Genomic DNA, 112817 nt, shown 5'->3' with positions numbered 1-112817 from the left:
TGCCAGGAGTCCCCGATCGCCTGCACCAGGCCCTGGAGGCCGGCGGCCAGGTCGTCGGAGTCCTGCACGCCGTCGATCCTGGGCAGCGCGCCGAGGAAGTGCAGGCCGTCCTTGGTCAGGCCGCGTCCGGGCACGCCCTCCGGCACGGCCAGCGACTTCTTCCTGTTGATCTCGGACTCGTACGCGTCGCCGAGCTTGAGCTCCACCCGCGTGCCGAACAGGTCCCGGATGCCGGGCCGGAACTCCGACCACTTGCCGGTGGCCGCCACCACGTGGATGCCGTAGCCGAGGCCGCGCGCCGCCAGGTCGGTGATGACCGGCTCCAGGGCCTCGAAGTCCTGCCGGATCGTCAGCCAGCCGTCCACGACGAGGAAGATGTCGCCCCAGCCGTCGCCCTGGAGGGAGCCGTCGGCGACCCGCCTGCGGTAGGTGCTCATGGAGTCGACGCCGTTCTCGGTGAACTCCCGCTCCCGGTCGCGCAGGATCGAGGCGATCTCGGCCACCGTGCGGCGCACCCGGTCGGCGTCCAGCCTGGAGGCCACGCCGCCGACGTGCGGCAGCCCCTCCAGCGAGGCCAGCGCGCCGCCGCCGAAGTCCAGGCAGTAGAACTGCACCTCGCGCGGGGTGTGCGTGAGCGCCATGCTGGTGATCAGCGTGCGCAGCACCGTGCTCTTGCCGCTCTGCGGGCCGCCGGCCACGCCCACGTGCCCGGCCGCGCCGGACAGGTCCAGCCAGTACGGGTCCCGCCGCTGCTCGAACGGCCGGTCGATGATCCCCACCACGGCCTGCAACCGCCCGCGGCCGGTCCATCCGGCCGTGGACAGCCCCAGCTCGGGCGTGACCGTCAGCGGGGGCAGCAGGTGCGCCAGCGTGGGCGGCTCGGCCAGCGGCGGCAGCCAGATGCGGTGCGCGGGCGGCCCCTGGCCCACCAGGCGGCCGACGACGATGTCCAGGAGGCTCTGCTGCGCCTTGTTGCTCTCCTCCTGCGCCGCGGGGTCCTCGGGCGGCTCCTCGACCATCGGGACGGGCACGAAGTCGGGGCCGTACTCGACGATCTCCCGGACCGTCACCGAGCCGTCGGTAGTGGCGACGTGCCGCGGGTCGACCTGGTGGGGACCGGACACGTACGCGGCCTTGAACCGGGTCATGCCGGACGTGTCGAACTTCAGGTACCCGTTGCCCGGCGCGGACGGCAGCTCGTAGGCGTCGGCCACCCCCAGCACGACCCGGCTCTCCATGGCCGAGAACGTGCGCAGACCGATCCGGTACGAAAGGTGCGTGTCGAGCCCGCGCAGCCGTCCCTCCTCCAGCCGCTGCGAGGCCAGCAGCAGGTGCACGCCGAGCGAGCGCCCGAGCCGGCCGATCATCACGAACAGGTCGATGAACTCGGGCTTGGCCGTCAGCAGCTCGCTGAACTCGTCCAGGATGACGAACAGCGTGGGCAGCGGACGCAGGTTGGCGCCCTGCTCGCGGGCCCTCTCGTAGTCGCGCAGGGAGGCGTAGTTGCCGGCCGCGCGCAGCAGCTCCTGGCGGCGCACCATCTCGCCGTGCAGGGCGTCGTGCATGCGGTCCACGAGCGGCAGCTCGTCCTCCAGGTTGGTGATGACCGCGGAGACGTGCGAGAGGCCGTCCAGGCCGAGGAAGGTCGCGCCGCCCTTGAAGTCCACGAGCACGAAGTTGAGGATCTCCGAGGAGTGCGTGACCGCCAGGCCGAGCACCAGCGTGCGCAGCAGCTCGCTCTTGCCCGAGCCGGTCGCGCCGATGACCAGGCCGTGCGGGCCCATGCCGCCCTGGGCGGACTCCTTGATGTCCAGCTCGACCAGCCGGCCGTCGGCGCCGAGGCCGATCGGCACCCGCAGCCGGTTCCGTCCCGCGCGGGGCCGCCAGGTCACCGACGGCTCCAGCCGGGTCGGGTCGCCGACGCCGAGCAGCTCGGTCAGCGTCGTGTTGACCGCCAGCACGTCCTGGGCGTCGCCGCCCTTGGCCGAGGAGGCGCGCAGCGGCGCGAGCTGGCGGGCCAGCCCCTCGGCGCGCAGGTAGTCCAGCGCGTCGGGGTCGCCGAGCCGGTTGGTGTTCTCGCGGCCCGCGTGGTCCAGCTTGACCATGTGGAAGCCGGCGGCGTCGATGCGCAGCCGCAGCGTGCTGCGCTCCTCGACGGTCCCGGCCGAGTTCGACAGGTCGATCACGGTGACGCCGTCGATGGCGTCCGCGCCGAGCTGGGAGTCCTGCGGCACGTGCCCGCCGTCCAGGATGAGCACGTGGTACGGCAGCGCGTCCGGCGAGGCGCCCGGCTTGAAGCGGGCCCGCTCCTTCAGCTCCGCGCCCACCAGGCGGTCGAGCTGGGCCAGGTTCTCGGCCATGAGCCTGACCTGGCCGGCGCCGTCGGTCTCCTCGGGGTGCAGGGCGTGCGGCAGCCACTTGACCCAGTCCCAGTGGCTCATCCACTCCTTGCTCGCGCACACCATGATCCGCATGTCGTCGGGGGAGTGGAAGACGGCCATCTGCGCGATCATGGCCCGGACCAGGTCGCGGACCAGGGCGGGGTCGCCGTCCAGCTTGATGCGGGAGAAGGAGTGCAGCGCGACGGCGACCGGGAGGCGTTCGACGGTCGAGTGGGTGCGGATGAAGCGGCGCAGCGCGCCGGCCGACAGGGCGTCCAGGTCCTCGACCGGCTTGGAGTCCGGGGGGATGAGCTGGACGGCCAGCTTCTGGATGCCGGTGCCGAGGCGTACGGTGCTGAAGTCCTCGTCGCGGGGGCGGCGCTCCCACAGGCGCGGGCCCATCGCGGTCCACCACAGGGTGTCGGGGGCCGGGCCGCTCCACTCCAGCGCCTCGCGCTGCTGGATGGCCGCCTTGCGCACCTTCTTGCGGATCTGCGCCAGGTAGCGGAAGTAGTCGCGGCGGGCGCCGTTGAGCCGGGCCTTGCGCTCGCCGGCCTGGCGGCCCATCTGGCCGACCGTCATGCCGACCATCGAGAACGCGAACAGGCCGCTGGCGACGTACATGATGGGGTTGGCGTTGGTGCCGCCGGCGGTGAACATCAGGCCCATCGCCGCCGCGCCCGCCACCATCGGCAGGTACGTCAGCACCGCCATCATGCCTTGCGACTGGACCTCTGGGATCTCCGGCGGGGACTCCAGCAGGATCTCACCGCGCGGCGGCTTCGGGCTGGGGCGGCGCTCCGGGCGCCGTACTACGACGATGCTCACCCTTGTGACAGGCCCTTCTGGTGCTCGGAAGAACCTTCTTACCAGATGTGCCTAACGTCCGAGTTGAGGTCTGAGTTAACTCTGTCTCGCTATGTTGTGTTTGTGACATCGCTGGCCGAAATCCCTCCTCCACAGCAGGGCGCGTTGCACCAGGTGCCCGCTCCGCTCCCGCCGCTGTGCCACGTGACGGTGGTAGGGCCGCGCAGGAAGGCCGACCTGGCACTGCCCGCCGACATCCCGCTGCCGCACGTCCTCCCGGGGCTGCTCAGAGCCATGGGCGAGCTGGGCGGCGACATTGCCACCGCGCCCGGCTGGACGCTGCAGCGGCTCGGCGGCCCTCCCTTCGACCTGGGACAGAGCCTCGGCGCGCTGGGCGTGCTGGACGGCGAGATCCTCTACCTGCGCCCGCGCGCGGTGTCGCTGCCGCCGACCAGGTTCGACGACGTCGCCGACGTGGTCGCGACCGGCGTGCGCGAGGGCAAGGGCAAGTGGTCGCCCGACCTGACCCGCGGGCTCGGCGGCGGGGCGGCCTGCGGGCTGCTCGTCGCCGGCGCCGTGGCGCTGGCCTTCGGCGGCCTGACCCCGATGGTGACCGCGATCGTGGCCGGGTCGCTCGCGCTGCTGATCGTCGGCGTGGGGACGGCCATCTCGCGCGCGGTCGGCGACTCCGGCTCCGGCGCGGTGATCGGGTACGCCGCCCTCCCGTACGCGTTCCTGGCCGGGCTGCTGGCCCCGGCGGCCGGCGGCGGGCTGATGACCGTCGGCGCACCGCAACTGCTCGGGGCCCTGGCCTGCACCGCGCTGGTGGCCACGCTCGGCGGCACCGCGATCGCGGACGGCGTGCCGGGCTTCCTCGGCACGGCCATCGCCTCGATGACCGGCGCGGTCTGCGCGGCCGTCGTCATGGTGACGGGGGCGTCGCCCGCGGGTGTGGCGGCCGTGGGCGCGGCCGTCGTGATGGCGCTCAGCCCGCTGGTGCCCGTGTTGTCGTTCCGGCTGGCCCGCGTGCCGCTGCCGGTCATGCCCACCAACGCCGAGGAGCTGCGCGGCGACAACCAGCGGCTCGACAGCGCCTCGGTGCTGGAGCGCACCGGCGCGGCGCGGCGGTACGCGACCGGCATGGTCGTGGGCGTCGCGCTGGTCGGGGCCGGGGCGCACGCGATGTTCGTCGCGGACGGCCGGTGGATCTCGGTGGCGATGTCCCTGGTGCTGGCGTTCACGCAGATCATGCGGGCCCGGGTGTTCCAGGGCGTCGGGCAGCGGCTCTGGCTGCTGTTGGTCGGGCTGACCGCGCTCGGCGCGGTGGCCGTGTCCGTCGGGGTCGGCGTGGGCGGCGTGGCCTCGGTGGCCGTGGTGCTCGGGCTGCTGTGGGCGGCCATGGTGGTCGTCGGCATGGGCGTGTGGCTGCCCGGCGGCAGGCCCTCGCCGTTCTGGGGAAGGGCCGCCGACATCCTCGAATGGGCGCTGATCGTCGCGCTGGTGCCGCTGGCGCTCGGGGTGCTGGAGGTCTACGCCTGGGTGCGCGGCCTGGCCGGTTAGCCGGTTCGTCCCCGAAGTGAACATCACGAAGCCCTGATTGTGGTTAACTCGCACCGATGTGCCCTATGGGAGGGATGGTGTCGGTGACGGATTTCGGGGACTTCGGCAACATCGACATGGACCGGCTCCTGGACAGCATGGACGAGCAGCTCAGCAAGTCCGAGGAGCTGCAGAAGGCCATGTCCGCCCTGGTGGGCAGGGGAGAGGACGAAGGGCACCTGATCGTCGTCGAGTACGCCCAGGAGGGCCTGCGCACCCTGGACATCCAGCCGAAGGCGATGCGGCTGAGCGCGGCCGAGCTGTCGGAGCGGATCAGGGAGGCCATCGCGGCGGCGACCGCCGACCTGCAACGGCAGGCCGACGAGCTGCTGACCGAGATGTTCGGCGTGCACGGCAACCCGATGCGCATGCTGGAGAACTCCGACCGGGCGCTGCGCGAGGTCCGCAAGGCCGAGGCCAGCTACGAACGGGCGTTTGAGGACGTAATGGGAGAACTCGACAGAATCCGCCGCGAACTGGACCTGTGATTGACCAGGGCGTTTGCTGACATGTCGAGAAGTTGTTACATCTTGGCCATTGGGTCTGCTGTTACTCATGGGCTGTTTGGTGCTTATATGGGTTAGCGACCGAAATGATCGTTACGGAGGTGACGAGTGTCCGAATTCTTTGGGGCAAGCCCGAGCCAGATCAAGGTGGCCTCTGGCCACGTGGTGGACACCGCCCAGTACATCGAGGGTCTGAGGACGGCGGTGGAGACGACCGCCAACGGTCTTCTCTCGACCGGCTGGCTCGGCCCGGCGGCGGCCCGGTTCAAGAACGCCATGACCAACTGGGACAACTCCATGCGGAACGTCCGGACCGACCTGGAGGGGATCGCCGACAAGATGGGCGTCAACGCGGTCGTCTACTCCGCGGCCGACCAGGACGTCCAGGCCGGTATGGGCCGCGTCGAGTCCCTGATCAACGTCGACATCAAGTAGGAGGGGGACCGCGGTGTCCGCTGAGCTCGACTTCACCAAAGTCAACTTTGGGCACATGGAGCTCGCCCAGGGCGACTTCATCAAGATCCTCGGCTCCTTCGAGAAGGCCACCGACGACCTGATGGCCCGGCTGAAGAACGACCTGGCCGGCCATTGGGAGGGCCCGGACGGCGCCGAGACGTTCTTCCGGCAGCACGAGCAGAAGTGGCAGGCCGCGGCCGCCCAGATGCGCGGGCAGCTGGACGAGCTGCAGAAGGCCGTCCAGATCGCGAACGAGAACTACCGCGCGGCCGAGAACCGCAACAAGTCCATCTGGTACGACGGCTGACGTCTTCTGCTCGGCCACCCCGCGCGGTGGCCGAGCCTGGTGATGGGAGGATCATGGCCGGGCTCGAACCCGAACCGTGGCCGGGGCTCGACGACACCGACGCCGAGCTCTACTACAACGTGGGCAAGATGCGGGCCATCGCCGACGACCTGGAGATCGCCCTGGCGCTCACACAGGGCGCCGGCGGCAACAGGGACGGCGTCACCGGCTCGGTGGAGACCCTCACGAGGTACTTCGCGCTGGGCGAGGAGCACATTGGGCGGTGGCCGGCGGCCAGCGCCCTCGCGCACAGCGTGGGCAGCACCGGCGCGGACCCCGGCGGCCAGGTGTCGATGGAGGGCCGCGGAGCGCTGCTGACCGCCCTGTACCAGGACTACGTCGAGTGCTGCCAGAAACTGGTCAAGGCCATCAGGGACAGCGCCGACAGTTACGCCAAGACGAACCCGGGCCGAGAGTGAGCAGCGTTGGCTGAGCGCAAGGTCGACATCCGTGACAATTCCCGGCGGCCGAAGAGCGAGCCGGTCACCGCGTCGCGGGAGCAGATCGAGGGATGGCTCAAGGCCACCTCCGCCATGGAGGTGCACGACCGGGGCCTGTCCTACAAGCAGGTGGCCAAGGTCATCCGCGGGGTGGCCGACGCGCTGCCCCAGATCGGCAAGGATCTGTCCGGCGCCTGGCGGTCGGACAGCTCCGCCCAGGCGCAGCGGGCGCTCCAGCTGCTCAACGCCTCCGGGCGCGAGATCGCCGAGGCCATGGACAAGATGTCCGAGGCGCTGATCCTGTACGGGCGCGACTACCTGCCCAAGGCGATCGAGGAGGTCGAGGCCGCCAAGAACCAGAAGACGGCGGTCCCGGAGCCCTCGCCGGGCGCGGCCCCGAAACCGCCGTCCGCGACGCCGTCGCCGTCGCACACGCCGCCGGTGCTCGGGCCCCAGACCTCGCACAACTATCCGGAACCCATGCCCGGCGCCACCAAGTCGCCTACCGAGATGCAGGCCGACGTGGCCCGGCGGGCGCTGGAGAAGCTCAACAACCACATCGTCGACCTGTACGACTTCCGGATCCCGGAGAGTGTCGTCGTCGAGCTGCCCGAGGTGAAGCCCGCCGAGGCGCCGGCTCCCGAACGGGACATGCCGCTCACCGACCGCTCGCCGTACGGGAAGGGCTCGTACTGGACCGGCGGCGGCCATGACAGCGGCGGCACGGGCGGCTCGACCGGCTCCGGCACGCACGGCGGCTCCGGCGGATCGGGCGGCTCCGGCGGTTCTGGCGGCTCCGGCGGTTCGGGCAGTGGCGGCACCGGCGGCCACGACGGCGGCACCGGCACCGACCCCCGCCCCGGGGACCAGACCCCCGGCGGCGACAACCCGGGCACCGATCGGCCGGACACCCCCGGGACGGACACCCCCGGCTCCGACCAGCCGGGCGGCCAGGGCACCGGATCAGGGACCGGCGGCTCGGCCACCACCGGCGACGGCACCACGCCTCCCGTGCTCGACAACAACACCACCGGCGACCGCGCCACCCAGTCGCAGGACGTGGACGTCCGCGACCCGCGCGCCACCGAGACCGCCGGTTACCACCCGACCACCACCCCCGGGTACCCCGGCACCCCGAACCAGCCGTTCGTGACCCAGCCCGCCTACCCCTCTCCGTCCGCGGGGACGCCCGCGGTGATCGGCGGCCCCGGCTCGTACGTCCAGGGGAGCGCGCCCGCGGCGGCGGCCAGGACGGGCGCGATGGGCGGCGCCGGCATGCCGTTCATGCCGTTCGGCGGCGGCGGCGGACCGGCCCCCGAGGAGGGACAGGTCGAGACCTCGACCCTCCTGAAGGAGGACAACGACGTGTGGAGCCACCACGAGGGCTCCATCTCACCGGTGATCGGCTAAGGAGGCGGCCATGGCACTCGAACTGGACCCCAACTGGCCCGGTCTCGACGGGGACAAGGACAACTACACCAACCGCACGGAGATCAAGCGCATCGCCGGCGAGCTGAGCGAGCTGCTCAAGAAGCTGAAGACACCCACGCTCCCGCCGGTGACGCAGTTCCTGACCGCGCCGGGGCAGAAGGCCCCCGGGCCGAAACTGCCCGAGGGCGCCGGCTCGCTGCCCGATCTCCAGCGCTACTGCGCGCTCAGCCAGAACCAGATGGGCGAGTGGCCCGCCGCCATGCACTTCGGGCTGGCGGTCAACTCGGCCTACTCCCAGCTGATCGGCGAGCCGGGCTCCACCAGCGGCCTGTACGCCGCCATGGTCGGGCAGGGCGACAGCACGGTGGAGGCGCTGCTCGACATCTCCAAGGCGTCCGGCGGCGCCGAGCAGGCGACCGAGGAAGCCGCCGCGCGGCGGGAGGCCTGACACCCATGGCCGAGCCCAAGAAGCAGACGCTCAAGCTCGTCTACAACACCGGCCCGGTCGACACCTCCACCCCGGAGGTGTCGTTCATGGGGAGCATGTTCAGCGACACGCTCGAAAAGGTCATGAAGTGGATCGACGCCACCGACCCGGAGTCGATCAAACTCGCCGGCCTCTACTACACGCGGGCCGAGACGCTGCTGAACGGCTTCGCCGGTGACCTGAAGGCCAAGGCGGCCGAGCTGGCCAAGAACTACACGGGCCCGGCCGCCGTCGAGACGCAGAAGCAGCTCCAGACCCTGCACGCCAGCGTGCGCGAGCTGGCCAGGAAACTCGGCGAGATGGGCCGCCCGGTCCATGGGTACGGCGAGACGCTGAACTGGGCGCAGGCCAACGTGGTCGAGTCGATGGACCACGACTCGCGTACCGACCGCGACGTGGACTGGGCCGGACGGGTGCCGTTCTACCGGCTGTACCGCGGGGACAAGCGGGCCGTCGAGCACCTCAAGAAGGTCAACGAGCGCATCGTCGAGCACTACAAGCAGCTGCCCGTCGAGGTCCAGACCGCGTTGCCGGACCCGAGCGTCCCGGAGCTGCCGGACTTCAACAATGGTGGCGGAGGCGTGCCGGGCGCGCCGGACCTGAACGGCAAGGGCGGGGCGGGCAACATCCCCGTCTCCTCGATCGGTCCGGACGCCGTGCCGGGCGGCCCCGGGTACATCGACGGCAAGGTGCCGGGTGACGGGGGAACGGGCGCCTACCCGGCGGTCCACTATCCCGACGGCTCCGGCACGAACGGCTCCGGCGTGAACGTCGGCGGCGTCCAGGGCTACGACGCCGGGGACAACCCGTACGGCGGGGCCGACTCCTCGGCCCTGAACGGCGCCTCGCTGGGCTCCGTGCCGCCGGTTTCGACCGCCGGCCTGCCGTCGGGCACCGGCGACGGCACCGCGAACCTGGCCGGGTACGACCCGTCCATGTCGGGGATGCCCAACGGCGCCTTCCCCACGACGACGGGCGGCTCGCCCTACGGCGGCGGCGCGGGATCGGGAGCCGGAGGCGGCTTCGGAGCGGCGGGCGGGGGCGGGGCGGCGGGCGCCGCCATGCACGGCGCCGCCGGCGGCCCCGGGTTCGGCGCTCCCGGCATGATGGGCGGAATGCCCGCTCGTGGCGGCGAGAGCGGCGAGAAGCACGACAGCGAGAACTCGACCTGGCTCGCCGAGGACGACGACGTGTGGGGCGGCCCGGAGGGCACCACGCCGAGCACGCTCACCTGAGGCCGCGCTGCGCGCTCGCCCGGCGCCCGGAGCCGCCGCACCACGCCTGCGGGCCGATCCTCGCGACCGGCCCGCCACTGGCGCGCGGCCCACTGCCCGCCCGCAAGCCGCTCCCCGTGCGGGGAAGGGAGGTGCGGGGGGCGCCCGGAGGCGCCGCCCCGCTCATGCACGCGCGGTCGCGTCAGCCGCAGTGCTCGAAGGGGCTGTCGTACGTGGTCGAGCCGATCGCGCCGCCCCACTTCACGCAGGTACGCAGGGCCTTGGCCCGGACCGGACCGGCGTAGTACTGGTAGCTGCCCGCGTCGGTGCTCCTGGCCTTGCCCTTGACCTCCAGGTAGGCCCGCACGGCCGCCTTGCCCGAGCCGCTGTTGCGCAGCGTGGTGACGCAGTTCTGGCCGGTGGAGGCCGAGTACAGCAGGACGACCCGGCCCTGGTTGCCGAGCGGCGCGGAGTCGATCTGCTTGTAGCCCGCACCGCAGATCTGCTCGGCCGAGTACGGGTTGCCGCCGCCGCCGGTGCTGGGCTTGCCCGGGTCGGCGGGCGCGGGCGTGCCGCCGCCGCCCTGGCAGTTGTTCGACTTCAGCGTCTGGTGGCTGTAGCCGAAGGTGGTGCCGTTGAACCTGGCCGCCACGATCTTGCCCGACGACGTGCGCTGCTCGTAGTGCAGGTGGGCGATGATGCCCTTGTACTTGGCCGAGGTGTTGCCCACCTGGCCGACCTGCTGGCCCTGCGCGACGTTCGCGCCCAGGGAGACCGTGCGCTTCTTCATGTGGGCGTACAGCGAGACGCTGCCGTCGGAGTGCCGGATCTTGACCACGTTGCCGAAGCCGTCGGCGGTCCGGTACTCCGACATGATCACCTTGCCGGCCGCCGAGGCCACCACGGTACGGCCCATGTCGGCGTTGCCGTCGTTGTACGAGCCGTTGAAGTCGATCTCGTAGCCGCCGGTGTGCGCGCTGCTGTCGTTGCTGTCGCCGGTCCAGGTCTCGCCACACGGGAACGGAAGCTGGTGGACGACGGCGGCGCTGGCGTTGGCCGCGCTCGTCCCGGCGAGGGGCAGCGCGGCGATGCCATACACGCCCACAATGAGGGTCTTGATCCGCATGTGGGAAAGGCTGCCATCCTGATCAACGGCCAGTCTAGATCATTCGCAAAGTGTTCACGCTAAAAGTTGATATTTGTCGATATCGTAGCCAGGACTGTGCAAAACGCAGTTTTCGGACATGGAGGGTCAGATGGCAGCAGGGGAGAGCACCACGCCTGGTCTGGGGCAATACCAGCCGGGGGGCTCCCTCACCGGGGCCACGATCCAGTTCAAGGACAAAAAGATCAGCGAGCTCGGCGCCAACATGGCCGAGCAGGAACCCGGCATGGGCAAGATCGAGACGAACACCAAGGGGATCCACGTCGACTTCCCCGGGTTCGGCATTGTCGGCATCGGCCTCTCGTACGCCCACGAGCAGGTCAAGGGTGGCGCGAGCGGCGCGATCAGCATGGCCAGGACCGCCCTGCGCGACTACAAGACCGCGCTGGAGCAGCTTGAGAAGAACTACCAGCAGGTCGACAAGGACAACGACGGCCTGATCAGCACGATCGGCGACGACAACCCGACCGGGCCCGGCGGGCCCACCGGGCCCGGTCCGGGCGGCATCGACCCGAGCAGCCTGGGTGGCCTGGGCGGCGGGGGCGGCAAGCTGCCACCGATGGACATGCCGGACGACAAGTTGCCGGACAACAAGCTGCCGGACAACAAGCTGCCCGACGACCGGTTCCCGGACGACAAGCTGCCGGACGACAAGCTGCCGAACGACAAGCTGCCCGACCAGAACCTCCCGAAGCCCGACTATCCCGACCCCAGCAAGCTGGACCCGAACCTGCCGGGCTCGAACCTGCCGGACCCCAACGCGCTGAACGCGAACCTGCCGAAGACGCCGTCCATCGAGGACCAGCTCAACCACAGCGTCCCGGACCCGTCCCAGACGAAGCTGTCCGGGCTCGACCCCGCCGCCCTGAACTCCGCCATCCCCAGCACCGGCAACATGAACGGCCTGCCGACCGGCTACCCCACCTCGGGCGGATACACGGGCGGCTCGGGGCCTGGCGGGACCACGGCGGGCGCGGGCGCGGGCGGCCTGCGCGGCGCCGGCGCGAACGGCATGTCGGGCATGCCGTTCATGCCCATGTCGGGCGGCGCGGCCGGCAACGAGCAGAACCGCGAGCGGGAGAAGCCGGAGTACGTGCGCGGCGACGAGAACGACTGGCTCGACGACATGGACATCGCACCGCCGGTCATCGGCGAGTGAGAAGGGGCAGGACAAGATGGCCCAATACGACAGCGACCGGTGGCAGATCCTCTCGGCGGCCGCCATGGCCAGCGCGTCCGCCCTGGTGCTGAGCCAGTACCCGATCGCCAGGAACATCGCCCTGATGATCGGGACGCTCGTGTCCAACCCGGGGGACATGGCCAAGGCGGCCAAGGAGTGGGAGGCGCCGGCCGACGGCCAGGCGGGGATGGACTTCGAGTCCATCAAGACCGAGCTCGTCAAGCTGAAGAAGGAGATCGAGGAGAAGGGGTACTGGAAGGGGCCGGCCTGGATGGTGTTCAGCGAGGCCGTGGACCAGTTCGCCGAGCAACTGGACGCCACCTCGGCGTACTTCAAGGGCGTCGGCGGCGGCATGGACCACATGGCCACGCTCTACCACTGGGCCGTGCAGGTCGCCGTCTACGTGGGCTTCGCCATGGCGCTCATGGCCGCGTGGGAGGTGGCGTCCTACTTCATCCCCGGCGTGGGCAAGGTCGCGGCCAGGGTCACGATCAGCGGCTTCCTCACCGCGCTCGGACAGGCCCTCAGGAACATCGTCAGCAAGAAGGTGAAGTCCGTGGCGATGCTGACCGGCGTCCTCGTCATGGTGAACGGCATGTGCGCCATGATGACCCAGTCCATCGACAAGGGCCGCCCCAAGCCCGACTTCGCGCCCACGGACCTGGAGTACGCGGCCCCCGCCACCGACGGGGCGCCCGGCACCCTGCAGCGGAAGAACGGCGGCATGCCGAGCATGAACCTGCCCGGCGGCGGCCTCATCTAGCCCTGTCCCACCCCCGCCCGGCGGTCTCCGGGCGGGGATGTCGCTCACTGGGCCGTGACCTGCACCGGTGAGCGCGCCGCCGTCGGGTCGAGCGCCGGGCCCTCCGGGATCAGGTGGACGAGGTTGTAGGGCACCGGCGTGACGTCCTCGGCGCCGTACCCCAGCTTGTTGATCTGGTCCCCGGTCTGCAGCGGGAACTTCCTGCCCTGGTCGGTGAGCAGGAAGTAGGTCTGCACGAACGCCTTCTGGCCGTCCCCGGGCAGCAGGCCGCCCAGGGCCGCGCCGCCGGCGGGCAGCAGCACCTGGTCGAAGTGCTCCTGGTCGCTCCGGGACGTGGGCACGGGGATGGTCATCGTCGCGCCGACCGTGATCTTCGCCTGTGCTGAGCCGTTCTGCGTGTCGGCGTACACCGCGCACAGCGCCGCCGAGGAGGTGACCGTTCTGGGCAGGCTCGTCGGCAGGCCGCCGACCGTGAGGGTCTGGCGGGAGGTCCTGCCGTTCGCGGTGGCGGCGTCGATCTCCAGCGGGACGGCGGCGCGCCTGCCGTACGCGGCCTTGGTCCTCGGGTCGGCGAGGAGCAGCGTCGCCTGGGTGAGGTTGACGGGGGCGAGCCCGTCGGCGAGCAGCACGTACCAGCGGTCGGGAGCCCCGCCCATGCCCTTCACGGTGTAGACCTGACCGACCGCCCCCTTGCCGCCGCCGGGGGCGACGGCACGCCGGCCCAGGCCGGTGATGGGCGGCGGCATGAAGTCGGGGCCGGGAGGGATCGCGTTGATCCAGGTCGAGGGCACTCTTCTGGGATGCGCGTTGAGCGCGCGCACACCCGTGTCGGTCACCTTCATGCGCCGGTCGTTCCAGACCACCCAGCCCTGCTGGCCGTCCGTGACGACCAGCGCGTCGCCGCCCACGGGTGTCCCGCCGACGTCCTGTCCGCCCACCAGGGTGACGTACGGCCCCCGCGCCCCGGCGGCCTGCGCCGGCTCGGTCACGCACGCCGACCACGGACCCTTCACCAGCTTCTCGCGGGCCGGAAGGCTGTCCGGCGCGCCCGCGATGCCCACCAGCGGCCCGCGCGGCAGCGTCGCCAGCGACGCGGCGGAGACGTTGCGCACCTTGAAGTCGGTCGCGTCGAGCAGCAGCAGCGCCGAGACGTAGTTGGCGGTCGGCAGCAGCCGCCCCTGCTCCTGGCTGTAGACGTAGGTGGCGCCCGTCTCCTCCTCGACCAGGAGCTGGCCGGCCTCGGTCAGGTTCGTCGCCCCGCCGGGCTTGAGCAGCCCCCAGATCCCGAACACCGCCGCGATCAGCACGCCCACGAGCACGCCGCAGAACATCGCCACGTTGTGCCGCCGCATGGGCGTCTCCGGCACATCGGGCTCAGCCTGCAGCAACGCCATGCCCAGGCGCTGCTGCATCAGCCGATGAGCCTGGTAGAGGTCCTTCCGGGTCTGCATCTCACCTCTCCCGTATCGCAGGGATCAGCATAGAACGCTCTTGTGTCATGAACCCCTACGGAAGTAGCAAACCCCAATAGAACGCCCACGGAACGAAGGCCACACCCGCCGCGACGAGCAGGCCCAGCCGTACCCGCTCGCCGGTCGCGCGTTCCCGCCGCCACGTGCGCGCTGCCGGCAACGTCGCCACGACGGTGGCCACCGCCACGGCCTGCAGCGCCAGCCAGACGAGCGGCCTGCCGAGGAGCATCGGACCTGGCGCGGCCAGCTTTCCGCCGGTGGACATCAGATAGAACAGGTAGGCGAACCCGCCCAGCGCCGCCACGAGCCCTCCGCCGCTGACCACCCGAGCCGCCGCCGTCCCCCTGGCCGACGTGGCCCGGGCCGCTGCCGTTTCCGCGGTCGGCGTGCCCCGGACGGCTGCCGTTTCTTTGGCCGACGTGGCCCAGGCGGCTGCCGTTTCTTTGGCCTGCGTGGCCCGGGCGGCTGTCGTTTCTTTGGCCTGCGTGGCCTGGGCGGCTGTCGTTTCTTTGGCCTGCGTGGGCCGGGCCGCGCCGCGGCCCCGGATCCGCCGGACCACGGCGACCGCCGGATATCCGGCGAACCCGGCCAGGAACAGCGCCAGGACCGCCGTCTGCGCGAAGGCCGACTCCCACCATGCGGGAGGCGGCGTCCCGACGGAGTCCTCCGCCTGGACGGGCGCCGGCCCCGACACCTCCGCGACCGGAGCCCGACCCGAGGTCGCCTTCGCCACCCAGCCGCCCACCAGCTCGGCGTAACCGGGAGCGAGCTCGGGCAGACGCGTGACGCCGCCGTCCGGGGTCACATGAGCCGCGTGATCGGCCTTCTCGAAGAACCGGAACGTGTACCGCCTGTTGCCGCCCTTCTCCAACGCCGCGCGGAAGATCGGCGGCGTCTCGCGGGGCGGGGTCAGCAGGTCGTGCACGCCCCAGATCGCCAGCACCGGCTGCCGCACCGCGGCCAGGACCGGCTCCGGCTCGTAGTAGGGCTCGGGGAACATGTCCCCGTCCGCGATCACCCGGTACAGCTTCGGCTCGGCGTGCTCGACCAGCGACCCGCCGACCCCCGCCTTGCGCAACCCGGCCGCCACGGCCCACGTCTGCTGCCGCAGGGGCTGCAACGCGTTGGCCCCGACCACCACCACGAACGCGATGTCCTTGGACTTCGAGGCGGCGAGCGGCGCCACCCACCCGCCCTCGCTGAGCCCCCAGATGCCGACCTTGCCGGGATCGACCCCGGGCTCCTTGCGCAGCGTCGCGACCGCGCCGAGCGCGTCGTCGGCGAGTTGCGCGTACGACCGATGGAACAGCGAATAGTTCACCGAGCGCTTGTCGTAGATCAGCACGGTCAGGCCCTGCCGGGCGAAGGCGACGGCCTCACCCAGCAACTTCTCCCGAGACGTCCCCGTCCCCGCCCCATGCACCAACACAACCCCAGCCCGCCCACCCACACCGCTCGGACCCTCCCCGGCGAGGCTCTCCCGGCTCAGCCCGGCCGGATTGTCCCGGCCTTGCCCGGCCTCGCCGCTCAGGCTCTGCCCGGCCGCGCGCCCGGTCTGGGACGCGCCCCCGACCTGGGCGATGTCTCCGGGCTGCCCCTTAGCCTCGACCGGTGCTGTACCTCTGGCTTGGGCTGTACCTCCGACTTGGGCTGTACCTCCGACCTGCGCTGTACCCCCGACCTGCGCTGTACCCCCGGCCTGGGTTGTGCCTCCGGCCTGTGCTGCGCCTCCGACTTGGGGCGTACTCCCGACCTGGGCTGTACCCCCGACCCCGGCTGTACCCCCGACCCCGGCTGTACCCCCGACCCCGGCTGTACCCCCGGCCTGTGCTGTGCCCCCGGACTGGGCCGCGCTGCCGGCGCTTGAGGAGCTGATCGCGCTGGCCGACGGGCTGATCACGCTGCCGTGCAGCTCCAGCCCGCCGCTGCCGCGGAACGTCACCTCATGGACCGTCAGGTCACCCGGAACCGCGAGGTCACCGGGAGCCGCGTGGCCACCGGGAGCCGCGTGGCCACCGACAGCCGCCAGGTCACCGGCAACCGCCAGGGCGCCGGGAACGGCGAGGCCGCCCGGAACTGCCGGTCCCTCGCGATCGGGCTCGACCGCCACGGCCCCAGCGGCGCGCCGTCCTTCACCGATCGTTGCAGCCTTCGAGGCGAGATCGGCCGTCGTTGCGGCGTTTGAGGTGACGTCGGCGACCGGGGCGGCACGACTCAATCCGGGCGTACTGAGCCATAACACGACGCCGGCGACGGCGCTGAGGGAGACGGCGGCAGAGGCCGTGAAGACGTTTCGCATATTGCCGACAGTAGTCTGCAGAGAGATCTCGGCAAAGACATGTCTGCAGATATCGTCCTCAAGGACTAGCCTGCTCCTCATGAAGGACGACGAGCCCCTGGTGCTCCACGATCCCGACCGGCTCAAGGCCTTGGCCCATCCCATGCGCCGCCGCATGCTGACCCACCTGAACATCCACGGCCCAGCCACCTCCACCACCCTCGGCGAGCTGCTCGGCGCCAAGACCGGCACCACCAGCTACCACCTGCGCCAACTGGAGAAGTACGGCTTCATCGAGGAGATCCCCGAACGCTCCTCCGGCCGCGAACGCTGGTGGCGCCGCGCCAATCTCCCCAGGGACATCCGCCTCCCCGAGCCCGGGGACCTCGGCCCGGAGGATCAGGCTGTCCTGACCGAGTTCCACCGGATCGGGCTGGAGGAGGACCGCGCCCTGCTGGACCGCCTCCCCGCTGCCTTCCAGACCGACCCCGACTGGGTGAAGGGCTCCCGAGGCCTCGCCCGCATGACTAAGGACGAGCTCAGAGAGTTCCACGACGCCTACGTGGCCCTGCTCCTGAAATACAGCCACCCCGCGGACGAGGCCCCACCCGACGCCCGCCCCCTGTACGTCCGCATGTACACCCTCCCCGCCGACGACTCCTGACCCCAGCCCCACACCGCCGCCGTCCGCACGCATCGGGCCCCAGGGAGGCCGGCGTGGTGGCGTGGGCCCGCACCTCTCCCCGTCCGCCGAGCCCGACCCTGGACGCCATACAAAGGCCACCGAAGGGCTCCCACATGCTGGGAACTCGGAAGGACTGGCTCGGGGTGGGGACTCGAAGGGCGGGCCCGGAACGGGCAGGCGCGTACGCGGTCCCGTCCGACGGACCTGATTCCGTACGCCATGCACCGCCCGTCGGACCTGTGCGGCTCACCCGGGTTGGAGAGGCGGGGTGTGCGGTCAGGTACGCCTTCCTGTCTGATGGACCTGATCCCAGGCGTCACCCAAAGGCACCGGACCTGTGCGGTTCACACGCGGTGGAGACGCGGGGGCGTCTTGGGTGGGCAGGCGGTGTATTTCCCGTCCGGCGAGCCCGATCCCAGACCCTACGCGCCGCCCATCGAAGCCCTGCGGTTCCCACGCGGTGGGGACTTGGTGGGCCGTCTCGGGATGGGCACGTGCGTGCACCCATCCCATCCGATGAGCCTGATTTAGGGCCCCGCGCACCGCCCATCGAACGCATGTGGCCCGCACGGGGTTGGGCCTCGGGGGCGTTTCCGGGGGCGGCGTGTACACCACCTCCGGTCCGACGAGTCTGATTCCAGACGCCCACGCATGGCCATCCTGACCTGTGCGGCTCCCACAGGGGGGTGGCTTGGGTGGTGGGTCAGGGGGTGTCGGGGAGGGCTGTTTGGATGGGGGTGATGTTGCCGGTGGTGACCAGGAGGCCGCGGCCAGGTGGGCCGCCGCCGGCCCCGCGGGGCAGGCGGATGCTGAACAGGTCGCCGTCGGTCGGGCCCTGGACCGACAGGAGCACGCCCGTACGGGACTTGCGGGTCTCGGCCACGAACCCGCGATAGGCGACCGCCAGGTCACCGGTGGAGCCGGCGATCAGCAGGCCGTGATCGCCGTCCCGGCCCGAGCGGAGCACCTCCTCCAGGGACGTGCCCAGCGGTGAGTCCGGGTTGACCAGTTCGGCGTCGTCCACGACCACGACGTACTGGCCCAGGTCAGCGACCAGTTCGGCGAGGTCGGCGGCGTTCCCGTCGAGGACGGCCACGGCATCCGCCAGGTCGCGCAGCGGGCTTCGTCGGGGGGCGACGGCGACGACCGGCGTGCCGGCGGCGATGAGTGACCGCGCCGCCGTCACCAGGACGGACGACCGCCCCGACCGCGACGGCCCCGCGATCACCGCGCCCGGCCCGTGGGCCAGCAGGTCGACGCCGAGCGGGGTGAGCGCGTCCCCACCCGCGCCGACCAGCGCCCACAGCGGGGACGGCGGAGTGAACGCCGGATCGAGGTCCATCGTCTGGGACGCGGTGACCCGCATCGGCAGCGCGTCGACGCGCAGCGGCTGTTCGCCCTCCCCGGGGCGCCCCCCACGCCCGGCGGCCTGCGGGCTCGCGCCGCGGGCCAGGGCCTGGAGGGCGGCGACCTGGGCGGGGCCCGCGGGGTCGGCGGAGAGGAGGGCGATGTGGTGTTCGGTGATGCCGTGCTCGCCCAGCGACAGGGCGCGCCCCTGAGGCATGGACGCGGGCAGCCCCTTGAGCGGGAACCCGGCCAGCCCGTAGTCGGCCGGGTCGGACAGGCGCAGCAGCAGGCGGTCGTCGAAGACCGTCGAGACCTGGCCGAGCAGGCCGGACCGGTCGCTGGTGACCACCGCGCGCAACCCCACCGCCGGGCCCTCGCGCAGGAGCTGGAGCAGGGCTTCGATCAGGCGGCCGTAGTCGTAGCTCTCGAACGCGGCGACGAAGCCCTCCCAGCGGTCGAGCATGAAGACCAGCCACGGCAGGCGGTGACCGGCCTGGCGGTATTCGGCCAGCGAGGCGTGGCCGGCCTCGGCCAGCAGCTGCTGGCGGCGGCCCACCTCGGCGCGCAGGCGGCCGAGCAGGCGCTCCACCCGTTCGATCTGGTCGCGGGTGACGACGGCGCCGCAGTGGGGCATCGCCATGACGGGCAGCAGCGCGCCCGAGCCGCAGTCCACCGCATGGACGTGCACGTCGGCGGGCGACGTCCGGGCCGCGATGGCGCCGGCGATCGTCCGCAACGCCGTCGAGCGGCCGCTACGCGGGGCGCCCGCGATCAGCAGGTGGCCGCCGTTGGCCAGGTCGAGCGCCAGCGGGCAACGATCCTGCCGCCACGGACGGTCGGTCACCCCGAACGCCAACGGCGCCACCTCCTCGAACCCGCCGCCGGCCCCCTCGTACGCCACCCCAGCCGCACCTTCCGGCGCCCCAGCCCCCTCGTACGGCGACGCGGGACCGGCCGGCCCGGCTTCGAGCGGGCCTCCCGGCGAGGCGGGCACCGGCAGGTCGAGCACCAGGTGGGTGGGCAGGGGGTCGAGCCACGGGCTCGGCTGGGCCGGTACGCCCGCCAACCGGCCCGCCTCGACGAGCGCGTCCGTGACCAGGCCGAGATCGGTGACCGCCGACTCCTCGGCCGGCTCCGGAGGCGGCGGAAGCGGCCTGCCGAGCGATCGCCAGTCGACGTCGAGCACCCGCACCCGCCCGGCCGGCCCCCCGGCGGACGGAACACGCGCGGGGCTGCGCCCGCCCACCCTGGCCGTCTGGACGGCGATCGCCGCCCCCACCCCCGACCGCACGTAACACCGGCCAGGGGTGGACTTGGAGATCGCGGCCGCGTCGGGCAGGTCGATGACGTCGGTGGACTCGGCGGGCTCGGTCACCCGCAGCGCGATCCGCAGCGAGGTGTTGGCCTGGATGTCGGCCGTGACCACGCCGGCCGGCCGCTGGGTGGCCAGGATCAGGTGAATGCCCAGCGAACGGCCCCGCCGCGCGATGTCCACCAGGCCGGCCACGAAGTCGGGCAGCTCGGCCACCAGCGCGGCGAACTCGTCGATGATCAGCACCAGGCGCGGCATGGGGGCCTGGCCGGCGTAGTCGTCGATGTCCTTGGCGCCCGCCGCCAGCAGCAGGCGTTCCCTGCGCCGGATCTCGGCCGCCAGCGAGTCGAGGGCCCGCTGGGTCAGGTGTCCGTCGAGGTCGCTGACCATGCCGACGGTGTGCGGCAGGCGTACGCACTCCTTGAAGGCCGCGCCGCCCTTGTAGTCGATCAGCACGAACGTGAGCTGGTCGGGCCGGTTGGCCACCGCCAGCGAGCAGATCAGCGTCTGCAGCAGCTCGGACTTGCCCGCGCCGGTGGTGCCGGCGATCAGCCCGTGGGGGCCGTCGAGCTTGAGATCGACCGAGAACGGGCCGTCGGGGCCGACGCCGATCAGCGCCTCGGTGGTGCCGCGCGCCCGCCACCGGCCGGCCAGCTCCTTGCCGGACGGGTCGGGCATGCCCATCAGGTCGAGCAGGCGGACGGCTCCGGGCAGGTTGCCCGAGGGATCGTCCCGGCTCACGTCGCGGATGGGGGACAGGGCCCTGGCCAGCCGGTCGCACCAGGCGGCCGAGACCAGGTCGCCCAGCACCGGCCCGATCACGTCGAGACCGCCGCCGAGCAGGCGGACGAGGCCGTCGGAGCCGCAGGCCGCCACCGTCTGGCACTCCTCGGGCAGCAGCCGCTGGTCGTCGTCGATGGCGAGGGTGAACACCCCGGACCGGGGGCCCTGCCGCAGGACCTGGGGCATGTTGGGCAGGCCGCGCAGGATCTGGGCGCCGTCGAGGATCACCAGGACGTCGTGGGGACGGACGTCGTAGGAGGAGAAGCTGGGCTTCTCGGGACCGCCCAGATCGTCCCAGCCTGTGGGGATCTTGCCGAACTCGGGGATGGCGGTGTTCTGGCGTTCGTCGATGAGCGCGGCCAGCTCGGCGACGCGGCGGGCGGCCGACTCGGGGTCGGTGCCGACCAGGGCCACGCAGTCTTCGCCCGCACGCGGGGCGCAGTGCGGCAGCCAGCGCGTCCAGCCCCAGCGGCGTTCGCCGTCGGCGCGCGCGGACACGACCACGATGGCCAGGTCGCGCGGGCTGTGCAGGGTGGCGGCCTGGGCGATCAGCCAGCCGGCCAGGCTGGTCGCGGCCCCGCGCGGGCCGGTGACGCCCGCGACGCCGAGCCGGCGCATGGCCAGCGCCACCGGCACGGCGCGGCAGAGCGGCGGCTCGATCGGACCGCCCTGCTCCTCCGACAGGTCGAGGTTGGCGGGCAGGTCGGCGAGGCCGACGCGCAGCCGCAGCGAGTCGGCGTCGTGGATGCGGCGCTCCCACAGACGCCTGCGCGGCCCGGTCGCCGTGAGCAGGACCTGGGCCGGGTCGGGCGCGTCGGACCTGCGCGCGGCCTCGTCGGCGGCCCTGGCCCGCTCGACCTCATCGTCGTAGGCCCGGACGCGTTCGCCGAACTCCTTGAGCGCCTGCTTGTGCTTCTTCCTGCCGTGACGGCGGTCGCTGACCCACTGGCCGATCATGATGATCGGCGTCATCAGGGCGACGAGCAGGTAGTAGGGGGCGTGCAGGGCGAACGCCAGCGTCACGCCGAGCACGGCGGGCAGGAGCGCGGCCAGCAACTGCAGCCGCATGCCCTCGGACCTGGTCGGCTCCTTGGGCTTGACGAACTTGCGCTCCGGCTCGGGACGGCGCAGCCTGGGCGGCCGGTTGTAGGCGAGCCCGCCCTCGCCCCTGGGCGCGAGATGGGCGTCCTTGGGCTCGATGGAGGTCAGCACGAACACCGAGGACCCGCAGGTCAGCACCGCCTGGTCGGGCCACTCGGCGGGCCCGGTGAGCGCCCTGCCGTCGAGCTCGGGCATGTCGCCCTGCTCGGCGGCGAACTCGGCCGCCTCCCGCTCGGCGACCCGCGCGGTCAGCTCGGCGACCTCCTCGGCCCACCGCCCCTTCAGTTTCAACCTGGAGGTCTGCCCGGAGCTCTGCCGGTGCGCCCGCTCGACCGTGATCGCGTCGGGCGTCACGCGCACGGCGACGGCCTCGGCGGCCAGGAGGGGGTCGGCGACGGCCATCGCGCAGGTCGGGTCGGACCCGATGACGTGCACGCCCAGCCCCAGCCGGTGGACGGCCCCCGCCGCCGGGCCGCCGATCACGCGGATCTCGGCCACCCCGCCGGGCTCCTCCACCACGGTGGCGCGGGCCAGGCGCGGGTCGAGCGTGACCTTGTCGCCGTCGCGCAGGACGGCCGCCGCCGGTGCCCGCGGATCGAGCGGACGCCCGTCGCGCCAGAGCAGCGCGCCGGAATCGCCGGGCACGTCGGCGGGGACGTCGAGCCGGTCGGGGACGCGCGGACGGGGGATGCGCGCCCCGGCCCCGCCCCGCGCCCCGGCCTCGGGCGCCAGGCCGTAGGGCGCGCGCGTGCGCGGCAGGTGGACGACCTTCGCCATGGACGTGCGCCCGCTCAGCGCCTCGGTCACCCCGGCCACCGTGGCGCCGCCGTCGCCGTCGATCACGACGTCACGGTCGCCCTGCTCGCCGAGCACGGTGAGCATGATCCGCATGTGCCGTCTCCTCGCTCGACCTCGGGCGCCAAGGTAGCGCCAGAAGCGAGAGTAGGTGTCCTGGTTGACGCCACCGGCATGAGAACGCGGTTCTGTGGATAACCCGCGCGCCCAGCGTCACGATCAAGCCTGAAAAAGTTGTGATTACTGCGACTCAAGATAAAACTGTGACCAGCATGCCGATAAATCGGTATTCGTCAACTTGGTAGAGACAATAGGCATCGATTATTTCGGGTTGACATCACGTCACCTGCGAAACAAGCATGGGTCCTCGCATTCCGCCCACGCCCCACCCGGGCGCCCCACATAATGGGCGTGAATTCCGCATTTCACAATGGGAGCCCCCCACCCATGAGGACCAGTGAAAAACCTGTCGCCGACAACGCGGCGGCGGGGTTGTCCGGCCCGGCCTCGCGCAAGCTCCCCGTGCCCCCACGCGAACGCAAGCCGGCCCTCGCCGCGCTGGCGGTCCTGCTCATACTCGGCGGAGCGCTGGCCACCACGCTGCTCGTGCTGCGCAGCGGCGACCGCGTCTCCGCCATCAGGATCACCCAGCAGGTCGGCGCGGGCCAGGAGTTCGTGGACGGCATGCTCGAAGAGGTGAAGATCGCCTCGGACACGGGCGTCGACTACGTCCCCTGGTCCCGGCGGTCGGAGGTGACCAAGAGCTTCGCCGCGGTCACGATCCTGCCGGGCACCCTGCTGACCAACCAGATGGGCAGCAAGGCCAGCGACGAACTGGGCCCGGGAAAGGCGACCGTCGGCCTCGCCCTCAAACCCGGCCAAATGCCCGCCGGCATTCAACAGGGCGACCGCGTCCAGGTCGTGTACGTACCGAACCGGACGGCCCAGGGGCAAAGTCGCGTCCTGGCCGAGAGCGCGCTCGTGTTCAGCACGGGCGACAAGAACCGGACCGGCGGTAATTCCGGGCAGATCACCGTGATCGTCGATTCGTCGGACTCACCGCAAATACTCGCCTATGCCTCCAGCGGAGAGATCGCGGTGGCCGAGCTCCCGGGAGCGCGCTGACGTGGCGCTGATCGTTCTGGCCGCCGACAAGGGCGCGCCCGGCGTGACCACCGCGGCCACCGCCCTCGCGGCGGTGTGGCCGCGGCCCGTGCTGCTGGCCGAGTGCGACCCGGCCGGCGGCGACCTCGCCTACCGGCTGCCCGCCGCCGACGGCGGCGTGCTCAACCCGGGCAAGGGCCTGCTCACGCTCGGCGCGACCGCCCGCAGGGGCCTCGAACCCGCCCAGATCCACCAGCACACCCAGAAGATCATCGGCGGGCTCGACGTGCTGGCCGGGCTCACCCACGGCGAGCAGGCGGCCGGGCTCACCTGGCTCTGGGGCCCGCTGGGCAGGTCGCTGGCCGCCATCCCCGACGCCGACGTGATCGCCGACTGCGGCCGCCTGGGCTCCCACCCGCAGATCGCCGACCTCCTCGCCGAGGCCGAGCAGGTGCTCCTGCTCACCAGAGCGACCCTCGACCACGTCGCCCACCTGCGCGAACGCCTCCAGATCACCAAGGCGCACGGCGTCGTCGTGATCGCCGACCCGCGCAACTACCGGGCCTCGATCGAAGACGTGCGCAGGATCGTCGGGCCCATCGTCCAGTTCGTCCACGGGCTGGCCCACGACGCCAAGGGCGCCGAGCTGCTGCGCGGGCAGTGGGGCGGCCGGCTCGACCGGTCCCTGCTCATCCGCACGGCCCGGGACCTCGCCGCGAGGCTGGTGAGCCACCGATGATCGACCACTCGCTCGTCAAACGTTTCCGCCAGGAGGTCGGCGACCGGCTGGCCCAGCAGCGCCGGATCGACCAGGCGAGCGGCGTCCCGCCGATGTCCGGCGAGGACGAGCGCCAGTTCGCCAGGGCGCTGATCTCGCAGGTGCTGGAGGAGCACGCGCGCAACGAGATCGGCCTCGGCCGCACCCCGCCCACCATCGAGGAGGAGGAGGCCCTGGCGGCCGGCATCCATGCCGCGCTGTTCGGCGTGGGCCGCCTCCAGCCGCTGCTCGACGACCCCGAGGTCGAGAACATCGACATCAACGGCTGCGACCGCGTGTTCGTCAGCTACGCCGACGGCCAGGAGCTCATGCAGGACCCGGTCGCCGAGTCCGACGACGAGCTGGTCGAGCTGATCCAGATCCTGGCGGCCTACTCCGGGCTGTCCAGCAGGCCGTTCGACACCGCCAACCCCCAGCTCGACCTGCGGCTGCCCGACGGCTCCCGGCTGAGCGCGGTCATGGACGTCACCGTGCGCCCGGCCGTGTCGATCCGCCGCTCCCGTCTCGGCAAGGTCTTCCTGTCCGACCTGACCGGCAACGGCACGATCAGTCCGGAGGTCGGGAGGTTCCTGACGGCCGCCGTCGCCGCCCGCAAGAACCTCATGATCGCCGGGTCCACCAACGCCGGCAAGACCACCCTGCTGCGGGCGCTGGCCAACGAGATCCCGCCCAGCGAGCGCCTGATCACCGTCGAACGCGCTCTTGAGCTGGGCCTCGACCAGTTCCCCGAGCTCCACCCCAACGTCGTCGCCTTCGAGCAGCGCCTGCCCAACTCCGAGGGACAGGGCGAGATCTCCATGGCCGAGCTGGTCAGGCGCTCGCTGCGGATGAACCCCAGCCGCGTCATCGTCGGCGAGGTGCTGGGCGACGAGATCGTCACCATGCTCAACGCGATGACCCAGGGCAACGACGGCTCGTTGTCGACGATCCACGCCAACTCCAGCATGGAGGTCTTCAACCGCATCGCCACCTACGCCCTGCAGGCCGGCGAGCGCCTGCCCATCGACGCCACCCACATGCTCATCGCGGGCGCGATCGACTTCGTCGTCTTCATCGAGAAGCGCAACGACTACCACGTCGGCGGCACCCTGCGCCGCTACGTCTCCAGCATCCGCGAGGTCAACGGCTGCGACGGCCGCGTGTTGTCGAGCGAGGTGTTCGCGCCCGGTCCCGACGGCACGGCCGTCCCGCACGCGCCGGTCTCGTGCCTGGAGGAGCTCGTCGCCCACGGCTACAACCCGGGAGGCTGGTGAGGATGGCGTTCGACCTCGACCCGCTCGCGATGGTGGCGGGCGCGGCCGCCGGCGGCGGCCTCTTCCTGTTCTTCCTCGCCCTGTACGGCCTGCGCCGCCGCCCGTCCCAGCCCAGACGGCCGCTCGTCAAGATGCTGACCACCCGCACCGCCGTCGCCGCGGTGGCCGCCGGCCTGGTCCTGGTGGTCACCGGCTGGCCGGTCATGGCGGTGGGCACGGTGCTGCTGGTGTTCGCCTGGCGCGGCCTGTCCGGCGGCGCGGCCGAGGAACGCGCCGCCATGCGCCGCCTGGAAGGGCTGGCCGCCTGGACCGAGTCGCTGCGCGACACCATCGCCGGGGCGGCCGGCCTGGAGCAGGCCATCCCGTCCTCGATTAGGGCCGCCGCGCCCACGCTCCGGCCCCACCTGCGGGCCATGGTCGACCGCCTGCACACCCGGATGGCGCTGCCGGAGGCGCTGTCCCGCTTCGCCGACGAGCTCGACGACCCCTCGGCCGACCTGGTGATCGCCGCGCTCATCCTCAACTCCCGGCTGCGCGGCCCCGGCCTGCGCGACGTGCTCGGCGCGCTCGCCGTCTCGGCCCGCGAGGAGCTCGACATGCGCCGCCGCGTCGAGGCCGAACGCCGCTCGACCAGGCGCAGCGTGCAGATAGTGGTGATCACCGCGCTGGTCTTCGCCGGGCTGCTCATCCTGTTCAACCCCGCCTACGTCAGCGAGTACGGCTCCACCCTCGGCCAGGCCGTGCTCGTGGTCGTCGGCGGCCTGTTCGGCGCCGGGTTCGCGTGGATGCGGCGGCTGGCCAGGTTCGACAAGCCCACCCGGCTGCTGATGGGGGGAGGCGGCCATGGTTGAGGGCGTGCTGGCCGGGGCGGTGCTCGGCCTCGGCCTGTTCGTGCTGGTACGCGCGTTGTTCCCGGCCCGTCCCGGGTTGGTGGCGCGGCTGCTGGCGCTCGACGCCGTGCGCGAGGACGCCGACGCCCCGCGCATCCAGCTCCTGCTGCCCGACGAGGAGGTCAGCGCGTTCCGCCGCGGCCTCGGCGCCCGCCTGGCCCGCCTCTACGGCGCCCGCGGCTGGGAGGCCCGCTCGGTCAAGTCCGACCTGGCCCTGCTCGGACGCTCGTTCGAGGCGTTCCTGGCCACCAAGGTGCTGCTCGCCGCGAGCGGCCTGCTGGCCTTCCCGATCCTGCTCGGCTGGCTGGCGCTCATGGGGTGGGGCGTGTCGTTCACGGTGCCGTTCTGGTCGGCCGTGCTCGTGGCGCTGCTCTTCTTCTTCCTGCCCGACCTGCAGATCCGCAAGGAGGCCGCGGCCATGCGACGCGACTTCCGGCACGTCGTGGGCGCCTTCCTCGACCTGGTCTCGATGAACCTGGCGGGCGGGCGCGGCGTGCCCGAGGCGCTGATGATGGCCGTGTCGGTCAGCGGAGAGCAGCCCAACTGGGCGATGGGCCGCATCCGCGACGCGCTCGGCGGCGCCCGGATCGTCGGCATCACCCCGTGGCAGGCGCTCGGCCAGCTCGGCGAGGAGATCAACGTCGACGAGCTGCGCGACCTGTCGGCCGCGCTCGGCCTGGTGGCCGACGACGGCGCCAAGGTGCGCGCCTCGCTCACCGCCAGGGCCGCCACCCTGCGCCGCCGCGAACTGGCCGAGATCGAGGGACGCGCGGGCGAACGTTCGCAGTCGATGCTCGTGGCCCAGCTCCTCCTGTGCGCCGGTTTCGTGATCTTTCTCAGTTTTCCCGCCGCGATGAAGATGTTGGGGGCCTGATGAACCATCCCTGGATCGTCTATCTCACCGCCTACCTGGGGGTGCGGATCCAGCGCGCCCGCACCGCGCCCAGCAGGGGCGCCTCCGCCGTCGAATGGGTGATCATCACGGCCATCATCGCGGGCGTCGCGCTCGGGCTGGCCACGCTGATCAAGACCCTGGTCGAGCAGAAGTCCAGCGAGATCCAGGGCACGTTCGGCGGTGGCGGCGGCGGTGGTGGCGGAGACTCGTGAGCGGGGCGCGACCGTGATCGAGCTGGCGTTGCTGATGCCGGTCATCCTCGCGGTCGCGCTCCTCGTCGTGCAGGTCGCGCTCTGGTTCCACGGTCGCCAGATCGCCGAGGCGGCGGCCAGGGAAGGCGCGCGGGTGGCCAGGTCGGCGCCGTTCGACTCCGGCGACTGGCAGGGCGCGGCCACGTCGAAGGCCACCGACATCGTCAAGGCGGTCGGCCCGCGGCTGCTGGAGAACGCCGCGGCCACCACCTTCGAGCGTGACCCCGACCAGCGCTTCGTCACGGTCACGGGCAGCGCCGTGCAGGTCGTGCCGCTGCTGCCGCCGCTCACGTTCACGATCACGGCGACGGCGGGCGGGCCGATCGAGTGCTTCCGTCCCGACAACGGCGGTGATGACTGCCGATGAAGCCCGGCGAGCGTGGCTCGATGGCCGTGGAGACGGTGATGCTCGCCCCCGTCTTCCTGCTGTTCCTCATATTCCTGGTCGGGGCGGGGGTGCTGGTGGAGACGCAGGGGCGGGTCAACGGCGCGGCCAGGGACGCCGCGCGGGCCGCGTCCGTGCAGCGGAGCTTCGACGACGCCAGCGCCGCGGCGGAGAGCACCGCCAAGACCGCGCTGGACGACAAGTGCGGCGCCAGCACTGTGAACCTGGACGGATCCACCTGGGAGGCGGGCGGCCAGGTGCAGGCGGAGGTGACCTGCGAGCTTGACCTCGGCTTCCTGGGGTTCGGCGGCACCAAGCGGCTGACGGGCACCGCCGTGGTGCCCCTTGAGCAGCTCGTCAGGAGGGAACCGTGAAGGCGGGGGAGCGGGGGTCCATGTCGGTCTTCACCGTGCTCTTCTCGGTCGTGGTGTTCCTCCTGGCCGGGCTGCTGGTCGACGGCGGCGCGGCGATCAACGCCCGGCTGCGCGCCGCCGACGTCGCCGAGCAGGCCGCGCGGGCGGGTGCGGACGAGATCGACGTCGACCGCCTGCGCACCGGCGGCGAGGTCGCCCTGCTGGACGAGGGCCAGGTCTGCGCCAGGGCCGACGAGATCGTCGCGGCCCAGGGCGGCGACGGCGTGGCCCGCGGCTCCTGCTCGGTCCAGCAGGACCAGGTGACGGTCAGCGTCTCGGTGCGGTGGGAGGCGTTCTTCCTCGGGGCCCTCGGGTTCCCGGGCTCGGAGATGAACGGCGAGGCCACGGCCGCCCCGGAAGCCAGGTAGACCGATTCCCGCCACTCGGTGGCCGGGGCAACGCACGAGGCAGGACGCTGGACGGAAGAAGGGAGCGGCGATGCCGACGCGAGAGCCGACGCGAGAGCCGGCGCGCCCCCCGGGGCGGCACCAGCCCAGGCGGCCGCCTGCGCGCATCCCGGCCAGGCGGACCTTCGGCGACGTGCTCGCCGGGCTCGCGGCGCTGGTGGCGCTGGTGGCGTTGGTGGGCGGGGTGCCGTACGCGCTGCTCAGGTTCGCCGGGCCGCCGGTCACGTCCGAGATGCTCGACCTGCGCTTCTTCACCGCCGAGGCCGGGCCGAGCACGATCCAGGCCGTCCTGGTGCTGCTGGTGTGGCTGGCCTGGTTCCAGCTCTTCGTGTGCGTGCTGGTCGAGGTGTACGCCGGTGTCCGAAGAGTCGGGATGCCTGCCCGCGTACCGCTGTCGGGCGGCACGCAGGCGCTGGCCAACAAGCTCGTCGGCGCGGTGCTGCTGCTGTTCACGGCCGGGGCCATGATCGCGCCCATCGCGCGGATGGCCGCGCCGCCCGCCGCGCCGCCGGTGACCGCGGTCGCCTACTCCGCGCCGATCGTCGAGCAGACGCTGGAGACCCACAAGACCAAGAAGGTGTACGTCGTGCAGCCCCCGCACGGGCGGCACCACGAGAGCCTGTGGGAGATCGCGGAGAAGTGCCTGGGAGACGGCCGCCGATATCCCGAAATTTACCGACTCAACCAGGCCAAGGAGCAGCCGGACGGCACCCGCCTGCGCATGGCCGACCTGATCAAGCCCGGCTGGGTGCTCGACATGCCGGACGACGCCAGGAACGTGCACATCGTCCCCGCCGGCCAGTCCCGCGAGCAGACGTTGCGCGAGCACCCCGGCGTGGCCCACACCCGCGCCCAGCCCGACGCCCGGCACCACGCCGCCAAGAAGGCCACGGAGGGCAAGGCCACCGAGAAGAGCGAGAAGGACCAGGCCAGGCACCGCAAGCCCGACGTCCGCCAGGACCAGCCCGAGATCACCATCAGGGAGGCCCAGAGCCTCGACCTGATCGACTACCTGGCCGGGGCCTCGCTGGCCGCCGCCGGGCTGCTGGCCCTGTTGGCCAGGAGGCGGCGGGAGCAGTTGTGGCGCAGGGTGTTCGGGCGCCGGATCGTCCGGCCGCGCGACGACGCCGCCCAGGCCGAGGTCGCGCTCAGGCTGGGCGGCGACGCGCCGGGCGCGCGCATCCTCGACATCGGGCTGCGGCTGCTCGGCGCCGAGCTGGCCGCCCAGCACCGCACCCCGCCCACCGTCTACGGCGCCCACCTGTCCCCGCGCACGCTCGACCTGTGGATCCACCCGCCGGACGACGACCCGCCCGAGCCGTGGACGGCCCAGGACGGCGGCCAGGTCTGGCGCCTGCCCGCCCACGAAGGCCGCCTGCTGGAGGAGCAGGCGGGCGGCGCGCCGTACCCGGGGCTGGTCTCCATCGGCACGGACGCGAGCGGCCGGGTGCTGATCGACCTGGAGGCAGCGCAGGGCCTGATCAACGTCCGCGGCCCGCAGACCACCGCGGCGCTGGCCGCGCTCGCCGTCGAGCTGGCCACCAACCGCTGGTCCGACCGCATGCGCATCACGCTCGTCGGGTTCGGCGAGGAGCTGACCGCGATCGCCCCCGACCGGATCATGGCCGTCGGCAGCCTGGCCGAGGTGCTGCCCGAGCTGGAGGCGACCGCCGCGCCGCGCCGGGAGGTGCTCACCGGACGCGTCTCCGGCAGCCCGCGCGACGCCCACTACCTGCTGTCGGCCGTGGCGCCCACGCACGAGGAGGCCCGCCGCCTGGCGCTGCTGGCCCGCCGGGACACCGCCGGGTACGTCCTGGCCGGCGACGTCCCGCACGCCACCTGGACGCTGGAGATCGGCGACGACGGCAAGGCGCGCATCGCCGAGCTGGGCTTCGAGGTCGAGGCCCAGCTCCTGCCGCGCCGCCACTACAAGGCGCTGATCGACCTCTTCCGCACCGCCGGACGGCTCGACGGCGAGGCCTACCCCGAGGCCGAGCCGCTGGAGGGCCTGCACCCGCCCGCCGTCGAGATCAGGATGCTCGGCCCGATCGAGATCGCCGGGCTCGCGCCCCTCGAAGAGGGCCGCATGGCGCTGGCCACCGAGCTGCTGATCTACCTGGCCACGCATCCCGGCGGCGTGCATCCCGTCGTGCTCGGTGGCGTGTTGTGGCCGCGCGGGGTCCAGACCATGGTCAGGGACGCCACCATCGCCCGCGTCGCCGACTGGCTCGGCCCCGAGCACCTGCACGTCGACGAGGCCGGGCGGCTCAGGCTCGGCCCCGAGGTCCGCACGGACTGGGCCCTGTTCCGCGAGCTGGTCCGCCGCGCCCAGCACGACCCGACGGCCCGCACCGTCCTGCTGGAGAAGGCGCTCGGCCTGGTACGCGGCCCGCTCCTGGCCAACCGCCCGTCCGGCCGGTACGCCTGGCTGGCGGCCGACGACCTGGAGTACGACGTCGCGGCCGGCGTGGCCGACGCGGCCCACCGGCTGTGCGAGCTGCGGCTGGCCCAGGACGAGCCGGACGCGGCGGTGGCGGCCGTCCGCGCGGCGTTGCTGCTGGCGACCGACGACGAGGGGCTCTGGCGCGACCTGCTGCGGGCCACCCACGCCACCGGGGACGCCGTCCGCATGCGGGCCGTGGTCGAGGTCCTGACCCGCAGGGCCGCCTCCCACCCGTACGGCGGCGGGATGGCCCCGGAGACCGAGGCGTTGATCGAGGAACTGCTGCCCTCGTGGCGCATCCACGTGGTGAGGGAGTCGTCCGCATGAGACGTTTGACGGTGATCGCGCTCGTCCTGCTGGTGGCGGGGTGCGGGCAGGCCGAACGGCCGTACACGCCGCAGCCGGGCCCGTCAGGGACCGCCTCGGCGACGGCGCCCGCGACGGGAGGCTCGGCGCGGCCCTCCGCGGACGCGCCCGGCGTCGAGACGGTCGAGGTCGGCGGCGGGAAGCTGCGGGTCGACATCGACTGGCCCGCCCGGCGCGACCCGCTCATGCGCGTCATCACCGACTGGTACCTCGCCTCCCGCAAGGTGATGGTCTCGGGAAGCGATCGATACCTGAAGGATCTGGATCTCGAACTCCAGGCGGTGCGCCAGGCGTATGACGGAGTACGCCGGTACACCGAGGAGGACAGAAGGGTGCAGGGCGTTGCCAGACTGTACGGCCTGCGGGTCACGAAGGTGCTGGACAAGGGAGCGCAGATCGACACCTGCGTGGACGAGTCGAAGGCACGCGTGGTCAGCGCGAGCAGCGGCGAGGCCGTCTCGCCCCAGCCCTCCATCATGCGCGCCCCCTACCTCCAGAGGGCCCTCGCGCACCGCGGCGACGACGGCGTGTGGCGGATCCGGGAATTCCTCTATGACAAGGAAGGATGCGCGCGATGAACCGCGTGATCTCGCTGGCCACCGCGGCCCTCATGCTGCTGGGCCAGCTCGACGACCCCGGCGAGACGGCCGGCAGCCCCATCGAGCACGGCCGGACCAGAGGGATCGAGCTGCGCAACTCCCGGATCGTCATCTCCGGCGACGGCGCCAAGGGCGGCAACACGGACGGATACGTCCTCAAACGCCCCTGCTGGTACGAGCCCGGCATGACGGGCGCCGAGATGCTGAAGTCGCAGGAGGGCCTGCGCGACTACTGGTTCAGGTACACCAAGGACGCGTCCGAGGAGGGCTTCCAGGAGTTCCTCAAGCAGTTCAAGGACAAGGTCGGCAAGGACGGACGCTGGTGGGGCCCGGCCTACGACGCCTCCGATCCGAAGGGCCAGGTCTGCTTCGCGGCGCTCGACCCGTTCGTGTTCGTGCCGCCGGGCACGACGCCGCCCGCCGGGATCACGATCCGGGAGCTCGCCGAGATCGCCAGGGCGTCCCTGACCGTGCCCGAGCCCACGATCAAGCTGAGCCCCGACGCCAAGAGCTTCGTCAACCTGCCCACCTGGGTCTGGCTGGAGGGCCTGGGCGAGCGGCGCAGATCGGTGACCGCGGAGATCCCGGGCGTCATGAGCGTGACCGTGGTGGCCACGCTGAAAAGCATCAAGATCGACCCGGGCACCACGAAGGACCGGGCGGAGGTGCACGAGGAGGGCTGCGGGGCGGCCGGACGTCCGTACGCCAAGGGGGCCTCGTTCACCTGCGGCGTGCGTTACCTGCGGGCCTCGATCGACCAGCCGCGCGAGGCGTACCGGCTCACCGTCACCACGTCGTGGCCGGTGGAGACGACGGGTGACGCGGTGCCGTTCCAGTTCGCGCCGGTCGAGGCGGGGGCGACCCGGGACGTGCCGGTCGGCGAGATCCAGAGCAACGTGAAGCCGTAAAGGGCCGAGCTGGGCGATCACCCGGGCCGGCGGGCCTGGGCGATCGCCCGCGGCCGGGCGGGCCTAGGCGATCACTGCGGCCAGCGGTGCCAGCTCGGGCTGCTCGGCAGCCTCCGCCAGCACCTCCTTCAGCACGGTGTCGTGCGTCGGGCCCGCCGCGGTCAGCAGGTCGCGGCCGTCGGGGGTGACCTCGGAGTAGATGCCGCGCCGGTCGTCCTCGCACAGGTAGCGCTTGAGCAGGCCGCGCTTCTCCAGCCGGGTGACCAGCCGGGTCGTGGCACTCTGGCTGAGCACGACCGCGCGGGCGAGCTGCTGCATGCGCATGTGCCAGCCGTCCTGGCGGGCCAGGGCGTCGAGCACCGTGTACTCGCTCACGCTCAGGCCGTGCGCCTTCTGCAGCGCCTTCTCCAGCCTGTCCTCGATCTTCGCGTGCAGGGCGGCGAGGGTGCGCCACCCCTGGGCACGCGCCTCCACGGCGTCGTCGGCCAGAGGCATGTGAACCCCCTCCTCGTGCTCGTGTCAACGATTAGCAAGCGCATGCAAATGATGCCTACGCCGTCTAACGTCGCATGAGCCCCATTCTATGCCGCCGACCCCGCCACCCCGGCTCGGCTAGGAGATCGACTTCTGTCCGCTTTCGTGGGCGAGGAGCCATTCCTTGACCGGGACGCCGTAGTAGTAGCCGCCGTAGCCGCCCGTGCTGGGCAGGACGCGGTGGCAGGGGACGAAGGGGGCGATGAGGTTCTGGGCGCAGGCGGAGCCGGCGGCGCGGGCGGCGGTACGGGGGAGGCCGGCGGCCTGGGCCAGCTCGGCGTACGAGACCGTCGTCCCCGCGCGGACCTCGCGCAGCGCTTCGTGCAGGCGCTTGCGGGTGGGGGAGCCGGGCTGCGAGACCGGGACGGCGTCCAGGGCGTCGAGGTCGCCGTCGAAGTAGGCCCGGACGGCTTCGGCGGCGGCGCCGAGGTCGTCCACCACGTCGAGACCCTCCGCCTGAAGGGCCGGGGTGAGGCGGACGAACATCTCCGCCGGGTCGGCCGTGAAGCCGCCCGCGACGAGGACGCCCTCGCGGGTGAGCAGCGAGAGCGAGCCGATCGGCGTCGGCAGGACCTGGGCGGTGATCATGAAGAGCTCCAGAGGTGCAGGGCGGCGTAGGCCCGCCAGGGCCGCCACCGTTCGATGTGGTCGTCGGGGATGCCCAGGGCGGCCATGCGCTTGTTCAGCACGAGGTCGCCCGTGGGCCAGGCGTCGGGGTCGCGCAGCGCGCGCAGCGCGATGTAGCTGGCGGTCCAGGGGCCGATGCCGGGCACCTTCAGCAGCTCGGACCCGGCCTCGGCCGGGTCCTGGCCGCCGTCGAGGTCGATGTCGCCGTCGGCGACCCGGCCCGCCAGGTCGGCGAGGGTGGCGATCCTGCGATTGGTCAGGCCGAGGCCCGCCAGGTCGGCCTCCCGCAGCTCGGCCGCGGTGGGGAAGAGCGGGCCGCCGGTCCTGGCGACGATGCGGCCGAGCAGCGTACGGGCTCCGGCGACCGAGATCTGCTGGCCGACCACCGCGCGTACGGCCAGCTCGAAGCCGTCGAACGTGCCCGGCACCCGCAGTCCGGGCCGGGCCGCGACGAGCGGGGCCAGCGAGGTCTGGCCGAGCGCCTCGGCGATGGCGTCGGGGTCGGCGTCCAGGTCGAGCAGGCGGCGGCAGCGGGCGACGATGCGGGCGAGCTGCCGGGTGTCGGCCAGGGCCACGTCGAGCGCGATGTGGTCCGGCCGGGGGGTGAGCGTGATCGTCCCGCCCGGCACGGCCCTGGAGTACGACTCCGGGCCGGCGACCTCAAGGCCGGGGATGGCACGTGAGGTCAGGAAGCCGAACACGCCCGCCACGTCGTACGGCTCGCGGCGGTGCAGCCGCAGCCTCAGCGTGACCGGCCCGGCGGCCTCGGGCTCGGGCGGCGCCGCCGGACGTCCGGCCGTGGCGCGCAGCTCGCTGGGCGTGAAGCCGTACGTCTCCCGCATCGTGGCGTTGAACTGCCGCACGCTGCCGAACCCGGCCGCGAACGCCACCTCGGTGACCGGCAGCCCGGTCTCCGTCAGGAGCTGCTTGGCCAGCAGGAGCCGCTTGGTGCGGGCCACGGCCAGCGGCCCGACGCCCAGCTCGGCCACGAACAGCCGGTGCAGGTGGCGTTCGGTGATGTGCAGCCGCCGGGCCAGCCCGGCCACGCCGCGCTCGTCGGCGGCTCCGTCGTCGATCAGCCGCAGGGCCCGGCCGATGAGGTCGCCGCGCAGGTCCCAGCCGGGGTCGCCGGGCGACAGCTCGGGACGGCAGCGTTTGCACGGCCGGAACCCGGCCGCCTCGGCCGAGGCCGCGTGCCGGTAGAAGCGCACGTTCCTGGAGGAGGGGGTACGCGCCGGGCAGATCGGCCGGCAGTAGATGCGCGTGGTCGTCACCGCGGTGTAGAAGCGCCCGTCGAACCGGGAGTCCCTGGCGGAGACCGCCCGGTAACAGGAGTCGAAGTCGAGCTCTAGGGGTGACATGCCCCCGAGACTATGCGCGGGCCGCGAGTGCCGACCGGCGGAAATCGGACCTCACCATGAAAACGCAGGTCAGCAGGTCAGTACGGCCGATCGGCGGTATTCGGACCTGATCGGCGAAGGGCTGAGAAGTGGATCGGCAGCCAGCTCACGGCCATGATCACCGCACCCGCCCAGAGCGGCGCGCGCACCCCCCACACCTCGCCGAGCAGCCCGGCCAGCAGCCCGCCGAGGCCGACCGCGCCCATCAGCAGCAGCCGCATGGTGGCCGTCATCCGGCCGAGCAGGTGGTCCGGCGTGACGCGCTGCCGCATGCTCACCAGCAGCACGTTGTTCACCCCGGTGCGGAACGTCAGCACGAACCACGCCGCCGCCGCGGCCCACAACCACGGCCCGGCGTCGAGGAACGGGATCACCAGCGCGGCCGGGGCGGTGGCCAGGCTGACCAGCCACACCGCGCGGCCCGTGCCGAAGCGCCGGCCGAGCAGATGGGCCGACGACGACCCGGCGAGCACGCCGAGCCCGCCCACCGCCAGGTACGCCCCGAACACCCACTCCGGATAGCCGAGCCGCCCGACGATGAGCACCGGCAGCAGGACCGAGCAGAGCGGGAACGCCAGGTTCGCCATCGTGCCCTGGACCAGGGCCGCGACCAGCACCCGGTTGCCGAGGATGAAGCGCACACCCTCCGCGATCCGGGCCCGCAGGGACTCCGCGGCCTCCGGCGAGCCGTCCCGGGCGAGCGCCGGTTCGGGGACGCCGCGCAGCCAGGCGGCCGACCACAGGTAGCTCAGCGCGTCCAGCAGCACGGCCAGCGGCGCGCCCACGACCTGGGCCAGCACCCCGGCGAGGCTGCGCCCGGCGACGTCCATGCCCGCGGCCGTGCCCACGAGCAGCGAGTTGGCCGACGTCAGCCGCTCGCGCCCGACCAGCCCCGGCACGATGCTCATGGACGCCACGTCGAACAGCAGCGACCCGGCCCCCACAAGCACCGTCACCACGTAGAGCTGCGCCATGGACAACGTCCCGGCCCACCAGGCCACCGGCACCGACAGCAGCGCCACGGCCCGCGCGGCGTCCATCGCGATCATCAGGCGCCGCCGCCGGACGCGGTCCACCCAGGCCCCGGCGGGCAGCCCGATCACCAGGGCCGTGAGCGTGGCGAGCGCCGAGAGCAGCCCGACCTCGCCCGCGCCCGCCCCGAGGGCGGTCACGGCGAGCAGGGGGAGGGCGACGTAGGTGATCTGGCTGCCGAGCTGGCTGACCGCGCCGGCGACGAACAGGTTGCGGAACGCGCGAAGCCGCAAGAGTGGAGCTTCCACCAAGGTTGCTGACATGTCGGCAGGATGCTGAAATGTCGGGCAAGGCCGCTATCGATTAAGTGACAAGCAAATTCAATGACCCTCGACCTGGCGTTCACCGCCCACGACCTCGCCAACATCCGCTTCGCCGTCTCCCCGCTCGGCGAGGTCGTGGCCAGCGCGCGCGTGGTGAAGAACCCGGCCGCGCACCCGCTCCTGCGCCCCTGGGCCGACCAGGTGCGCCGCCGCCTCCAGGACGTGGACTGGCGGCTGCTGTCCGACCTGGTCCCGGTGCCCACCATCTCGATCGCGGGCTTCACCTGCACCCCGCCCTCGACGTCCATGCCGGACCTGGAGCTGGAACTCGCCACGATGCGGGGCGCGGCCGCCCGGGTGCGCACGGATCTGGACCACATCGGCGGTCCCCGGACGAAACGGGTGCAGGCCCTCTACGACGACCCGGAGCAGGGCCTCGAACGCCTGGCCACCGAGGTGGCCGGTTACTGGGAGGCGGCGATGGCGCCGTACTGGCCGCGGATCAGGTCGCTGCTGGAGGGCGAGATCCTGCACCGCGCCCGGCTGCTGGCCGAGGGCGGCGCCCAGCGCATGCTGGCCGACCTCGACGACTCCGTCACCTGGGACGACGGCACGCTGCGGCTGGAGCACCGGTACGTGTCCGGCCGCCGGTCGCTGAGAGGGCTCGGGCTGCTGCTGGTGCCGTGCGTGTTCGCCTGGCCGCGGGTCCTGTCGGTCACGACGCCGCCGTACCAGCCGACCGTGCGTTACGCGCCGCGCGGCATCGCGACGCTCTGGGAGCGCCGCGAGGTGGACCCGCCCGAGGCGCTGGCCGCCGTGCTCGGCCGGACGCGCGCCCGGCTGCTGGCCGAGCTGGACCAGCCTGCCTCGACGCGCGACCTCGCCCAGCGCGCCGGGCTCTCCGAGCCCGGCGTCAACCAGCACCTGACGGCGCTGCGCAAGGCCGGCCTGTGCACCGCGCACCGCACCGGCCGGTACGTGCTCTACGCCCGCACGGCGGTCGCCGAGACGCTGCTCTACTTGGAGGAGACCCCCACCCCCAGGTCGAACTCCCGGTAGACGCGCGCCCAGAACCCGTCACGCAGCCAGACCCGGGCCTCCGGGTAGGGCCGCAGCGAGTGCCCGAGCTCCTTCTCCGCCTCGATCAGCAGCTCGGTGTCGATCACCGTCGGCAGGATCGGGCCGGGCAGCAGGTCGCGGATGTTGTCGCGGCCGCGGGTGAGTATCCACTTCTGGGCGACGTGCTCGCCGACGTCCTCCACGCGCGGACGGCTGGGCCCCAGCTTGGCGACCTGGCCGGGCTTGGCGTGCGGCTTGACCGGCGCGCGCCCGGCGAACACCTGGGCGGGCGAGGGAGCCGTGACGGGCGGGGTGACGGCGACCGGCTGCGGAGCGCGACTGAAAAACGGTCTCAGGAAATCGGCGGAGATCACTTCCACCGTGTCGGACTCCCACACCAGGCGCTCGGCCTGGTTGGTGCCGTAGGGCGGCTCGACGCCCCACAGGTGGATGCGCACGCCGTACGCCTGCGCCGCCTCGACCGCCGGAACCATGTCCTCATCGCCCGCCAGCAGGATCGTGTCGGTCACCGCGTGATGCCGGGCGAGCGCCTCCAGGTCGCTCCTGATCTGCGCGTCGACGCCCTTCTGCTGGCCGCGGGCGTTGAGGTTGCCGAGGCGCACCTTGACCCACGGAAGCTGGGCGATGACACGCTGATCGACGGTCGGCACACGGTCGCGGGCGGCGTCATACCAATAGATCCGCAGAAGTTCGCCGGAAATACGTTCCTCTGCATGTTTCTGTAGACTCTGGATGAGCTCATCGGCGGCCACCCGATATTCCTTGCGTTCCTTCGCGCCGAGCAGCACCTCACCTGCCGCAGCGTAGAGATAACCGACATCCACTAGGACGGCGTACTTGGCTGCCACAGGATGCGGCATGAGGTCTGGGATGGCCATGTCGTCCTCCAGGCCGCGGTGTTAGTTGATCGGCTGACTATATACGCCTACTTTCTCTAGATAGTCCCAACTCCCGGGGAACTTGACACCCGATTCCCGGGATCTATCTAGGGTAGTGCGCTCATCCGCCAAGCCGCCTTCCCCGGCAGGCCAGGGTTACGCATACCTCTGGCGGGGTTTCGCCATGTTTGTCTACGGGGTCTCTCGGGTTCAGAGTACGAGCTCCGCCGCGTGGCGAGCACGGCCACCACGGCCGCGATCTCCTCGGGCGTGGCGTCGCCGCGGACTATGCGCAGGTGGTCGCTCATAGAGGAATGTTCCCATGCTTCTTCGGCGGCAGCGAGGCTCTCTTGTTACGCAACGCGCGAAGTGCCCGGACAACTTGCGGCCGGGTTTCGGACGGCCGAATCACCGAGTCCACATAGCCGCGTTCGGCCGCGATGTACGGATTGGCCAAAGTGTCCTCGTACTCGGTGACGAGCCGGGCGCGCTCGGCGTCGGGGTCGTCGGAGGCCGCCAGTTCGCGCCGGTAGAGGATGTTGACCGCGCCCTGCGCGCCCATGACCGCGATCTGGGCGGTGGGCCAGGCGAGGTTGACGTCCGCGCCGAGGTGCTTGGAGCCCATGACGTCGTACGCGCCGCCGTAGGCCTTGCGGGTGATGACCGTGACCAGCGGGACCGTGGCCTCGGCGTAGGCGTACAGGAGCTTGGCGCCGCGGCGGATGATTCCGTTCCATTCCTGATCGGTGCCGGGGAGGAATCCCGGTACATCAACAAAAGTCAGGATCGGAATATTAAAGGCATCACAAGTTCGAATAAATCTGGCGGCCTTCTCGGAGGCGTCGATATCCAGACATCCGGCGAAATGCATCGGTTGGTTGGCGACGACCCCGACCGGCTGGCCGTCCACGCGGCCGTAGCCGACCACGATGTTCGGCGCGAACAGCGCGTGGACCTCCAGGAACTCCCCGTCGTCGAGCACGTGCTCGATCACCTGGTGCATGTCGTACGGCTGGTTGGGGGAGTCGGGGATCACCAGGTCGAGCTCGGGGTCGGGCTCCAGGTCGGCGGCGGCGGCGAAGGCCGGTGGCTCGTCCAGGTTGTTGGAGGGCAGGTAGGACAGCAGCGCCTTGACGTAGTCGAGGGCGTCCTCCTCGTCGGCGGCCTGGTAGTGGGCCACGCCCGACTTCGTGTTGTGCGCGCGGGCCCCGCCCAGCTCCTCGAACGTGACCTCCTCGCCGGTCACCGTCTTGATCACGTCGGGGCCCGTGATGAACATGTGGGACGTCTGGTCCACCATGACGACGAAGTCGGTCAGGGCGGGCGAGTAGACGTGGCCGCCGGCCGCGGCGCCCATGATGAGCGAGATCTGCGGGATCACGCCGGAGGCGTGCACGTTCCGCTTGAAGATCTCCGCGTAGAGGCCGAGCGCGACCACGCCCTCCTGGATGCGCGCGCCGCCGCCCTCGTTGATGCCGATGATCGGGCAGCCGGTCTTGAGCGCCAGGTCGATCACCTTGACGATCTTCTCGCCGTACACCTCGCCGAGGGAGCCGCCGAAGACCGTGACGTCCTGGGAGAACACGCAGACCTGGCGGCCGTCGATCGTGCCGTGGCCGGTGATGACGCCGTCGCCGTACGGACGCCGCTTCTCCAGCCCGAACATCGTGGACCGGTGGCGGGCGAACTCGTCGAACTCCACGAACGAGCCCTCGTCGAGCAGCGCGAGCACCCGCTCGCGCGCGGTCATCTTGCCCTTGGCGTGCTGTTTGTCCACCGCCGACGAGGAGCCGGCGTGCACGGCCTCGTCGAGCCTTCGCTCCAGGTCGGCGATCTTGCCCGCGGTGGTGTGGATGTCCGGCATCTCCGGCATGGGATCGGCGGCTGCGCTCATGCGCGTTAGGCTAACCCGTCCTCCTAGAGTGGATCCATGACGGATGCGGTTCGCTCCCACGGCCTGTACAAGCGCTACGGCGCGCAGGTCGCGGTGGCCGGGGTCGACCTCGTGGTCCCGGCGGGCAGCTTCGCGGGCCTGGTCGGTCCCAACGGGGCCGGCAAGACCACCACGCTGAGCATGATCACGGGCCTGCTGCGGCCCGACGGCGGCCAGGCCGCGATCGACGGGTTCGACGTCTGGCGCGACCCGGTCGCCGTCAAGGCGCGCATCGGCGTGCTGCCCGAGGGGTTGCGGCTGTTCGAGCGGCTGTCGGGCCGCGAGCTGCTGCTCTACAACGGCCGGCTGCGCGGCATCCCCAAGGCCGACGTCGAGCAGCGCGCGGGCGAGCTGCTCGACGTGATGGACCTGACCGGGGCCGCCGACAAGCTCGTCGTCGACTACTCCACCGGCATGCGCAAGAAGATCGGGCTGGCCGCGGCGCTGCTGCACAACCCGTCCGTGCTCTTCCTCGACGAGCCGTTCGAGGGGGTCGACCCGGTCAGCTCCAACACCCTGACCGAGGTGCTGCGGCGTTTCACCGCCTCCGGCTCGACGGTCATCTTCTCCAGTCACGTCATGGACCTCGTCGAGCGGCTGTGCGACTGGGTGTCGGTGATGAGCGGCGGCCACATCGTCGCCCAGGGGCCGCTGGAGCAGGTGCGCGGCGGCGCCAGTCTCAACGAGGCGTTCATGCGGCTGGTCGGCGGCGGCTCCCGCGCCCACGGCGAGGCCGGGCTGAGCTGGCTCGGCGCCCGCCCCGGCAACCGGCCCCCGACCGCACCCCCGACCGTGCCCCCTGCCATGCCCCCGACCGTGCCCCCGGCCGCCGGCGCGCCCCAGGACACGCTGTGAGCGCCGCCGGGGCCGCCCCGGACAGAGCCGCCGGGGCGTCCGCCGTCACGGGGTCGCCCATGGCGACGGCCGCGCTGTTCGCGCGGCTCAAGCTGCGCCTGATGGCCGGCAACCTGCGCGGCGACGTGCAGCGCAAGCTCGGCTTCGTCTTCACCCTGCTCGCCGCGGCCGGCCTGGCCGTGCTCGGGTTCCTGCTGATGAGCCTGCTCAGGCTGGCGCCCTCCGACGTCGCCGCCGAGCTGGTGATCGTCGCGTTCGCGTTCTTCCTGGTGAGCTGGATGATCGTGCCGCTGCTGGCGTTCGGGCTCGACGACACGCTCGACCCGGCGCGGCTGTCGCTGTTCCCGCTGCGTACGCGCGAGCTGGCCGTCGGGCTGTTCACCGCGTCCGCGACGGGCGCGTGGCCGCTGGCGATGCTGGTCGTCACGGCCGGCGCGCTGGTCGGGCTGCCGACGGGCATCGGGGGCGTGCTGCTCGGCGTGCCCGCGGTGCTGCTGCAGTTCGCGCTCTGCGTGGTCACCTCGCGGCTGATCACCACCGCGCTGTCCGGGGCGCTGCGCAGCCGGCGCGGGCGTGACGTGCTGGCCGTGGCAGCCCTGTTCGTGGTGCTGCTGGCCCAGCTGCCCAACCTGCTGATGAACCGCGGCCTCGGCGACCCCGCCGCGATCCTCCACCGGCTGGCCGGCGTCCTGCGCTGGACGCCGCCGGGCATGGCCGCGCACGCCATGGCCGACGGCGGCCTGGTCGGCGTGGCGGAGCTGGCCGCCGTCGCGGTGCTGGTCGTGGTGGTCGCCTGGCTGTGGATCAAGGCGCTCGGCCGTGCCCTGGTCTCGCCGGACGCCTCGACGCAGGCGGCCTCCGTCCGCCGGGAGCGCGGACTGGCCGACCGGCTCCTGCCCGACGGGCCGCTGGCGGCCGTGGTGACCAAGGAGCTGAAGTACATCAGGCGGGAGCCGAGGTTCCGCGTGGGCTGGTTCTCCTCGGTCGTGGTGACCGTCGTCCTGGCGTTCTCGCTGAACAACAGCACCGAAGGGCAGGCGGGGGCGGTGCTGCCGGTGCTGATCACCGGCATGGGCGCGCTGATGATCTCGTTGCAGTCGGGCAACGCGTTCGGCATCGACGGGCGTTCCCTGTGGATGAACGCCGTGGCCTTCGGCTCGGAGGAGGACCTGCGCCGTGACCTGGCGGGCCGCCACCTGGCCAACATCCTGGTCGCCGCGCCGCTGCTGCTGCTCGTGGCGGTCGCGGCGGCGTTCCTCACCGGCAGCCAGGAGGCCGTCGTGCCGGCGTTCCTGACCGGGCTGGGCGCGCTCGGCGTCGGGCTCGGGGTCGGCTCGGTGACCAGCGTGACGATCCCGTACACGCTGCCCGAGCGGATGAACGCCTTCAGCGGCGCCGCGCCCGGCCAGGGCGGTCAGGCGTTCGCGTCGTCGATCGGGGCGATGCTCGGGATCGCGCTGATGTCGCTGCCGATCGTGCTGCCGCTGGCGTTCGGGCTGATGTGGGTGTCGGCGCTCGCGCCCTTCTACGGCCTGCTGATCGAGGTGCTCGGCAGACGCCTCGCCGGCAAGATCGGCTTCCCCCGCCTCCCCGAGCTCCTGGCGGCCGTCTCGAAGCCCAGCTAGGGAGTGGTCTAGTCCAATGGGCGAGACCGCCATGCGGTCGCCGAAAGTGAGTCGATACCCTTCGAAGCATGATTGACCAGGGGCTCGAGCGTCGTAGTGCCGCCGTGACCGAGATGCCTGACGAGCTGCGCCACGACGTGCGCATGCTCGGCAAGCTGCTCGGCCAGGTGATCGCCGAACAAGGTGGCGAAGACCTGCTGGCCGACGTCGAACGGTTGCGCAAGGCCGTCATCGCGGCGCGCAGAGGCGAGATTTCCGCCGACGAGATCACCGAAATGGTCGCCGGATGGGAGATCGAGCGGGCGGTCGCGGTCGCCCGCGCGTTCACCTGCTACTTCCACCTGGCGAACCTGGCCGAGGAGCACTACCGCATCCGCACGCTGCGCGAGCGCGACGCCGAGGGGAGGGTGCAGCGGGAGTCGCTGGCGCAGGCCGTCCACGAGCTCGGCGAGGAGCGCGTGAGCGAGCTGTTGCAGGGGCTGGAGCTGCACCCGGTGCTGACCGCGCACCCCACCGAGGCGCGCAGGCGCGCGGTCGTCACCGCCATCCAGCGCATCAGCGGCCAGCTCACCGAGTACAACGCGCCCGGGCGCGGCGCGTCCGAGCGCGCCGAGAGCAGGCGCCGCCTGCTGGAGGAGATCGACCTGCTGTGGCGGACGGCCCAGCTGCGCTCCACCAAGCTGGACCCGCTCGACGAGGTGCGCACCGCCATGGCCGCCTTCGACGAGACGCTGTTCCGCATGGTGCCCCAGGTCTACCGCTCGCTCGACGCGGCGCTCGACGCGGGCACCGGCACCCGTCCGCCGCTGGCCAGGCCGTTCATCCGTTACGGAAGCTGGATCGGCGGCGACCGCGACGGCAACCCCAACGTCACCGCCAAGGTCACCCGCGACACGATCCAGATCCAGTCCGAGCACGTGCTGACCGCCCTGGAGACGGCCTGCACGCGCATCGCCCGCACGCTGACCGCCTCCGCCCAGTTCTCGCCCTGCTCGGCCGAGCTGAAGGGCGCGCTGGCCGCGGCCGTCGACGCGCATCCCGAGCTGGTCTCCGAGCTGGCCACCCGCTCGCCGCGCGAGCCGCACCGCCAGTGGCTGCTGTACGTGGCCGCCCGCATCGCCGCCACCCGCCGCCGCGACCTCGACCTCGCCTACCGCGCGCCCGCCGAGCTGCTGGCCGACCTGCGCCTGGTGCAGGAGTCGCTGGCGGGCAGCGCGCCGCGGCAGGCGTACGGGGAGCTGCAGCACCTCGTCTGGCAGGTCGAGACGTTCGGCTTCCACCTGGCCGAGCTGGAGGTGCGCCAGCACTCGCAGGTGCACGCGGCGGCCCTGGAGGAGATCAGGGCCGGCGGCGAGCTGTCGGAGCGCACCGAGGAGGTGCTGGCCACGATCCGGGTGATCGCCTGGATCCAGGAGCGGTTCGGCGTCACGGCCTGCTCCCGCTACGTGGTCTCCTTCACCCGCTCGGCCGACGACATCGCGGCCGTCTACGAGCTGGCCGGGCACGCCCTGGGCGACCGGGCGCCGGTGCTCGACGTGGTGCCGCTGTTCGAGTCGGGCCAGGACCTGGCGAACTCGCCGCGCGTGCTGAGCGGCATGCTGGAGATCCCGCAGATCCAGGACCGCCTGGCCGCGACCGGCCGGCGCATGGAGATCATGCTCGGCTACTCCGACTCGGCCAAGGAGCTGGGCCCGGCGGCCGCCACCCTCCGCCTCTACGAGGCGCAGGAGGAGCTGACCGTGTGGGCCCACGAGCACGACGTCAAGCTGCGCATGTTCCACGGCCGCGGCGGCGCGCTCGGCCGCGGCGGCGGCCCGGCCAACCGGGCGGTGCTGGCGCAGGCGCCGGGCTCGGTCGCGGGCCGCTTCAAGGTCACCGAGCAGGGCGAGGTCATCTTCGCTCGTTACGGGCACATCGCCATCGCCCGCCGCCATCTGGAGCAGGTCACCAACGCCGTGCTGCTGGCCTCCTCGCCCACGGTCGGCGCCCGTACGGCGGCCGCCGCCGAGCGGTTCCGCGGCCTGGCGCAGCAGGTGGCCACGGCCTCGGAGGAGGCCTACCGGGCGCTCACCGAGGCCCCCGGGTTCCCCGAGTGGTTCGCGCTGGTCAGCCCGCTGGAGGAGATCGGCTCACTGCGGCTCGGCTCCCGTCCGGCCCGCCGCGGCCTGGGCGCGCCGCGCTCGCTGGACGACCTGCGGGCCATCCCGTGGGTGTTCGCCTGGGCCCAGACCCGCGTCAACCTGCCCGGCTGGTACGGCCTGGGCACCGGCCTGGCCGCCGTCGGCTCCCTCGACGAGCTGCGCGCGGCCTACGCCGAATGGCCATTGTTCAACGCGATGCTGGACAACGCCGAGATGTCGCTGGCCAAGACCGACCGGTCGATCGCCAAGCGCTACCTCGCGCTCGGCGGCCGCGACGACTTCGCCCGCCAGGTGCTGGAGGAGTACGACCGCACCCGCGAGCTGGTGCTGCGGGTGACCGGCCACACGCGGCTGCTGGAGAACCGCAAGGTGCTCTCGCGGGCCGTGCAGCTGCGCGACCCGTACGTCGACGCGCTGTCGCACCTGCAGCTGCGGGCGCTGCGCGCGATGCGCACCGAGGACCTGTCGGAGCAGGAACGCGAGCGGCTGTCCACGCTGCTGCTGCTGTCGGTCAACGGCGTGGCCGCCGGCCTGCAGAACACGGGCTGAACACGCGCGGACGGCCCGGCGGGTGGCCGGGCCGTCCGAAGTGCGCGGAATCAGCGCAGGCTGTCGAAGAAGGCCGTGATGTCGGAGGTGAGCGCCTCCGTGGCGCTGTGCGCGGTGTAGTGGCCGTGGGCCGGGGCGGGCAGGGTCTTCCACGAGACGATGCCGTGGTGGTCGCGCTCGGCGAAGCGGCGGATCGACGTGAAGTCGCCCTCGGCCATGGCAAGAGCGGTCGGAGTGGTCGTCGGCTCCTGCGGCTGCTCCATGCGGGCGTTCTCCCAGTAGAGCCGCAGGGCCGAGCCGGCGGTGCCGGTGAACCAGTGGATCGAGGCGTTGAGCAGCACGAAGTCGTCGTCCAGGTCCTCGTCGAAGAGCTGGGCGAGCCAGCCGACGAGCCCGGCGGGGGAGTCGATGACGGCGTGCGCGAGCGTCTGCGGCTGCTGCGACTGCAGGACGTTGAACGCGCCCTTCTCCTTCCAGAACCAGTCGAGCACGGCCAGCCCGGCCTGGTCCTCCTCGCTCAGGTCGGCGAACTCGGCCGGGTCGCCGGAGGGGAAGGAGAACAGCTGGGTGACGTGCACGCCGACGACGTGCTCGGCGTCGATCCGGCCCAGCTCGGGGGAGATCATCGAGCCACCGTCGTTGCCGACGGCGCCGTAGCGCTCGTAGCCGAGGCGGGCCATCAGCTCGGCCCAGGCCCCGGCGATGCGCCGGTTGTTCCAGCCGAGTTCCTTGGTCGGGCCGGAGAAGCCGAAGCCGGGCAGCGACGGGACGACCACGTGGAAGTGGCGCGACAGCGGCTCGATCGCGTCGAGGTACTCGGCGACGGTGCCGGGCCAGCCGTGGGTGAGGATCAGCGGCAGGGCGTCGGGGTTGTCGGAGCGTACGTGGATGAAGTGGATGTTCTGCCCGTCGATCTCCGTGGTGAACTGCGGGTAGGCGTTGAGCCTGGCCTCCTGGGCGCGCCAGTCGAAGCCGGACTGCCAGTGGGCCACCAGGCGCTTGACCCGCTCGACGCCCACGCCCTGGTCGGCGCCCGGGATCTCGTCGGCGAAGCGGGTCAGCGCGAGCCGGGCCCGCAGGTCGTCGAGGTCGGCCTGGGAGATCTCGATGCGGAACGGGCGGATGCTCATGAGGGGTCCTCTCGACCGAAGAAGCGGAACGGCTTGTTCTGTTCCAACTATAGCAGAACGGAACGCTTCATTCCACAACCTTCACAAGGCGGCTCCAAGTGACTTCCAAGGATCACTGAGCAGCATGGGGGCTTTGACGAGCGCAGAAAGGGACCCCCTCATGAAAAGGACAGCCTTGCTGCTGGGCGCGGTGATGCTCGGCAGCCTGCTGGCCGCTCCTCCGGCCCTGGCCGCCGCCGCCCCGGCGACCTCGGTGACCCGGGTCAGGGCCGTTCCCGCCGGTCAGGCGGGCGAGTGCCCCACGACCGTGGCCTTCTCCGCCACCGTGGCCGCCAAGGGCAAGGGCACCGTGCGGTACCGCTGGGTACGCGGTGACCGCAGCAAGAGCGCCATCAGGAGCTTCCGCGTCAACGGCGCGCGCAAGGTCGTCGTGAGGGACCGCCAGACCTTCGACCGCGACACGACCGGCTGGCAGGCCGTCGAGGTGCTCGGCCGGCGCGGCCTGTCGGCCAAGGCCCGCTTCCGCGTCGCCTGCGCCGGAGCCCCGCAGCGGTACGACGTGGTCAACCCGCTGCCCGCCCAGCCGGACAGACCGCTGGAGGCGGCCGCGAGCGTGCAGGCGAGCCCGCCCCGCCAGGACGGCCACTGCCCGGCCACCGTGACGTTCACCGCGACCATCCAGGTCTCGCGCACCCCCGCCAAGGTCGGCTACCAGTGGATCGACAGCGCCACGGGCGAGGGCGCGGTGGAGTCGCTGTACTTCGCCGCCGGCGCCCCGCGCAGCAGGCAGGTCACGCTGCCGCTGTCCGTGGGCACCTCCACCGCGGGCTGGAAGTCGGTACGGATCCTCAACGCCGGCGGGCACGACTCCGCGCGGGCGTCGTACGAGGTGACCTGCCGCGCCACGCCGGGCCCCAAGCCCACCACGACCCCCACCCCGACGCCGACGACCTCCCCGACGCCCAAGCCGACCACGACCACGGAGCCCCCGGCGCAGCAGCCGCAGGCGGCGATCAGTGCCCTGACGCCCGGCGACTACGAGGGCTACTGCGACGAGCCCATCGCCTACCAGGCCACCGGCCGCATCACCCTCCCGGCGGGCCCGGCCGCCAGCGTCGGCTACTGGTGGACCCTCGACGGCACCGAGTGGCAGCACCAGACCGTCAGCTTCCCGGCCGGCGCCCAGCCCAGGTCGCAGGACGTCACCGCCGCCTGGAGCCTCGACCAGTCGAAGGCCGGCTCCCACAAGCTGGCGCTGACCACCCAGCCCGCCGCGGCCCAGGCCGCCGAGCGCACGTTCGCCCTGTCCTGCACGACCGACCCCGACCCCGCCAAGCTGGCCATCCCCTACATGCTGACGCCCGTCTACCGGGGCGACTGCACCGGCTCCATCGGCATGCGGGCCGACGCCCGGATCACCACCGACCGCGTGGCCGAGGTCCGCTACCGCGTCGTCGTGGACGGCAAGCCCGGCCCGGTCAGGACGCAGGAGGCCAAGCCCGACAGGGCCCAGATGATCGGCGACCTGTTCTACATCTCCCCGAAGGCCACCGGAAGCGGTGTGATCCGCATCGAAGTGCTGAACCACAACAAGCTGGTCAGGGAGAAGCCGTACACGGTGACCTGCGTGCCGGTGGACCCGTCGCCGGGCACGGTGCGGATCAGCGAGTTCCGGCCGGTCCACTACTTCGGCGACTGCGCCGAGGCCCCGTACGTGACCGCCCACGGCGCCTTCCGCGCCGCGCCGGACACCGAGATCACCTGGCGCTGGGTCATCGACGGCAAGCCCACGGAGCCGGCCACGTACAAGACCAACTCCGGCGGTCTGCTCCAGGTGCAGGCGGCCAACTGGCACCGGGACACGAAGACCTCCGGCGTGGTCCGGCTGGAGGTGCTGAACCACAACAAGCCAGCCATCGAAGGCACCTATCCGGTGACCTGCGAATAAGCCTCACAAGGCACATCCAACCCGGACACGACGTCGGCGCCCACCGCGTCCGGCTCCTCGCCCAGGGCGGCGCGGCCGAGCAGGGCTTCACCTTCGCCTGCGGCCCGGCCGCGCCCCCGGCGTACGTCACCGTCAGCGGGATGCTGACACCGTCCCGCGTCGGCGAGTGCGTCTCCCCCTTCGGGCTCCGGGCGGAGGCCGTGGTGGTCGCGGACCGCGACACCGAGATCCAGTACCGGATCGTCGTGGACGGCGTCCCCGGCTGGGTCCGGTCGCAGCAGGTCAGGGGCGGGGTCAGGACCCGGATCGGCGACCTTTGGTACAGCTCGGCGCGATCGAGCGGCACCGGCCGGGTACGTGTCGAGATCCTCAACCACAACAAGCCCGTCAAGGAGGAGAGCTACCTCTGGTCGTGCCGGGCGGTCCCGTCGCCGGTGCCTTACGTGCGGATCAGCGAGTTCACCCCGATGGCCTACTACGGCGACTGCGCCGAGGCGCCCTGGCTGACCGCGCACGCCGGCTTCCGCGCCCCGGCGGGCGCCCGGATCGACTACCGCTGGCTGATGGCGGGCACGCAGCTCGACACGAAGTCGCTCATCGTGCCCGAGAGCGGGATCCTGAGCGTGCAGGCCCCCGTGTGGCGGCAGGAGTCGAAGCAGTCGGGGAACCTCACGCTCGAAGTGCTGAACAACAACCAGCCGACGCTGACCTCGACCCAGCGCGTGGTCTGCCGCTGACTAGGACGTGACGACGCGCTCCTGCCCGGCGTAGACGTTGCAGCGCTCGCCGCGCAGGAACCCCACCAGCGTCAACCCGAACTCCCTGGCCAGATCGACGGCCAGGGACGAGGGCGCCGACACCGCGCAGACCGCCGGGACGCCGGCCGCCAGCGCCTTCTGCATGATCTCGTAGCTGGCCCTGCCGCTGACCATGAGCACGTGCTCGGCCAGCGGCAGCCGGTCCGCCAGCGCCGCCCAGCCGACCAGCTTGTCCACGGCGTTGTGCCGGCCGACGTCCTCGCGCAACGCCAGCAGCGTGCCCGTCGCCGAGAACAGGCCCGCCGCGTGCAGCCCGCCGGTCTTGCCGAACACGCCCTGGGCCGCGCGCAGCGCGCCCGGAAGGCCGTAGAGGACCTCGGGGGTGAGTTCGAGCGAGCCCCTGGGGATCGGCTTGCACCGGCCGTGCAGCGCGTCGAGGCCGGCCGAGCCGCAGACGCCGCACGCGCTGGAGGTGAGGAAGTGCCGGTCGAGCGCGGGCAGGTCGGGCACCGGGCCGTGCAGGCGGACGGTGACCGTGTTGTAGCGGGCCTCGGGCGGCAGGTCGTCGTCCGTGCAGTACGCGATGGCCGCGATGTCGTCCGGCCCGGCCAGGCCCTCGCCGCTCAGGAACCCGGCGGCCAGCTCGAAGTCGTGCCCCGGGGTGCGCATGGTGATGGCGACCGTCTTGCGGGTGCCGTCGCCGCCGGTGAGACGGATCTCCAGCGGCTCCTCCGTGGCCAGGTCGTCGCGCCGGTCGCGGGAGCCGGAGCCGGCCAGCTCCCGGATGCGGACGCGGGTGGTGGGCCCGGGGCGCGCCTTCACAGCGGCCGCACGGTGACGAGCGCGTTGTAGTCGGGGATGCGCGCCTGTGGCGAGCGCCGGGCCTCGTCGAGCAGGACGTTCCCCTCCGGCCAGTGGATCTGCAGGTTGCCCGGCATCAGCGGGGCGCGCAGCACCTTGCCCTGGTAGGAACGCTCGCCCGCGCGCAGCTCGACCGGCGCGCCGTCGGCCAGCCCGAGCCGGTCGGCGTCGTACGGGCTCATCAGCACGGCCTCGCGCGCCGCGCCGTTGAAGCCGTCGAGCCGCTCGTGGACCATGCTGTTGAACTGCTTGCCGCGCCTGGTCGCGACCTTGAACGTGCCGTCGGGGCGCTCAAGGGCGGGCGGCTCGACCACGGAGAAGACGGCCAGCCCGTCGGGCGTCTGGAAGCGGCCGTCGGCGAAGAGGTGGCGGCCGCCGTACTGGACGTTGTCCCCGAACTTCCGCAACCCGGAGATGCCCTGGTAGAACGGCACGACCTGCTCGATCTCCGCACGGATCTGCGGAGTGCCGGTGAACCGCACATGGTCGGCTATCTCCGGACGGGTACGGGCGGCCAGCTCGGCGAAGATCTTCCACTCCGGCCACGCCTCGCCCACGCGCGGCCCCTCGACCTCGGGCGAGAAGATGATCCGCCGCTCGGTGGAGGTCTCGGTCACGCCGCCGACCATCTCGTAACGCGTCTGGGCGGGCAGCAGCAGCACGTCGCCCTCGCCCGGCACGAGCATCTGCGAGGACAGCACGATGTCGATGTGCACCCGCAGCCCCAGCCTGGACAGCGCCTCCCGGCAGTAGGCCGGGTCGGGCAGCACCTCCAGGAAGTTGCCGCCGGAGGAGACGAGCGCGTCGAGCTCGCCCCGGTGGGCCGCGTCGATCATGTCGGTCGCGGTCAGCCCGGCCGTGTCGGGCACCTGGAAGCCCCACAGGTCGGTGAACTTGGCGGCGTTGGCGGACGTGATCGGCAGGCCGCCGGGGAAACCGGTCGCGTACGCGCCCATCTCGGCCCCGCCCTGCACCCCGCTGTGCCCCCGGATCGGCATCAGCCCGCACTTGTCGCGCCCGAGGAAGCCGCGCGCGAGCGCCAGGTTGACGATCGCCCGGACGTTGTCCTCCCCGTAGGTGTGCTGGGTGATGCCCATCGACCAGACCAGCACCGCCGAGCGCGCCCGCCCGAGCAGCTCGGCCAGCCGGAACATCTGCTCCTTGGTCGCCCCCGAGAGCGCTTCGAGCTCGGCCCACGACTGGGCCTCGACGGCCTTGCGCGCCTCCTCGAACCCGGACGTGCGCCCGGTCACGAACGCCTTGTCCACCCAGTCGTTCTCGATGAGGTGCTTGAGCACGCCGTTGAGGAAGCCGATGTCGCCGCCGACGTTCACGCCGAAGAACTCGTCGGTGATCTTCGTGCCGAACAGCGCGGACTCGGCGTTGGAGGGCACCCAGTACTTGTCCATGCCCGGCTCGCGGTAGGCGTTGACCATGGCGATCCGGGTGCCGGCCTTCTTGGCGTGGTAGAGGTACTTCATCGCGACCGGCTGGTTGTTCGACGGGTTCGAGCCGATGAAGACGATCAGGTCCGAGCCGATCCAGTCGGTGTAGGAGCAGGTCGTGGCCGCCGCGCCGATGGTCTGCTTGAGGGCGACCGTCGAGGGCGAGTGGCAGATGCGGGCGGCGTTGTCGACGTTGTTCGTGCCGAGCGCCCGCACCGCCTTCTGCGCCGCGTAGTAGTTCTCGTTGGGCACCCCGCGGCTGGTCAGGTACGTGCCGAAGCGCGCGCCGCGCAGCCGCTCGGCCGCCACCCGCAGCGCCTCGTCCCACGTGACGCGGGTGAAGCCGGGCTCGCCCGCCCGCCGCAACATCGGGTACGGCAGCCGCCCCAGCTCCCGCAGCTCCGCGCTCTTGCGCCCGGCCAGCCCCGAGACGTCGCGCAGCAGCGACACGTCGAGCGCGGGCATGGTGTTGAGCGGCAGCAGGCGCAACCTGATGTTGCACAGGTGGATCTCGTCCATCGTCCAGTCGCGCATGCCGTGCGTGCCGAGCGCGCAGCCGTCGCAGGTGCCCTGGTTGAGTATGCGCCAGGCGTAACGCCTGTTCCCCTTGACCGACCTGAACGCCTTCCACAGCTCCAGGTAGTTGTTCGGCTTGCGCAACCCGAGGCCGAAGGGCCGCCACGATGCCCAGTTGCGAGGGTCAGGACGTCTGCTCATCCCCCCATCTTTACCCCTCATGCGGACTTCGAGACCAGCCGGTGCGGTGCGACGACCTCGGCGCGGGTTCGGCCAAGATAGGGGGATGGCCTCCTCGCGCTACTCCGACCTCGACCGTCCGCCGCTCTCGGAGGCCGCGCTCAACCGCGCGCTCGTGCGTCCGGGCGCCCTGTGGACGGGCGTCACCGTCGTCGAGACCACCGGCTCGACCAACGCCGACCTCGCCCTGGCCGCCCAGGCCGGGGCCGAGCAGGGCCGGGTGCTGGTGGCCGAGTCGCAGGTCGCCGGCCGGGGCCGGCTCGACCGCGCCTGGTCGGCGCCGCCGCGGTCGGGGCTGACGTTCTCCGTCCTGCTCAGGCCCACGACGCCGGTTCCGACCCAGGGGTGGCTGCCGCTGCTGTACGGCGTGGCCGCCGCCTCGGCCGTGCGCCGGCTGGCCGAGGTCGACGTGCGCCTGAAGTGGCCCAACGACCTGCTGGTGGGCGAGCGCAAGCTGGCCGGGGTGCTGGCCGAGCGGGTCGACGACGCCGTCGTCATCGGCATGGGGCTCAACGTCTCCCTGCGCGCGGAGGAGGCGCCGGTCGAGACGGCCACGTCGCTGGCCATCGAGGAGGCGGCCTGCGTCGACCGCGACCCGCTGCTGGGGGCCGTGCTGCGCGAGGTCGAGAGCCACTACCGCGAGTGGGAGGCGGCCGGCGGCGACGCCGAGGCGGCCGGGCTGCGCGCCGCCTACCTGGCCGCCAGCGCCACGGTGGGCCGTGACGTCCGGGTGGAGCTGCCGGGCGAGCAGGTGCTGACCGGGCGGGCCACCGGCATCGACGGGTCCGGCCACCTCCAGGTGGAGTCCGGCGGCGAGCGCTACACGCTGGGCGCCGGAGACGTCGTGCACGTGCGGGCCGCCCGATGAGCAAGGGCGTAGCCGCTCGGCCGGGTTGGTGGCAGCATGTGCGGCATGACCCTTCCCGACCACCATCTGACGCAGGGTGAGCAGCGCGTCCGATCCTTCCATCCCCACTGGAAGCGCCTTGTCGGCCCGTTCTTCGCGCTGATCCTCATCGCCGCGGCAGCGGGTGCGGCCCTCTACTTCTTCCCCACCGCGTGGGGGGAGAGCGTCACCTCCTACGGCAGGATCGCCGTCGCCGTCATCGCCGTGATCCTGCTGACGATCTTCTCGTTCGTGCCCTACCTGCAGTGGAAGAACACCGGGTACGTCCTGACGACCCACCGGTTCACGATCAGCATGGGCGTGCTCAACAAGTCCACCGACGAGATCCCGATGGCCAAGGTCAACACCGTCAGCTCCGACCAGACGTTCCTGGAGCGCATGCTGGGCTGCGGCACGCTGACCGTCGAGTCCGCGGGCGAGCGCGGTCAGATCGTCCTGCGCGACATCCCGCGCATCCAGGACGTCCGCATGGACCTGTTCAAGCTGGTCGAGGACGCGTCCGACGGAGAGATCGACGGCCACTGAGGTTGGCGTAGCCTGCTGATCGTGAACGCCACACAACCGCCCGGCAGGCCGACCGCCGAACAGATCGAGCGCACGCTCGTCGGCATGCCGGCCCGCCACACCCGCGCGCAGGTCGCGGCCGGGGCCGGGGTGTCGCAGGAGCTCGCCCAGCGCATCTGGCGGGCGCTCGGCTTCGCCCAGTTCCCCGACGACGCCGTGGCGTTCAGCGACGCCGACGTGGCCGCGCTGCGCCGGGTGCGCAGCCTGATCGACGGCGGCCTGCTCGACGAGCAGACCGTCATCCGCATGGCCCGCGCGCTCGGCCAGACCACCGCCCGGCTGGCGCAGTGGCAGGCCGAGATCGTGATCGGCACGATGGTCCCGGACTCGCGCACCGACGCCGACCTGAACGGCGTCCTCGACACGGCCAAGGCCCTCCTGCCCGACTTCGAGCACCTGCTGGTGCACGTCTGGCGGGCCCAGCTCGCCGCCGCCGGCACCCGCCTGCTGGCCGTCGCCGACGACCAGGACGAGCGAGGGCCGGCCCGCGTGTCGATCGCCGTCGGCTTCGCCGACCTGGTCTCCTTCACCCGGCGTTCGCGCGAGCTGGACGAGCGGGCGCTGGCCTCGCTGGTCGAGGGCTTCGAGTCGCGCGCCGCCGACGTGGTGGCCGCGCACGGCGCGCGGCTGGTCAAGACGCTCGGTGACGAGGTGCTGTTCACCGCGCCCGCCCCGGCCCAGGCCGCGGCGATCGCCCTCGACCTCGCCGACAGCCTGGAGCTGCGCATCGGCATGGCGTACGGGCCGGTCGTGCCCATGATGGGCGACGTGTTCGGCACCACCGTCAACCTGGCCGCCCGGCTCACGGCCATCGCCCGGCCGGGCACGATCCTGGTCGACTCCGAGCTGGCCGAGGGCCTGGCCGGAGCGCCGGACGGGATCGAGGTGCACAAGATCCGGAGGCGGCCCGCAAGAGGGCTCGGCGTGGTCCAGCCCTATGTCTTGCGGAGATCATCCTCCTGACACAAGATGGCTGCCATGCCGTACGAAGTGCAGGGCGTGATCGCCCGCGGTAAGGGCCAGGAAGTTTCGCTGGAGACGGTGGTCGTCCCCGACCCCGGGCCGGGCGAGGCGGTGGTGAACGTGCAGGCCTGCGGGGTCTGCCACACCGACCTGCACTATCGCGAGGGCGGGATCAACGACGACTTCCCCTTCCTGCTGGGCCACGAGGCCGCGGGCACGGTCGAGGCCGTCGGCGAGGGGGTCACCGGGCTGGCGCCCGGCGACTTCGTGATCCTCAACTGGCGCGCGGTGTGCGGCCAGTGCCGCGCCTGCCTGCGCGGCCGGCCGTGGTACTGCTTCGCCACCCACAACGCCACCCAGAAGATGACGCTCAAGGACGGCACCGAGCTGTCGCCCGCGCTCGGCATCGGCGCGTTCCTGGAGAAGACGCTGGTGGCCGCCGGCCAGTGCACCAAGGTGTCGGCCGAGGCGCCGGCCCAGGTCGCGGGCCTGCTGGGCTGCGGCGTGATGGCCGGCATCGGCGCGGCGATCAACACCGGCGGCGTGACGCGCGGCGACAGCGTGGCCGTGATCGGCTGCGGCGGGGTCGGCGACGCGGCGGTCCTCGGGGCGTCGCTGGCCGGGGCGTCCCGGATCATCGCCGTCGACGTCGACGACCGCAAGCTGGAGTGGGCCCGCGGGTTCGGCGCCACGCACACGGTCAACTCGCGGGAGAACGACCCGGTCGAGGCGATCCGCGACCTGACCGGCGGGTTCGGCGCGGACGTGGTGATCGATGCGGTCGGCCGGCCGGAGACGTACGAGCAGGCGTTCTACGCCCGCGACCTGGCCGGCACGGTGGTCCTGGTGGGCGTGCCGACGCCGGAGATGCGGCTGGAGCTGCCGCTGCTCGACGTGTTCGGCCGCGGCGGCGCGCTGAAGTCGTCCTGGTACGGCGACTGCCTGCCCTCGCGGGACTTCCCGATGCTGATCGACCTGTTCCTGCAGAACCGGCTGCCGCTCGACCGGTTCGTCACCGAGACGATCGGGCTCGACCAGGTCGAGGAGGCGTTCGCCAAGATGCACCGCGGCGAGGTGCTGCGCTCGGTGGTGGTGCTCTGATGATCGACCGCGTCATCACCTCCGGCACGTTCTCGCTCGACGGCGGCACCTGGGAGGTCGACAACAACGTCTGGCTGGTCGGCGACGCGCGCGAGGTCGTGATCATCGACGCCGCGCACGACGCCGACGCCATCGCCGCGCGGGCCGGCGGCCGCCGGGTCAAGGCCATCGTGTGCACCCACGCCCACAACGACCACGTCAACGCCGCCGCCCGGCTGGCCGAGCTGACCGGCGCGCCGATCCTGCTGCACCCGGCCGACCAGGTGCTCTGGGAGCAGGTGTACGGGCCGGAGGTGGCCTACACGCCGCTGGCCGACGGCGAGAAGATCACGGTGGGCGGGGTGGCCCTGGAGGTGCTGCACACGCCGGGCCACTCGCCGGGCGCGGTCTGCCTGCACGTGCCCGACGCCGGCGTGCTGTTCAGCGGCGACACGTTGTTCAAGGGCGGACCGGGGGCGACCGGGCGGTCGTACTCGTCGTTCGACACGATCATCGAGTCGATCGCCGGGCGGCTGCTGTCCCTGCCGCCCGAGACGGTCGTGCACACCGGCCACGGCGACTCCACGTCCATCGGGGCGGAGGCGCCGCACCTGGAGGAGTGGCGGGCGAGAGGCCACTGACCTGCGGGGTCAGGTGAATGTGACGCCTCTAACATAGGCAAGCCTTACCGAAGTGAGCTATCTTAGGTGTGCCTAACCTAAAGGCGTCCCCTTCATGCTCGCTTGAGAGGCCTGTCCCCGGATGTATGTATGCATTTGTCGTGCCGTGACCGAGAACGAGGTCCACGACTGCATCGCCTCCGGGGCGAAGAGCGCGAAACAGATTCGCGACACCACTGGGGCCGGTGGGGACTGTGCCCGTTGTGTACGGAAGATCTGTGCGATCCTGAAGCAGTCTGAAGAACTGACGACCGCATAGCCGCACCGTGACGAGGGGCCCGTTCATGCAGGGCGACAAGCAGATCATCGAACTCCTCAACGAACAGCTGACCGCCGAGCTCACGGCGATCAACCAGTACTTCCTGCACGCGAAGATGCAGGAGAACTGGGGATACACCAAGCTGGCCAAGCACACGCGCGACGAGTCCTTCGAGGAGATGCGCCACGCCGAACGGCTGACCGACCGCATCCTGTTCCTCGAAGGGCTGCCCAACTACCAGCGCCTCGGCACGCTGCACATCGGCCAGACCGTCGAGGAGCAGCTCAAGGCCGACCTGGAGGTCGAGCTGGCAGTGGTCGAACGGCTGCGCCCGGCGATCCAGCTGATGAGGGAGAAGGGCGACATCACCTCCGCCCGCATCTTCGAGGACATCCTCGAGGACGAGGAGGAGCACATCGACTACCTGGAGACCGAGCTGGGCCTGATGCGCAGCCTGGGCGAGCAGCTCTACCTCGCCCGCTACGCCGAACCCCAGTCCGTCGACGACTAGAGCCCCCGTTCTCTCCGGCCCCGCCGCCCGCCCGGGCAGCGGGGCCGTCGTCATTCCCGCCGCCCCCGGGCCGCCCGCGGCGGCCTGACGGATACTGGGGGAGGCGAGCCCAGGACACCTGTGAGGGAGTGGTCTGCATGCTCTATCTCTTCGGCTTCGAGCGCATCGGCGTGGCCGTCGGCGACCTGTACTTCGTCGACCCCGACCCGGGAGAGCACCAGGAGGGCGCCGAGCACGGCGTGCGCCTGGAGATCCGCAGGCTCGCACCGGGCGAGCTCAAGGGGTCGATCTACTCGGCCCGTCCGATCGTCGTCGATCAGCTCATCTGGCGGGTCGACCTGCTGGAGTCGGTCGACGGCACGCCGGGCAGCTTCGACCGTACGCACCACCACCCGGGCTCCAGCGGCTGGGAGCCCGACCGGCGGGTGTTCGACGAGGACCTGTCGGCCGAGCCGCTGAAGTGGCTGGGGGAGCGGCTGGCCGACCTCGACGGCGTGCTGCGGCAGTCGGGCGTCGATCCCGCCGAGGTCGGCGCGGACGACGCGGCGAGCCTGCGGGAGACCGCCCCCGAGATCGTCGACACGGTCCGCCGCCTGCTCGACCGGGTACGCGCCGGCGAGCTCGGCACCGCCCCGGCCGGCGGCCCGGCCGGCTCCGTCCGGTCGAGCTGGCTCTGAACGGCACGTTCCAGGCATTCCGGCGCCCGGATCGGGGTATCACGCTCCGGGCGCCGCGCCGGGCGCGACGCGTCCCGCGGATGCGGGCGTACGTGGTCTGATGGGAAAGCCTGGAGCGCTTTGTGTTTTCCCCTCGATAATCGCGGTAATTTAATCACGACTAACCCTTATTTAGCTTCGTTTGCCCAGGTCAATGGATAGGTCAACGACAAGTCAAACCGCGCGCTGTGCCCGGGAAACGATCGCCTAAGGTCCTACGATCGCTTCATGACCTGCGTACTTCTCGCCGAGGATGACACCTCGATCTCCGAGCCACTCGCGCGTGCGCTACGCCGCGAGGGCTATCAGGTAGAGGTGAGCCCCGACGGCCCGCAGGCCCTGGAGAGGGCCCTGTCGGGCGGCATCGACCTCATTGTTCTCGACCTCGGGCTGCCAGAGATGGACGGTCTGGAGGTCGCCCGCCGGATCCGTGCCGAGGGGCACGGCACCCCGGTTCTGATACTCACGGCCCGCGTCGACGAGGTGGACACCGTCGTCGGCCTCGACGCCGGCGCCGACGACTACGTGACCAAGCCGTTCCGGCTGGCCGAGCTGCTCGCACGGGTGCGCGCGCTGCTGCGGCGCGGCACCTCCGAGACCCCGGTCGTGCAGGGGGTCCGCATCGACGCCGACTCCCGCCGCGCCTGGATGGGGGAGAAGGAGCTGCACCTGACGACCAAGGAGTTCGACCTGCTGCGGGTCCTGGTCCGCGACGCCGGCAAGGTCGTCACCCGGGAGCAGATCATGCGCGAGGTGTGGGACACCAACTGGTGGGGTTCGACCAAGACCCTCGACATGCACATCTCCTGGCTGCGCCGCAAACTCGGCGACGATGCCGCCAAGCCCCGATACATCACGACGGTCCGGGGAGTCGGCTTCCGGTTCGAACGCGAGTAGGCGCATGCGCCGTCGACTGCTCTCCTCCACACTGGTCGTCGCGGTCATCGCGGTCCTGTTGCTGGGGGTCCCCCTGGGCGTCGTGGTCAGCCGTCTGATCGTCGACGAGGCGGCTCAGGAGCTCGGGGCGGAAGCCAAACGTCTCGTGGGCGAGGTCGAGTACGCCCGGGTCCAGGAGACCCCGCTCGACCCGCAGCAACTGGAGCAGAAGTACCCGGGCAGGTACATCCAGATCTGGGAACGCGGAACCCCTCTGCGGGTGACCGTCGTCGGCACCGCGCCGGCGTCGGGTCACCTGATGACCGAGGACGCACAGACCAACACCGGTGTCTACGTCCGGATAAGTCGTGACCGGGATCAGGTCGAGCGCGACGTCCGGGCCAGGCTGCTGCTGATCGTGGCGCTGGCCGTCGCGGCGCTCGCGGTGGCCGTCAGCCTGGCCGTCGTACAGTCACGCAGACTGACGCTGCCCCTGCAGGACCTGGCGAAGATCGCCGAGCGGCTGGGGTCGGGCGACGCGCGGCCGAGCAAGCACCGCTACGGCATCCCCGAGCTGGACCGCGTGGCCCAGGTGCTCGACCGCAGCGCCACCCGCATCTCCGACCTGCTCACCCGCGAACGCGAGTTCGCCACCGACGCCTCCCATCAGCTCCGCACGCCCCTGACCGGCCTGACCATGCGCCTGGAGGAGATCGTCGCCGCCTCGAACGAGCCGGAGGTCGTCCGCGAGGAGGGCGAGGCGGCCATCGTGCAGGCCGAGCGCCTGACCGCGGTGATCGACGAGCTGCTCGCGGCGGCCCGTCGCCAGCGCCACGCCCAGGCCGAGCCCGTCGCCATCGACGAGGTGCTCATCCAGCAGATCACCGAGTGGGAGCCGGTCTTCCGCGAGGCGGGCCGCACGCTGCACCTCGACGGCACCCGCGGCCTGAAGGCGATGGCCACCACCGGCGGCTTCGGCCAGGTCATCGCCTCGCTGCTGGAGAACTCCCTGCGCCACGGCGGCGGCACGGTCACCGTCACCAGCACCTGCGGCGACAACTACATCGTGATCGAGGTCGCCGACGAGGGCCCCGGCATCGCCGACGAGATCGCACCCAAGATCTTCGAACGGAACGTCAGCGGCGGCGGAGGCACCGGCCTCGGGCTCACCCTCGCCCGCGCGCTGGCCGCCGCCGACGGCGGACGGCTGGAACTGGTGCGGCGCCGGCCGGCGACGTTCGCCATCTTCCTGCGCCCGGCCGAGGAGGACAGCAGGAACCGCGTGGTCAGCGGTCCTGCCTGATCTCCGGCAGCTCCACCGGGATCGGCTCGGTGGCCTCCAGGAACACCCACTTCTTGTACGACCAGTAGCGGAACAGCGTGCCGAGGCCGACGCCGGCGAAGTTGGCGATGTTCAGGCTCAGGCCGTCGTGCAGGTGGAGGGTGTACTTGGTGAAGCCGATCACCAGCAGGCCGAACAGCAGGGCGACGCCGTTGAGCAGGAAGAACAGGAAGTATTCGCGGCCCAGGCCGCTCTGCTCGCGGTGGCGGAAGGTCCAGAAGCGGTTGCCCAGGTAGGCGAAGGTCGCCGAGAGCGTGGTGGCGAGCACCTTGGAGGTGAGGGGGCCCCACTCGAAGCCGAGCAGGAAGAGGTTGTAGACACCCGTGTCGAGCAGAAAGGCGACGGCCCCGATGCTCCCGAATTTGGCCAGTTCGTGAACCAGGGACTCGAACCGCTGGTAGAGGCGCTTGGCAAACTCCACGTCCGCGCTCGGTCCTTTCCCTCGTCGAGACTGACCACCTCAGCGTACCGGCGATGTCGTACGGGCGGTGTCAGAGGGCCGAACATACCCCGCAAAGACCACTTCTAGAAATATCGCCTTATGGGCGGCATTTCTGAAAGATCGGCATTACGCTGCCGTTCAGATCGCGGGCCCGCCCGCGATGTCGGACCTGCCGCTCCAGACGGCCGCCCTCCCGGGAGCCACCTGTGCCGCTTCGACTGCTCGCGTTGGTCCTGGCCCTGCTCACCGCGGGCTGTGGCGCGACCGGCGGCGCCCCGGTGCTCCAGGAGGACCGCACGCCTGCCCCGGCAGCCGCGCCACGGGTCGACCCGGCGACCGCCGAGCAGGCGTTCTCGCTGCTCCGGCAGCTCGACGGGGCCTGGCAGCGGCGGGACTGCGCCGCCGTACGGGAGCTGACCACGTGGGCGGAGCGGACGCTGGACGGCCGTGCCTGCGAGGCGACCCGGAACGGCCGTCCAGCCCGTCCCGCCGACCCCGTCTACGTGCTGCCCGACGCGGGCGACTGGTTCGCCGCGCTGGCCCGCGAGCCGTCGCCCGCGTACTACCTGTTCTTCCTGGAGGACGGCCGCTGGCGGCTGGGCGCGGGGCCGGTCCCGGTGCCCGGCGAGCCGGCGCGGCAGGCCGCCGAGGTGCCGGCGTCGCTGGTCAGGCAGGCCCGGCTGGTGCCGCAGCGGCACCTGACGTACCTCACCGACCCGGCCGGGGTGGCGGGCGTGCGCTTCCCGGCGGGGGATCCGCTGCGCGGGCTGCTCAAGGACGTCACCGCGAACCGCGCCGACGTCGAGCTGTTCGGCACGCGTACCCTCGCGATCCCGGTGGCCGCCGGTTCCGTCCTGGTGTTCGACGCCCTTCGGCTCACGTACCAGGGAGGGCGCACGGATCTGGTGGTGACGGCCAGCCTCGTCGGCGCGGGCAACCGGATCAGGACGCTCGGGCTGCGCCGGGGACGTGCCGGTTGACGACGGCGTGGTGCCGCGGCGGGAGCGCGTGAGTTGACGACGGCGAGGTAGTCGTTCCGTCCCGGTAAGCTCACCTCACGTGAGTTCCTACAGTCCCATCGGGCCGGTCGTCGGCATCGTCGGCGCCGGTCAGCTCGCCCGGATGACGCAGCCGCCGGCCATCGCGCTCGGGGTCGAGCTGCGGGTGCTGGCCGCCGCCCCCGGGGAGAGCGCCGCACGAGTGATCGTCGACACCCAGCTCGGAGACTACCGCGACCTGGCCGACCTGCGGGCGTTCGCCCAGGGCTGCGACGCGATCACGTTCGACCACGAGCACGTGCCGACCGAGCACATCAGGGCCCTGATCGCCGACGGCCACGCCGTGCACCCGGGCGCCGACGCGCTCGTGCACGCCCAGGACAAGGCCGTCATGCGCGAACGGCTGACCGCCATCGGCGCGCCCTGCCCGGCCTGGGCCCGGGTCGCCTCGGCGGCGGACGTCGCGGCGTTCGCCGACGAGCACGGCTGGCCGGTCGTGCTGAAGTCGGTGCGCGGCGGCTACGACGGGCGCGGCGTGTGGGTCTGCCGCACCCCCGACGACGTGGCCGAGGCGTTCGCCACCGGCGTCGAGCTGATGGCCGAGGCGTTCGTGCCGTTCGAGCGGGAGCTCGCGGTGCTGGTGGCCCGCTCGCCCCACGGGCAGGGCGTCAGCTACCCGGTCGTGGAGACCGTGCAGCAGGACGGCATCTGCGTCGAGGTGATCGCCCCCGCCCCCGGCATGGACCCCGAGGAGGCCGCCGTCGCCCAGCGCATCGGCCTGAAGATCGCCCACGAGCTGGGCGTGACCGGGCTGCTGGCGGTGGAGCTGTTCCAGACCGCCGACGGCCTCGTGGTGAACGAGCTGGCCATGCGCCCCCACAACAGCGGTCACTGGACGATCGAGGGTTCCACCACGTCCCAGTTCGAGCAGCACCTGCGGGCCGTGCTCGACCTGCCGCTCGGCTCGCCCGCGATGACCGCCCCGGTCGTCGTCATGGCCAACCTGCTGGGCGGCGACGACCCCGACCTGTTCAAGCGCTACGAGCACGTGCTGGCCCACGACCCCGGCATCAAGCTGCACTTCTACGGCAAGGAAGTGCGTCCGGGCCGCAAGATCGGCCACGTCACGGCCCTGGGCGCCGACCTTGACAAGGTGCGCGCCCGCGCCCGCCACGCCGCCGTCTACCTCATGACCGGGGAGTACACGTGACAGAGCGAATCGGGATCGTCATGGGGTCGGACTCCGACTGGCCCGTGATGAAGGCCGCGGCCGAGGCCGTGGCGGAGTTCGGGGTGCCGTTCGAGGCCGACGTCGTCTCGGCCCACCGCATGCCGGTCGAGATGATCGAGTACGGCCGGCAGGCGGCCTTGCGCGGCATCCGGGTGATCATCGCGGGGGCCGGCGGGGCGGCGCACCTGCCCGGCATGCTGGCCTCGGTGACGCCGCTGCCGGTGATCGGGGTGCCGGTGCCGCTGAAGTACCTCGACGGGATGGACTCCCTGCTGTCGATCGTCCAGATGCCGGCCGGGGTGCCGGTGGCCACGGTGGCGGTCGGGGGCGCGCGCAACGCGGGGCTGCTGGCCGTCCGCATCCTCGGGGCGTCCGACGCCGGGCTGCGCGAGCGCATGGAGGAGTTCCAGGGGCGTCTCAAGGAGCAGGCGTACGCCAAGGGTGAGAAGCTGCGCGCCGAGGCCGCGGAGCTCTGAGCAGGCAACTCAGGGCCGTTCAGGGGCAGATCGGACTTCCCGGGCGCCCGGTTCCCCGTGGTGAGGGGTCCCGGGCGTTCGGAGAGGTGCCGCGGCGGGGTTACGGGCGGCCGAGCGCCCGGTAGTGCCAGCCGGCCGAGCGCCACACCTCGGAGTTGAGCGCGTTGCGGCCGTCGACGATGCGCCGGGTCGCGACCACCGCGCCCAGCTCCTCCGGATCGAGCTCCAGGAACTCTTTCCACTCCGTCAGCAGCAGCACCACGTGCGCCCCGCGGACCGCCTCGACGGCCGACTCGCCGTAGTTCAGCTCCGGGTGAGCCTTACGAGCGTTGTCGAGCGCGATCGGGTCGTAGACGGTGACCTGTCCGCCCTGGTGGCCGATCGTCACGGCGACGTCCAGGGCGGGGGAGTCTCGAATGTCGTCCGAGTTCGGCTTGAAGGCCGCGCCCAGCACGCCGACCGTGCACCCGTGGAACGAGCCGCCCGCCAGCTCCCTGGCCAGGTCGACCATGCGGGCGCGGCGGCGCATGTTGATCGCGTCGACCTCGCGCAGGAACGTCAGCGCCTGGTCGGCGCCCAGCTCGCCGGCCCGTGCCATGAAGGCCCTGATGTCCTTGGGCAGGCAGCCGCCGCCGAAGCCGAGCCCGGCGTTGAGGAAGCGCCCGCCGATGCGGTCGTCGTACGAGAGCGCCTCGGACAGCTGCTTGACGTCGGCGTGCGCGGCCTCGCAGACCTCGGCCATGGCGTTGATGAAGGAGATCTTGGTGGCGAGGAAGGCGTTGGCCGCCGTCTTGACCAGCTCCGACGTCGCGAAGTCGGTCACCACGAACGGGACGTCCCCGAGCGGCGCGTACACGTCGCGCAGCACCTTCTCGGCCCGCTCCGAGCGCACGCCGAGCACGATGCGGTCGGGGTGGAGGGTGTCCTCCACCGCGAAACCCTCGCGCAGGAACTCCGGGTTCCACGCCAGCTCGACGCCGACGCCCGCCGGCGACAGGCGGGCGAGCTTGTCGGCCATGCGCTCGGCGGTGCCGACCGGCACGGTGGACTTGCCGACGACCAGGCACTCGCGGTCGAGAAGCGGCGCGAGCGACTCGATGGCGCTGTCCATGTACGACACGTCCGCGGCGTACTCGCCCTTCTTCTGCGGTGTGCCGACGCAGACGAAGTGCACGTCGCCGAAGGCGGCGACCTCTTCGTAGGAGCTGGTGAAGCGAAGGCGTCCGGAGTCGAGCCCACGGCGGAGCACGGGTTCCAGCCCGGGCTCGTGGATGGGGAGCTCACCGTCGTTCAGCCGGCGGATCTTGTCCGCGTCAATGTCGAGGCCAAGGACTTCGAATCCGAGATCCGCCATGCAGGACGCATGCGTGATGCCCAGGTATCCGGTCCCGATCACCGTGAGGCGATATGGCACGAGCGAGCTCCTTTCGATCGCCAGGCATGCTACCGGCCTTCGCTACCTCCTTCGTGCCACCTCCGTCTGTTCGCAAACCGTACTAGCTGGTAACAAAGTGCTCGGACGTCCTAGTATCTATGCATGAGCTTCCCTCTCTATGCGCCCGCCGAAGAGCACGACATGCTCAGGGAGACGGTCCGCGCCCTGGCCGACGAGAAGATTGCGCCGCAGGCCGCGGCGGCCGACGAGTCCGAAGAGTTCCCCTGGGACGTCTACAAGGCCCTCGTCGCCGCCGACCTGCACGCCGTGCACGTTCCCGAGGAGTACGGGGGCGCCGGGGCGGACGCGCTGGCCGCGGTGATCGTCATCGAGGAGGTCGCGCGGGCCTGCGCGTCGTCCTCGCTCATCCCGGCCGTGAACAAGCTGGGCACCGTGCCGCTGCTGCTCTCGGCGTCCGAGGAGCTCAAGCAGCGTTACCTGGCGCCGGTGGCGAGGGGCGAGGCCATGTTCTCGTACGCGCTGTCCGAGCCGGAGGCGGGCTCCGACGCCGCCGCCATGAAGACCCGCGCGGTCCTCGACGGCGACCACTACGTGCTCAACGGCACCAAGATGTGGATCACCAACGCCGGCGTCTCCGAGTACTACACCCTGATGGCCGTGACGGACCCGTCCGCCGGCGCCCGGGGTATCTCCGCCTTCGTGGTGGAGAAGTCCGACGAAGGCGTCTCCTTCGGGCCGAAGGAGAAGAAGCTCGGCATCAAGGCCTCGCCGACCCGCCAGGTGATCCTGGAGAACGTCCGCATCCCGGCGTCCCGCATGATCGGCGAGCCCGGCACCGGCTTCAAGACGGCCCTCGCCACCCTCGACCACACCCGCGTCACCATCGCCGCCCAGGCGCTCGGCATCGCCCAGGGCGCCCTCGACTACGCGATCGGCTACGTCAAGGAACGCAAGCAGTTCGGCCGCCCGATCGGCGACTTCCAGGGGCTCCAGTTCATGATCGCCGACATGGCGATGAAGCTGGAGGCGGCCAGGCAGCTGACGTACCGCGCGGCGGCCAAGAGCGAGCTGGCGATGCACGGCCGGCCGCAGAAGGACCTGACGTTCCTGTCGAGCGCCGCCAAGTGCGCCGCCTCGGACGCCGCCATGGAGATCACCACGGACGCGGTCCAGCTTCTGGGCGGGTACGGGTACACGAAGGACTTCCCGGTGGAACGCATGATGCGCGACGCCAAGATCACCCAGATCTACGAGGGCACCAACCAGATCCAGCGCATGGTGATGGCCCGCCAGCTCCTCAAGTAGGCGTCCGACCTGCAGAACCCGAGACCGCGGGGTGCGGTCCCGGGTTTTCGCGGGGGAGGCCGTGGGGATCGTCGGACGACTCCGCTCGAACGTGCCGAGGTGAGCATGCACGAGCTCGCACTGGTCGACCTGGTGGACGAATCTCTTTTGCGCTGCCAGGTGATGACGTGGACCGATGGCGAGACGTACGAGCTGCGGTTGAATGGCGCAGGCGTTTCGCCGGTCAGGGTTCTCTCGTCGGTCGACTTCGAAGACGGTTTGCGGCAGCTGAGAGCAGAGCTGGAGCGGCGGAATCTGCTGTTGCTCTGCAACAGGTACCGTCGCGATGCGTTCGTCTCCTCGATGTCATGTCAAATGAGCGAGGGACTTTCGTGTTACTTGGTCGTCGCCGGGGAACCTGTTTCGCCAGAATTGCTTGTCGACAGCCTCGGGGCCGCCTTCAGGGGTGATGTCGTCACAGCCGAGGAGGCATCGAAGTTCATCGGTGAGTGGATCGCCGGCTTCGATGACTGAGGAGTCTTTTTCGGGGTCGCCGTGAGCTGCGGCGATTTCGTGTCGGTCGGACGAAGCCTTCGGCGGCGAGGCGGGGGCCGTGTTCGTCGATGATGTGGCAGCAGCTTTCCACGGTCAGCTGGGTTCGCTCCAGCCGGTAGCTGAAGCCGCCGTACATGCCGGGGACGGCGAACCAGCAGGCCGGGTGACGTTGCTCGGTCAGAGGTTCCAGGTCGGGAAGGCGTAGCTGGTGCTCGGTGACCAGGGCGCCAGGCGCCGCGGGCGGTCAGCCGGTGCACGACGTTGACGTCGGCTCTTCGAGCAGATGGTCCTTGTAAATCGACCGCTGAGTGATGCCGTCCCACCTCGAAGTCCTGTTCCATGGAGCCTCTGTCCGCTCGGTCACGGAGACAGACCAAGGTACGTCACGACGCGTTTAGGCTGGAGCTGCTTCTGAGGAGGTGGCCGGGTGACGTTGACCGAGGTGATGGCCGAGCTGGCCGCGCTGGAGGATCCCAAGGCGCGCGAGGTGAACGAGAGACACGGCGACGATCACGGCGTGAACCTCGGCAAGCTGCGCGCCCTCGCCAAGCGGCTGAAGACGCAGCAGGAACTCGCGCGTGGCCTCTGGGAGACGGGCGACACCGCGGCGAGGCTGCTGGCGATGCTGGTCTGCCGTCCGAAGGCGTTCGAGCGGGACGAGCTGGACATGATGGTGCGCCAGGCGCGTACGCCCAAGGTGCATGACTGGCTCGTGAACTACGTGGTGAAGAAGAGCCCGTACGCCGAGGAGCTGCGGGTGGCCTGGTCGGCCGATCCCGATCCGCTGGTCGCGAGCGCCGGGTGGGCGTTGACCGTCGAGCGCGTGGCGAAGAAGCCTGAGGGGCTCGACCTGGTGGGGCTGCTCGACGTCATCGAGGCGGAGATGAAGGACGCTCCCGACCGTCTGCAGTGGGAGATGAACAACTGCCTGGCGCACATCGGGATCGAGCACGCCGAGCACCGCGCCCGCGCGATCGGCATCGGTGAGCGGCTGGAGGTGCTCAAGGACTATCCGACGTCCCCGGGATGCACCTCGCCGTTCGCGCCGGTGTGGATCGCCGAGATGGTACGCCGGGAGCAGGGCGGGGCGGCTCACTAGAGGGTGGGCCTGGTGTCCGGTTTCGGGGGCTCAGGTGGTCTTACGGTGCTTCGCCTGCGATGTCAGCATGGCGGGCCATGGACATCGACGGCTTCTGGGAACTGATCGAGCGGTCCGGCCGGGCGGCCGAGACGAAGGACGCGCGGCTCGCGTGGCTGCTGGAGGAGCTTTCCGGCCGTTCTCCGGAAGAGCTGATCGACTATCAGTGCCTGTGGACGGGCGTTCAGGCGCGCGGTTGCACCATGGATCTGTACGCCGCCCATTGGTTCGTGTTCAGCAGCGGTTCGCTGGACGGTTTCGAATACTTCGTGAGCTGGCTCATCAGCCTCGGGCGAGAGTCGTTCGAGAGGGTCGCCGACTGCCCCGACTCGCTCATCGAACTGCCTCAGGTGTTGCGTTACCTGGATCTCAAAAGGGAATATGCCGGCTCGAAGAGGGCCCGCTCGCGGGGCATACAGCGTCGTCATGAGGAGGCGTGGCCGGAATTCGAGCTGCTGGCCTACGTCGCACTTGAAGCCTACGAGAGGATCACCGGCTCAGATTCCGCGGCGTTGTACGAGGCCGTTCATGGGCGCGGCGTTTTCAGTGGCTTCCCTTTGATTCCGGCGCTCGGCGGCGTCCCGGACGGCGAGCAATGGGATTTCGACGACCCGCGGGAATTTGTGCGGCGGCTGCCGCGCATAGCTCGTCATCGAGGATTGTGAAGGGCGAGGAGGAGTTTCGTCAGCACCCGGGATCCGTGTGGGTCCAGGGCGGAGAGTTCTTCGGAGTCCCGGAAGTCGTGACGCGTGTAAAGCGCGATGGCCGGGGCGTTGCCGGCTTTGACGGAAAGTCGCAGGGTCCCCTCGTCACCTGGCCCATCTTTCGATCTCGCGGATCAGGCGGTCCCCGACTCCCCGGCCGCGGGCGGATGGGCTCACCCACATGGACACCAGCTCGACGCTGTCCGCCGTCTCGGTCGGGACGCCGCCGGCCATCCCGGCCGGGCGTCCGTCGAGGAAGGCGACGACGTTGTGCGAGCCGCGCATCGTCAGGCGGGCCCGCCAGCGTTCCTCGCGGTCGCCGTCGCCCTGCCGGTCGGCCAGCGTGGAACCGAAGGCTGGGCCGGCGTCGGCGAGCGCGGCCAGCCGTGGTTCGCGCCAGAGCGGCCAGTCGTCGGACTCCAGGATGCGTAGTTCGACCATGTTCCGACGCTGCCCGCCGACGGTGGGGACGGGCAACGGGATTTGCCGCCGGAGGGGGCCGGGTTACGGCGTGCGGTCGGTGTCGGCGCTTTCGCGGCTCCAGATCTGCCTGGCGCGGGGGAGATCTCTGATGGTGCCGCCTTCCGGGATCATGCCCCAGAGGAAGGGGACCAGGTAGGCGGGTGGGCCGCCCAGGAGTTCGGTCAGTTCGTCCTCGGTGACGGCGAGGGTGAAGCGGGGGCCCGGTCGCGCGGAGGCCCAGCCTCTTTCGAGTGCGCGGCGGACGCATGCGGCGACGAGCGGCGGGCGGATCGCGATCGTCCGGGCTCCCCGCCAGTTGTCCGGCCGGGCGCAGGGGAGTGACACGAGCAGGACGCGGCCGGGATCCTCGTCGCGTTCGACGACGAAGGTGAGCGGGGCCGCGGAACTGCCGTCGCCGAAGGCGGGTCTGTGGCTGACCCGCCAGCGGAAGGCGGTGCCGTCGACCGTGATGAGCCGCGAGCCCTTCCTGGGCATCGCCATGGGCGCCTCCGGGTGCTGCCTTCGCGACAAATGGGTGCAGGACGGTCGCCAGCGTAACCCGCCGCCGCCCGCGGGCAGGGCCGGAACGGGCAGGTGCGGAACGGGCTCGGGGGAGGTGCGGGTCTGGGAGGTGCGGTCCGGGAAAGGTGCGGTCAGGGGGGAAGTGTGGGACCGGTGCGGGGTCTCCGACCGGTCCTCGGTGCGTTCGCCGTCCGTGCGGGTGCGGGTGCGGGTGCGGATGCGGGCGCGGGTGCGGGGCCGGGGGTGTGCGGGCGCGAGACGTGCCGGGGTGCGGGGTGTGCGGTTGCGGGACGTGCCGGGGCGGGGTCAGTCGCTGGTGTCCTGCGAGGGTGTCTCGGGTTTTTGGGAGTTCAGCCAGGTGTGCACGGCCGAGGTGCCGGTGATCCAGAGCGCCGCGAAGCCGCCGGAGGCCGTCGCGCCCGCCATGATGGCGCCCGCGACCGTGCTGCCGTTCCCGGTGGCGAGCAGGCCGGCGACGACACCGACGAGCAGCGCGAGCAGGGCGCCGCTGACCGCCGACCAGATGAGGGTTGCCTTGCTCATTCATGTCCCCTTGCCGTACGGGCTTGTTCGTTGACGTAGGAGTACCAGCGGGACTCGGGGGCGCGTCCGCGCAATTGATCGTTCCGGCCATGATCGCGCTTGCCTCGGACGTATTCGGACGGCATCGGATGGATTCGGCCGAGAAGGGCTGAAGGGGCGGATGTGTGTGATGCGCCTGGCACCCTGACAAGACCGACTTATGGCACTATGGCTGCTTATCTCAACGCAACGAGAGGGTGGCGCCTGCCCGTCTTCTCGAAATGCCACTTCCACTCTTAAACAGGACAAAGGTGTCCGAACCGGGGCGGCTCATGAAGGATGTCGGTCAAGGCGAAGATCACCTTGCTGTGCTCGTGACACGTCTGAACAGATTGCGTGAAATCGAATGCGGAAACCCGTCGCTGAAACGGATTGAGAAAGTCGCGCTCGCCCTTTTGGCCGAAGAGCCCGAACGAAACAGATGGCGCCGGCCGTTGCCGAAGTCGACCGTGTCCGACCTGCTGAACGGCAGGTCGCAGAAAGTGCCGGATTTCCTGCTGATGCGGACCATCGTCGAGGTGTGTCAGGTGATCGCGGTGAAGTCCGGCATGCCCATTGAGTCCGTGGCGGAGCTGACCGCCGAGTTCAGCGCCCTGTGGCAGGCCGCCAAGGCGGAGGCGGGGGAGGCCGCGCGACGCCGGAACGGGTCGCCGGCCGCCGCCCGGACCGGCGGGGACGTCCTGGAGCCCGCGCCCGGCGAGCAGTCGTCCTGGCGGCCCTCCCCCACGGAGCTGCGGGTGCCGCTGCATTGGGGACGTCTGGGCATGTTCCGGCTGCGGTCGGCGGAGAGGGGTGACGCCAGGGCCGCCCACGAGCTGGCCGTCCTGCTGGCCTGCGAGGCGTGCGGCGCGGGTGGGAAGGAGGCCGAGCACTGGCGGCGGCTGGCCACGTACTGGAACCACCGGGCGCTCGGCGCGGTGCCGGAGGCGGCGGGCTTCCAGCTCCGCGGACGCCGGCTGGTGGTGATGGCCAGGGCGCTGGCCGAGAAGTACGCCGAGGCGGGCAAGCCCAGCTCGACGTACTTCTGGAAGGCCGTGCGGCAGGCGGAGACGTCCGTGCGGACGGTGGAGGCGCGGCAGGAGGCGGAGGTCGGCTGACGCCTCCGAGACGCCGGCGCGGCCGGAGGGTGGTCAGCGGGTCAGGACGCGTACGTTCCCGTACGTGCTGCGGACGAGGATGCTCCTGGAGCTGGACTTCGTGCTCTTGATGTCGGAGTGCTCGGAGCCGTCCTGGCTCTCGACCTTCACCTGGTAGGAGTCCTTCGGCACCCGGACGGTCACGCCGCCCTCGCGCGACTTCAGATCCAGGTCGGCGGGCGGCGCGGCGAAGGCCAGGGAGATCGAGCCGTCCAGGGTGCGTCCGTGCACGCTGGACGACCGCAGCCCGTCACCCTCGATCGTGCCGGAGTCGCTCAGCAGGCGCAGCTTGCCCGAGGTGTTCTTCACCTCGATGCGGTCGCCGCTGGAGACGTCGACGTCCTGGGTGAGGCCGTTCAGGATGACGCCGTCGGGGGAGTCGATCGTCAGCCGCACTCCGGCCGGGACCATCACGTGGTAGCGCGCGCCGCAGTCGCCGACGATGAGCGTGCAGTCGGCGCTGAGCCGCAGCACGCCGTCGCGCAGCGACCAGGAGGGGCTGGTGGACGCCTTGCCACGCGTCCAGCGCCGCACCTCGACGGCCGGGCTGGTGGCGGGCAGCACCCGCACCCCGCCCAGCGACGACGAGATCTTCAGTTCGGCTCCCGTGAACGGGAACGTCCGGACGGCGGGCACCTCATCGCTGTCGAAGCGCACGCTGCACCCGGTGACTGCCAGAATTGCCACGATTACCAGCAAAAGCCTCATGGAAACGATCGTGGCGAAGCGGCGGCGAAGTCCCATCGGCCGTTCGACCGATGCCCCTCCGCCATTCGGCCATAGGAACCACGGCCCCGACGCCAACGCGCCGGGGGACCGCGGCCCCGACGCCGGTGGGCTACAGCGCCGACAGCAGGGCGTGCACGTGCGGCAGGGGATCGCGTCCCAGCGGCCGGACGACCACCGTCCCCGCACCCGCCGCCCACATGCTCCTGACCTGCTCCGCCGCCTGCTCAGGGGTCCCGGCCGCCATGACGACGTCGTGCGGCGACACCCCCAGGTAGGCCGCCTGGTCCAGGACCACCGGATGGGCGAGCCGGTCCGCCTCCTCGCCGATGTGCAGGAAGGTGAAGACGCCCAGCTCGTGGTCGTCGCCCCCGGCGATCCGCTCGACGATGCCGGGCAGCTGCGCCGGGCCGACGCCCTCCGGCACGATCGTCCCCTGCGCGACGCGTCCCGACAGCGCCAGCGAGCGCGGCCCCTTCACGCCCGCCAGGACGGGCGGCGGCACGGCCGGCGGATGCACCAGCGACACGCCGTCGAGGTGCACCGCCTTGCCGTGCAGGGTGACCGTCTCGCCGCGCAGCAGGGCGCGTACGGCCGTGATCGTCTCCTCCAGCAGGGCGAGCGGCGACGGCACGGCCGCGCCGACCTGGCGCATCCATTCCTGCACGCCGTGCCCGATGCCGGCGGCCAGCCGGCCGGGATGCATCCGTGCCAGGTTGCCGATCTCCATCGCCAGCAGCATCGGGTTGCGCAGCGGCGCGGGGGTGATGCCGATGCCGACGCGCAGCCGGGACGTGACGGCCAGCGCGGTGGCCGCCGCCGAGACGCCGCCGGTCCAGCCCAGGTCCTCCACCACCCACAGGTCGTCGACGGCGGTCTCGTCGAGCGCCCGGGCGAACGGGATCAGCTCCTCGGGCGGCAGATCCCGGTCGAACATCACACCAAGTCTCACGAAGCCCTCCAGTAGTAGCGGAACAGCCGGCCGACCTCCGAGTATCCGGCACGCAGGAAGGCGTTCGCGGTAGGCGTGTTGCCCACGTCGGTCCCGGCGACGATGCGCCGGACGCCGGCCTCGGCCAGCGTGCGGGTGCCGTGCGCGAGCAGGTCGTCGACGTAGCCGCGGCCGCGGTGCTCGGGCACCACGCCGATGTAGGCGATGGAGTGGTCGTCGGGCGCGACCAGGCCGACGGGCGCGTCGCCGAGGTGGCCGACGACGAACCAGTCGGGCTTGGCCTTGCGGTTGACCAGGTCGTCGTACATCCAGCGGGCCTCCTGCGCGGCGCCCGCGGAGGCCAGCTCGACCTGCGTGTCGTGGTCGAGCGAGCCCTCGGAGATGCGCATGAGCAGGGCGAGCACCTCGTCGGGACGCAGGTCGCGGGCCGGCCGGTAGGTCAGCCGGCCCGGATCCGGCGGCACGTCGGTGCCGGCGGTCCAGGCGAGCGTCAGCCGTTCGACCTCCATGACGAACCCGGCCTCGGTCAGTGCATCGTGCTCCACCGCGCGGTCCACGACCGGGGTCAGGCCGGGCGGGAGCGAGATGTCGTGCATGATCTTCCCCAGCCCCGTCTCGCGCAGGCCGCGGCGCAGCAGCGCGGCCGCCGCCGCGGGGTCGGGGCCGGGCTCGAACTGCCAGACGATCACCGGGTCCGCGCCCGCGAAGGGGGCCCAGAACGCCAGGCGGGCCCGCCCTTCCGTGAAACACCACTCCGGCCGGGTCCTGCCCTCGGCGAAGGCGGCGGCGAGCTGGGAGCGGGCAGGCTCGGGGAACTCATCGAACAACGTGCGGGCCTCCGGACGTGAGAGGGATCTTCCCGCGAGCCTACGAGCCGGCGGCTCCGGGGAGATGTGCCCTCAATGACATCACGTCCATGATCCCGGCCGGACGCGGTCAGGCGGCCGGATCGAGGGCGGCACGGGCCTCGCCGAGCGAGGCGCTGGTCTCGAAGTGCCGGTCGAGGTTGGTGATCGTGAGCAGGTGACGGATCATGCCGGGCCCGAGGACGAGGATCATGCGTCCTCTCATGTCCTGGACGTGACTGAGCGTCGCCACCAGGACGCCGAGGCCCACCGAGTCGCAGAAGGGCACCTCGGTCAGGTCCATCACCAGGTTGAGCGGATCAGCCGCCGCCAGCGCCTCATCGAGCTCGGCGCGAAGCCGAGGAGCGCCCGCCACGTCGAGATCGCCGACGACGTGCAGGACGGTACAGGGGTCCTCCCGCCATGACTTGACCACCATGCCAATCACGTGCCCTGGCTTTACCCGGTTATGCCTATTTCTTGCAGATGTTCTCCATGGCGGTCTTGGTCGTCGGCGTGGAGCTCGGCTTGCTCGCCGGGGTGTCGGGCTGCTTGAGCTTCTTGATCTTCGGCTGGTCGCTGCCGGCGATCACCTCGACGCCCTCGACGTCGGCCTGCTTCAGCTCCGCGCCCGGGATGACGGACGCCACCAGGCGCGCGGCCGCCTCCTGGCCCGCGGCGTAACGCACGAGAGTCTGCTTGTGGTCCTTCTTGCCGGTGTTGCCCGGCTCGCCGGGCACCTTGAACCCGGAGGCCACCAGCGCCGACTTGGTGCGCGCCCCCAGCCCCGTGATGAGCGTGCCGTTCATGACCTTGACGGTGACGCTCTCCGGCGGGACCACGGTCTTGGCCGGCGACGGCGTGGCCGTCTTGGTCGGCACGGGCTTGGCGAGGTCCTGGTCGGCGTCGATGCGGCGGAACATGTCGCGGGCCGCCGGACGGTCCCACAACACCGCCGACTCGCCGGTCGGGGCCTTGAAGTCGACGTTCGCGAGCGGCACGTCGGCGAAGCGGACGTCCTCCAGCGACACGTCGCGCAGCTGGGTGGCCAGCCCGATCAGCCCGTCGTCGGGGTCGACCTTCACCGTGCTCAGCGTGGAGTTGACGAACGCGGCGAGCTTGGCCGGGTTGGCCAGCGTGTCGGCGCTCAGCGCCCGGTTGAGCAGCGCGGAGATGACCTGCTGCTGCCGGTCGATGCGGTCGAGGTCGGAACGGGCGGTGGCGCGGGTGCGGGCGTAGCCGAGCGCCTGGGCGCCCTGGAGCTGGTGGGTGCCGGCGAGCAGGTTGAGGCCGGTCTTGGGGTCGTTGATCGGGATGGGCGTGCAGACGGTGACGCCGCCGAGCGAGTCGACCACGTCGATGAACCCGAGGATGTTCACCTCGATGTAGCGGTTGATCTCCAGCCCGGTGGCGGCCCTGACGGTCTGCATGGTGAGCTTCGGCCCGCCGAACTGGTAGGCCGAGTTGATCTTGTGGTCGCCCTTGCCGGGGATCGTCGTCCAGGTGTCGCGCGGCAGGCTCACCACGGTGACGCGCTGGTGGTCCTCCGACAGGTGGATGACCATCATCGTGTCGGTGCGCTGGCCGGACTCGCGGCCCAGCTTGAGCTGGTTCTGCTGCTGCCGGGTCAGGTCGTCGCGCTTGTCGACGCCGACCAGCAGGATGTTCTCGGCCCCCTGGGACTTGGGGGCGGTCACGCCCGCGTCGACCGTGCCGATCTGGCGCGGGGTCGCCCACACCACGCCGGTGGTGACCAGGATGCCCGTGGACAGCAGGCCGGCGACGATCACGTTGCGGCGGCGGGCCTTGGCGCTCCGCACGGGCCTGCGTGGACGGGTGGCAGGAGTGAGCCTGACGCCGCCGTAGGCGTCGCCGCCCACCAGCACGCCGCCGTCCTCCTCGCCCGCTTCGCGCATGCCCTCCTCCTCGGATCCGCCGGGGACACCGGGGCTTTCGATTGCCCTTCTCCCCTGGTCGTACAGTAGCGTGAGCCCCGCCATGAAGCAGTTCCCCGACTCGCCGCACGCGCCCGCGGAGACGCGCGGCTGGCCCCCCATCTCCGTCGTCATGCCGGTCCTCAACGAGGAGCGGCACCTTCGCGAGGCCGTCGACCAGGTCCTCGCCCAGAGCTACCCCGGTGAGATCGAGGTCGTCCTCGCCGTGGGTCCGTCCCAAGACCGCACCCAGGAGGTCGCCGACGCCATCGCGGCGGCCGACCGCCGGGTGACCGTGGTGCCCAACCCGACCGGTCGCACGCCCAACGCGCTCAACGCCGCCATCGCCGCCGCACGCAACGGCATCATCGCCAGGGTCGACGGGCACGCCATGCTGCCCTCCGACTACCTGCGCGTCGCCGTCGAGACGCTGGCCGAGACCGGTGCCGACAACGTGGGCGGCGTCATGGCGGCCGAGGGCGTCACACCGTTCGAGCAGGCCGTGGCCTGCGCCATGACCTCCAAGATCGGCGTCGGCGCCGCGGCCTTCCACGTGGGCGGCACCGCGGGCCCGGCCGACACCGTCTACCTCGGCGTGTTCCGCCGCTCGGCGCTCGACCGGGTCGGCGGCTACGACGAGCACTTCCAGCGGGCCCAGGACTGGGAGATGAACCACCGCATCCGCCAGACCGGCGGGCTGGTCTGGTTCCAGCCGCGCATGCGGGTCACCTACCGTCCGCGGCCCAACGTCAAGGCGCTGGCCAAGCAGTACTTCCACTACGGCCGCTGGCGGCGCGTGGTCGCGCGCACCCACGAGGGCACGATCAACCTGCGTTACCTGGCGCCGCCCGCCGCGGTGCTGGCCATGGCGCTGGGGCTGGTGCTGTCGCCGTTCTTCCCGCTGACGCTCGTCGTCCCGGGGGGCTACGCGCTGGCCATCGTGGCCGGCTCGGCGGTCACCGGCAGCGGGCTGCCGGGCGCGGTCAAGCTGCGGCTGCCGCTCGTCTACGCCGCCATGCACGTCTCGTGGGGATGGGGCTTCCTCACCAGCCCGCGGAGGTTGTCCAGGCCGCCACGCTGATCACGAGCCCGAGAAGACCCGCTCGACGGCCGCGTCGAAGCGGGTCAGCGCGTCCGGGTACTCCGGCCCGAGCAGGTAGCTCCTGAGCTTGATCCTGGCTCGGGCCAGGGTGTCCTCACCGTCCAGGAAACCGGCGAGGGCCGCGAGGTCCTCGCCGAGGAGCACCCCCGCCTCGGTGCTCGGGTAGCGCTCGTGGAAGGCGCGCTCGGGCAGCCCCGCGACGTTCGTCACGGCGTACGGCTTCTCACTGGCCAGGAAGTCGGCCACGACGCTGGAGATGTCGCTGATCAGCAGGTCGCACTCGTTGAAGCAGTCGTACAGGTGCGGGCTCTCGCCGGTGACGATCAGGTGCCTGATCTCCGGCGCCCCGCCGGGGCTCGACGGATGCCTGGCCTTCGACCTGGCCAGCTCGGCCGCCTCGATCATCGACACGATCCTGCGGTGCGCCCGCGCGGCGCTCTTGTCACGGTGGCCGGTCAGCGGATGCGGCTTGTAGATGATCCGCAGCTGCGGGTCGTGGTCCAGCAGGGCGCGCACGATGCGCGGGCCCATGGTGATCAGCGACGTGTGGAACAGGTCGTCGTTCCAGCCCTCCCAGGTGGGGGCGTACAGGACGGTCCGGTACGGCAGCTTCGGGCCCTCGGTCGAGATGCCTTCGAGCTGCGGCCGGCCGACCTCGTGGATGCTCTCGTCCCGGACGCCCACGCGGGCGCGCCGGTAGCGGTCGCGACCGGCCGGCCCGGCCACCCACACCTCGTCGTACACCCGGGAGAACGGGTTGAACGACGCCTCCTTGTCGCTGTCGCCGTGGTTGAGGAACACGCTGCGCAGCGTCGGGATGCGCAGCATGTGGACGTTGCGGCCGACGTTGGAGACGTACAGGCAGAGCCTGGCGCTGAACAGGGCGCGGAAGCTCATCAGGTCGGCCGAGGACGGGATGCAGACCATCGGCAGCGTGGTCGACTCCAGGTGCCTGGCCATGCCGCGCTCGCGCAGCACGACGATCGCCCGCCGGTTGATGCGTTCGAGGGTGGGCAGCCACATCCTGGCCTGGTAGGCGGCGGCCGTCGCGCCGGAGAAGTACAGGATGACCTCCGGGTCGTAGGCCCTGACCTGCTCGCCCACGACCTCCAGCACCCTCGCCCGGTCGCCGAGCGGCCGGGTGCGGCGCACGTACGGCAGGAGCGCCAGCACGCCCGCCACGCCGAGCAGCAGCGCCACGCCCGCGCCGGCCGCCCCGGCCGCCGCGCCGAAGGTCGCGCCGAGCACCGGCAGGGCGTCGAGCCCGAGGAAGCGCAGGCCGCGGTGGGCGCCCAGGAACGGGGGCGGCATCTTGGGGATGCGCAGCGCGGACACGTCGAGGTTGCGGGTGGTCACCGGCATGCTGCTGAGCGTCTGCCGCAGGCGGATGGCCAGCCCCGAGTGCGCGGCCCGCGCGCCGTGCAGCGCGAACAGCCCGGCGGCCAGCGCCACGAACCACGGCGAGGCGGCCCCCGACACCCGCGCCACCAGCAGCAGCGCGGCCGTCTCCCGGGCCGCGAACCGCAGCGTGGTCCCCAGGTGCATCCGGCTGAGCAGCTCGGTCAGCCCGCCGGCCAGGCGTGCCGCGGCGAACTCGACGGCGTAGGAGACCACGGCGACCAGCCCGAACAGCAGCGGCGCCGGCCACAGCGCCGAGGCCAGCAGGACGGGGTAGCAGCCGAGCAGCGCGCCGATCGCCAGCAGTCTTCTCATGCGACCGCACGGTAACAACCCGCAGGTCAAGGGCCTTCCACGCGAACGTCTACGACATGCCCGGACACGTCAGGAGATGGACCCCCTGATCGCGAAGAGCTGCTCGGCGATCCGCAGGTCGTCCGGATGGGTGACCTTGATGTTGCGCTCGCTGCCGGGGACCAGGTGGATGGGCACCTCGGGCAGGTAGCGCAGCACCACGCCGCAGTCGTCGGTGGCCGGGCGTTCGGCGAAGCCCGGGTCGGCCATGGCCCGCTCGTACGCCTCGCGGATCACCGAGAGCCGGAAGCACTGCGGCGTCTGGCTGCGGCGCAGCCGCGAGCGGTCGAGGACCTCGCCGATCACCTCGCCGTCCGGGCCGGGCACGGCCACCAGGACCGTGTCGGAGCTCGGGATCGCCACGTTGACGGCCCGGTGGGTACGCAGCGCCGCCACGCACTCGGTGATGATCCGCGGCTCCAGAAGGGGCCGTACGGCGTCGTGCAGCAGCACGTCGCACTCCTGCGTGCCCAGCGCCCGCAACGCCCGCCACGTGCTCTCCGTACGGCTCCGGCCGCCCTCCACGATCCGGGTGACCTTGCGGTGGCCGCCGTTCGCCACGATCTCCTTCACCCGGTCGGTGAAGCCGGGCGTCATCAGCACCACGATCTCGTCGATCTCCGGCGCCCGCTCGAACACCGCGATGGAGTGCTCCAGAATCGTCCGCCCGGCTACTTCGATGAGCTGTTTGGGTATCTCATGTCCGACCCGCTGCCCCACGCCTCCCGCGAGGAGCACTCCGACCGACCGCCGCGCTGCATCCATGTCGGCAGCGTAACGGTCCTGTTCCGTGATATCGCGCGCCCCTGTCGCTACGCTGTGTCCACGCACTCCCTACCGGGAGGAGACCTGCGCTTTGCCCGACTCACTCACCCGCGAGGGCACGACCACCTCGGTGGTGCTGCTCGCCACGACCCCGGCGTGCCGGCTCTCCTGCGCCGACGGCACGCTCCTCGACCGGCTGAGCGACCAGTTCGCCGCGCTTCCCGTCCGTGACGTCCAGGTGGTGACCCCCGGTGGCGGGCTCGGGGCCGACCTGCGCGGGGTGGCCAAGATCGCCCGGGTCTCCTCGGGCACGGTCGTGGTGCTCCCCGCCGACCTCGTCGCCCACACCGAGGCGCTCGCGCTGCTGCTCGAACATCCCGCGCGCGACACCGGGGCGCTGGTCTCCCACGACGACGCCGCCGCCCCGATGCGGCCGCCCGTACGCGTCGAGGCCGGCAGGGTGGTCGCCGCCGGCAGCTCGTTCCACACCGTCCCGGAGGCCAACGCCACCTTCAGGGGCGTGCTCCAGACCGGCGAGGCCGACCTGGCGTCCCTGGCCGACATCGCCGAGGAGCTGGCCGAGCTGGCCGATCTGGGCAAGCTCGGCCCGGTCACCCCCGTCGAGGCGGTCGACCTGCTGCTGGTGGGCCTGGTCAGGGCCGGCGTACGGGTGCGCGCCGCCTCGATCGGCCCGCTGCACGCCGACCGCGTGACCGGCCAGCACGCCGCCGACAGCGCCCTGACCAGGCTCGCCGAGGTCGACGAGGCCAGGGTCCGGCTCGACACCTCGGTCAAGGAGGACGACGGCTTCTTCGCCACCTTCTTCGTCTCCACCTGGTCGCGCCACCTGATCAGGCCGGCCGTCCGCCTCAAGCTGACCCCCAACGCCGTCACCGGCGTCTCGATCGGCCTGGCCGCGCTGGCCGCCGTCTGGTTCTCGGCCGGCACCCAGGCGGGGCGGGCGGCCGGGGGCGCGCTGTTCGTGATGTCGTTCGCGCTCGACTGCCTCGACGGGCAGCTCGCCCGCTACACCCGCACGTTCTCCCCGCTCGGCGCCTGGGCCGACGGCATGGCCGACCGGCTCAAGGAGTACCTGGTCTACGTCGGGCTCGCCTTCGGCCACGGCGGGACCACGATCTGGTACCTGGCCGCCGCCGCGATGATCACGCAGGTCGTCCGCCACACCATCGACTACTCCTACGCCGGGGCGCTGGCCGACGCGGGCCGCGTCGGCGCCCTGTGGGCCAGGCCCGCCCGGTCGCTGCTGGAGCCGGCCGACGCGCGGCACGCCCACGGGATGCTCGGGCTCGCCCAGCGGCTGGAGCGCGACTCGCTCGCCCGCTGGCTCAGGAAGATCGTCGTGCTGCCCATCGGCGAGCGGACGGTGCTGATCGCCGTCACCGCCGCCGTGTGGGACGCCAGGGTGACGTTCGTGTCCCTGCTGTGCTGGGGCGGGGTCGCCGCCCTCTACCAGCTCGCCGGACGCCTCGCGAGGTCGGCCCGGTGAGGGTCGCCGGGGCGGGCGAGGCGGCGGCGGTTCGCCGGATCGGGAGGTGGGCAGCGTGATCTCCGTGCACATGACCCCCGTGCCAGAGAGCAAGGTCGTCGCCTACCGCGACGACGGGCCGCTCTCGCGCGCGATGGGCCTGCTCGTGGCCGGGCAGCTCCCGCCGCTGCCGCCGGTGATCGCCGGCACGTTCGTCACCGGCGTGCTGCTGCTGATCGGCGTGGCCGGGTCCGACGGGCTCGCGGTGTTCGCGCCCGCCGTGACGCTGCTGCTGGCCGGGCCGGGCAGCACCCACCCGCACGACGGCCGCTTCGACTGGCTGGTGCCGCCGATCCTGCGGCTCATCGAGTACAGCTTCGTCGCCGCCTGCGGCTTCGCCCACGGGCTGCCGCCGGTGCTGACCTTCCTGCTGCTCGGCGCGCTCGCCTTCCACCACTACGACCTGGTCTACCGGCTGCGCCAGCGCGTCTACCCGCCGGCCTGGCTCTCGACGCTCGGCCTCGGCTGGGACGGCCGGATGATGGCGGTCTCGCTGGCCGCCCTGGCCGGCTGGATGACCGCGGGCTACGTGCTGCTGACCCTCTACCTCTGGGCGCTGTTCGGCTGGGAGAGTGTCACGTGCTGGCTGGCCGCGCCCCGATCGGGCGTCGAGGCGAGCGAGATGGGAACGCAAGACTAACGCCGGATTACCCGCGAAGGGGCCAAAGGCAACTAACCTTTGGGCACACGTAGTCATGCTCGACCGAGGAGTGCACGTTGCTGGGAATGGTTCTGGCCGCCGGGGCCGGACGACGCCTGCGGCCGTACACCGACACGCTGCCCAAGGCGCTCGTGCCGGTTGACGGCGAAACCACGATCATGGACATCTCGCTGCGCAACCTCGCCGAGGTGGACCTGCGGGAGGTCGTGGTCGTCGTCGGTTACGCGGCGCAGGCCGTGCACGACCGCAAGGAGGAGCTGGAGAGGCGCCACGGCGTCAAGCTCACCCTCGTGCACAACGACAAGGCCGAGGAGTGGAACAACGCCTACTCCCTGTGGTGCGCCCGCGACTACTTCGCCCAGGGCGTGCTGCTGGTCAACGGCGACACCGTCCACCCCGTCTCGGTGGAGAAGACGCTGCTGGCCGCCCCCGAGACGAGCGACGTCCTGCTCGCGGTCGACAACGTCAAGAAGCTGGCCGACGAGGAGATGAAGGTGACCCTCTCCCCGGAGGGCTCGCTGCGCCGCATCACCAAGCTGATGGACCCGGCCGAGGCGTACGGCGAGTACATCGGCGCCACGCTCATCAGGCCCGGCGCGGCCGAGCGGCTGGCCGACGCGCTCAAGACGACGTTCGAGCGCGACCCCCAGCTCTACTACGAGGACGGTTACCAGGAGATGGTCGAGCGCGGCGAGGCGATCCACGTCGCGCCCATCGGCGAGGTCGACTGGGTCGAGGTGGACAACCACGACGACCTGGCCAAGGCTCGCACCATAGCCGTTCGCTACTAGAGGGAGCGCGCATGCCGCTTCTAGCGAGGATGCTGCCGGCGCCCCTGACCATGGAGGTCAGGCGCGGCGCCGTCGCCGAGCTCGGCGCCCTGCTGGCCGACAGCCGCGTGGCCACCTCCGGCCGGGTGGCCGTGGCCGTCGGGCCCGGCCAGGGCGACCACATCGAGCGCCTGATCGCCCCCACCCTCGGCGAGGCCGAGGTGTTCAGGGTGAGCGACGGGTCGGTCGAGGCGGCCGTCTCACTCGGCGCCGACCTGCGCAAGGGCGCCTACGAGGTCGTCGTCGGGGTCGGCGGCGGCAAGACGATCGACGCGACGAAGTACGCCGCCTCCCTCGCGGGCATCCCCATGGTGGCCGTGGCCACCAACCTCTCCCACGACGGCATCTGCTCGCCCACCGCCTCCCTCGTCTACGAGGGGGGCAAGGGCACCTTCGGCGTGCCGATGCCGCTGGCCATCCTGGTCGACCTCGACTTCGTGCACAACGCGCCGAAGTCGCTGGTCAGGGCCGGCATCGGCGACGTCGTCAGCAACCTGTCGGCGATCGAGGACTGGCAGCTCGGCAACGTCGAGCGCGGCGAGCCCATCGACGGCCTGGCCTGCTCGATGTCCCGCACCGCCGCCGAGGCGCTGGTCGGCCGGAGCGACGGCATCGAGTCCGACGCGTTCCTGACCGTCCTGGCCGAGTCGCTCATCCTGTCGGGCATGTCGATGGTCGTCGCCGGGTCGTCGCGGCCCGCGAGTGGTGGAGATCATGAGATCCTTCATGCCGTGGATCAGCTCTTCCCCGGCACCTCCAACCACGGCGAGCTCGCCGGCATAGGTGCCGCCTTCTGCTTCTTCCTGCGGGAGGACGCCGCCAGGGTGGCCCAGGTCGTCGACTGCCTGCGCCGGCACGAGCTCCCGGTCGTGCCCGCCGACATCGGGCTGACCGGCGAGCAGTTCGCCGACGTGGTCGCGCTGGCGCCGTCGACCCGTCCCGGCCGTTACACGATCCTGGAGCACCTGCGCATGCAGGACTCCGAGATCCGCGATCGGGTGGGGGACTATGTCCGGGCCTTCGGTAGCTGAGCTGCGGCGGGTCGCCCAGCCTGAGGGCCATCTCGACCGCAGGAACGGCGAGCACTGGGCAGGCGTGCTCTACATGCGCCGGCTGTCCATCTACGTCACGTGGCTGACGAGCAAGACGTCGGTCACGCCCAACCAGCTCACCTGGGTGATGACGGTCGCCGGGGTCGCGGCGGGCTTCGTGCTGGCCCTGCCGGGGCTGTGGGCGGCCGTGCTGGCCGCCCTGCTCGTCCAGGTCTACCTGCTGCTCGACTGCTCCGACGGCGAGCTGGCCCGCTGGACGGGCAAGACGTCGCTGGCCGGGGTCTACCTCGACCGCGTCGGGGCCTACTTCACCGAGGCCGCCGTGCTGGCCGGGCTCGGCTGGCGGGCCTCGGCCGTGCTGCCCGACTGGTACACCGTGCTCGGCTTCGCCGCCGCGCTCGGCGCCATCCTCATCAAGGCCGAGACCGACCTGGTGGAGGTGGCGCGGGCCAAGGGCGGCCTGGGCGCGTCCTCCGAGGCGTCGGCGGTGCAGTTCCGTTCGGGGCTGCTCGGTCTGGGCAGGAGGATCCTGGCGGCGACCAAGTTCCATCGGATCATGCAGCCGATCGAGCTGTCGCTGCTCGCGGTGGCGGCCGCGGTGATCGACCTGGCGACCGGCACGCTCGGGGCCTCCCGCGTGCTCATCGTGGCCTGCGTGATCGCCGCCGCGCTGCAGACCGTGCTCCATCTGATCAGCATTATGGCGTCGAGGCGGCTTGGGTGATCTCATGTCGGAACCGGAGGAGCTTCCCGTCCGTCGTATTGATCGGACGTCCGCCGTTCGGTGGGGGTTCACCATCGGTTCCGATACGCTTAGCTCCACCATTGTCAACAAGATGCAGACCAGCAGACTCGGTGATCATGAAAGAATGCTCCGCTCGTGTCCTCAACGCGTCAGGACGATGACCCGTTGAAGATCTCGTGCGTCATCCTCACCATGGGCAACCGGGTCGCGGAGCTGAACCGGGCCGTCGAGTCCGCGCTCAACCAGGTCGACGGCGACGTCGAAGTGGTGATCGTGGGCAACGGCGCCGACGTGCCCCAGGTGTCGGCCACGCCACCCGAGGGCTCGGCCGCGGTCGTGAAGACGATCCGGCTCGACCACAACACCGGCATTCCCGCCGGCCGTAACCGCGGCGTCGAGGAGTGCTCCGGCGACGTCGTGCTGTTCCTCGACGACGACGGCTGGTACGCCAACCAGAAGGTCGTCGCCCACGTGCGCGACCGGTTCGCCACCGAGCCCGACCTCGCGGTGATCTCCTTCCGGGTGATGGACCCCGAGGGCGGCGTCGGCCAGCGGCGGCACGTGCCCCGGCTGCGCGCGGGCGACCCGCAGCGCTCCTCGCCGGTCACCACGTTCCTCGGCGGCGCCTCGGCGGTGCGGCGTTCGGCCTTCCTCCAGGTCGGCGGCCTGCCGGAGAAGTTCTTCTACGCGCACGAGGAGACCGACCTGGCCTGGCGCCTGCTGGGCGAGGGCTACCGGATCGAGTACGACGCCGAGACCGTCATGTACCATCCGCAGGTCCCGCCGACCAGGCACGCGCAGTTCTACCAGCTCAACGCCCGTAACCGGGTCTGGCTGGCGCGGCGCAACCTGCCGTGGCCGCTGGCGTTCCTCTACCTGACCAACTGGGTGGTGCTCACCCTGATCCGCGAGCGCCGTTCGGGGGTCGCGATCAAGGCGTGGTTCTCCGGCTTCTTCGAAGGGCTGCGCACGCCGGCGGGCGAGCGTCGTCCCATGGCCTGGCGCACCGCCTGGCGCATGGTCAAGCTCGGCCGCCCGCCGATCGTCTAGACCGTCTCCGCCTCGCCGAAGGTCATCGAGGCATGGGAGACGGTCGAGGCGAACAGCGCCCGCTTGGGCAGCCCCAGCTCGCTGAGCTCCTTGGCGATGGGGTGGTTGCCCAGGCGGATCAGCGCGCCGCCCGGCCGCACGCGGGTGCCCCCGGCCCGTACGGACCAGGGGATGCGCCGCGTGACGCCCTCCAGATGGGTGAAGGCGTCCAGCGGCGCCATGGCGGCCGGCGCCGGCACGCCGGGCCTGATCAGCAGGTCGAGCACGAGCCTGCCGTCCTTGCGCAGTACACACCGCTTGTACGGCGACCCGAGCCGCAGCTCGATGTCGGCCAGTTCCTTGGGGAAGCCCCAGATCGTCCGCCCCGCCTCCAGCGTGAACCGCTGGTCGACGGGCAGCCAGTGGACGAAGACGCCCGCGCCGCGCAGGTCGCCGAGCCCGACCGAGCCCGCCGCCCCCGGCCGCCGGATCAGGAAGGCCATCCCGAACTCGTGGTAGGTGTCGAGGTCGCCGTCGCGGTAGTCGACGAACAGCAGCACGCACACGGCCTTGCCGGGGAACACCTCGGCCACGTCGAGACCGGAATAGGCGATCACCGCCCGCGCCGCGTCGGCCCGCACCGCGTAGAAGGCGCTGCAGACCTCCGCGTCCTCCACTCGCACAGGCATGCCCACCGTCCGGCCCTGGATCAGATGCGATGCCATGAGACCAGTACATCAACCCGGGAGCCCGCTGGCCATTCCTACACCGCCAGCGCGTGTTCCGGCAGGGCCGCCCACGACTCGGCCAGCTTGACGAAGTCCGCCGCCCGGTCGGGCCAGTGGTGGCGCAGCCGGGCCTCGGCGTGCCCGACCGCTCCCAGGTCGGCCCGCCGCACGGGGTCCTCCTTGAGGTCCAGGACGGCGTCCAGCAGCGCGTCCACGTCCCGGGGCACCACCAGGCCGCAGCCGACGGCCCGCACCAGCGGGGCGGCCTGCGGGGTGGCGATCACCGGCAGGCCGCGGCCCATGTAGTCGAGGATCTTCGTGGGCGGCCCGGTCACGGTGTCGGCGGCCAGGGACAGCCCGGCCAGCGCGCCCTCGGACATGCGCAGGGCGTGCCGGTTGGGCACGTACCCGAACCAGTCGAGCAGGCCGACGCGCTGGGCGTCGCGCAGCAGCGGGCGCACGTCGGGGTCGGCGGCGCCGATGAGGTCCATCCGGATGCCGTGCGGCGCCAGGCGCTCGGCCAGGGCGATCAGCTCGGCCACGCCGCGCTCGGCCGACAGGCGGCCGATGTGCACGACCCTGGTGTCGCCGGGAGGGGGCGGGCTGGGCGACACCAGGGTCGCGTCGGGCACCTCCGTGGAGGTGATCACGTGGTGCCGTCTTTCCGCGCGGGCCCGCCGCCTGGGCGAGACGTCCTCGCGGACGTCCCAGACGACCGGAGGGCGCCGGTGGGGCAGCGCCCGCAGCAGCCGGTGGTCGTGCACGATCAGCAGGTCGGCGTCCCGCACGCCGCGCCTGAGCGCCGCGCGGGCCTTCCCGTACGGGGCCTGCCGGGCGACGTCGACGGCGGTGAGCCCGACGGCCGGGGTGACGTTGTAATAGGTGAACGGCGCGACGTAGGTCACCTCGTGGCCCGCGTCGAGCAGCGCCCTGATCTGCCGGTGCATGATCCGGGCGTCCTCGGGATGATGGACGGTGGTGGCGACACATGCGCGCATGTGTCGATGCTCCGCGCCTACCAGGTCAAAGGCGTTAACTCAGGTGAAAGGGCCGCTTAACTTCCAGAGGGGCGGCGATAGAGCCAGGTCAGGCGGGGTTCGAGCACCCACTTGAAGACCGTGCGCGTCTCCGGCAGGCACAACACGATCGCCAGTGCGAACGAGCTGCACGCGATGGCCAGCACGCCGAGCGGCCCGTGCAGCCACGGGAGCGCCAGCCAGCCCTGGTCTTTGGCGATCAGAACGGGGATGCCGTGGAGCAGGTAGCAGTAGAGCGTGCGGGTGCCGAGGTCGGAGTACCAGGTCTCGCCGCGCGGCACCAGCGCCAGCACCGCGAAGGACATCGCCAGGGCGCAGACCAGCAGCCCGACCTTGAGCAGCAGGCCCATCCACCAGGACAGGTCCATGTCCTGGAAGCTGTGCTTGAAGTAGAACGGGTCGAGCGGCGCCTTGGGCGCGATGACGATGGCCACGGCCGCCGCGCAGAGCAGCGTGACCCCCGACGCGATCTTGATCCACAGCTTGTTGAGCATCTCGAAGTGCTCGGGCTGCATCACCAGGCCGATGACGAAGAACGGCAGCAGGCCGAAGAAGCGGTCCATGCTGAAGTCGCCGGTGATCTGCGAGAAGCCGGCGAACATGTAGATCACGATGGCCACCGGGACCGGGTGCTTCATCCGCTTCCACACCGGTGTGGACAACCGCCAGAACAGCAGCGCCAGCAGGTACCAGTTGAGCCACGCCGGATCGATGATCGTGAGGCTCCACTTCTGGCCGAGCCCGTAGCGGACGGCGGCGTAGCCGATCTCCACGATCACGTACGGCACGACGAACGTGTCGACGAGCTTGTTCGTCTTCGCGTTGGAGTTCCAGAAGTTCCTGGACAAGTAGCCGCTGATCATCACGAACAGCGGCATGTGGAACATGTAGATGTAGATGTAGAGCGCTCTGGAGGAATGGGTCGAGAGCGTGGGCACCAGCGAGTGGCCCAGCGGGACGAGCGCGATCAGGATGAACTTGACGTTGTCGAGGTAGGGGTCGCGCCTGCGCTTGGGCGGCTCGGGCTCCTCGGCGGGCTCCTGCCGCTCCTCGGGGCGCTCGCCCGTCGCGACGCCGTGGGGGTCGGTCTGGTTGCCCCAGACGGACTCCTGAGGCAGGGGCCAGCGAGCTCCAGTGTTCGCCGGCCCGCCTTCCTCGACGGGGCCGTCAGGGCTCCGCGGGGTCGTGACCGGTGGGGAGAACTTTGTGTCAGACACTGGGGAGCTCAGCTTCGCTAGGGGCCGGGGTGCACGACGCAACTCTGACATTTCACACTTACAACCGCCTTAACAGCGGCCGTGTCGCGCTGCGTCGCCGACCCGCAAACATTATCCCGATCTAGTGGTCCCTGTCTCACCAGAAGTCCGGTTCCACAGGGAACTTGGAGCCTCAGGTGCACACGTTCTTCTGGTCGGAGGCCGTGATGGTGCTGTTGTTCACGCTGTCAGGAAGCTTGGTGACCTTGACCGACTTGAAGTCGGAGCCGACCACGAGCTGGATCACCGGGGCGCCCTTGCCGCCCGCGCCGGCGGCCGTGCCGGTCGTGCCGGAGGTGTAGGGCTGCGGGTTGGTCGCGGTGACCTTGCCCGCCGAGGGAGCCGGCTTGGGCAGCACCGCGCCGGACAGCACGGCCGCGTAGTCGGCGCCGGTGGCGGCGCCCTTGGCGTAGTGGATCTCGCTGGAGGGCAGGCTCGCGCCGTCGGCGGCCTGGTAGTTGCCCACCCCGACGACGTTGAAGCCCTGCTTGGCCAGCTCGTCGGCCACCAGGCGGGCCTTGCCCGGCGTGGTGGTGCCGTTGAGCACCTGGACCTTCACCTGCTCGGGCTTCGGCGTGACCTTGGGCTTGGTGCTCGCGCTGGCACTGGCGCTCGGGCTCGGGCCGGGGAGTTCGGTGTCGCTGATGATGGAGGCCCACAGCGCGGAGGCGTCCGGCTCCTTCCAGATCACCCGGTTGGGGTCCTGCGGGTCGGGCAGCCACGGGATCGTGGTGAGCTGCACGCCGCCCGCGGTCAGCTCCTTGGCGCTGGTGGCGATGTCGATGAGCTGCTGGGTGTCGTTGGCCAGCTCGGGGTCCATGGTGACCGAGCCCGCCGCCGCCTTGATGAAGCCGGTCAGCTTGCCGATGTCGGTGAGCAGCTCGCTGCTCGTGGCCTTGGCGATGACCTTGCTCAGGAAGATCTGCTGGCGCTTGATGCGCTGGATGTCGCTGCCGTCGCCGTAGTGGCGCAGACGTACGTAACCGAGCGCCTTCTCGCCGTTGAGCAGGCTCTTGCCCGGAGGCAGGACGAGATGGGACGCCCTGTCGTTGACGCCGGACTTGAGGCAGATCTCGATGCCGCCGAGGGCGTCGACGATGTTCTTGAAGCCGCTGAAGTCCACCTCGACGAAGTGGTTGATGCGGATCTGGGTGAGCGTCTCGATCGTGGAGATCGTGCACGCGATGCCACCGGAGTTGTACGCCGAGTTGATCATGTCCCGGCGGGGCGGCATCTCGGCCTTGGTGGTCTCGTTCTTGCACTTCGGGATCTGCACCATCGAGTCGCGCGGGAAGCTGATCAGGCGCGCCTTGTCCCGGTTGGGGGAGATGTGCATGACGATGATCGTGTCGGTGCGCTTGCCGCCCGCGTCGGCCGTCCTGGCGAGCTGCTGGCCGTATTTGGCGTTGCCCTTGCCCGCGCGGGTGTCGGAGCCGACGAGCAGCACGTTGAGTGCGCCCGTGTCGCGTGGACGCGGGTTGATGATGTCCTCTTTGACGCTCTTCTGGGTGATGTTGCCGAAGGCGTCGCGGTAGACGGTGTAACCGGTCAGCGCGCCGGCCACCATGACCGTGGTGGCGGCGATGCTGACCCAGGCCAGCACCCGCATCTTGCCCTGACCGCCGCCGCCGCCGTCGCCGCGGTGGCCGCGCGTGGGCCGGTCGTCGGGCGGGGGAGGCGGGGAGCCCGCGGCCCTTCGCGCCATCCGGCTGCCCGGAGCGCTGGGGGCGACCCTGGCGTCCTGGACGGACGCGCTCCTGTAGTCACTCATACGCCCCCTAGCCTCGTTCCTTGCGCCAACGCGCCGGCTTGGTCGCTCCGCGCCACGAGATTAGGTCACGTACGGCGTGCCCGGTGCCATGACCGCCGGAAACGACCGTGACCCGGGCGTGATGTTTCCGCGGCACAGCATACTCAGAGCCGGACATTTCGTGGAATATCATTGCCAAAGTCTTTCCCGCTTTCTGACCGTCCCCGCAGGTCAGGCCGGACGCTCAGGGCCGCCGCGAGGCAGGCCAGAGGCACGGCCGGGAGCACGTACCGGTAGTCGAACTCGGCCACGGCGGGCGGTGTGACGAGCAACACGACGGCTGCCGCCCAGGGCACCGCCCATGCCGGCGGACCGGCGTGCCGCAGGCCCCGCGCCCGCCGCACGGCGGCCGCGACGGGCGGCGCGAGCAGGAGCGCCAGCAGCACCGTGCCGGGCAGGCGCACCACGCTCTGGTAGCCCCGCAGCCATCCGGCGTAGGGCTCGACGATCTCCGTACCGATCGCACCCTGCTCGTAGAGCTTGGCATAGTCGGCGCCGACCTGCGCGGGATAGCGGCCAGGTGGGCCGGGCGGGGTCACCGGGAACTCGTAGTAGGCGTAGACCTCCGCGTCGGGGTAGACCGGCCGTCCCCAGGCGAACGTGCGGGCCAGCTCGGCCAGCACCGAGCCCGCGTAGTCGAGCGGCTGGCTGGTGACGGCGAGGGTCGCGAACCTGGAGGCCAGGTCGTCGTTCGCCTTCGAGAACGTGATCCCCGGCAGCTTCACCAGCGGGGAGTCCTTGCTCCAGATGTACTCCTGCGACGGCGGGCGCAGCTCCGGCGGACGGGGGTCGCACAACACCCGCAGGTCGGCCGGCGGGTTCATCCTGGCGCAGTCGGCGAAGGACATCGTGCGGGCGTAGAGGAAGACGCCGTTCGCGCCCACCAGGCCGACGCGGTGGTGGGCGGCGTAGAACCAGCCGCCGTAGGCGATGACCGGGACCAGCGCGGCGGCCAGCAGCACCCCGGCCAGGCCCACGCGCCTGCGCAGCACGAACCACGCGGCCAGGACGAGGATGAGCGGCTGGCCGACGGTCCTGGTCAGGGTGGCGGCGGCCAGCAGCAGGCCGATGGCGACGACGATGGCGCGCTTCTCGGTCAGGCTCAGCGCCACGGCGGCCACGACCAGGAACAGGAACAGCATGTCGGAGACCAGCAGGTGCTCCAGCTCGACCTGGTACGCGTCGAGCAGCACGGGCACGGCCGCGAGCGTGCGCGCCCAGCGCGGGGCCCGGCGCGCGGCCACATAGACGAGAACGCCGGTGGCCAGGCCGAGCAGGTGCTGCGCGGCGGTGATCGCCCAGAAGCCGTGGAAGGGCTCCAGGAGCTTCATGAACATCGAGTAGCCCGCCGGGCGCACCAGGTCGGGGCGCGGCCGGAAGACGGTGACGATGTAGGTGTAGGAGTCGGGGAACCACAGGGCCGGGCGGTAGCCGAGCATGGCGAGCGCGCGCAGGGCCGCGCCGGCCGCCAGGACCCCGGCGAACCAGCCGTGCCGCCGCCACCAGGCAGCCTCCCGGACGCGCGCGAACCAGCCGTGCCGCCGCCGGCCGGGCTCCTGGACGCGGGCGGGGGTTCCCGCGCGCGGCTCCGGTCTCACCCGCTGGTCATCCCGCTCCTCCTGCACCTCGCGTACGCTACCCGCGTTTCCGCGGACGCCGTGACCGCGGCGTTGGATACGCTCGCTCACCGATGGAACGTGATCGATCGGGCCGCGTGCTGGCCGCGTTGTCGGTGTCGCCCGCGCTCGCCCTGGCGGGCTGGCTGCTCGCGGGCCTGCCGCTGCTGCTGGCCGGCCGGTTCGCGCCGCTGCCCGCGGTGCTGCTCGGCGTGCCCGCGGCGGCGCTGTTGTGCTGGGCGGGCACGCGTGACGTCCTGCGCGGGAGGCGGGGCGCGGGCCAGGGCGTCCAGGCCACTCCCTGGCAGCTGGCCGGGGTCGTGGCGGTGGCCGCCGGGTCGGGCGTGTTCAACGTCGTCATGCATTCCGAGCAGCTGCTGGTCCGGCGCGACCCGGCGACCTACGCCCAGTACGCCGCCTGGATCGCCGGGCACGGCTCGCTGCCGATCCCGGACCAGGCGGCGGCGTTCGGCGGCCATCACCCCTCCCTGTACTTCGACAGCGTCGGCACGTATGCGGTGGACGGCGGGGTGGTGCCGCAGTTCATGCCGGGGCCGCCGCTGGTGTTCGCGATCGGCGACTGGCTGGGGGCGCCGTTCGCGGTGCCGGCCGTGCTGGGGGCGCTGGCCGTGCTGACGGTGGCCGGGGTGGCGGCGCGGCTGGCCGGTGGCCGGTGGGCGGTGCTCGCGGCGGCGGCGTTCGCGGTGAGCCTGCCGATCCTCTACACCTCGCGCACGACGTTCAGCGAGATCCCGTCGCTGATCCTGCTGTTCGGCGGGCTGGCGCTGGCCCAGGACGCGATCGAGGCCGAGCGGCCCGGCTGGCGGCAGGGGCTGCCGGCCGGGCTGGTCCTGGGGCTGGCCGTGCTGGTCAGGGTCGACGGGCTGCGCGACGTGCTGCCGGTGCTGGCGTACGCGGGGCTGCTGGTCGCGATGCGGCGCTCCGGCAGGCCGCAGGGCGCGGTGGGGGTGCCGCTGCTGGCGGGGCTGGTGGCGGGGGCGGGGCTCGGGCTGCTGGCGGCGTACGTGCTGGCCCGGCCGTATCTGGAGTATCTGTCCGGGTCCGTGCGGCCGCTGCTGCTCATCTGCGCGGTCGTGCTCGTGCTCACGCCGGTCGGCGTGGCCGCCGCGCCCGCGCTGGCCAGGTTCCGGCCGCCGCGGTGGTTGCCGACGGCGGGGGCCGCGCTGGTCGTGCTGGTGATGGCCGGTCTGTACGCGCGTCCCTGGTTCCAGACCGTGACCAGGAAGGCCACGAACGACGAGGACGCCCGCACGGCCGAGTTCATCGCCCAGATCCAGCAGGCCAACGGCCTGCCCGTCCAGGCGGACCGGCTCTACTTCGAGCTCTCGCTCCACTGGGTGACCTGGTACATCGGCATCCCGGCCGTCGTGCTGGCCACGGCCGCGGCGGCCGTGCTGCTGCGCAGGCTGCTGCGCGACGGCAGGCCGTTCGTCTGGCTGCTGCCGCTGGCGATGATCGGCTGGACGACGATCACCACGCTGCTGCGGCCCGAGATCACCCCCGACCAGCCGTGGGCCTCCCGGCGGCTGGTCCCGGTCGTGATCCCGGGGCTGATCGTGCTGGCGGTGTGGGGGCTGGGCTGGCTGCGCGAGCGGTCGTGGCCGCGGGAGCGGGTACGGCGGTGGGCGACGGTCGCGGGGGTGCTGCTGGTGCTCGCGCCGCCGGTGGTCACCTCGATCGGCACCGCGTTCACGCCGGTCGAGCGGGGGGAGGCGGCGGCGGTCCGGTCGATGTGCGCGGCGCTCCCGGCCGAGGCGTCGGTGCTGTTCGTCGAGCGGGTGACCGGCGACCGCTTCACCCAGCTCGTCCGTGGGATGTGCGGACGTCCGGCGGCGCAGGTGGCGCGGCCGCCCGGAGGCTCCGACCTGGCGGCGGAGCCGGAGGTCCGGGCCGCCGTCGAGAGGGTCAGGGCGGCCGGCCGGGTGCCGGTCGTCCTGGCCGCCGACCCTGCCCAGGTGGCCCCCTACGGGACGCCGCGGCAGATCATGGGCCTGGTCACGCGCCAGGACGAGCGCTCGCTCGTGGACCCGCCCAACGGGACGTGGTCCTTGCGGGTGAACGTATGGATGGCGGTGGGTTGACCCCGCTCGGGACGTATCGCGATAGTTCTGGACATGTCTGACACCGACGAGCTGTCGTTCGGCGACGACCGGGAGCCGTGGTTACGGCCCTGGATCAGAGCCCACCAGAGGACGGCGGCGATGATCGTGGCGGCCGTCCTGCTGGTGGCGGCGCTCGGCGGGGGCGGCTGGTACCTGCACCTGCGCTCGCTCCTGCCCTCGCCGCCGCCCGTCGGCGCGCTGCCCGTCGTGGACGGCTTCACCGTCACGCTGTGCACCGAGGGCACCCAGGGCTGCCCGCAGGGCACCGCCGAGCGGGTGCTGGCGCTGGTCCGGCGGATCCCCGAGGCGGTCGCGCCCACGCTGGTGCCCGCCGACGAGGTCGAGCGGCGCTGGGCCCAGACGGCGATCATCACCGAGGGCCTGACCAGGCCCCCCGATGCGAACTGGATCCCGATGATCGAGGGCGGGGTGCGCGGACCGGCCGACTACGACGCCGTCCGGCGGGGGCTGGCCGAGGAGAAAGGCGTCCTGCTTCTGCCCCGGGTGCCCGACTTCTGGCGGGGCAAGGCGGACCTGACCGTCGTGATGTGCGGTCAGTGGCAGGAGGACGCCGCCTGCCGGACGGTGGCGACCGAGGCGCAGCGCGACGCCGTCGTGGCCCGGCTGCGCGAGCTGGACGGCGTGGCCGAGGTGTTCCTCCAGGACAAGCCGTTCGGGCTGCGGCTGGCCCGGCTCTATCGGAGCGACGCCCGGCCTCTCACGCTCGCCGAGATCCCCGAGGTGCTGTACGTGCGCTTCGACGACCCCGCCAGGGCCAGGGCGGTGGGTCAGGAGATGCTCAGGATGCCCGGCGTAGGATGGTCACAGCTGATCAAGTGAGCGTAAAGCCCGTCGATGTGGACTCGGCTTCCAGCGGGGCAGAGTACCCTCGACCCCCGTGAGCACGCTTGAGACCCCCAAGAGTGGACCTGCCGTGGAAGAAGCGCCGTACGTCACGATCGTCCTGCCCTGCTACAACGAGCAGGACCACGTCATCGACGAGGTCGAGCGCATCACGCGGGCGATGGACTCCAGCGGCTACACCTACGAGCTGGTCGCCGTCGACGACTGCTCGACCGACCAAACCCTGGCCCGGCTCGAAGAGGCCGCGCCCGAGTACCCCCACCTGCGCATCCGCGCCTTCCACCGCAACGGCGGCTCGGGCACCGTGCGCCGCATCGGCACGCAGGAGGCCAGGGGCGAGATCGTCGTCTGGACCGACGCCGACATGACCTACCCCAACGAGCGCATCCCCGAGCTGGTCCAGATCCTGGAGAAGGACCAGACGGTCGACCAGGTCGTCGGCGCGCGCACCACCGAGGAGGGGTCGCACAAGATCCTGCGTGTGCCGGCCAAGTGGGTGATCCGCAAGGTGGCCGAGAAGCTCGCCGGGCAGAAGATCCCCGACCTCAACTCGGGGCTGCGCGCCTTCCGCAAGTCGGTGGCCCGCCCCTACCTGCGGCTGCTGCCGCCCGGGTTCTCCTGCGTCACGACGATCACGCTGTCGTTCCTGTCGAACCAGCACGACGTCTACTACCTGCCCATCGAGTACGCCAAGCGGGCCGGCAAGTCGAAGTTCAGCTTCGTCTCCGACGCCTACCGCTACATCCTGCAGGTGCTGCGGATGATCATGTACTTCAACCCGCTCAAGGTGCTCATGCCGCCCGCGCTCTGGCTGGTGGCGATCGGGCTCGTGAAGGGCGTCTGGGACATGATCCGGCAGCCGTTCTACTTCCCGGCCAACACCGTCATGATCTTCCTGTCCGGCCTGCTGATCGGCTCGGTGGCGCTGCTGGCCGACCTGATCGTGCGGTCGCGGGGGGAATAGCGCGTGCGCATCGCGATCGTCGGCCCGACCCATCCGTACAAGGGGGGCGGGGCGCAGCACACCACCGAGCTGGCGCACCGGCTGGCGGGCCAGGGCCACGACGTGGTGATCGAGTCGTGGCGGGCCCAGTACCCGTCGTTCCTCTACCCCGGTCAGCAGACGATCTCCGAGCCCGAGGGCACGCCGTACCCGCGGACCGCGCGGCGGCTCGACTGGCGGCGGCCCGACGGGTGGTACGCGGCGGGACGCCGGTTGCGCACGGCCGACCTGGTGGTGCTGGCGGTGCTGAGCTCCGTCCAGGTTCCTCCGTACCTGGGGATCCTGTCCGGGATCGGGGGTAAGGCCCGGACGGTCGCGCTCTGCCACAACGTGCTGCCGCATGAGCGCAAGCCGTACGACCAGCCGCTGATGAGGGCGCTGCTGCGGCGGGTCGATGGCGTGCTGGCCCACTCCGAGCAGCAGGCCGAGCTGGCCAGGGGGCTCGCGCCGGGCAGGCCGGTCGGGGTTGCGGGGCTGCCGCCGCACCTGCCGTCCACGTCGGCCGAGAAGTCCGGCGGGGTGCGCCGGCGGTTGTTGTTCTTCGGGATGGTACGCCCGTACAAGGGGCTCGACCTGCTGCTGCGGGCGTTGCCCGAGGGCATCTCGCTGACCGTGGCGGGCGAGTTCTGGGGCGGTCTCGACGAGACCAAGGCGCTGATCGACGAGCTGGGCCTGGCCGACAGGGTGGAGCTGCGGCCCGGGTACGTCCCGGCCGCCGACGTGCCGAAGCTGTTCGCCGCGGCCGACGCGCTGGTGCTGCCGTACCGCAGCGCCACCGCCAGTCAGAACGTCTGGCTCGGCCACGAGCACGGCGTGCCGGTGATCGCCACCCGGGTGGGCGCGCTGGCCGACCACGTGACCGACGGCGTCGACGGCCTGCTGGTCGAGCCGGGCGACGCCGGGGCGCTGCGCGCGGCGATCGAGCGCTTCTACGCCTCGGGCGAGCCGGAGAGGTTGCGGTCGGGGGTCAAGGCGGTCGATCCCGAGCCGTTCTGGGCCGCGTACGCGGGCGCGCTGCTCGCCCTCTGACGGCCCAGCAGGAACGCCGCCCCCGCGGCGACCGCGTCGGCCAGCGTGAACGCCAGCCGCGACACGATCGCCACCGCGATGGCCGGAGCGGTGCCGATGACCGGCCCGAGCACCAGCACGAGCGCGCCCTCCCGCACGCCCACCCCGGCGGGCACCACGAAGGCCAGGATGCCGGTGCACCAGGCGAACGCGTACGCGCCGGTCGCCACCAGGTAGAGGTCGGGGCGGCCGGACAGCAGCCAGGTGTGCAGGCCGTAGACGAACCAGCCGAGCGCCGTCCAGGCCACCGTGACGACGACCGTGCGGCCGGGCAGCACGCTCTCCAGCGGTTCCTTGCGGGCGATGCGCAGCGCCAGGTTGAGCCCCCAGGTGAGCACCCTGGGATGCAGGCACACGATGATCACCGGCACCAGCAGCACCACGTACCAGGCCCGGCGGACGGCCTCGTGCGAGCTCAGCGTGGCGGCGGCGATCGAGATGCCGACGCCCAGGTTGACCACCAGCCCGAGCGAGATCGTGGCGAACGTGCGCCGCGGCGGGCTCCCGTGGTCGCGCCCGAGGTCCATCATGGCCGCGTACGCCCACACCGCGCCCGGGATGTACTTGCCGAGCTGGCCCACGAACATGATCCGTCCGGCCACCCGCAGCGGCAGCCGCGTGCCGAGCCCCGCCATGATCTGCCGCCAGGCCACCAGCATGCAGACCTGCCCGGCCAGCACCGCGCCGAACGCCCCGAGCACCGCCCACGGCGACAGCCTGGAGAGGGCCTGCGTGGTGTCGTGCCAGTTCCGCGCCAGGCCGTAGCCGAGGAAGGCGAGGGCGACCAGCGCGAGCAGGACGCGCAGCAGGCGGCGCAACATCAGCCCAGGCTACGCGGGAGCCCGGGGGAGAGCCAGCATGTGGGGCAGGTCAGCCTGCCGAGGCCCGCGGCGCGGGTACTGTTGGGCGACGTGGGCAAGCAACGGGTCGCGCAGCTCGAGTACTCCGAATTCCAGTCGGCCATGCTCGACGAGGACAAACGCCGCCGCAAGGCCGCGAAGATCATCGCCGTGCTGGAGCACTTCCAGGGGCCGCTCGGCGGGCTGACCGTGGGCGACGTCGGCTGCTCGGCCGGGTTCATCGCCGACGAGCTGGCCCAGGCCGGGGCCAAGCACACGCTGGGCATCGACATCGACGTGCCGGGGCTGCGCAAGGCCGCCGACCGGTTCGGCGAGCGGGTGGCGTTCGTCTGCGGCGACGGCACGGCGCTGCCCTTCCCCGACGGGTCGATCGACGTGCTGGTGTTCAACCACATCTACGAGCACGTGGTCGACCCCGACGCCGTGGTGGCCGAGATGCACCGCGTGCTGTCCGACACCGGGGTGCTCTACCTCGGGCTCGGCAACCGGCTCGGGGTCGTCGAGCCCCACTACAAGCTGCCGTTCCTGTCGTACCTGCCGCCCGCGCTGGCCGACCGTTACGTGCGCGCCTTCGGCCGGGCCGACCACTACTACGAGCGGTTCAGGACCCGGCGGGGGCTGCGCCGGATGTTGCGCGCCTTCCACGTCTGGGACTACACGTTCCCGGTGCTGGCCACGCCGACCAGGTTCGCCGGGTCGGAGCTGTTCCCCGGTCTGCCGGGCCGGCTGGTCAAGGCCGTGCTGGCCCGTGCGCCGCGCGAGGTGCTGCGGCTGCTGCTGCCCGTCGTGCCGACGTACCTGTGGGTGGCCACCAAGACCCCGCGCAGGCCCGTGGGGCCGGCGCTGCCGCAGCCGCCCGAGCGGGTCCTGCCGCTGTGAGCCTCGTGGACGAGACCGGCGCGAGCGCGATCCCCAAGCGGTCGCTGCCGCGCCGGCTGCTGCGCTTCGGCTTCCTCGCCGTCGCGCTCGCCTTCGGCGCGTGGGCGGTGGCCAGGCAGTGGGACGCCGTGGTGGCCGGGTTCGCCCGGCTGTCGTGGCCGGCGCTGGCCGGGTCGCTCGTCGCCGTGGTCGCCGCGCTGCTCGGGGCCATGCTCACCTGGCGCACGCTGCTGGCCGACCTGGGCTCGCCGCTGCCGCTGCGGCCGGCCGCCAAGGTGTTCTTCGTCGGCCAGCTCGGCAAGTACATCCCCGGCGCGGTCTGGCCGGTGCTCGCCCAGATGGAGATGGGCCGCGACCTCGGCGTGCCGCGTCCGCGCAGCGCCGCGGCGTTCTTCCTGATGATGCCCGTCCAGATCGCCAGCGGCCTGCTGGTCACGCTGGTCACGCTCGGCTGGCACCGGTTCGGCTGGGTGCTGCTGTTCATCCCGCTGCTGCTGGTGCTGCTGGAGCCCAAGGTCGTCAACGGCGTCATCGGCTTCGGCCTGCGCAGGCTGAAGCGCGAGCCCCTGGAACGCCCGCTCACCCGCCGCGGCATGCTCACCGCGCTCGGCTGGGCGCTGGCCGGCTGGACGGCCTACGGCGTGCACTTCTACTTCGTCGCGCCGCAGGGCGGCCTGCTGTTCGCCGTCGGGGCCTTCGCGCTGTCGTGGTGCCTGGGCATCGTGACCTTCGTCGTGCCGGCCGGGGCCGGGGTGCGCGAGCTGGCGATGGTGGCGGTGCTCGCCCCCGTGCTCGACAGCGGCGCGGCCATCGCGGTGGCCCTCTGCTCCCGCATCGTCATCATTCTCGGTGACCTGATCTGCGCAGGTATGGCGGGAATTGCCGCACGTCGCGACTCGGTGTGATTTGGCCCACGATTTGGGGGAGGGTGGTCATAAGCTGAAGCAAAGAGGGGGGACTTGCCAGGTCCCACGTCGATCTTGAGGGGAGAAGATCCACGTAATGCCTCGAGTGCTCGTCGATGCCGCCGCGGTCCCCGCCGACCGTGGTGCGTTGATCCGGTACGTGGACGGGCTCGTGGCCGCGCTCCACCAGGCAGGGACCGATCTGGTCGTGGTCTGCCAGCGTGCGGAAGCGGAAAGGTACCAGCGGCTGGCGCCTTCGGCCCGTGTCGTCCCCGGCCCCGTCGCCATCACCAACCGGGCCGCCCGGCTCGCCTGGGAGCAGACCGGCGTGCCGCTGCTCGCCCGCCAGACGGGGGCCGAGGTCATCCACGCCCCCTACTACTCCATGCCGCTGCGCTCCGGCCTGCCGACCGTCGTGACGGTGCACGACGTGACCTGGTTCACCGAGCCCGAGCAGCACAGCCCGGCCAGGGCCGCGTTCTTCCGCTCGGCCACGCGCACCGCCGTCCGGCACGCGCAGCGCGTCATCGTGCCGTCCAAGGCGACCAGGGACGAGCTGGTCCGTGTGTTGTCGGCCGACCCCACCCGCATCGACGTCGCCTACCACGGCGTCGACCTCGCCCAGTTCCACCCGCCGAGCGAGGACGAGGTGCGCCGGGCGGCCATCAGGTGCGGGCTGCGCGGCCAGCCGTACGTGGCCTTCCTCGGCAACCTCGACCCCCGCAAGAACGTGCCCAACCTGATCCGCGGCTTCGCCGCCGCCGTCAAGCGGCTGGAGACGCCGCCCGCGCTGGTGCTCGGCGGCGGCGTGCACGAGGACGACGTCGACGCCGCCTGCCGCGAGGTCGAGGCCACCGTCCGGGTGATCAGGCCGGGATACCTGCGCGCGCCCGATCTGCCGGGGTTCCTGGGCGGCGCGCTCGTCGTGGCGTTCCCCTCCCGGGGCGAGGGCTTCGGCATGCCGGTGCTGGAGGCCATGGCCTGCGGCGCGGCCGTCCTCACCAGCCATCGCACCTCGCTGCCCGAGGTGGGCGGCGATGCCGTCGCCTACACTGAGCCGGACGCGGACAGCATCGCCGACGCCCTGGGCGAGCTGCTCGCCTCCGCCGACCGGAGGCGGCAGTTGCAGGAGGCCGGGCGGGCGCGGGCACGCGAATTCACCTGGGAGGCCTCGGCGGAGGCGCATCTCAACTCTTATCAACGCGCAATCGAATAGTTCGCTACTCTCACGGAGTGATGGAGAGCTCTTTGCCAGACCTCGAGGCGATCCTCCTGGTCGGGGGGCAGGGCACACGCCTGCGTCCGCTGACACTGGGCACGCCCAAGCCGCTGCTGCCGACCGCCGGAGTGCCGTTCCTGGCCCACCAACTCGCCCGTGCCCGGTCCTTCGGCGTGCGCCGGATCGTGTTCGCGACCTCGTACAAGGCGGCGATGTTCGAGCCCGCCTTCGGTGACGGGTCGGCACTCGGGCTCTCGCTCGAATACATGACCGAGGAGACGCCGCTCGGCACCGGCGGGGCCATCCGCAACGCCGCCGAGGCGCTCACCGGCGGGCCCTCCGACCCGGTGCTCATCCTCAACGGCGACATCCTGTCCGGCCACGACATCGGCGACCAGGTGCGCACCCACTGCGAGCGCGGCGCCGCCGTGACGCTCCACCTGACGGAGGTGGACGACCCGACGCGGTTCGGCTGCGTGCCGACCGACGAGTCCGGACGGGTGACCGCGTTCCTGGAGAAGACCCCCAACCCGGTCACCAACCGCATCAACGCCGGCTGTTACGTCTTCACCCGCTCGGTGATCGACTCGATCCCGCGCGGCGAGGTCGTCTCCGTGGAGCGCGAGACGTTCCCCGGGCTGATCGACTCCGGCGAGCTGGTGCTGGGCTACGCCGACCGCACGTACTGGCTCGACGTGGGCACGCCGGCCGCGTTCGTGAAGGGCTCGCGCGACCTGGTGCTCGGGCGGCTCGACTCGCCGGCGCTGCCCGGTCCGCAGGGCGAGCACCTCGCCCTAGACGGCGCGAAGATCTCGGCCGAGGCCAAGGTCCAGGGCGGCACCGCCGTCGGCGCGCGGGCCGTGGTCGAGGCGGGCGCGTCCGTGGTGGGCTCGGTGTTGTGCGACGACAGCGTCGTCGAGGCGGGCGCCACGGTGAGCGACTCGGTCGTGGGCAAGGGCGCCCGGATCTGCGCCGGCACGGTCGTGCGCGACGCGGTGATCGGCGACGGCGCGGTGGTCGGGCCGGGCAACGAGCTGCAGGGCGGGGTGCGCGTCTGGCCGGGCGTCGAGCTGCCCGAGCGCGCGGTCCGCTACTCCAGCGACGTCTGACCCGCCCGCCGGGGCCGCGCGGGTGAGCGACCACCCGCCGCCGCGCGGCAGACTGGACATGTGATGGAACGCAGGTGGGAGCCCGACGGGCCGCTCGACGTGGAGCTGGCCCTCGGCCCCCACCGGCGCGGCACCGGCGATCCCGCCTGGCGCCGCACCTCCGACGGCTCGATCTGGCGCGCCTGCCGCACCCCTGACGGCCCGAGCACGCTGCGGGTGACCGTGACGGCCGCGGCCGTGCGGGCCCAGGCGTGGGGGCCGGGCGCCGGATGGTCGCTGGAGACCCTGCCCGCCCTGCTCGGCGCGCTCGACGACGTCTCCGGCTTCCGCGTCCGGCACGACGTGCTGGCGGACGTGGCACGCAAGCACGCGGGGCTGCGCATCGGGCGTACCGGGCGGGTCATGGAGGCGCTGGTGCCCGCGGTGCTGGAGCAGAAGGTCGTCGGCCGGGAGGCGTGGCGGGCCTGGCGCTACCTGCTGCGCCACTACGGCGAGCCCGCCCCCGGCCCCGCCCCCGACGGCATGCGGGTGCCGCCCGAGCCGGTCGTGTGGCGGCAGATCCCGAGCTGGCACTGGCACCGGGCGGGCGCGGAGGCCGTCCGGGCCCGGACGATCGCCAACGCCGCCTGGCACGCCGCCAAGCTGGAGGCCGCGGCCACCACGGACGAGCTCGACCGGCTGCTGCGGGCCCTGCCCGGCATCGGCGTGTGGACGTCGGCCGAGGTGCGCCAGCGGGTCTTCGGCGACGCCGACGCGGTGAGCGTGGGGGACTTCCACCTGGCCAAGCTGGTCGGCTACGCGCTGACCGGGGAGAAGACCGACGACCAGGGGATGATGCGGCTGCTGGAGCCGTACCGGGGGCATCGGCACCGGGCGACGGTGCTCGTCTGGCTCAGCGGTCTGCGCCCGCCCGCGCGCGGGCCGCGGATGGCCGCGCGCGACTACCGGTCCTTCTGACAGCCCTGAGTGCGCGTCACGAACTCAGGGGTGCGTACTGTGCCTGTATGAGTCTTGTCAGTGATTCCGCGCTTCGCCGTGCCCTCGCCCGTGCCCGTGACGGCAAGGCGCTCGACCTCACCGAGGCCGTCGTGCTGCTGCACGCGCGCGGCGAGCAGCTCGACGCGCTGCTCGATCACGCCTCCCGCGTGCGCGACGCCGGGTTGAAGGCCGCCGGCAGGGAAGGGGTGATCACCTACAGCAGGAAGGTGTTCATCCCGCTGACCAGGTTGTGCCGGGACCGTTGCGGCTACTGCACGTTCGCGACCGCGCCGCACAAGCTGGAGTCGGCCTTCCTGAGCCCGGACGAGGTGCTGGAGATCGCCCGGCAGGGCGCGGCGATGGGCTGCAAGGAGGCGCTGTTCACGCTGGGGGACCGGCCGGAGGATCGCTGGCACCAGGCCCGCGAGTGGCTGGACGCGCACGGCTATGACGACACGTTGTCCTACGTGCGAGCCATGGCCATCCTGGTGCTGGAGGAGACCGGGCTGCTGCCGCACCTCAACCCCGGTGTGCTGAGCTGGCGTGACCTGCAGCGGCTCAAGCCGGTCGCGCCGTCGATGGGCATGATGCTGGAGACCACCTCGCGGCGGCTGTTCGAGGAGAAGGGGCAGCCGCACTACGGCTCCCCCGACAAGGACCCGGCGGTACGGCTGCGCGTGCTGGAGGACGCCGGCCGCAGCAACGTGCCGTTCACGACCGGGATCCTCATCGGCATCGGCGAGACCGTCGAGGACCGGGCCGAGTCGATCTTCGCCGTCCGGAAGGTGGCCCGCGAGTACGGCGGCATCCAGGAGGTCATCGTCCAGAACTTCCGCGCCAAGCCGGACACGGCCATGCGCGGCCTGCCGGACGCCGACCTGCACGAGCTCGCGGCCACGATCGCCGTCGCGCGCCTGGTCCTCGGCCCCCGCGTACGCCTCCAGGCCCCGCCCAACCTGGTCGACTCCGAGTACGCGCTCATGATCCGCGCCGGCATCGACGACTGGGGCGGCGTCTCGCCCCTGACCCCCGACCACGTGAACCCGGAACGCCCCTGGCCGCAGATCGACGACCTGGCGGCGCGTACCGCCGAATCCGGCTTCGACCTGCGCGAACGCCTGACGATCTACCCCGAGTACGTGCGGGCCGGCGAGCCCTGGCTGGACCCGCGGCTGTTCGCGCACGTCGAGGCCCTGGCCGACCCCGCCACCGGGCTCGCCCGCGAGGACGCCGTGCCGCAGGGCCGTCCCTGGCAGGAGCCGGACGGCGGGTTCGCCGCCGCCGGCCGGGTGGACCTGCACGTCGAGGTGGACACCACGGGCCGGGCGAACGACCGGCGCGACGACTTCGACCACGTCTACGGCGACTGGACGGCCCTGCGCGAACGCCTCGGCCCGATCGCCGCCTCGACGCCGGGCGACGTGCGCCAGGCGCTCCGGCGGGCCGAGGCCGACCCCGCCGGACTGACCGACGCCGAGGCCGTCGCGCTGCTGGGCGCGGAGGGCGAGGCGCTGGACGAGCTGGCGGCCATCGCCGACGCGCTGCGCGCGCAGGCCGTCGGCGACGAGGTCACCTACGTCGTCAACCGGAACATCAACTTCACCAACGTCTGCTACACCGGCTGCCGCTTCTGCGCCTTCGCCCAGCGCAGGACCGACGCCGACGCGTACACGCTCAGCCTGGACCAGGTGGCCGACCGGGCCGAGGAGGCGTGGGCGGCGGGCGCGACCGAGGTGTGCATGCAGGGCGGCATCCATCCCGACCTGCCGGGAACCGCGTACTTCGACATCGCCAGGGCGGTCAAGGCCAGGACGCCCGGCATGCACGTGCACGCGTTCTCCCCGATGGAGGTCATCAACGGAGCCTCCCGGACGAACCTGTCCGTACGCGACTGGCTGGAGGCCGCCAAGGAGGCCGGGGTGGACTCGCTGCCCGGCACGGCGGCCGAGATCCTCGACGACGACGTGCGCTGGGTGCTGACCAAGGGCAAGCTGCCGGCCAAGGAGTGGATCGAGGTCATCACCACGGCCCACGAGGTCGGCATCCCGACGACGTCCACGATGATGTACGGCCACGTCGACCACCACCTGCACTGGGTCAGGCACATCAAGCTGATCAGGCGGCTGCAGGAGCAGACCGGCGGGTTCTCGGAGTTCGTGCTGCTGCCGTTCGTGCACACCAGCGCCCCGATCTACCTGGCCGGCATCGCCCGGCCCGGCCCCACCGCCCAGGAGAACCGCGCGGTGCACGCCCTGGCCAGGATCCTGCTGCACGGCGCGATCTCCAACATCCAGTGCTCGTGGGTCAAGCTCCAGGACGACCTGTGCCGCCAGGTGCTCCGGGGCGGCGTGAACGACCTCGGCGGCACCCTCATGGAGGAGACGATCAGCCGGATGGCGGGCTCGGAGAACGGCTCGTACAAGACGATCAGCGAGCTGCGCGAGATGGTCGAGGTCACCGGCAGGCCGGTACGCCAGCGCACCACCGAGTACGGCAGCCCCACGGCCGAACGGCTGGCCGCCGCGCAGGCGAGCGACGGGGTGTGCCAGAGCGTGAGAAGAATCTTGCCGATGGCATAGTTGTAACAAGTTCTAACAAGGGTTGCGCCCGGTATGGGAGGCACTGGAAGAATCATCACTCCACTGGAGAGAGGTTCATCGTGCGGTTGGGTCGACACCGTGCCGCGCTGCCTCCCGTGCAGCGACGCAGGAAGGCGCTCCAACGGGGCATGCTGGCCGGCCTCGCCGCCGTGGCCGTCGCCGCCGGCAGCCTGTACGTGGTGCTCGGCGGCGGTCCCGCCCTGTGCGTGTCACGAGATCCTGTTCTGGTCAGCGTGGCCGCCGCCGTGGACGTGGCGCCGGCGGTCATGGAGGCCGCCGGGCGCTTCAACGAGACCAAGGCGTCGGTCGGCGGCCGGTGCGTGCTGGTCCAGGTGACCGAGCAGCCGTCGGCCACCGTGCTGCGCACGCTGATCGGCGACCGGGCCGGCGTGCTGCGCGAACGTCCCGACGGCTGGATCGCCGACTCCTCGGCCTGGATCAGGCTGGCCCGCAGCCAGGGCGCGAGCTCGCTGCCCGCGGGGGAGACCGTGGTGGCCACCTCGCCGCTGGTGTTCGCCACGCGCTCGTCGCTGGCCCGGCGCTTCTCGGTCGGCGGGACCGAGATGAACTGGCGGATGGTCTTCCCGCCGACCCTGCGCGGGCGGCTGACGCCCAGCTCGGGTGAGCCCGACGTCGTACGGGTGCCCGACCCGTCGCTGGTGGGCGCGGGGATCGCGACCGTGGCCGCGGCCAGGGACGTCGTCGGCACCGGGCCGGCCGCCGACAAGGCGCTGACGGCGTTCGTCCGCTGGGCGCAGGCCGGGTCGGCGCCCGACTACCGCAGCATGCTCGACGCCGTGGACGACCGCGGGTTCTGGCAGCGGCCGGTGGTCATCGTCCCTGAGCAGTCGGTGTGGAACCACAACCGGGTGCCCTCGCCCGACCCGGTCGTCGCGCTGCACCCGCGCGAGGGCACGATCGACCTCGACTATCCCTACGTCGTCACGGCGGCCGACCCCGGCGTCGCGGAGGCGTCCACCGCCTTCGCCGACTGGCTGAAGGGCGGCCAGGCCCAGGAGATCGTCCGGCGGGCCGGGTTCAGGTCGGGCGACGGCCGGCTGGGGCCGCTCCCGCCGGGGCCGCAGCTCCCGTCGGAGGCGCCGAAGACCAGGCCGTCGGTGTCGCAGCAGGACATCGACGAGGCGCTGCGCGCCTGGAGCAGGCTGGCGCCGCCGACCAACATCCTCGTGCTGGCCGACACCTCCAAGCACATGGCCGAGCCGCTGAACGGCAGCACGAAGGTGCGCATCGCGCTGGCCGCGGCCAAGATCGGGCTACAGCTCTTCCCGAACTCCACGCACATGGGCATGTGGGAGTTCGCCGACAAGGTGGGGTCCGTCAGGAGCTACCGGCAGCGGGTCAGCCTCGGCCCGATCAGCGAGCCGGAGTCGGGCCAGGTGCTGCGGCGCAGCGTCCTCGACGAGCTGACCAGCACGATCGCCCCGCACCCCGACCTGGACAGCTCGCTCTACGACGCGATGCTGGCCGGGTTCCGCAGGATGAGCGGCGACTACCGCGACGACATGAACAACACGCTGCTGGTGATCACCGCGGGCAAGGACGACGGCAAGGGGGTCAAACTCCCGCGGCTGCTCGACGCCCTGCGGAAGGAGTGGGACCCGGACAAGCCCGTCCAGATCGTCATCATCGCGTTCGGCAAGGACGTGGACCGCGGCAGCCTGTCGCAGATCGCGGCGGCCACCAACGGCTCGCTGCACGAGGCGCAGGAGCCCGGGGAGATCATCGACGTCTTCCTCGGCGCGCTGGCCCGCAGGCTCTGCCATCCCACCTGCAAGCCGGCCGCCTGAGGGGATGCCGGTCGCCCGGCACCCCCTCGGCCTACATCTGGTGCACGGTGGCGTTCTCGCCGCGATGGTGGAGGCGGGACACGAGCTTGTCCAGCGACCACGCGCCGCTGCCGAGCAGCGCCAGCATCAGGAACGACCACGAGAACATGGCCGCGGTCTCGCCCCCGTTCTGCAACGGGAACAGACCCTTGGGCAGGTGGACGGTGAAGTAGGCGTAGGCCATCGTGCCAGAGCAGAGCAGGGCGGCGACACGGGTGGCGAGCCCGATGAGGACGAGGCCGCCCGCGCCGAGCTCGATCACCCCCGCCCACCAGTCGGGCCATTGGCCTACGGACGGGGTCGTTCCGCCGTACGGGCCGCCGAGTACGCCGAACAGAGTGGCGGCCCCGTGGCAGGCGAACAGCAGGCCCACCACGATGCGGAACAGCGACAGCGCGGCGTCACGAAGCTTGGTCATCGGCCTGTCCAGACCCTCAGATCCGCTGCCAGAGCGCCGGGACGTTCGGCGGCTCCCAGCCCGCGATGGCCGTGTGGGGCTGCAGGCACCGGTAGGAGACGCCGTTGTAGGTGACCGTGCTGCCCGTGGTGTAGGCCGTGCCGGCCTTCCAGGTGCCCGAGGCCGTCGTGGTCGGCGTCGGGGTCGGGGTGGGCGTGGGGGTCACGGTCGGGGTGGGGGTGGGGGTGGGGGTCGGCTGGCCGCCGCCGCCGATCTGCAGGTCGATGCAGGAGTAGAAGGCGTTGGAGGTGTCGGAGATGTTCCAGATCGCCAGCACCTTCTGGCGGCCGGAGTAGCCGGAGAGGTTGACGGTGTGGGAGATCGTCGACGGCGGCTGCTGGCCGTTGCCGTTGAAGACCGCGACCCGGGTGCCGCCGATGTAGTACTCGTAGTTGAGCGTGGCGTGCCTGGCGGTGAACGTCCAGGTGAAGGTCACCGAGTTGCCCACCGAGGTGGCCGGCCACGGCTTGCTCTCGTCGCTGAGCTGAGCGAACTGTCCAAGATTGGCGTTGCAGCTCCGCAGGCCCTTCGGGCCTTCCACACTCTGCGGCTCGTACACGATCTGGCCGCAGTCGGGCACCTTGCCCTGGGCGCAGAACGCCTGCCTGCTGGGCGGCGAGTTCACATAACCGTGGGCGAACGCGGGAGAGGTGTTGAACACCGCCGTGGCGATGGTGATCACCGCCACGGCGACTAACGTGAGAGTCCTTCGCATTGAAGTGGCTCCTTTACATGGGGGGATAGTCCAAATGTAAAGGAAAGTTTCCTAACGGTAAACGGTTGGCTTACCAGATTTCCAGACTCTCGTCAGAGGCTCAGCGCGTCACGATGAAATCGCGCGGGTCACGGGGGGCGCGGTCGCGCGGCGGCGCGGCGGCGTGCCCGATCGCCACGCAGCCCATCGGGTCCCAGGACTCCGGCAGGTCGAGCACCCGCCTGACCACCGGCCGGCAGAACATCGTGGAGGACACCCACGCCGAGCCCAGCCCCTCGACCGCGAGCTGGATCAGGAAGTTCTCCACGCCGGCGCCCGTCGCCACCACGAACATCTCCCGCTCGGAGGCGTTGCGCCGGTCGTCGCGGTAGGTGTGCGAGCCCTCCATCACCAGGCACGGCACGACCAGGTAGGGGGCGTTGCGCAGGACGTCGCCGCGTCTGATCCGCTTGGCGATCGACTGCTCGGTGAACCCGTCGCCGCGCAGGTCGTCGATCCATGCCTCCCGCATGGCGTCGAGCAGCTCGGTGCGGGCCTGCGCCGACTCGACCAGCACGAACCGCCACGGGGTCGTGTGGTGCGGCGCCGGCGCCGCGATGCCCGCGGCCACCGCCCTGCGCACCGCCTCGCCGTCGACCGGCCGCTCGGCGAACTCCCTGATCGTACGGCGGGCGAACACGACGTCGCGGGCGCCGAAGCGGAACATGTCCTCGTCGGCCGGGCGGACGAGCGGCCTGACCCCCGGCCCGTCGTCGTCGGTCACCAGATGGGCCAGGCCGCGCACGATCGCCGCGGGAACGCCGTCGAGCTTGCCCTTGACCAGCTCGGCCGCGCTCGCGATCTCGTCGGCCAGCGCGGTGACGGTGGCGCCGAGCGCGTTGCCGTAGGGGTCGGAGGAGCCGCGGAAGTCGTCGAGCGGGCGCACCCCGGCGGCGCCGATCGCCACGTCGGTCAGCCCGTTGCGCCACGGACGCCCGAACGTGTCGGAGACGATCACCCCCACCCGCGCGCCCAGCCCGGCCCTGATCCGCGCCGCCGAGGCGTCGGGGTCCTCGGGCAGCAGCAGGACGGTGCCCGGCTCGGTGTTGGAGGCGTCGACCCCGGCCGCGGCCATGACGAAACCGTGGCGGGTCTGGACGATCACCGTGTCGCCGCGCCTGGCGACGACCCGCTCGGTCTCCTCCTCGATCGCGCTCGCACGGTCGGGCGCCTGGCGGACGCGGCCCTCGGCCTTGCTGACGATCTTGGAGGTGACCACCACGATGTCGCCGTCGCGCAGGTCGGCGTCCTTGAGCAGGGCGGCCACGTCGTCGCCCGGCCGGACCTCGCCGATGCCGGTGACGGCGATCACCTCGACCCGTCGCGAGCTCATCGGGCCAGCTCCAGCGCCAGGTCGAGCGCCGTGCGGGCGATGTCGGCGGCCTCCTCGGCGTCGTGCATGAGGATCGGACGGGACACCACGCGCACGCCGTCGAGCGCCACCCCGGAGTCCTCCTCGGCCACCAGCCAGCCGTCGACCAGGCCGGCGCCGTAGAGGTCGAGCACGGCCTGGGCCGTGGTCTCCACCCCGATGGCCGTCAGGCAGGCGTCGGCCATGCCGCGCACGGGCGCGCCGCCGATGATGGGGGAGACGCCGACCACGGTCTTGGCCGCGACCGCCTCGCGGATGCCGGGGACCTGCAGGATCGTGCCGATGCTCACCACCGGGTTGGACGGCGGCAGGATGACCACGTCGGCCTGCTCGATCGCCTCCAGCACGCCCGGCGCGGGCTTGGCGGTCTCGACCCCCACCAGCGCGAACGACTCGGCCGGGACCGAGGCGCGCAGGCGCACCCACCACTCCTGGAAGTGCACGGCCCGCTTGCCGCGCTCGTCGGAGATCACCACGTGCGTCTCGCAGCGGTCGTCGGTCATCGGCAGCAGCCGCACGCCCGGCTGCCAGCGCACGCACAGGGCCTCGGTGATCTGCGAGAGCGGATAGCCCGCCTCCAGCATCTGCGAGCGGACGATGTGGGTGGCGAAGTCGCGGTCGCCGAGCCCGAACCACTGCGGTTCGACCCCGTAGGCGGCCAGCTCCTCCTTGACGACGTGGGACTCCTTGGCCCGGCCCCAGCCCTGCTCCTCGTCGATGCCGCCGCCCAGGGTGTACATGACGGTGTCGAGGTCGGGGCAGACACGCAGGCCGAACAAAGTGATGTCGTCGCCCGTGTTGCCGATGACGGTGATCGAGGCGTCGGGTGCGGTGGCGCGCAGGCCGCGCAGGAAACGGGCGCCGCCGATGCCGCCGGCGAGTGACACGATGTGCATGCGTCCCAGTCTTCCATCGGCGTCCGACATCCCCGTGGGGGGAGTGGTTCTGCCCCACTTCGGAGCAATGAAGTTCCAGGTATAGGGGTAAATGGGGTGGAAGAGGTTCTTGGGACATCCGCCGCGAAAGTCGGCAATGTGGCAAACTCCCTTCGGGCCAAAGGGTCCGATGGGGGTTACTCATGAGCAAAGTCAATGCCGCCCGACTACGGGAGCCGGCTGCCTGGATCATGCTCGTCACCGGGCTGGTGGACGTCGTCCTGACGATCGGCCACATCCTGATCGGCTCGGGCAGCCCGCTCGGCGGCGGGTTCGCCACCCGTGCCGCCGCGAACCTGACGAGCCTGACCAGCCCGGTCGTGACCGCGCTGCTCGTGGGCGCCGTGCTGCTCGTCACCAGGACGGGCGAGCGTTCGCCCAAGGCCCGGCTCATCGCCTACGGCTCGGCCGCCGGCCTGCTGCTCGCCGCCGTGTTCGGCGCGCTGGCGCTGATCGTCGGGCTGTTCGCCGGTGGCGGCTTCCGCGGCGTGGTGGAGTACGTGCTCACGGGCGTGCCCCTGCTCGCGCTGACCGCCGTCGGACTGGTCTACCTGCTCCCCGAGGTCATGCCCGGCCGGGCCCCCATCCCCACCCTCGACGGGTACGGCCGCCCCACCACCCACTACGGCCAGCCCCAGCAGTTCGGCCAGCAGGACCAGCCCCAGTACGGCCGCCCCCAGCAGTTCGGCCAGCAGGACCAGCCCTCCTACGGCCAATCCGACCAGCCCTCCCATGGCCGCCCCGACCCCGCGCCCCAGCCCGCGTACGCGCAGCCGCACGCCGCGCCGACCCCCTACGGCCAGCAGCCCGCGCTCGCCCAGCTCCCCCCGGGCCAGGACGCCCAGCCCCCGGCTCCCGACAGCCAGCCCGCCTCCTCCGGCTACGCCCCGCAACCGCCGTCGGGCCAGGTCCCCGCAGGCTCGGGCTACGCGCCCCAGCCGCCGTCGGGCCAGCAGTCGCCCGGCTACACGCCCCAGCCGCCCTCCGGCCAGCAGTCCCCGGCCTACGCGCCCCAGCCCCCGTCCTCCGGCTACGAGCCCCAGCCCGCCTCCGCCGGGTACGCGCCCCAGCCCCCGTCCGGCCAGCACGCCACCGTCGCCTTCGGCCAGCAGGACCCGCAGGCTCCGTACGGCCAGCAGGACTCCCAGGCTTCCTTCGGGCAGCAGCCGGGATACGGCGGCGGACAGGCGCCGAGCCCCGGCGCGCAGCCCGGTTACGGCCAGCAGCCCCCGAGCTACGGCGGCCACCCCGACCCCTCCACCGGTGGCTACGGCCAGCCCGAGCCGTCCACCCCCGGTTACGGCCAGCCCGCCGCTCCCGCCTTCGGCCAGCCCGACCCCGCCGGCTACGGCCAGCCCGCGCCCTCCGCGCCCGGCTTCGGCCAGTCCGACGCTCCCGGCTACGGCCACCAGCAGGAGACCCCCGTCCCGCACGCGGCCGAGGCGCAGTCCCCCTACGCCCCCCAGACCCCTGACGCTCAGCCCGCCTATGGCCAGGTCCAAGGCCAGGGGCACGGCCAGCAGCCCGCCTACGGCCAGCCCGAACAGCCCCCGTTCGGCCAGCCCGCCCAGGGCCAGCA

104 protein-coding genes (2 of these 104 cut by a window edge) are annotated in these 112817 nt (G+C 71.7%); 67 read left to right on the top strand and 37 right to left on the bottom strand.

Annotated elements, in window-relative coordinates; all coding sequences use genetic code 11:
- Window positions 1-3209: the 5' portion of a type VII secretion protein EccCa gene (eccCa, locus tag AB0J46_RS03935; protein ID WP_364326013.1), read on the bottom strand. The gene continues 781 nt to the left of window position 1, outside the view; the window shows 3209 of its 3990 coding nt (coding positions 1-3209); the start codon lies at window positions 3207-3209; its stop codon lies beyond the left edge, outside the window.
- Window positions 3210-3392: 183 nt separating this feature from the next.
- On the opposite strand from eccCa, the gene eccD reads away from it, so the two are divergent.
- From eccD to AB0J46_RS03895, 8 genes are all read left to right on the top strand, one after another.
- A complete protein-coding gene (gene eccD, locus AB0J46_RS03930) occupies window positions 3393-4748 on the top strand; it encodes a type VII secretion integral membrane protein EccD (RefSeq protein WP_364326010.1) in 1356 nt (451 codons plus the stop codon).
- A gap of 83 nt (window positions 4749-4831) precedes the next feature.
- The gene (locus AB0J46_RS03925; protein ID WP_364326007.1) at window positions 4832-5275 is read left to right on the top strand and encodes a YbaB/EbfC family DNA-binding protein; all 444 of its coding nucleotides are present in this window, start codon (window positions 4832-4834) and stop codon (window positions 5273-5275) included.
- Between the two features lie 126 nt (window positions 5276-5401).
- Window positions 5402-5728, top strand: coding sequence for a WXG100 family type VII secretion target (locus AB0J46_RS03920; protein WP_364326004.1), 327 nt, complete (start codon window positions 5402-5404; stop codon window positions 5726-5728).
- Between the two features lie 13 nt (window positions 5729-5741).
- A complete protein-coding gene (locus tag AB0J46_RS03915) occupies window positions 5742-6056 on the top strand; it encodes a WXG100 family type VII secretion target (RefSeq protein WP_357994585.1) in 315 nt (104 codons plus the stop codon).
- Window positions 6057-6109: 53 nt separating this feature from the next.
- Window positions 6110-6514, top strand: a complete 405-nt coding sequence (locus tag AB0J46_RS03910; RefSeq protein WP_352361899.1) for a hypothetical protein — start codon at window positions 6110-6112, stop codon at window positions 6512-6514.
- 6 nt (window positions 6515-6520) lie between these two features.
- Window positions 6521-7945, top strand: coding sequence for a hypothetical protein (locus AB0J46_RS03905; RefSeq protein WP_364326001.1), 1425 nt, complete (start codon window positions 6521-6523; stop codon window positions 7943-7945).
- Window positions 7946-7955: 10 nt separating this feature from the next.
- The gene (locus AB0J46_RS03900) at window positions 7956-8414 is read left to right on the top strand and encodes a hypothetical protein (RefSeq protein WP_364325998.1); all 459 of its coding nucleotides are present in this window, start codon (window positions 7956-7958) and stop codon (window positions 8412-8414) included.
- 5 nt (window positions 8415-8419) lie between these two features.
- Entirely contained in the window at window positions 8420-9688 is a 1269-nt protein-coding gene (locus AB0J46_RS03895; RefSeq protein ID WP_364325995.1) for a hypothetical protein, read from the top strand.
- A 181-nt stretch (window positions 9689-9869) separates the two neighbouring features.
- Here AB0J46_RS03895 and AB0J46_RS03890 read toward each other — a convergent pair whose 3' ends face one another.
- Window positions 9870-10793, bottom strand: a complete 924-nt coding sequence (locus tag AB0J46_RS03890) for a M23 family metallopeptidase (protein ID WP_364325992.1) — start codon at window positions 10791-10793, stop codon at window positions 9870-9872.
- Between the two features lie 130 nt (window positions 10794-10923).
- Between AB0J46_RS03890 and AB0J46_RS03885 the strand changes: the two genes are divergently transcribed.
- A complete protein-coding gene (locus tag AB0J46_RS03885) occupies window positions 10924-11991 on the top strand; it encodes a hypothetical protein (protein ID WP_364325989.1) in 1068 nt (355 codons plus the stop codon).
- A gap of 16 nt (window positions 11992-12007) precedes the next feature.
- Window positions 12008-12775 (top strand): hypothetical protein, encoded by a 768-nt coding sequence (locus AB0J46_RS03880; RefSeq protein ID WP_364325986.1) that lies wholly within the window; start codon window positions 12008-12010, stop codon window positions 12773-12775.
- A 44-nt stretch (window positions 12776-12819) separates the two neighbouring features.
- Here the strand turns inward: AB0J46_RS03880 and eccB are convergent, their stop codons facing one another.
- Both eccB and AB0J46_RS03870 read right to left on the bottom strand, forming a co-directional pair.
- Entirely contained in the window at window positions 12820-14226 is a 1407-nt protein-coding gene (eccB, locus tag AB0J46_RS03875; RefSeq protein ID WP_364325983.1) for a type VII secretion protein EccB, read from the bottom strand.
- A 55-nt stretch (window positions 14227-14281) separates the two neighbouring features.
- Window positions 14282-15634, bottom strand: coding sequence for a prolyl oligopeptidase family serine peptidase (locus AB0J46_RS03870; protein ID WP_364325980.1), 1353 nt, complete (start codon window positions 15632-15634; stop codon window positions 14282-14284).
- A 558-nt stretch (window positions 15635-16192) separates the two neighbouring features.
- Between AB0J46_RS03870 and AB0J46_RS03865 the strand changes: the two genes are divergently transcribed.
- Window positions 16193-16432, top strand: coding sequence for a hypothetical protein (locus AB0J46_RS03865; RefSeq protein ID WP_364325977.1), 240 nt, complete (start codon window positions 16193-16195; stop codon window positions 16430-16432).
- A gap of 193 nt (window positions 16433-16625) precedes the next feature.
- Window positions 16626-17189: a helix-turn-helix domain-containing protein gene (locus AB0J46_RS03860; protein WP_364325974.1), complete on the top strand. Its 564-nt coding sequence runs from the start codon at window positions 16626-16628 to the stop codon at window positions 17187-17189.
- 724 nt (window positions 17190-17913) lie between these two features.
- Here the strand turns inward: AB0J46_RS03860 and AB0J46_RS03855 are convergent.
- Window positions 17914-22644 carry an FtsK/SpoIIIE domain-containing protein gene (locus AB0J46_RS03855; RefSeq protein ID WP_364325971.1) on the bottom strand — a complete coding sequence of 1577 codons (4731 nt, stop codon included), beginning with the start codon at window positions 22642-22644 and terminating at the stop codon, window positions 17914-17916.
- 351 nt (window positions 22645-22995) lie between these two features.
- Between AB0J46_RS03855 and AB0J46_RS03850 the strand changes: the two genes are divergently transcribed.
- From AB0J46_RS03850 to AB0J46_RS03795, 12 genes are all read left to right on the top strand, one after another.
- On the top strand, window positions 22996-23673 hold the full coding sequence (locus AB0J46_RS03850; protein ID WP_358282515.1) for a hypothetical protein: 678 nt from the start codon (window positions 22996-22998) through the stop codon (window positions 23671-23673).
- A gap of 1 nt (window position 23674) precedes the next feature.
- Window positions 23675-24391 (top strand): hypothetical protein, encoded by a 717-nt coding sequence (locus AB0J46_RS03845; protein ID WP_357969990.1) that lies wholly within the window; start codon window positions 23675-23677, stop codon window positions 24389-24391.
- Window positions 24388-25683 carry an ATPase, T2SS/T4P/T4SS family gene (locus tag AB0J46_RS03840; protein ID WP_364325967.1) on the top strand — a complete coding sequence of 432 codons (1296 nt, stop codon included), beginning with the start codon at window positions 24388-24390 and terminating at the stop codon, window positions 25681-25683. The genes AB0J46_RS03845 and AB0J46_RS03840 overlap by 4 nt, the downstream gene beginning before the upstream one ends.
- 2 nt (window positions 25684-25685) lie before the next feature.
- Window positions 25686-26534 carry a type II secretion system F family protein gene (locus AB0J46_RS03835; RefSeq protein WP_352325815.1) on the top strand — a complete coding sequence of 283 codons (849 nt, stop codon included), beginning with the start codon at window positions 25686-25688 and terminating at the stop codon, window positions 26532-26534.
- On the top strand, window positions 26527-27447 hold the full coding sequence (locus AB0J46_RS03830; RefSeq protein ID WP_358282519.1) for a type II secretion system protein: 921 nt from the start codon (window positions 26527-26529) through the stop codon (window positions 27445-27447). The genes AB0J46_RS03835 and AB0J46_RS03830 overlap by 8 nt, the downstream gene beginning before the upstream one ends.
- Window positions 27447-27680: a hypothetical protein gene (locus AB0J46_RS03825; RefSeq protein WP_357969997.1), complete on the top strand. Its 234-nt coding sequence runs from the start codon at window positions 27447-27449 to the stop codon at window positions 27678-27680. The genes AB0J46_RS03830 and AB0J46_RS03825 overlap by 1 nt, the downstream gene beginning before the upstream one ends.
- Complete coding sequence (locus AB0J46_RS03820) at window positions 27664-28086, top strand: TadE family protein (protein WP_364325962.1); 423 nt, start codon at window positions 27664-27666, stop codon at window positions 28084-28086. Before AB0J46_RS03825 ends, AB0J46_RS03820 begins: the two co-directional genes overlap by 17 nt.
- Window positions 28083-28478, top strand: coding sequence for a TadE family protein (locus AB0J46_RS03815; protein ID WP_364325959.1), 396 nt, complete (start codon window positions 28083-28085; stop codon window positions 28476-28478). The genes AB0J46_RS03820 and AB0J46_RS03815 overlap by 4 nt, the downstream gene beginning before the upstream one ends.
- Window positions 28475-28885, top strand: a complete 411-nt coding sequence (locus tag AB0J46_RS03810; RefSeq protein ID WP_364325956.1) for a flp pilus-assembly TadE/G-like family protein — start codon at window positions 28475-28477, stop codon at window positions 28883-28885. The genes AB0J46_RS03815 and AB0J46_RS03810 overlap by 4 nt, the downstream gene beginning before the upstream one ends.
- A 70-nt stretch (window positions 28886-28955) precedes the next feature.
- Window positions 28956-31694 carry a BTAD domain-containing putative transcriptional regulator gene (locus tag AB0J46_RS03805; protein WP_364325953.1) on the top strand — a complete coding sequence of 913 codons (2739 nt, stop codon included), beginning with the start codon at window positions 28956-28958 and terminating at the stop codon, window positions 31692-31694.
- Window positions 31691-32311, top strand: a complete 621-nt coding sequence (locus tag AB0J46_RS03800; RefSeq protein WP_364325950.1) for a hypothetical protein — start codon at window positions 31691-31693, stop codon at window positions 32309-32311. Before AB0J46_RS03805 ends, AB0J46_RS03800 begins: the two co-directional genes overlap by 4 nt.
- Window positions 32308-33240: a hypothetical protein gene (locus AB0J46_RS03795; RefSeq protein ID WP_364325947.1), complete on the top strand. Its 933-nt coding sequence runs from the start codon at window positions 32308-32310 to the stop codon at window positions 33238-33240. Before AB0J46_RS03800 ends, AB0J46_RS03795 begins: the two co-directional genes overlap by 4 nt.
- 63 nt (window positions 33241-33303) lie before the next feature.
- Here AB0J46_RS03795 and AB0J46_RS03790 read toward each other — a convergent pair whose 3' ends face one another.
- From AB0J46_RS03790 to AB0J46_RS03775, 4 genes are all read right to left on the bottom strand, one after another.
- A complete protein-coding gene (locus AB0J46_RS03790; protein WP_352361855.1) occupies window positions 33304-33735 on the bottom strand; it encodes a MarR family transcriptional regulator in 432 nt (143 codons plus the stop codon).
- 117 nt (window positions 33736-33852) lie between these two features.
- On the bottom strand, window positions 33853-34362 hold the full coding sequence (locus AB0J46_RS03785) for a methylated-DNA--[protein]-cysteine S-methyltransferase (RefSeq protein WP_364325944.1): 510 nt from the start codon (window positions 34360-34362) through the stop codon (window positions 33853-33855).
- Window positions 34359-35762, bottom strand: a complete 1404-nt coding sequence (locus AB0J46_RS03780) for an AlkA N-terminal domain-containing protein (protein ID WP_364325941.1) — start codon at window positions 35760-35762, stop codon at window positions 34359-34361. Before AB0J46_RS03780 ends, AB0J46_RS03785 begins: the two co-directional genes overlap by 4 nt.
- A 77-nt stretch (window positions 35763-35839) precedes the next feature.
- The gene (locus AB0J46_RS03775) at window positions 35840-37066 is read right to left on the bottom strand and encodes an MFS transporter (RefSeq protein ID WP_364325938.1); all 1227 of its coding nucleotides are present in this window, start codon (window positions 37064-37066) and stop codon (window positions 35840-35842) included.
- 90 nt (window positions 37067-37156) lie between these two features.
- Between AB0J46_RS03775 and AB0J46_RS03770 the strand changes: the two genes are divergently transcribed.
- Window positions 37157-38155, top strand: coding sequence for a DUF5937 family protein (locus AB0J46_RS03770; protein WP_364325935.1), 999 nt, complete (start codon window positions 37157-37159; stop codon window positions 38153-38155).
- Here AB0J46_RS03770 and AB0J46_RS03765 read toward each other — a convergent pair.
- From AB0J46_RS03765 to AB0J46_RS03755, 3 genes are all read right to left on the bottom strand, one after another.
- Window positions 38113-39054 carry an NYN domain-containing protein gene (locus tag AB0J46_RS03765; RefSeq protein ID WP_352361843.1) on the bottom strand — a complete coding sequence of 314 codons (942 nt, stop codon included), beginning with the start codon at window positions 39052-39054 and terminating at the stop codon, window positions 38113-38115. The two genes, AB0J46_RS03770 and AB0J46_RS03765, sit on opposite strands and share 43 nt — an antisense overlap.
- Window positions 39055-39161: 107 nt before the next feature.
- Window positions 39162-39362, bottom strand: coding sequence for an acyl-CoA carboxylase subunit epsilon (locus tag AB0J46_RS03760; protein WP_364325932.1), 201 nt, complete (start codon window positions 39360-39362; stop codon window positions 39162-39164).
- Window positions 39359-40948, bottom strand: coding sequence for an acyl-CoA carboxylase subunit beta (locus tag AB0J46_RS03755; RefSeq protein WP_364325929.1), 1590 nt, complete (start codon window positions 40946-40948; stop codon window positions 39359-39361). The genes AB0J46_RS03760 and AB0J46_RS03755 overlap by 4 nt, the downstream gene beginning before the upstream one ends.
- Before the next feature lie 36 nt (window positions 40949-40984).
- Here AB0J46_RS03755 and AB0J46_RS03750 point away from each other — a divergent pair, with 36 nt between their 5' ends.
- From AB0J46_RS03750 to AB0J46_RS03740, 3 genes are all read left to right on the top strand, one after another.
- Window positions 40985-41842 (top strand): ABC transporter ATP-binding protein, encoded by an 858-nt coding sequence (locus AB0J46_RS03750; RefSeq protein ID WP_364325926.1) that lies wholly within the window; start codon window positions 40985-40987, stop codon window positions 41840-41842.
- Window positions 41839-43467 (top strand): hypothetical protein, encoded by a 1629-nt coding sequence (locus AB0J46_RS03745; protein ID WP_364325923.1) that lies wholly within the window; start codon window positions 41839-41841, stop codon window positions 43465-43467. Before AB0J46_RS03750 ends, AB0J46_RS03745 begins: the two co-directional genes overlap by 4 nt.
- Window positions 43468-43535: 68 nt before the next feature.
- On the top strand, window positions 43536-46157 hold the full coding sequence (locus AB0J46_RS03740) for a phosphoenolpyruvate carboxylase (RefSeq protein WP_364325919.1): 2622 nt from the start codon (window positions 43536-43538) through the stop codon (window positions 46155-46157).
- A 50-nt stretch (window positions 46158-46207) separates the two neighbouring features.
- Here AB0J46_RS03740 and AB0J46_RS03735 read toward each other — a convergent pair whose 3' ends face one another.
- Entirely contained in the window at window positions 46208-47287 is a 1080-nt protein-coding gene (locus AB0J46_RS03735) for an epoxide hydrolase family protein (protein ID WP_364325916.1), read from the bottom strand.
- A gap of 160 nt (window positions 47288-47447) precedes the next feature.
- Here AB0J46_RS03735 and AB0J46_RS03730 point away from each other — a divergent pair, with 160 nt between their 5' ends.
- Both AB0J46_RS03730 and AB0J46_RS03725 read left to right on the top strand, forming a co-directional pair.
- Window positions 47448-49235: a hypothetical protein gene (locus AB0J46_RS03730; RefSeq protein WP_364325913.1), complete on the top strand. Its 1788-nt coding sequence runs from the start codon at window positions 47448-47450 to the stop codon at window positions 49233-49235.
- Between the two features lie 140 nt (window positions 49236-49375).
- On the top strand, window positions 49376-49972 hold the full coding sequence (locus AB0J46_RS03725; RefSeq protein WP_364325910.1) for a hypothetical protein: 597 nt from the start codon (window positions 49376-49378) through the stop codon (window positions 49970-49972).
- Here the strand turns inward: AB0J46_RS03725 and fdhD are convergent, their stop codons facing one another.
- Window positions 49973-50815 (bottom strand): formate dehydrogenase accessory sulfurtransferase FdhD, encoded by an 843-nt coding sequence (fdhD, locus tag AB0J46_RS03720; protein ID WP_364325907.1) that lies wholly within the window; start codon window positions 50813-50815, stop codon window positions 49973-49975.
- Window positions 50812-53016: an FdhF/YdeP family oxidoreductase gene (locus AB0J46_RS03715; protein WP_364325904.1), complete on the bottom strand. Its 2205-nt coding sequence runs from the start codon at window positions 53014-53016 to the stop codon at window positions 50812-50814. The genes fdhD and AB0J46_RS03715 overlap by 4 nt, the downstream gene beginning before the upstream one ends.
- Before the next feature lie 85 nt (window positions 53017-53101).
- Here AB0J46_RS03715 and AB0J46_RS03710 point away from each other — a divergent pair, with 85 nt between their 5' ends.
- The 10 genes from AB0J46_RS03710 (at window position 53102) to AB0J46_RS03665 (ending at window position 60914) form a co-directional block, all read left to right on the top strand.
- Window positions 53102-53923 carry a biotin--[acetyl-CoA-carboxylase] ligase gene (locus AB0J46_RS03710; protein ID WP_364325901.1) on the top strand — a complete coding sequence of 274 codons (822 nt, stop codon included), beginning with the start codon at window positions 53102-53104 and terminating at the stop codon, window positions 53921-53923.
- A gap of 45 nt (window positions 53924-53968) precedes the next feature.
- On the top strand, window positions 53969-54487 hold the full coding sequence (locus AB0J46_RS03705) for a PH domain-containing protein (RefSeq protein ID WP_364325898.1): 519 nt from the start codon (window positions 53969-53971) through the stop codon (window positions 54485-54487).
- An 84-nt stretch (window positions 54488-54571) separates the two neighbouring features.
- Complete coding sequence (locus AB0J46_RS03700) at window positions 54572-55489, top strand: adenylate/guanylate cyclase domain-containing protein (RefSeq protein ID WP_364326170.1); 918 nt, start codon at window positions 54572-54574, stop codon at window positions 55487-55489.
- A gap of 15 nt (window positions 55490-55504) precedes the next feature.
- The gene (locus AB0J46_RS03695) at window positions 55505-56590 is read left to right on the top strand and encodes an S-(hydroxymethyl)mycothiol dehydrogenase (RefSeq protein ID WP_364325895.1); all 1086 of its coding nucleotides are present in this window, start codon (window positions 55505-55507) and stop codon (window positions 56588-56590) included.
- On the top strand, window positions 56590-57210 hold the full coding sequence (locus AB0J46_RS03690) for an MBL fold metallo-hydrolase (RefSeq protein ID WP_352361821.1): 621 nt from the start codon (window positions 56590-56592) through the stop codon (window positions 57208-57210). The genes AB0J46_RS03695 and AB0J46_RS03690 overlap by 1 nt, the downstream gene beginning before the upstream one ends.
- A gap of 121 nt (window positions 57211-57331) precedes the next feature.
- Complete coding sequence (locus AB0J46_RS03685; protein ID WP_125632481.1) at window positions 57332-57508, top strand: (2Fe-2S)-binding protein; 177 nt, start codon at window positions 57332-57334, stop codon at window positions 57506-57508.
- A gap of 25 nt (window positions 57509-57533) precedes the next feature.
- Window positions 57534-58019 carry a bacterioferritin gene (gene bfr / locus AB0J46_RS03680; protein ID WP_352361818.1) on the top strand — a complete coding sequence of 162 codons (486 nt, stop codon included), beginning with the start codon at window positions 57534-57536 and terminating at the stop codon, window positions 58017-58019.
- A gap of 137 nt (window positions 58020-58156) precedes the next feature.
- Window positions 58157-58696: a hypothetical protein gene (locus AB0J46_RS03675; protein ID WP_364325892.1), complete on the top strand. Its 540-nt coding sequence runs from the start codon at window positions 58157-58159 to the stop codon at window positions 58694-58696.
- A 267-nt stretch (window positions 58697-58963) separates the two neighbouring features.
- Window positions 58964-59632: a response regulator transcription factor gene (locus tag AB0J46_RS03670; RefSeq protein WP_043620820.1), complete on the top strand. Its 669-nt coding sequence runs from the start codon at window positions 58964-58966 to the stop codon at window positions 59630-59632.
- A gap of 4 nt (window positions 59633-59636) precedes the next feature.
- Window positions 59637-60914 (top strand): ATP-binding protein, encoded by a 1278-nt coding sequence (locus AB0J46_RS03665; RefSeq protein ID WP_352361812.1) that lies wholly within the window; start codon window positions 59637-59639, stop codon window positions 60912-60914.
- Here the strand turns inward: AB0J46_RS03665 and AB0J46_RS03660 are convergent.
- Window positions 60898-61374: a GtrA family protein gene (locus AB0J46_RS03660; protein WP_352321617.1), complete on the bottom strand. Its 477-nt coding sequence runs from the start codon at window positions 61372-61374 to the stop codon at window positions 60898-60900. The two genes, AB0J46_RS03665 and AB0J46_RS03660, sit on opposite strands and share 17 nt — an antisense overlap.
- A 227-nt stretch (window positions 61375-61601) precedes the next feature.
- Between AB0J46_RS03660 and AB0J46_RS03655 the strand changes: the two genes are divergently transcribed.
- The 3 genes from AB0J46_RS03655 to purE all read left to right on the top strand — a co-directional run bounded on the left by AB0J46_RS03655 (window position 61602) and on the right by purE (window position 64100).
- Window positions 61602-62375 carry a hypothetical protein gene (locus AB0J46_RS03655; RefSeq protein WP_364325888.1) on the top strand — a complete coding sequence of 258 codons (774 nt, stop codon included), beginning with the start codon at window positions 61602-61604 and terminating at the stop codon, window positions 62373-62375.
- Between the two features lie 79 nt (window positions 62376-62454).
- Window positions 62455-63603 carry a 5-(carboxyamino)imidazole ribonucleotide synthase gene (locus AB0J46_RS03650; protein WP_364325885.1) on the top strand — a complete coding sequence of 383 codons (1149 nt, stop codon included), beginning with the start codon at window positions 62455-62457 and terminating at the stop codon, window positions 63601-63603.
- A gap of 20 nt (window positions 63604-63623) precedes the next feature.
- Complete coding sequence (gene purE / locus AB0J46_RS03645) at window positions 63624-64100, top strand: 5-(carboxyamino)imidazole ribonucleotide mutase (RefSeq protein WP_364326167.1); 477 nt, start codon at window positions 63624-63626, stop codon at window positions 64098-64100.
- 100 nt (window positions 64101-64200) lie between these two features.
- On the opposite strand, the gene AB0J46_RS03640 is transcribed toward purE, so the two are convergent.
- On the bottom strand, window positions 64201-65514 hold the full coding sequence (locus tag AB0J46_RS03640) for a UDP-glucose/GDP-mannose dehydrogenase family protein (RefSeq protein ID WP_364325882.1): 1314 nt from the start codon (window positions 65512-65514) through the stop codon (window positions 64201-64203).
- Between the two features lie 123 nt (window positions 65515-65637).
- Here AB0J46_RS03640 and AB0J46_RS03635 point away from each other — a divergent pair, with 123 nt between their 5' ends.
- The 4 genes from AB0J46_RS03635 (at window position 65638) to AB0J46_RS03620 (ending at window position 69138) form a co-directional block, all read left to right on the top strand.
- Window positions 65638-66801 carry an acyl-CoA dehydrogenase family protein gene (locus tag AB0J46_RS03635; RefSeq protein WP_352361802.1) on the top strand — a complete coding sequence of 388 codons (1164 nt, stop codon included), beginning with the start codon at window positions 65638-65640 and terminating at the stop codon, window positions 66799-66801.
- 99 nt (window positions 66802-66900) lie between these two features.
- Complete coding sequence (locus tag AB0J46_RS03630) at window positions 66901-67314, top strand: hypothetical protein (RefSeq protein ID WP_364325878.1); 414 nt, start codon at window positions 66901-66903, stop codon at window positions 67312-67314.
- Window positions 67315-67780: 466 nt separating this feature from the next.
- A complete protein-coding gene (locus AB0J46_RS03625; protein ID WP_364326164.1) occupies window positions 67781-68434 on the top strand; it encodes a DNA alkylation repair protein in 654 nt (217 codons plus the stop codon).
- A gap of 77 nt (window positions 68435-68511) precedes the next feature.
- On the top strand, window positions 68512-69138 hold the full coding sequence (locus AB0J46_RS03620) for a DUF4240 domain-containing protein (protein ID WP_364325875.1): 627 nt from the start codon (window positions 68512-68514) through the stop codon (window positions 69136-69138).
- Between the two features lie 144 nt (window positions 69139-69282).
- Here AB0J46_RS03620 and AB0J46_RS03615 read toward each other — a convergent pair whose 3' ends face one another.
- The 3 genes from AB0J46_RS03615 to AB0J46_RS03605 all read right to left on the bottom strand — a co-directional run bounded on the left by AB0J46_RS03615 (window position 69283) and on the right by AB0J46_RS03605 (window position 70704).
- Window positions 69283-69618 (bottom strand): GNAT family N-acetyltransferase, encoded by a 336-nt coding sequence (locus AB0J46_RS03615; protein WP_364325872.1) that lies wholly within the window; start codon window positions 69616-69618, stop codon window positions 69283-69285.
- Window positions 69619-69681: 63 nt separating this feature from the next.
- Window positions 69682-70140 carry a hypothetical protein gene (locus AB0J46_RS03610; RefSeq protein ID WP_364325869.1) on the bottom strand — a complete coding sequence of 153 codons (459 nt, stop codon included), beginning with the start codon at window positions 70138-70140 and terminating at the stop codon, window positions 69682-69684.
- Between the two features lie 327 nt (window positions 70141-70467).
- Window positions 70468-70704, bottom strand: coding sequence for a hypothetical protein (locus AB0J46_RS03605; RefSeq protein WP_352321601.1), 237 nt, complete (start codon window positions 70702-70704; stop codon window positions 70468-70470).
- Between the two features lie 488 nt (window positions 70705-71192).
- Here AB0J46_RS03605 and AB0J46_RS03600 point away from each other — a divergent pair, with 488 nt between their 5' ends.
- Window positions 71193-71840, top strand: coding sequence for a hypothetical protein (locus AB0J46_RS03600; RefSeq protein WP_364325866.1), 648 nt, complete (start codon window positions 71193-71195; stop codon window positions 71838-71840).
- 33 nt (window positions 71841-71873) lie between these two features.
- Here AB0J46_RS03600 and AB0J46_RS03595 read toward each other — a convergent pair whose 3' ends face one another.
- The 5 genes from AB0J46_RS03595 to AB0J46_RS03575 form a co-directional block, all read right to left on the bottom strand.
- Window positions 71874-72566, bottom strand: coding sequence for a DUF4097 family beta strand repeat-containing protein (locus tag AB0J46_RS03595; RefSeq protein WP_364325863.1), 693 nt, complete (start codon window positions 72564-72566; stop codon window positions 71874-71876).
- Between the two features lie 151 nt (window positions 72567-72717).
- Window positions 72718-73557 carry an LLM class flavin-dependent oxidoreductase gene (locus tag AB0J46_RS03590; RefSeq protein ID WP_364325860.1) on the bottom strand — a complete coding sequence of 280 codons (840 nt, stop codon included), beginning with the start codon at window positions 73555-73557 and terminating at the stop codon, window positions 72718-72720.
- Complete coding sequence (locus tag AB0J46_RS03585) at window positions 73554-74384, bottom strand: GNAT family N-acetyltransferase (protein ID WP_364325858.1); 831 nt, start codon at window positions 74382-74384, stop codon at window positions 73554-73556. Before AB0J46_RS03585 ends, AB0J46_RS03590 begins: the two co-directional genes overlap by 4 nt.
- A gap of 109 nt (window positions 74385-74493) precedes the next feature.
- Window positions 74494-74841, bottom strand: coding sequence for an STAS domain-containing protein (locus AB0J46_RS03580; protein ID WP_364325855.1), 348 nt, complete (start codon window positions 74839-74841; stop codon window positions 74494-74496).
- Between the two features lie 34 nt (window positions 74842-74875).
- On the bottom strand, window positions 74876-76318 hold the full coding sequence (locus AB0J46_RS03575; RefSeq protein ID WP_364325852.1) for an LCP family protein: 1443 nt from the start codon (window positions 76316-76318) through the stop codon (window positions 74876-74878).
- Between the two features lie 82 nt (window positions 76319-76400).
- Here AB0J46_RS03575 and AB0J46_RS03570 point away from each other — a divergent pair, with 82 nt between their 5' ends.
- Complete coding sequence (locus AB0J46_RS03570; RefSeq protein WP_352349181.1) at window positions 76401-77417, top strand: glycosyltransferase family 2 protein; 1017 nt, start codon at window positions 76401-76403, stop codon at window positions 77415-77417.
- Here AB0J46_RS03570 and AB0J46_RS03565 read toward each other — a convergent pair whose 3' ends face one another.
- Both AB0J46_RS03565 and AB0J46_RS03560 read right to left on the bottom strand, forming a co-directional pair.
- Window positions 77418-79151 carry a CDP-glycerol glycerophosphotransferase family protein gene (locus AB0J46_RS03565; RefSeq protein WP_364325849.1) on the bottom strand — a complete coding sequence of 578 codons (1734 nt, stop codon included), beginning with the start codon at window positions 79149-79151 and terminating at the stop codon, window positions 77418-77420.
- Between the two features lie 69 nt (window positions 79152-79220).
- Entirely contained in the window at window positions 79221-79955 is a 735-nt protein-coding gene (locus AB0J46_RS03560) for an IspD/TarI family cytidylyltransferase (protein ID WP_364325846.1), read from the bottom strand.
- 91 nt (window positions 79956-80046) lie between these two features.
- Here AB0J46_RS03560 and AB0J46_RS03555 point away from each other — a divergent pair, with 91 nt between their 5' ends.
- The 6 genes from AB0J46_RS03555 (at window position 80047) to AB0J46_RS03530 (ending at window position 85839) form a co-directional block, all read left to right on the top strand.
- Window positions 80047-81462, top strand: coding sequence for a CDP-alcohol phosphatidyltransferase family protein (locus AB0J46_RS03555; protein ID WP_364325843.1), 1416 nt, complete (start codon window positions 80047-80049; stop codon window positions 81460-81462).
- Window positions 81463-81517: 55 nt separating this feature from the next.
- Complete coding sequence (locus tag AB0J46_RS03550) at window positions 81518-82141, top strand: DUF5941 domain-containing protein (RefSeq protein WP_364325840.1); 624 nt, start codon at window positions 81518-81520, stop codon at window positions 82139-82141.
- 77 nt (window positions 82142-82218) lie between these two features.
- On the top strand, window positions 82219-82953 hold the full coding sequence (locus AB0J46_RS03545; protein ID WP_364325837.1) for a phosphocholine cytidylyltransferase family protein: 735 nt from the start codon (window positions 82219-82221) through the stop codon (window positions 82951-82953).
- Between the two features lie 29 nt (window positions 82954-82982).
- A complete protein-coding gene (locus AB0J46_RS03540) occupies window positions 82983-84023 on the top strand; it encodes an iron-containing alcohol dehydrogenase family protein (protein ID WP_358283907.1) in 1041 nt (346 codons plus the stop codon).
- Window positions 84001-84768, top strand: a complete 768-nt coding sequence (locus AB0J46_RS03535; RefSeq protein WP_357702650.1) for a CDP-alcohol phosphatidyltransferase family protein — start codon at window positions 84001-84003, stop codon at window positions 84766-84768. The genes AB0J46_RS03540 and AB0J46_RS03535 overlap by 23 nt, the downstream gene beginning before the upstream one ends.
- A 186-nt stretch (window positions 84769-84954) precedes the next feature.
- Complete coding sequence (locus AB0J46_RS03530; protein WP_358282593.1) at window positions 84955-85839, top strand: glycosyltransferase; 885 nt, start codon at window positions 84955-84957, stop codon at window positions 85837-85839.
- Here AB0J46_RS03530 and AB0J46_RS03525 read toward each other — a convergent pair.
- From AB0J46_RS03525 to AB0J46_RS03505, 5 genes are all read right to left on the bottom strand, one after another.
- Window positions 85836-86543: an acetoacetate decarboxylase family protein gene (locus AB0J46_RS03525; protein WP_364325834.1), complete on the bottom strand. Its 708-nt coding sequence runs from the start codon at window positions 86541-86543 to the stop codon at window positions 85836-85838. The genes AB0J46_RS03530 and AB0J46_RS03525 overlap by 4 nt on opposite strands.
- Window positions 86544-86581: 38 nt before the next feature.
- Window positions 86582-87544: a glycosyltransferase gene (locus AB0J46_RS03520; protein WP_364325831.1), complete on the bottom strand. Its 963-nt coding sequence runs from the start codon at window positions 87542-87544 to the stop codon at window positions 86582-86584.
- 56 nt (window positions 87545-87600) lie between these two features.
- Entirely contained in the window at window positions 87601-88800 is a 1200-nt protein-coding gene (locus AB0J46_RS03515; protein WP_364325828.1) for an acyltransferase family protein, read from the bottom strand.
- 172 nt (window positions 88801-88972) lie between these two features.
- Window positions 88973-90610 (bottom strand): LCP family protein, encoded by a 1638-nt coding sequence (locus AB0J46_RS03510; RefSeq protein WP_364325825.1) that lies wholly within the window; start codon window positions 90608-90610, stop codon window positions 88973-88975.
- 143 nt (window positions 90611-90753) lie between these two features.
- A complete protein-coding gene (locus AB0J46_RS03505) occupies window positions 90754-92274 on the bottom strand; it encodes a hypothetical protein (RefSeq protein WP_364325822.1) in 1521 nt (506 codons plus the stop codon).
- A 65-nt stretch (window positions 92275-92339) separates the two neighbouring features.
- Between AB0J46_RS03505 and AB0J46_RS03500 the strand changes: the two genes are divergently transcribed.
- Genes AB0J46_RS03500 through AB0J46_RS03485 form a run of 4 tightly spaced genes read left to right on the top strand, consistent with a single transcriptional unit; the run spans window position 92340 to window position 97284 of the window.
- A complete protein-coding gene (locus AB0J46_RS03500; protein WP_364325819.1) occupies window positions 92340-94367 on the top strand; it encodes a glycosyltransferase family 39 protein in 2028 nt (675 codons plus the stop codon).
- A 33-nt stretch (window positions 94368-94400) separates the two neighbouring features.
- Window positions 94401-95228: a hypothetical protein gene (locus tag AB0J46_RS03495; protein ID WP_364325816.1), complete on the top strand. Its 828-nt coding sequence runs from the start codon at window positions 94401-94403 to the stop codon at window positions 95226-95228.
- Between the two features lie 58 nt (window positions 95229-95286).
- Window positions 95287-96216 carry a glycosyltransferase family 2 protein gene (locus AB0J46_RS03490; RefSeq protein WP_358282610.1) on the top strand — a complete coding sequence of 310 codons (930 nt, stop codon included), beginning with the start codon at window positions 95287-95289 and terminating at the stop codon, window positions 96214-96216.
- 3 nt (window positions 96217-96219) lie between these two features.
- Window positions 96220-97284 carry a glycosyltransferase family 4 protein gene (locus AB0J46_RS03485; RefSeq protein ID WP_364325812.1) on the top strand — a complete coding sequence of 355 codons (1065 nt, stop codon included), beginning with the start codon at window positions 96220-96222 and terminating at the stop codon, window positions 97282-97284.
- Here the strand turns inward: AB0J46_RS03485 and AB0J46_RS03480 are convergent.
- Window positions 97185-98144, bottom strand: coding sequence for a lysylphosphatidylglycerol synthase transmembrane domain-containing protein (locus AB0J46_RS03480; protein ID WP_364325809.1), 960 nt, complete (start codon window positions 98142-98144; stop codon window positions 97185-97187). The genes AB0J46_RS03485 and AB0J46_RS03480 overlap by 100 nt on opposite strands.
- Window positions 98145-98234: 90 nt before the next feature.
- On the opposite strand from AB0J46_RS03480, the gene AB0J46_RS03475 reads away from it, so the two are divergent.
- The 7 genes from AB0J46_RS03475 (at window position 98235) to AB0J46_RS03445 (ending at window position 107681) form a co-directional block, all read left to right on the top strand.
- On the top strand, window positions 98235-99062 hold the full coding sequence (locus AB0J46_RS03475) for a class I SAM-dependent methyltransferase (RefSeq protein ID WP_364325806.1): 828 nt from the start codon (window positions 98235-98237) through the stop codon (window positions 99060-99062).
- Window positions 99059-99967 (top strand): lysylphosphatidylglycerol synthase domain-containing protein, encoded by a 909-nt coding sequence (locus tag AB0J46_RS03470; protein ID WP_352349216.1) that lies wholly within the window; start codon window positions 99059-99061, stop codon window positions 99965-99967. Before AB0J46_RS03475 ends, AB0J46_RS03470 begins: the two co-directional genes overlap by 4 nt.
- A 97-nt stretch (window positions 99968-100064) precedes the next feature.
- Window positions 100065-101183 (top strand): glycosyltransferase family 1 protein, encoded by a 1119-nt coding sequence (locus tag AB0J46_RS03465; protein ID WP_358282620.1) that lies wholly within the window; start codon window positions 100065-100067, stop codon window positions 101181-101183.
- Between the two features lie 20 nt (window positions 101184-101203).
- Window positions 101204-102295, top strand: coding sequence for an NDP-sugar synthase (locus AB0J46_RS03460; protein ID WP_358282622.1), 1092 nt, complete (start codon window positions 101204-101206; stop codon window positions 102293-102295).
- A 63-nt stretch (window positions 102296-102358) separates the two neighbouring features.
- A complete protein-coding gene (locus AB0J46_RS03455; protein WP_358282624.1) occupies window positions 102359-103252 on the top strand; it encodes a DNA-3-methyladenine glycosylase 2 family protein in 894 nt (297 codons plus the stop codon).
- Between the two features lie 47 nt (window positions 103253-103299).
- Entirely contained in the window at window positions 103300-105852 is a 2553-nt protein-coding gene (locus tag AB0J46_RS03450; RefSeq protein WP_364325801.1) for a bifunctional FO biosynthesis protein CofGH, read from the top strand.
- Between the two features lie 116 nt (window positions 105853-105968).
- The gene (locus tag AB0J46_RS03445) at window positions 105969-107681 is read left to right on the top strand and encodes a substrate-binding and VWA domain-containing protein (RefSeq protein WP_364325798.1); all 1713 of its coding nucleotides are present in this window, start codon (window positions 105969-105971) and stop codon (window positions 107679-107681) included.
- 31 nt (window positions 107682-107712) lie between these two features.
- Here the strand turns inward: AB0J46_RS03445 and AB0J46_RS03440 are convergent, their stop codons facing one another.
- From AB0J46_RS03440 to cofD, 4 genes are all read right to left on the bottom strand, one after another.
- Window positions 107713-108138: a DoxX family protein gene (locus AB0J46_RS03440; protein ID WP_352349226.1), complete on the bottom strand. Its 426-nt coding sequence runs from the start codon at window positions 108136-108138 to the stop codon at window positions 107713-107715.
- A gap of 16 nt (window positions 108139-108154) precedes the next feature.
- The gene (locus AB0J46_RS03435; protein WP_364325795.1) at window positions 108155-108892 is read right to left on the bottom strand and encodes a lytic polysaccharide monooxygenase; all 738 of its coding nucleotides are present in this window, start codon (window positions 108890-108892) and stop codon (window positions 108155-108157) included.
- Between the two features lie 100 nt (window positions 108893-108992).
- Window positions 108993-110264, bottom strand: coding sequence for a coenzyme F420-0:L-glutamate ligase (locus AB0J46_RS03430; protein ID WP_364325792.1), 1272 nt, complete (start codon window positions 110262-110264; stop codon window positions 108993-108995).
- Window positions 110261-111199, bottom strand: coding sequence for a 2-phospho-L-lactate transferase (cofD, locus tag AB0J46_RS03425; RefSeq protein WP_364325789.1), 939 nt, complete (start codon window positions 111197-111199; stop codon window positions 110261-110263). Before cofD ends, AB0J46_RS03430 begins: the two co-directional genes overlap by 4 nt.
- Before the next feature lie 182 nt (window positions 111200-111381).
- On the opposite strand from cofD, the gene AB0J46_RS03420 reads away from it, so the two are divergent.
- Window positions 111382-112817: the 5' portion of a hypothetical protein gene (locus AB0J46_RS03420; protein ID WP_364325786.1), read on the top strand. 1177 nt of this gene lie beyond the right edge of the window; only the first 1436 of its 2613 coding nucleotides appear in the window; its start codon is at window positions 111382-111384; the stop codon falls past the right edge of the window.

It is taken from the genome of Nonomuraea sp. NPDC049758 (assembly GCF_040674635.1).
Classification (GTDB): Bacteria; Actinomycetota; Actinomycetes; order Streptosporangiales; family Streptosporangiaceae; genus Nonomuraea.
Note: the sequence above shows the minus strand (reverse complement) of the source record. Positions and strands in the feature narration are given on the sequence as shown.

What these genes read in the sequence shown, in the direction of transcription:
- AB0J46_RS03785 (WP_364325944.1), bottom strand. Translation starts at nt 34,362, where the DNA reads ATGATCACCGCCCAGGTCCTGCCGACGCCGATCGGCTCGCTCTCGCTG.
- AB0J46_RS03700 (WP_364326170.1), top strand. Translation starts at nt 54,572, where the DNA reads ATGCCGGCCCGCCACACCCGCGCGCAGGTCGCGGCCGGGGCCGGGGTG.
- AB0J46_RS03605 (WP_352321601.1), bottom strand. Translation starts at nt 70,704, where the DNA reads ATGAGCAAGGCAACCCTCATCTGGTCGGCGGTCAGCGGCGCCCTGCTC.
- AB0J46_RS03755 (WP_364325929.1), bottom strand. Translation starts at nt 40,948, where the DNA reads ATGAGCGCAGCCGCCGATCCCATGCCGGAGATGCCGGACATCCACACC.
- AB0J46_RS03840 (WP_364325967.1), top strand. Translation starts at nt 24,388, where the DNA reads ATGATCGACCACTCGCTCGTCAAACGTTTCCGCCAGGAGGTCGGCGAC.
- AB0J46_RS03455 (WP_358282624.1), top strand. Translation starts at nt 102,359, where the DNA reads ATGGAACGCAGGTGGGAGCCCGACGGGCCGCTCGACGTGGAGCTGGCC.
- AB0J46_RS03565 (WP_364325849.1), bottom strand. Translation starts at nt 79,151, where the DNA reads ATGAGAAGACTGCTGGCGATCGGCGCGCTGCTCGGCTGCTACCCCGTC.
- eccB (WP_364325983.1), bottom strand. Translation starts at nt 14,226, where the DNA reads ATGCAGACCCGGAAGGACCTCTACCAGGCTCATCGGCTGATGCAGCAG.
- AB0J46_RS03695 (WP_364325895.1), top strand. Translation starts at nt 55,505, where the DNA reads ATGCCGTACGAAGTGCAGGGCGTGATCGCCCGCGGTAAGGGCCAGGAA.
- AB0J46_RS03885 (WP_364325989.1), top strand. Translation starts at nt 10,924, where the DNA reads ATGGCAGCAGGGGAGAGCACCACGCCTGGTCTGGGGCAATACCAGCCG.
- AB0J46_RS03465 (WP_358282620.1), top strand. Translation starts at nt 100,065, where the DNA reads ATGCCTCGAGTGCTCGTCGATGCCGCCGCGGTCCCCGCCGACCGTGGT.
- AB0J46_RS03890 (WP_364325992.1), bottom strand. Translation starts at nt 10,793, where the DNA reads ATGCGGATCAAGACCCTCATTGTGGGCGTGTATGGCATCGCCGCGCTG.
- AB0J46_RS03500 (WP_364325819.1), top strand. Translation starts at nt 92,340, where the DNA reads ATGGAACGTGATCGATCGGGCCGCGTGCTGGCCGCGTTGTCGGTGTCG.
- AB0J46_RS03580 (WP_364325855.1), bottom strand. Translation starts at nt 74,841, where the DNA reads ATGGTGGTCAAGTCATGGCGGGAGGACCCCTGTACCGTCCTGCACGTC.
- AB0J46_RS03865 (WP_364325977.1), top strand. Translation starts at nt 16,193, where the DNA reads ATGGACCGTCAGGTCACCCGGAACCGCGAGGTCACCGGGAGCCGCGTG.
- AB0J46_RS03910 (WP_352361899.1), top strand. Translation starts at nt 6,110, where the DNA reads ATGGCCGGGCTCGAACCCGAACCGTGGCCGGGGCTCGACGACACCGAC.
- AB0J46_RS03690 (WP_352361821.1), top strand. Translation starts at nt 56,590, where the DNA reads ATGATCGACCGCGTCATCACCTCCGGCACGTTCTCGCTCGACGGCGGC.
- AB0J46_RS03525 (WP_364325834.1), bottom strand. Translation starts at nt 86,543, where the DNA reads ATGGCATCGCATCTGATCCAGGGCCGGACGGTGGGCATGCCTGTGCGA.
- AB0J46_RS03780 (WP_364325941.1), bottom strand. Translation starts at nt 35,762, where the DNA reads ATGTCACCCCTAGAGCTCGACTTCGACTCCTGTTACCGGGCGGTCTCC.
- AB0J46_RS03855 (WP_364325971.1), bottom strand. Translation starts at nt 22,644, where the DNA reads ATGCGGATCATGCTCACCGTGCTCGGCGAGCAGGGCGACCGTGACGTC.
- AB0J46_RS03480 (WP_364325809.1), bottom strand. Translation starts at nt 98,144, where the DNA reads ATGTTGCGCCGCCTGCTGCGCGTCCTGCTCGCGCTGGTCGCCCTCGCC.
- AB0J46_RS03730 (WP_364325913.1), top strand. Translation starts at nt 47,448, where the DNA reads ATGAAAAGGACAGCCTTGCTGCTGGGCGCGGTGATGCTCGGCAGCCTG.
- AB0J46_RS03805 (WP_364325953.1), top strand. Translation starts at nt 28,956, where the DNA reads ATGCCGACGCGAGAGCCGACGCGAGAGCCGGCGCGCCCCCCGGGGCGG.
- AB0J46_RS03635 (WP_352361802.1), top strand. Translation starts at nt 65,638, where the DNA reads ATGAGCTTCCCTCTCTATGCGCCCGCCGAAGAGCACGACATGCTCAGG.
- AB0J46_RS03750 (WP_364325926.1), top strand. Translation starts at nt 40,985, where the DNA reads ATGACGGATGCGGTTCGCTCCCACGGCCTGTACAAGCGCTACGGCGCG.
- AB0J46_RS03760 (WP_364325932.1), bottom strand. Translation starts at nt 39,362, where the DNA reads ATGAGCGACCACCTGCGCATAGTCCGCGGCGACGCCACGCCCGAGGAG.
- AB0J46_RS03770 (WP_364325935.1), top strand. Translation starts at nt 37,157, where the DNA reads ATGACCCTCGACCTGGCGTTCACCGCCCACGACCTCGCCAACATCCGC.
- AB0J46_RS03830 (WP_358282519.1), top strand. Translation starts at nt 26,527, where the DNA reads ATGGTTGAGGGCGTGCTGGCCGGGGCGGTGCTCGGCCTCGGCCTGTTC.
- AB0J46_RS03450 (WP_364325801.1), top strand. Translation starts at nt 103,300, where the DNA reads ATGAGTCTTGTCAGTGATTCCGCGCTTCGCCGTGCCCTCGCCCGTGCC.
- bfr (WP_352361818.1), top strand. Translation starts at nt 57,534, where the DNA reads ATGCAGGGCGACAAGCAGATCATCGAACTCCTCAACGAACAGCTGACC.
- AB0J46_RS03715 (WP_364325904.1), bottom strand. Translation starts at nt 53,016, where the DNA reads ATGAGCAGACGTCCTGACCCTCGCAACTGGGCATCGTGGCGGCCCTTC.
- AB0J46_RS03510 (WP_364325825.1), bottom strand. Translation starts at nt 90,610, where the DNA reads ATGAGTGACTACAGGAGCGCGTCCGTCCAGGACGCCAGGGTCGCCCCC.
- AB0J46_RS03520 (WP_364325831.1), bottom strand. Translation starts at nt 87,544, where the DNA reads ATGCGCGCATGTGTCGCCACCACCGTCCATCATCCCGAGGACGCCCGG.
- AB0J46_RS03835 (WP_352325815.1), top strand. Translation starts at nt 25,686, where the DNA reads ATGGCGTTCGACCTCGACCCGCTCGCGATGGTGGCGGGCGCGGCCGCC.
- AB0J46_RS03610 (WP_364325869.1), bottom strand. Translation starts at nt 70,140, where the DNA reads ATGGCGATGCCCAGGAAGGGCTCGCGGCTCATCACGGTCGACGGCACC.
- AB0J46_RS03850 (WP_358282515.1), top strand. Translation starts at nt 22,996, where the DNA reads ATGAGGACCAGTGAAAAACCTGTCGCCGACAACGCGGCGGCGGGGTTG.
- AB0J46_RS03675 (WP_364325892.1), top strand. Translation starts at nt 58,157, where the DNA reads ATGCTCTATCTCTTCGGCTTCGAGCGCATCGGCGTGGCCGTCGGCGAC.
- AB0J46_RS03620 (WP_364325875.1), top strand. Translation starts at nt 68,512, where the DNA reads ATGGACATCGACGGCTTCTGGGAACTGATCGAGCGGTCCGGCCGGGCG.
- AB0J46_RS03460 (WP_358282622.1), top strand. Translation starts at nt 101,204, where the DNA reads ATGGAGAGCTCTTTGCCAGACCTCGAGGCGATCCTCCTGGTCGGGGGG.
- AB0J46_RS03900 (WP_364325998.1), top strand. Translation starts at nt 7,956, where the DNA reads ATGGCACTCGAACTGGACCCCAACTGGCCCGGTCTCGACGGGGACAAG.
- AB0J46_RS03615 (WP_364325872.1), bottom strand. Translation starts at nt 69,618, where the DNA reads ATGGTCGAACTACGCATCCTGGAGTCCGACGACTGGCCGCTCTGGCGC.
- AB0J46_RS03540 (WP_358283907.1), top strand. Translation starts at nt 82,983, where the DNA reads ATGCTGCCGGCGCCCCTGACCATGGAGGTCAGGCGCGGCGCCGTCGCC.
- AB0J46_RS03430 (WP_364325792.1), bottom strand. Translation starts at nt 110,264, where the DNA reads ATGAGCTCGCGACGGGTCGAGGTGATCGCCGTCACCGGCATCGGCGAG.
- AB0J46_RS03560 (WP_364325846.1), bottom strand. Translation starts at nt 79,955, where the DNA reads ATGGATGCAGCGCGGCGGTCGGTCGGAGTGCTCCTCGCGGGAGGCGTG.
- AB0J46_RS03825 (WP_357969997.1), top strand. Translation starts at nt 27,447, where the DNA reads ATGAACCATCCCTGGATCGTCTATCTCACCGCCTACCTGGGGGTGCGG.
- AB0J46_RS03535 (WP_357702650.1), top strand. Translation starts at nt 84,001, where the DNA reads ATGTCCGGGCCTTCGGTAGCTGAGCTGCGGCGGGTCGCCCAGCCTGAG.
- AB0J46_RS03725 (WP_364325910.1), top strand. Translation starts at nt 49,376, where the DNA reads ATGCTGACACCGTCCCGCGTCGGCGAGTGCGTCTCCCCCTTCGGGCTC.
- AB0J46_RS03495 (WP_364325816.1), top strand. Translation starts at nt 94,401, where the DNA reads ATGTCTGACACCGACGAGCTGTCGTTCGGCGACGACCGGGAGCCGTGG.
- AB0J46_RS03665 (WP_352361812.1), top strand. Translation starts at nt 59,637, where the DNA reads ATGCGCCGTCGACTGCTCTCCTCCACACTGGTCGTCGCGGTCATCGCG.
- AB0J46_RS03880 (WP_364325986.1), top strand. Translation starts at nt 12,008, where the DNA reads ATGGCCCAATACGACAGCGACCGGTGGCAGATCCTCTCGGCGGCCGCC.
- AB0J46_RS03765 (WP_352361843.1), bottom strand. Translation starts at nt 39,054, where the DNA reads ATGGCCATCCCAGACCTCATGCCGCATCCTGTGGCAGCCAAGTACGCC.
- AB0J46_RS03440 (WP_352349226.1), bottom strand. Translation starts at nt 108,138, where the DNA reads ATGACCAAGCTTCGTGACGCCGCGCTGTCGCTGTTCCGCATCGTGGTG.
- cofD (WP_364325789.1), bottom strand. Translation starts at nt 111,199, where the DNA reads ATGCACATCGTGTCACTCGCCGGCGGCATCGGCGGCGCCCGTTTCCTG.
- AB0J46_RS03705 (WP_364325898.1), top strand. Translation starts at nt 53,969, where the DNA reads ATGACCCTTCCCGACCACCATCTGACGCAGGGTGAGCAGCGCGTCCGA.
- AB0J46_RS03710 (WP_364325901.1), top strand. Translation starts at nt 53,102, where the DNA reads ATGGCCTCCTCGCGCTACTCCGACCTCGACCGTCCGCCGCTCTCGGAG.
- AB0J46_RS03570 (WP_352349181.1), top strand. Translation starts at nt 76,401, where the DNA reads ATGAAGCAGTTCCCCGACTCGCCGCACGCGCCCGCGGAGACGCGCGGC.
- AB0J46_RS03860 (WP_364325974.1), top strand. Translation starts at nt 16,626, where the DNA reads ATGAAGGACGACGAGCCCCTGGTGCTCCACGATCCCGACCGGCTCAAG.
- AB0J46_RS03815 (WP_364325959.1), top strand. Translation starts at nt 28,083, where the DNA reads ATGAAGCCCGGCGAGCGTGGCTCGATGGCCGTGGAGACGGTGATGCTC.
- AB0J46_RS03740 (WP_364325919.1), top strand. Translation starts at nt 43,536, where the DNA reads ATGATTGACCAGGGGCTCGAGCGTCGTAGTGCCGCCGTGACCGAGATG.
- AB0J46_RS03795 (WP_364325947.1), top strand. Translation starts at nt 32,308, where the DNA reads ATGAACCGCGTGATCTCGCTGGCCACCGCGGCCCTCATGCTGCTGGGC.
- AB0J46_RS03575 (WP_364325852.1), bottom strand. Translation starts at nt 76,318, where the DNA reads ATGCGCGAAGCGGGCGAGGAGGACGGCGGCGTGCTGGTGGGCGGCGAC.
- AB0J46_RS03685 (WP_125632481.1), top strand. Translation starts at nt 57,332, where the DNA reads ATGTATGTATGCATTTGTCGTGCCGTGACCGAGAACGAGGTCCACGAC.
- AB0J46_RS03895 (WP_364325995.1), top strand. Translation starts at nt 8,420, where the DNA reads ATGGCCGAGCCCAAGAAGCAGACGCTCAAGCTCGTCTACAACACCGGC.
- AB0J46_RS03800 (WP_364325950.1), top strand. Translation starts at nt 31,691, where the DNA reads ATGAGACGTTTGACGGTGATCGCGCTCGTCCTGCTGGTGGCGGGGTGC.
- purE (WP_364326167.1), top strand. Translation starts at nt 63,624, where the DNA reads ATGGGGTCGGACTCCGACTGGCCCGTGATGAAGGCCGCGGCCGAGGCC.
- AB0J46_RS03625 (WP_364326164.1), top strand. Translation starts at nt 67,781, where the DNA reads ATGGCCGAGCTGGCCGCGCTGGAGGATCCCAAGGCGCGCGAGGTGAAC.
- AB0J46_RS03435 (WP_364325795.1), bottom strand. Translation starts at nt 108,892, where the DNA reads ATGCGAAGGACTCTCACGTTAGTCGCCGTGGCGGTGATCACCATCGCC.
- AB0J46_RS03670 (WP_043620820.1), top strand. Translation starts at nt 58,964, where the DNA reads ATGACCTGCGTACTTCTCGCCGAGGATGACACCTCGATCTCCGAGCCA.
- AB0J46_RS03790 (WP_352361855.1), bottom strand. Translation starts at nt 33,735, where the DNA reads ATGCCTCTGGCCGACGACGCCGTGGAGGCGCGTGCCCAGGGGTGGCGC.
- AB0J46_RS03735 (WP_364325916.1), bottom strand. Translation starts at nt 47,287, where the DNA reads ATGAGCATCCGCCCGTTCCGCATCGAGATCTCCCAGGCCGACCTCGAC.